Raw genomic sequence first — 115343 nt, forward strand, 5'->3', positions numbered from 1 at the left:
TTTCCTCTATTAAATAGTGTGCATAGATTATATTACAACAATGGCAAAACTGCAATTAGGGGAACGAAGACATGCAGGGCAAACGCATTATAAATAATTTAAGTAAAGTTTGCGCGAAGGAACGGTTTCTGGGGCAAAAACACTCTGATTGCTGCGACCGCGTGAGCGGGCAATTCTATAGTTACTTTGCAACAATCAGAGGATGTCCAATAAGTTCTGAATGTCATTGCTGAACAATTTCTAAATGATTGTAATATATGCATTTAGAATTTCGGGTCAAGTCTATAAAAGCCTATAAATGACAAAAAAGATACTTATTGGACATCCCCATTATTGCGCGATTTTGAACCAGAAAACCGTGTCTGGGAGCCAGTTTTATGCTGAATACATTTATAATGCGTTTGCCCTGCGAAGACATGTAATTTTCAAATTACAGCTTCAAAAAAACATACCGGTAGAATGTCTGTACTATCTGCTTATCATAGTAACCATCTCGAATTTCATAGACACTCAAAGACTTATCGTGATATCCGAGCAAATCATTATAAAATATCGGAATTATCCCCTAACACACTCTTAGTTATTAAAAAAAACAAGAAATATTACAAACGACAAAACTATATTTCTTGTTTTTTTATTATATGCTAAAATTCAAAATCTTTCCATATTAAATCAAAAAAATGTTCATCATAAAAATCAATGTAATTTTTTTTACACCTCATTAAATTTATCCTTTTAAGAGGCTTTCTGTATCATATTGACAAATAACTTATAAATGCTTAATATTATACAAAAAGCGAGAACATTTGTTCCCTTTGTTAATAAATATCAGATTGCCGTTTCCCAAAAGTATCTGATAATCCGTTTCAAAAGCCTTTCTTTCGCCAAAAAGAAAGGCTTTATCTTTATACTATACATTTCAAGGATTTAAATCAATATTGAATTATGCCGCAAATATCCCCTGCTTTAACAGTACATCAAATGAGCTTGTTCCGTTGTTCTGCCGGAAACAGAATTCGTTTACATATTCCTGCAAGTAGTCTACAGAAACGTGATGATAAATTCCGAGAATTCCACGCTTCAACAGTGCCCAGAACGATTCAATTCCGTTTGTATGAAGTCCGTTGCCGAGGCTGTAAATGCTTTCTAAATGATTTACGCTGATTCTGTAGTAGTTGTTTTTATTTGTGTTTTTATGGTTCATAAAATTGTAGCCTCTAAAATCATCGGTCAGAACCGTTGCGTCTTTCTTGCATACGCTGTCAAGAATATTGAAAAGCTGCTTTCCTGTAAGTTTCTTGCCTTCTTCGTTTGGAAGTGCTACCTTTGCGAATACGTGGCTTGAACTTCTTTCTTTTACACCTACAACAGGAGTTTTTTTAGTTCCACGTCCACGCTTTGAAGGCTCTGTTTCGCCGTTCATTTTTCTAGGTTTACCGCCGATATATGTTTCGTCAATTTCGACCATTGCTTCAAATGCTTTTGACATATCAGTGTTTCCCATTGCAGAGCGTATCTGCTTGAGCATTCTCCACGCTGTTTTATATGTTACGCCGATTTCACGCTGTAACTGCAAGCCGGAAATTCCTTTTTTAGAATTCAAAAATAAATGGATTGCATAGAACCATTTACGCAGGTCTGTTGATGACTTTTCAAAGATTGTGTTTTTGAATGGTGAGAATGTATTATTGCAGTTATGGCAGTTACAAAGTTTTAGATTGTCATTTCTGTGCTGAACACGAACTTTTGAACCGCAGTGAGGGCATATAAGAACATCGTTATATCTGATTTTGAGAAAGTATTTTATAACGGCTTTTTCAGTCGGAAACTTTATCATAAAATCAAAGAATGTCATATATGCCTCCTGCTTTTTAGTTTTTCAAAACAGAATCAATAATCAACCTGCTTACTGTTTTATTCTGTTCTTTTGCTTTTTGTTTTATTGCCATTTCCTCAGATTCAAGGCAGGAAATGACAATCCGTCCGTTTTTATATCCTGTATTATTTGTTGTGCTTCCTTTTTTTCTGCCTGCTCCGGCTCTTGTTCCGCCGTGCTGTGTTGTTTTTTCCATAAAATCACCTACATTATAAACCTTAACGCAATATCCAAAACTTGAAGAATTAAAATTGCTATCAGTATTTTTTCCATTCTGTTCATTATTGACACTCCTATATAATTTGATTATTTTTAAACCGTTCATAGATATTGGCGGTATCTATGAACGGTGGAAAACTAAGCAGACAGCTTAGAAACCAGGTCAAGTATGAACTTTAGAAGTTCTAGCAGAAAAACCAGCAAGGCGATTTTGTCTGCTCTTGACCACAGTTTTTTCTTTTTTCGTTTCACATTTCTATTACCTCCTGATGTTTATAATATAATACATCTTGATTATTATGTCAATAAAAATCAAATAAAAATGTAAAAAAAAATATGAAAATTTGTCGAATTTTATGTTATATTAAGAGTGTATGAGGGGATAATTCCGTAAAATATTGTTAGATGGAATTTCACTACTGTCCAAAATAAATTAAGTACTTTTTAAAGTCTGTAATCCGTGATAAGATTTTATCACCAAACAAAAATTTATCACATAAGGAATTACAGACATGAACAAGTATAACACATTGCCCGCTCAAAGCTGACAACCCTTGACCAGACAATCCGTTTTACCGGAGCGCAGACAGCCGTAAAATGTCCGTTTCCTCTGCGGATTATAAAATCAAAAGACGAAGCCACCGGGAACGAAATCACAATTCTCACGAATATCTTCGACCGCACGGCCTACCATATCGCGAGACTTTACAGGGCAAGATGGAACATCGAAATCTTCTTCAAGACCATCAAGCAGAATCTCAGGATCAAGAAGTTCTACGGAAAAACAGAGAACGCCGTGAAGACCCAGATCTGGATTGCACTTATAATTTATCTTCTGTATCTGAAACTGCGCCAGATGAGCAGGAATGCCGCCAAGAATTTCACGCATTTTGTCTGCGAGCTTTCCGTATGCCTTTTCCAGCGCAAGGATTTGTTCGGATGGTTCGCCGGAATCCCTCCTGGGAAACCCCCGGCCGTAAACTGTTTACAGCCGGAGCTGGACTTATCACGTATGTTTTTTAAAAATTCTTTTTTTAAGAAGATTTAATTTATATATTTCTTTTTACTTTAATTATTTTTATTGTATCTTTGCCAATTAAAAACAAAATAAAATATACTGAAACGAGTTGGATTGTTTTTGATTTTATAATGCTCCTGAAAAGTGTATGTATGATATATATGATGAAAATGGCAGAATAATTGGTGTAAGCAAACTGTACAGACGTAGATAAAGCAGAGAATTGGACTATATATTGTATAGAGAAAATCAAAGAATATAATAATTCCAAATTCCCACATCCCATTCTGCCTGTGCATATTGCCCCAGCCTGATTGTGCTTACGCCCCAGACAGACTGTATAGCCACTACAGACAAGCTGTATAACAAGCCCGGACAAACTGTAGCGTAAGGCATAGTAGCCTGTACCTTTAGAAATCATATACAATTACTACAGTGTTAAGCACCATAATCTAGTCACATTGCTTTGTGAATCTAATTTGATTTTTTTTGAAGTCTAGTTAGGTTTGGAATTGAGCGCGCAGGATATAAACTCAAACTGATATTTAAAACACGAATGCTCCAAGCACCATGCATAAATTCTAAGCATATAAAGCTAAAAGGTCAAGATTATTTTTTAGCTATTAACTAAATCACCAGGCCATTGTATAATTCATTGCATACAAAAAGATAAAACAAGAGGTATTGCAAAATGCCAGGAGAGAACAAAACGCTGACCCCGACATGGATAGCGTATGTGGACGGGGCGAGGCTGGGCTGGAAACACGAGGGCGCGCTAAAATCCATCAGAATCCACGACGGGCTGAACTCAATCGGGACGGCGAGCCTCGTCTTCGACCTGCCCGCCACCGACTTTGACAATGATGATGTATTCTCCGAGGGGAGCGAGGTCTCAGTCCATCTCGGCTACAAAGACGATGTCGAGGAAGTTTTCTCAGGCGAGGTAACGGGCTTCGTGCCGCGGTTCGGTGAGTACGGCGCACCCCAGATGGAAGTCCAAATAGAAACAAAACTGCACAGGCTGGACAAAGGCATACGCGCAAAGGCATTTGAAAGCAAGACAACAGCCCAGATTATAAAAGAAATCATCACAAATCATAATCTGAAAGCCGAGGTCGAGGAATTCGGCCCGAAGCACGATTACACGGAGCAGCGGAACATTACGGACTACGACTACATCACCCTGCTCGCATACAGGTACGGGAAGGCGGTCTGGTGCCAGGGCAGCACGGTTCATGTAAAGACGGAGATAACGCCGAGCGACGACGATGTAATCCTCGAACGGGGGAAGAGCATAATCAGCGCGAGGACAAGGACGAGCATAGCAAAGCAGCTTTCGGCAGCGGCCTGCACTGGCTGGAGCATCATGGACTGCCGTGGCTTCGCGGCGACGGCTACGATGAAGGACATCCCGCTCAGAATCGGCGGCGAATACTCATGGGAGGACAACTCGAAGGGCTACGACCCGAAGCGGACGGAGCAGATTACAACCGAGGAGATTCTGGACGAGGAAGACGCGGCGGCAGTCGCAAAGGCGTACATCCAGAACCGCTCGTTCAAGTTCCAGAGCTGCGACATAAAGACACAGGGGAACTACCGCATAAAGCCGGGCAACCGCCTCACGGTGAAATATGTCGGGAAGCAGAGCGACGGCGAGTACCTGATTGAGAGCGTGGAGCACACGCTAGACATGCAGGGCGGATTCATAACGAGATGCCACCTGATAAGGAATTTCTGCGAGGTGTGCAACAGGAGCGGAACGGCGAGCAAGATAGACAGGGAGCGGGCGGACAACCAGATTAACGGCACACAGGGAGAGAACGCTACGGCAGCTTCTGCGGGTGGTAGCCAGGTGGAAAATCAAGATGATTCAGAAAACGCTCCTGCTGAAAAGAACCCTACAATAACAAATCCGCATTGGGAAGACGCTGACGGTCAGACAATTACAAAAGCACTTGTCGGCGATGAAGTTTACCTTTGCGCTGATGTAACGGACATTGACGACGGGGCGACAGCAACAATCAGAATCGTTGAGAAAGATGACGACGGAAATGACGATGATTTAACAGTTCTCACCGACAAAGTACAGGACGGAAAAATTCGTTGTGATTGGAAAGTCGTTTACATGGAGGACAACGACGACACCGAAAGCCAGAAAGAGATTGAAGAAAAAGGCTACACTCTGCCCGAATATGCGTTTACTGTTGAGTGCGATGGAGTGGAAAGTGATGAAAGCCCACAGCTGGATGTAAGGGGATGGATAAAATTTCAATTAAAGGAAACTGAATCTGATAGAATATTTTCAAATGTTCCTGTGAGAATTCTAAAAGAAGACGGCACAATCATAAAATGTAAAAGCGATGAAAATGGGTATGTATATTTAAAGGATTTATTATTTGGCAAATATTCTATTGAACTGGATGCTAATTAAAAATTTGAGAGGAACTCAAAATGACTGTAGTTTTACGTATGAATATAGAATTTGTTGTTTATGTTGCTTTTAAGGGAGTAATTAATGATACTGATGATTATGTTATTTTGCGGTTGGAAGACAGAGAAGCTGACTATAACCTGCACAATGTAGTTATTGCTCCTCATAGCAAACTAAGAGGAAAATTTGACGGAGCTATATTTAAAGACGGAACGATAGTAAAAGTATCAGCGCACGCTCCTGCCTGGGTAAGTTTCAAATTATGGCGAAATAAAAAGGGCGAAGTTGAATACAGAATTACAGATATTGTTAGCCGTGTTGTTGATGTGACATGTAATATGATAAAGTATATCGAGAATAATATTTGGGATAAAAACAAAGATTATTCAAAGGTATACCTAAACCAGAATCTGCCTGGCGCTGAATTAGAAAGCTGGTGGGAATCTGCTATGAAAGACTTAAAAAACTCTTTGGATTGGAAAAAATCTTTTAAATTAGAAAATCAGAAGCAATTAAGAGAAAAACTTGCAAAAACCTTATGACAATACTTACATATCTAAATCTTTTTTTTATAGTTCTAATATTTCATTTTTGTTCAGATAATTATTCAGCTGAAACAAGGGACTCCATTGTTAATGAATTTTCTAGTAATAAAAATGTCGTATCTGTAAATCATTATTATGATACAGAGGATTGGAAAAATGTAATGGATTTTGATGTTACGCTAAAAAATGGTGTTCGTATGTATATTGCAGGTTGTCAATATGATAAAAACAATGATTTAATTTATGAGTCTGTGTATCATATAAATGGATGGTATCTTTTAGAAATAATTCATTATGGAACAGAGGATAAATACGATTCAAGTTCAGCCAACAAGAGAGAAATCGAGCTGATGGGAAAATCTGTAAAATACTTGCTTGACAATTATCAAGAACTTTTTGATTTTTATATGAATGTCCCAGAATTTGATCCTGCTCCATATAAAACCCTCAAAGAAACTTTTTATAATGCACCAAAAAAGTGTATGTATGATATATATGATGAAAATGGCAGAATAATTGGTGTAAGCAAACTGTACAGACGTAGATAAATCAGAGAATTGGACTATATATTGTATGGAGAAAATCAAAGAATATAATAATTCCAAATTCCCACATCCCATTCTGCCTGTGCATATTGCCCCAGCCTGATTGTGCTTACGCCCCAGACAGACTGTATAGCCACTACAGACAAGCTGTATAACAAGCCCGGACAAACTGTAGCGTAAGGCATAGTAGCCTGTACCTTTAGAAATCATATACAATTACTACAGTGTTAAGCACCATAATCTAGTCACATTGCTTTGTGAATCTAATTTGATTTTTTTTGAAGTCTAGTTAGGTTTGGAATTGAGCGCGCAGGATATAAACTCAAACTGATATTTAAAACACGAATGCTCCAAGCACCATGCATAAATTCTAAGCATATAAAGCTAAAAGGTCAAGATTATTTTTTAGCTATTAACTAAATCACCAGGCCATTGTATAATTCATTGCATACAAAAAGATAAAACAAGAGGTATTGCAAAATGCCAGGAGAGAACAAAACGCTGACCCCGACATGGATAGCGTATGTGGACGGGGCGAGGCTGGGCTGGAAACACGAGGGCGCGCTAAAATCCATCAGAATCCACGACGGGCTGAACTCAATCGGGACGGCGAGCCTCGTCTTCGACCTGCCCGCCACCGACTTTGACAATGATGATGTATTCTCCGAGGGGAGCGAGGTCTCAGTCCATCTCGGCTACAAAGACGATGTCGAGGAAGTTTTCTCAGGCGAGGTAACGGGCTTCGTGCCGCGGTTCGGTGAGTACGGCGCACCCCAGATGGAAGTCCAAATAGAAACAAAACTGCACAGGCTGGACAAAGGCATACGCGCAAAGGCATTTGAAAGCAAGACAACAGCCCAGATTATAAAAGAAATCATCACAAATCATAATCTGAAAGCCGAGGTCGAGGAATTCGGCCCGAAGCACAACTACACGGAGCAAAGGAACATCACTGACTATGACTACATCACTCAGCTCGCCTGCAAGTACGGGAAGGCGGTCTGGTGTCAGGGCAGCACTGTTTATGTAAAAACTGAAATAACGCCGAGCGATGACGACGTAATCCTCGAATGGGGAAAGTCGATAATCAGCGCGAGGGCAAAGACGAGCATGACAAAGCAGCTTTCTGCGGCGACCTGCACTGGCTGGAGCATCATGGACTGCCGTGGCTTCGCGGCGACGGCTACGATGAAGGACATCCCGCTCAAAATCGGGGGCGAATACTCGTGGGAGGACAACTCGAAGGGCTACGACCCGAAGAAAATCGAGCAGATTACCACCGAAGAAATTATTGACGAGGAAGATGCGGCGGCGGTCGCCAAAGCCTACATACAGAACCGCTCGTTCAAGTTCCAGAGCTGCGACATAAAGACACAGGGAAACTATCACATAAAGCCGGGCAACCGCCTCACGGTGAAATATATCGGCAAGCAGAGCGACGGCGAATATTTGATTGAGAGCGTAGAGCATACGCTTGACATTCAGGAAGGCTTCATAACGAGATGCCATCTGATAAGGAATTTCTGCGAGGTGAACGACAGGAGCGGAACGGCGAGCGAGATAGACAGTGAGCGGGCGGACAACCAGATTAACGGCACACAGGAAGGAAATGTTTCGGCGGTCTCCAGCCCGTCAAGCAGAAGCCAAAGCGAAAATCAGGGCGAGTCAGAAAATATATCTAATGAAAAGAGCCCGAAAATCTCAAACCCGCGCTGGGAAGATGAAAACGGCAAGACAATAACAAAAGCCCTGGTCGGCGATGAGGTGTATCTTTGCGCCGATGTAACGGACATAGCCGACGGAGCGACAGCAACAATCAGAATTATAGAAAAAGACAATGATGGCAATGACGATGATTTGACGAGTCTCACCGACAAAGTACAGGACGGAAAAATCCGTTGTGATTGGAAAGTCATCTACACAGAGGACAATGACGACACAGACAGCCAGAAAGAAATGGAGGAGAAAGGCTACACCTTGCCCGAATACGCGTTCACGGTAGAGGTAATGGTACAGAGAGCGAGGAAAGCGGGCAACTGGATGTTATGGGATGGATAAAAAAACAAATTGTTTATAGATATACAAATAAACCAATGATAAATCTTCCTTATAAATTATTTACAACCAATGGAAAACTTGTTTCTGAAGGTAAATCTGATAATTTTGGATATATTTCTGTTGAAAATATTAAAATAGGTAGATATAAATTGTGTCTTGGAGAAAATGATGGACTATGAATATTTTATTGATACTATGGATGCAACTCCTTTAGTAGTCGAGCCTGATAATCACAAAAAAGTTATTGTTGGTGTTTCTGTGAAACAAGAGGGAATTGATTTTATAGGACAGCATTCTTTTATAATGTTTATAGATGAAAATAGCCCTAAAAAATCAATTATGTTAGATGCTTCCGGTCATTATGGCGAAGGACGGTCATCTGATGTCATCGATGGTTACCAGATTCCGATAACAATTAGCTCGTATTTGAAATACTGGGATAGCCTAGAATATTTATATACATTTGAGTTAAATATAAAAAATTCTGATGAAGAAAAAATAAAGCAACTTATCACAGAAATTGAAGGAAGGCATTGGTTTGCATGTACGGACATAGCCTCTTCCCTATTATTGGAAACTGGTTTATTTAATGGGCTAAAACATAGGCAATTGCCAAAAAAGTTTTTAAAAGACTTAATAAAATACTCTAAAGCTCACCCTGGTAGCATGATAATAAAAAAATTTGATATGAAAACTGACACAGAGATTCCCTATGAAGAATAAAAAACTTAATGAATCAATAATTTTTTTTTCGTTTTATTTATTAAACATTTTTCTAATACGGTTTTTGTTTTTTACAAGTCCTAATTTTAATGAAATTCATATTTGCAGCATATTTATAGGATTGCTGCTAAGTTTTTATTTTATGTTTAATTTTAAAAGAAAAGTAATATTCTTGACTTTTCCTCTCTATTATTTAATATGCTGTATGCTTTGCGTTGTGTTTGTGCAGGTATGGAGTTTAAATTTTCAAAAGCCTTATGAAAATTTTTATGGTATTCTAAAATCACTAATCCATAATATAATAGCAATATTAATTTTTACCCTTCCATTTGTCATTGTTTCGACTTTTGAGAAATTTGTTTTATTGAAAATAATAAGGAAGTTTTTTATATAAATAATTTATCAGAAAACAATTAATTAAAAAAGATGATTTTCAATAATTCTGAATCTATTATTAATACAGCAAAAAATATAGGTGTGTGTAACAGTAAAATCTTTGAGCCGAAACCCATTTAAAAGAGGTGAGCCTGAAGAAAATACAAAATTAGCTATTTTGATTGTTGAAAATGGGATTAAGAATGAAAATGGGGAAGATTAGAAATTATATTCAATTACGATTAATATCTATTGCACTATTAATCTCAACATTAATAGCTGACTATTTTTTTTGTAGTATTCTTGATAAATGGTTTGAGTTATGTCTTATTTTTAGTTTATTTACTTTATCAATATTTTTAACAAATTGTTGCATACTTTTTTGCTATTTAAATATTTTATTTTCAATTTCTTTTACACTATTGCTATTTTTCATTTCACGTGTGTTTTTTAAGAATTCTTCTTTTAAGGAAGATTTAATTTATTTATTTATTTTTACTTTGATTGCTTTTATTGTATCCTTACCAATCAAAAACAAAATAAAATATACAGAAGCGAGTTGGATTGTTTTTGATTTTATAATCTTATTTCTAGGAATAAGTTTTTATATTGGTCTAAGTTTATATACAAACTTTAGATTATTAAAATTCTACCATTTTTATTCTAAAAAAAGTTTCATTAAAATGTTTAAAAATTTAGAAAACATCTCAAAGAATAAGTTGATAGTCAATGTGGAGGAGTTCGGCCCTGAATACAATTATATCGAGCAGAAAAATTTCACGGACTATGGCTACATCATGTACTTGGCGGGAAAATATGGAAAGACAGTCTACTGCCAAGGAAACACTGTCCATGTAAAGACAGAGATAACGCCGAGCGACGACGATGTAATCCTCGAACGGGGGAAGAGCATAATCAGCGCGAGGACAAGGACGAGCATAGCAAAGCAGCTTTCGGCAGCGGCCTGCACTGGCTGGAGCATCATGGACTGCCGTGGCTTCGCGGCGACGGCTACGATGAAGGACATCCCGCTCAGAATCGGCGGCGAATACTCATGGGAGGACAACTCGAAGGGCTACGACCCGAAGCGGACGGAGCAGATTACAACCGAGGAGATTCTGGACGAGGAAGACGCGGCGGCAGTCGCAAAGGCGTACATCCAGAACCGCTCGTTCAAGTTCCAGAGCTGCGACATAAAGACACAGGGGAACTACCGCATAAAGCCGGGCAACCGCCTCACGGTGAAATATGTCGGGAAGCAGAGCGACGGCGAGTACCTGATTGAGAGCGTGGAGCACACGCTAGACATGCAGGGCGGATTCATAACGAGATGCCACCTGATAAGGAACTTCTGCGAGGTGTGCAACAGGAGCGGAACGGCGAGCAAGATAGACAGGGAGCGGGCGGACAACCAGATTAACGGCACACAGGAAGGAAATGTTTCGGCGGTCTCCAGCCCGTCAAGCAGAAGCCAAAGCGAAAATCAGGGCGAGTCAGAAAATATATCTAATGAAAAGAGCCCGAAAATCTCAAACCCGCGCTGGGAAGATGAAAACGGCAGGACAATTGCAAAAGCTCTGGTCGGCGATGAGGTGTATCTTTGCGCTGATGTAACGAACATCGCAGACGGAGCGACAGCAAAAATCAAAGTCATTGAAAAAGACGACGACGGCAACGATGATTTTGTCGCGGAGCTGAGCACGTCTGTACAGGAAGGAAAAATCCGTTGTGATTGGAAAGTCATATACACAGAGGACACTGACGACACAGACAGCCAGAAAGAAATTGAAGAAAAAGGCTACACCTTGCCTGAATATGCATTTACTGTTGAATGCGATGGTGTTGAGAGCGAAGAGTCCGGGCAGCTGGATGTTATGGGATGGATTAAGACACAATTTAATGATAAGAAAACAGGAAAACCTTTGGCAAATCGAAAATACAATATTTATCTTTTTGATGGATCCATAATAAATGGTACAACTGATAATGAAGGTTATATCGATCTGAAAGACTTAAAATTCGGAAAGTATATTATTTGTCTATAATTGGTGGAGTAAAAAATGAGTGAAATTGAAGAAACATCAAAAGTGATTAATGATGATATTGGAAGTTGGTATTTTGGCTATACGCTTTTAAAATCAACAAAGCTAGATATAACAAATTATCGAATATTTAAATTAACATCTTGGATTAAAAAAAGAAATCAAATAAATGAAATAATAAAAAAAGGAAAATCTATTATTATAGCAAAAAATGAAATTGATATAGCCTTGATTTTAGGATTAGAAACTGATGTTACAAATGAAGAAAAGTCAGAAGATATAGATAACAGTTTTTCATATATACAAATTAATAATACTCCTGAATATTTATATGGAACTACTCATAGACCTGGTCTAAAAAATGATAAAGAATTAGCTGATGATATGATTATTGGTGATAAATCTGAAAGTTATTTTAATAATATAAAAGATAAGAAAGGTAAAGATATTGATTTTTCATCAATTTTAAAACATAAAACAGAACCAGATAAACTTTTTAAAATTATGAAAAGTAATTTAAATAATTTTTCTATGTTTGAATTAGATGATGTATTATCTGAATGGATAGATTTTTTCAAACGAAAGGTTCTTGTTTCATATGGTCAAGATTTTACATTTAGAAAAAAAGAGAATTCAAATTTAACGCAGAAAATAAAAGAACATGAAAAAACAAAGGATATGATTAAAAGAATAAAAGATATCTTAGAAAAAGAATTAACCAAAAAAGATGTAAAAGGTGATATTTATCAATTACTATTGGAAATAAAGAAAAATAAAAATAATGCTTTCTATAAAGAATTGCATTGGGGAACTAACCTTGAAAACGATAGAACTCCAAATTATAGTACAAACACAGATTCTTTAATGGGGTTAAGAATTCTGATAAATGATGTCTGGGGATATGATATTGAAATTGAAAAATACAAAATTGAAGATTCAGAGATATCAGGAACATTAATAATAAAATTTTTTGATAATTTCGGATTAGATGACGACGATATTAGTAAATTTGGAAATAAATTAAATGGAGATGGTTTTAAGGCCTGGTATTTTATTCAACATTATAATGGCTTTACGAAAGTTGAGGGATTTGGCAAAACATGCTATCAACCATTTATTACGCAAGCAACTGTAAAAGAGGAATTTTGTTTTAAATATGAATAATAAACATACAATGATTATAACAATAATTGCATTTATTGTGTCTGCTACTTTTATATCTGCTTTCATAATATTAATTAAAACTGTAAATGTTTTTAAATCTCCCTCTGAAATTAAGTACAAAATTGAATATATAGACGTTGAAAAATCAAAAATTTGGATGATGGAAAATCAACAAAAGGATTATGATAAAAAAACACATGATAAGAAAATATATTTCTTTATGTCAGATAATATTATAAATAATGAAACGGAAATTTTTAATAAGCTGTCTAATAAGTTTAATTTTCCTAAGAATCAAACTTATTATATCTATGTGTACAAAAAATCAAGAAAACTACCAAAATTTTGGACTCCAGATGAAAATAAATTTGTCTTTGATATAATTGATATGCATGAAAATGATTTATATATGATACTTGAATGTGAAAATGATTTATTTACAAATATTTATAATTTGAAAATTGATAATGTATACGATGATAAATGGAAAAATTCATTATAATATACCAGCTGAGGTATTTAAGAACAATTTAGGCGCACTGTCAAAATGATATTGAGTATCAGGCCGACAACCATTTCGGTAAAAAAATCAATACAAATGCGGGAACTTATGTTTTAGATGATAATTATCTTGCAAAAGTAAAAGAAGTAACTGAATATAATACTGATATGGAAAAAAGAAAAAAAAAGTTCTTAAGCGAAGAAAAAAATCTTACAGGTATTATAAAAAAAATTCAAAGCAATGGTGTTCTGCAAAACGAATATAAATTATATTGGTATTCAACTATTGGATTAAGTAGAACTCTAAAAAATAGCTTGTTGGAAAATGCATGGAATTTTGATCCAAACAAAGACAAGCTTACAGCGGAAGAACAAAATCAGCTTGATGTTTATGCAGGATTGAACACTTTCATTATAAGAAGCGATGTAATAGTTGAAGTTAATAACATAAAAATCAAGACAAATTGTAATGGATTAAAATTTGAAAGCGTCAACAGATTTAACATAGAAAGTATAAATGTATCAATAAAGTCATGGAAGAACACTATTTTCGATTATTATGATTTTAACAGAAATATCGGATTTTTCTTGCTAAATCCAGATTATGGAAATAAAGAAGGGGTATATCCAAATAAAGTAAAACTAACGCCTTTAGATATTAGACATAATCTTTTGGTAAATATGACTAAAGAAATCCCACCTTTGGCACGTGAATTTTATATTTATAAGGAATTCTATGAAAATAATCAAAATCTGCTTGTTAAAAACTATGGCATAAAATGGAGGGAGGCATGAAAAGGAAGCTAATTATGTTTATTCTAGCTACCATCTTTATTGCTGTCTCAATTTCGAGAGCATCGAAAATAGATAGAATGCAAAAAATAGTTGATGTTGCTATTGGTAAATACCATACGCTATGCTTGTTTGAGGATGGCAGAATTCTTGCATTTGGAGACAATGAAAATGGAGAACTTGGTCTAGGTGAGTTTTTTTTAGGAGAAAGATACGTTTCTCCTTTTTATATACAAGCCCCAATAAAGTTTGTGTCAATAGCATCTGGTTATTTCCACAGCCTTGCAGTTTCAGAAGATGGAACTTTATGGGGTTGGGGAGACAACAGCAGCTGTCAATTAATAAATTCAGAAAGAAATTTTTCTAAATCATGTACTGAATCTGAATACAACATTCCAGTCATAATAGACAGTGAAAAAGATTGGAGAAAGGTATTTGCAGACGGGTTCGATTCGTTTGGATTAAAGAAGGACGGCACTTTGTGGAGAATTTCAGACATGTGTCAAATAGAAAATCCAAAAGGTCGTAAATGGAAAAATGTAATCGTTCAGGCAGATGGCGGTGGAGATGACTATAAATTGTATGTAATGCTAGAAGACAAGAATGGTGAAATATTTACATACGGGACATGTAATGAAGAAAGAAATATGCTTTCCTGTTTCTCGGTATGGAGTAGTAAAAAAGACGGCTTGAAGATTCTTTTGCCTCTTGAAACACCTCCGGAAATTTCAGATCTATGGATGAATGATTTTTCTGGTGTATTTAGAAAGAGAAATGAAATTCATATTTGGGGTATGATTGCAACAGAAGAAAATGAAATAAAAGAAAAATTTAAATCTATGTTTTCAGATATTAGAAAATCCGAAGAAATCTTTGCAGATTGGATGTTTAAGAGTAAAAAGAAGGTAAAAATAAAAAAAATAAAAAAAATAATATCAGGAAATTTTATGTGGAGTTTTGCTTGTATAGGCGGTGCAGAATTTAATTATTCCTATACTGCATGCCTTCGAAATGACGGAAAATTGATTGTCTGGTCAAATGGCAAGACTTATACTAGCGATTCTTCTCTTAAAATACGGGATATTTGGGGAAACAATGGAATTTTTGCTCAAGCGAAAGATGGCAAAATTTATGTAACGGGCTACAATTTATTTAACAGATTGGGAGTTGATAAATCTCAAGAAGAGTTTCTTTTTCTTGAGCTATTTGATTTTTAATGATATATAAGGTCTGGCAGCTCAGCTCCAGCAGTTTCACAGACGAGAAGGACGCCATGGAAGTGGCAAGGAGCGTTCTTCTGGTCAGGTCATTGCAGTTCCAGAGCTGCGAGGCAAAGACGGAAGGAAACTGCCGCATAAGGCCGGGCAACCGCCTCACGGTGAAATACCTTGGAAAGCACAGCGACGGCGAGTATCTTGTCTACTCTGTCGAGCATAGCCTCAGCGCACAGGACGGATACTTCACAACGTGCCATCTTAAAAGGAACTTCTGCGGAGTAAGCAACAACAGAAGCATCAGCGCAATCGACAGGGAGCGGATAGACAGACAGAGCTCAAATGCACAGGAAGAGACCGCAGCGGCAACCTCTGCAAGTGGAAACCAGACAGAAAGTCAGAACGACACAGAAGAAAGCAACGCAGAAGAAAAGAGCCCGAAAATTTCAAACCCGCACTGGGAAGATGAAAACGGCAAAACACTTACAAAAGCCCTGATCGGCGATGAAGTCTTCCTTTGCGCCGATGTAACGGACATTGCCGACGGAGCGACAGCAACAATCAGAATCGTTGAGAAGGACAACGACGGAAATGACGATGATTTAACAGTTCTCACCGACAAAGTACAGGACGGAAAAATTCGTTGTGATTGGAAAGTCGTTTACATGGAGGACAACGACGACACCGAAAGCCAGAAAGAGATGGAAGAAAAAGGCTACACTCTGCCCGAATATGCGTTTACTGTTGAGTGCGATGGAGTGGAAAGTGATGAAAGCCCACAGCTGGATGTAATGGGGTGGATTAAGACACAATTTAGGGATAGAAGAACTGGGAAGCTGATAGCCAATAGAAAATATACGATTTATCTATCAGATGACACAATAAAAAAAGGTACTACCGATTCAGATGGCTTTGTCTATGAAAAAGATTTGAAGCATGGTGAATACTATATAGAATTTGGAGAATAGATTATGTCTGATATAAAAGTAAAAGATGAAATTGTAGTTAATAAAACTGGTGTTTGGTATTTCGCTGCAGAAATATTAAAGAAATACGGAATAAAAAATACAGGAGGCAACCAATATGTGGTAATGTGCTGGCTAAAGAATAACAACGGTCTTGTAATAAAAAATGATTTCATACAAAGAAACTCTAAAGTAAAAGTTCCATTCTCTAAAATTGATGTTTTACAGATATTTTGCAAAAAATTAAGACTGAATAAAAATGCTTCAGAATATTTTGATTTAATGGAATGCGACCACGAAGTTGACGGGGCAATTGAAGTTGCAAAATACATTGTTGAAGAAATAAAAACTAACGGAATTATCCCCTAACACACTCTTAGTTATTAAAAAAAACAAGAAATATTACAAACGACAAAACTATATTTCTTGTTTTTTTATTATATGCTAAAATTCAAAATCTTTCCATATTAAATCAAAAAAATGTTCATCATAAAAATCAATGTAATTTTTTTTACACCTCATTAAATTTATCCTTTTAAGAGGCTTTCTGTATCATATTGACAAATAACTTATAAATGCTTAATATTATACAAAAAGCGAGAACATTTGTTCCCTTTGTTAATAAATATCAGATTGCCGTTTCCCAAAAGTATCTGATAATCCGTTTCAAAAGCCTTTCTTTCGCCAAAAAGAAAGGCTTTATCTTTATACTATACATTTCAAGGATTTAAATCAATATTGAATTATGCCGCAAATATCCCCTGCTTTAACAGTACATCAAATGAGCTTGTTCCGTTGTTCTGCCGGAAACAGAATTCGTTTACATATTCCTGCAAGTAGTCTACAGAAACGTGATGATAAATTCCGAGAATTCCACGCTTCAACAGTGCCCAGAACGATTCAATTCCGTTTGTATGAAGTCCGTTGCCGAGGCTGTAAATGCTTTCTAAATGATTTACGCTGATTCTGTAGTAGTTGTTTTTATTTGTGTTTTTATGGTTCATAAAATTGTAGCCTCTAAAATCATCGGTCAGAACCGTTGCGTCTTTCTTGCATACGCTGTCAAGAATATTGAAAAGCTGCTTTCCTGTAAGTTTCTTGCCTTCTTCGTTTGGAAGTGCTACCTTTGCGAATACGTGGCTTGAACTTCTTTCTTTTACACCTACAACAGGAGTTTTTTTAGTTCCACGTCCACGCTTTGAAGGCTCTGTTTCGCCGTTCATTTTTCTAGGTTTACCGCCGATATATGTTTCGTCAATTTCGACCATTGCTTCAAATGCTTTTGACATATCAGTGTTTCCCATTGCAGAGCGTATCTGCTTGAGCATTCTCCACGCTGTTTTATATGTTACGCCGATTTCACGCTGTAACTGCAAGCCGGAAATTCCTTTTTTAGAATTCAAAAATAAATGGATTGCATAGAACCATTTACGCAGGTCTGTTGATGACTTTTCAAAGATTGTGTTTTTGAATGGTGAGAATGTATTATTGCAGTTATGGCAGTTACAAAGTTTTAGATTGTCATTTCTGTGCTGAACACGAACTTTTGAACCGCAGTGAGGGCATATAAGAACATCGTTATATCTGATTTTGAGAAAGTATTTTATAACGGCTTTTTCAGTCGGAAACTTTATCATAAAATCAAAGAATGTCATATATGCCTCCTGCTTTTTAGTTTTTCAAAACAGAATCAATAATCAACCTGCTTACTGTTTTATTCTGTTCTTTTGCTTTTTGTTTTATTGCCATTTCCTCAGATTCAAGGCAGGAAATGACAATCCGTCCGTTTTTATATCCTGTATTATTTGTTGTGCTTCCTTTTTTTCTGCCTGCTCCGGCTCTTGTTCCGCCGTGCTGTGTTGTTTTTTCCATAAAATCACCTACATTATAAACCTTAACGCAATATCCAAAACTTGAAGAATTAAAATTGCTATCAGTATTTTTTCCATTCTGTTCATTATTGACACTCCTATATAATTTGATTATTTTTAAACCGTTCATAGATATTGGCGGTATCTATGAACGGTGGAAAACTAAGCAGACAGCTTAGAAACCAGGTCAAGTATGAACTTTAGAAGTTCTAGCAGAAAAACCAGCAAGGCGATTTTGTCTGCTCTTGACCACAGTTTTTTCTTTTTTCGTTTCACATTTCTATTACCTCCTGATGTTTATAATATAATACATCTTGATTATTATGTCAATAAAAATCAAATAAAAATGTAAAAAAAAATATGAAAATTTGTCGAATTTTATGTTATATTAAGAGTGTATGAGGGGATAATTCCGAAAACTAATGTAAAAAGCAAAGAAGCAGGTTATATAGCAGATTGTTTAGATTATGAAAAATATATAAGAAAGTACTATAATAAAAATGGTTTAGCACCACTTCCTGATCCAATATCCATAAAGGGAATTGGAATCAAAAAGTGGATTAGCATGGTGAATACAAATAAACCTTGGGATCATAAGAAAAAGATACAAGAAAAATTTGGCATGATAGCAGTGAAAGATCGCCCTTTTTTAGGAAAAAATAAACAATTGAAGTTTTCTCAATTGTCTTATCATAAATATCAATACCATGACTATTTTTTAGATGTATGGTCAAATATCCATTATGGTTTTGTTGGTAGATATTGTGGCTTTTCAGAAAAGACTTTATTAACAGGCTCTGATTTTCAGCAGGCAGTTGCAAACATTAAGAATGCCAATTTTAAAGGAGGAGATGATCAGGCGGATAAAATTACAATGCAGTTAGGAATGGATTTATATACAAGATATAAAGATAAAATTGAGAAATTAACCTATCAAATAATTCTTGATGAATTAGAAAAGCTGGATACAATTGGACAATCAAGATTATTACACAAATGTTTCGATACTTCCAAAATGGGAGTAACAGTTTTATGAAAATAAAAAAAAAGTATTTATTTGTATTTGGGATTATTGTTATTTATTTTTTATTGCCACATGTTGAAATCTCAGCAAATACAGATTCTATAATTGAATATGGGTATGTGTTAGAATTTATTGATGGATATAATCAAGAAGGAGAGCCAACTGTAAAGCAAATGCTTGAATACCTTAAAGGTGGAAAATCGTTTTATAATATGGGTAAAAGAAATGTTAAATTCTTATTTCCATTATTTTGTTTAAAGGATATATCTTGTATTTCGATTGGTGGAAAAATAACCAACATAAGATATTCAGAAAAGATTTCAAAAAAATTTCTTGAGCAGCAAGCAAAAGAAGAAGATATTAATTTATGTACTCTTACAAAAGAACCTTTAATTATATATTCAAAAGATTTGTATTTTTTTCGCATATATGCAGATTTTTCTAATGATGCAAATTTTGAAAATGTATATATAAAAAAATACCCTTGGAGCAAGAAGAAACTTCTGCGGAGCAAGCAATAAAGACAGAAGCATAAGTGAAATCGACATGGAACGGATAGACAGCCAGGGCGCAAATGCACAGGAAGAGACTGCGGCTGCAACCTCTGCAAGTGGAAACCAGACAGAAAGTCAGAGTGAAAAGGAGAATACTGCCGAAAAACAAAGGAATCCGTCAGTTTCAAATCCGCACTGGGAAGATGAAAACGGCAAGGCAATAACCAAAGCCCTGGTCGGAGATGAGGTGTATCTTTGCGCCGATGTAACGGACATTGCCGACGGAGCGACAGCAAAAATAAATATTGTTGAGAAGGACGGCGACGATGATTTTGTCGCGGAGCTGAGCACGTCTGTACAGGAAGGAAAAATCCGCTGTGATTGGAAAGTCATCTACACAGAGGATAATGACGACACAGACAGCCAGAAGGAACTAGAAGAAAAAGGCTATACCCTGCCGGAATATGCGTTCACTGCAGAGTGCGATGGCATTGAGAGCGAGGAAAGCGGACAGCTGGATGTAAGAGATTGTTCACTATTACTAAATTTCCCATAAATGAATTTCATTTTCCCCAAACACTTGTAACATACTGAGCATCATTCCAAGTTTTGCCAACTGGAGTTGCTATACCATAGCTAACTTCTGCCAAATCATTATCGACTTCAATTCCTTCGTGCGCTATCTCTATTCTTTCAACCGCAAAGTCGCTTCCAAGATTTGTCATCAGCTTTGGTCCTATCCAGCGGCAGGGAAAGGCACGGTAGAAATTCCATCTTTTCACCTCGTTCCCCTCTGTGTCTTTTAGCACCACCGACCCGTTCTTTCTTTCCAGCTTCTTGTTCTCAAGGCACGTCTCCTTGAACCAGTTAAAAAGCGACTCGTTCTCTGTTATTCCCTTCTCAATGATTAGGTTTGGGAACCGCGTTCTTCCCTTGAATTTTCTTGTGGTGTGGTTCAGGCCGCCCTTTTTGAAGTCTGTTAATAACTTCTAGGACAGCCCCATCTGCTATGATTTGCACACGAATTGTCAGATTATCGGGTCAAGCCCGATAATGACAGCAAAGTGTAAAACTCAGCATTCGGCTTAAATGCTAAAATTCCAAATCTTCTTCTGGAGGCTCACAAAATTCATTAGGCGCGGCTTCAGGAGATTCTTCTTTTGCTTTTTTTCCAGATGATTTTTTTGGAGCGGAAAGGGCTTTTCCTTCTTCAGCTTTTTTTTGAATCGGCTTAAAGTCAACGTGCTCGGCGATTATTTCTATGATGCTTCTCTTTTTGCCGTCTTCAGTTTGCATTGTTGTCTGTTTGAGCCTTCCGACTACGCGGATTCCTCTTCCTTTTGGACACCATTTTTCGCAAAGTTCAGCGGTTTGTCCGAATGTTGCAACGTCAAAGTACGAAACCTCATCAACGTAGTTTCCGTCACTGGCTTTGTACTTTCTGTTCACGGCGATTGGAATCCGGCAGAACGAAGCTCCGTTTTTGCAGCTTTTTCTTTCTGGCTGACGGACAACATTTCCTTCCAGAATAATTTGATTCAAGGCATTCATAAAATCCTCCATAAAAATAGAATAATTTTTCCGAAGCTTTTTGCTTTCGTGATTTCAGTTAAATTTATTTCCGATTTTTTACAAAAAATGCTTGTATGCAAAAATAAAATTCAGAATTTCAGAAATTTCCTTTGAATAAAAACACCTGATATATTTGTGTTATTTGTTTACTCTTGTTGTTTTTCTATATATAATATGTGGCATGGCTACGACCTCGAATATTTTGACACTTTTAAAATTCAATTGTTCCAAGCAAAAAACATATATGCTTGAATACGGACAGTTCGCAGACTACGTTCACAGATATGCCCAGCATCATATTGAAGAAAATTCAGCGCTTGAAAGCTACTGCACCAGCGATTATAAAGCTGTGCTTGAGGCTGAAATAAATGGTCTTGTGGCTGACCGTCAGGTTGTAATCAGTTCTATAAGAAATAAAGACTACATTTTTGTTGTTCCGTATTTTATTGAAAAATACAACGATTTATTTAATCAGATTGATGCGAATATTTCGATTCCATTTCCAAGCATAAATGATATGCCGAAAATTGTTCCGATTGATGTTGTTACAAAAAAGCAGGCTGATGAAATTATTTACGGACGCTTGGACAAGGAAGAGCTTAACGACAGAACCCTTTACTGCATTGTTTTTTCAAAGACAGTTCCTTCGCTGATTTTTCCGTCTTCTTTCCCGATTGCAAATCTTATAAACCTTGCGCTGAAAAAACTTCAGGAGCTCATGCACAAGGAAGAGTCGCATGATTATTTTTTGAAAAAGCTTTCAATTTCAAATCCTGGAAAAGAACTTTCTATAAAAACATTTTTCAATAAGTTTTGCGCAAATCCGTCAACTGTTCTTGATATTTTAAAAAACACAGGCGACAACTTTTATTACTGGAGCCAGCTCTGTTATTTTATAAAGCAGGATTATACCAAACTCAAGGATTTTGCACCGGAAGACATTACGATTTTGCAGTCTGTTGCCATAATTGAAATTGCGACTTCTTATTACAAATCCAAAGCTGCGGAAAAATTGCAGGCACAGGCGGCGTTTGAACAGCTGGATATTCTTATGAAAAATCCTCCATATTATTACAATCTGAATGACATCAGAAAAATGAAGGATAAAACTGGAATTCCTCTTTTGGGCCAGTACAAAGAAGAGCAGTTGATGAACCATTTAAAGGCGAAAACTCAGGAATCAATTGGAAACCAGATGCCGGAGCTTTTGATTTTTAAAGTGAATGACGGAAACGGATATTATATTTTCAAGGAGCGCGTCATTCCGCTTATAATCAGGCTTGCAAACGATGTGCGCATTTTGGTGCGTGAAGCTCTTATAAAAAGCTGGTACAACAATCTTAGGGAATACGAGCTTTTGCCGGAAATGAAAGAAAACGCGGCCTTTGAAAGATGTCTTGAACGCGAAGTTTCTTCTATTGAACCTGTGCTTTCAGCTCTTTTGAACGCTTCGTTTTTGCCGGTTGTCGCTTTTGAAGACCAGACTCCGGGGCATATAACTTTGTTCAGAAACGATTCCCTTATTTCTTACAGCGAGCTTCTTATGCTTAGCAGACAGGAACTTCTTGCAGATGCAAAGCTGAAACTGCCTTTCTGGTACGCAATGCCGATTGTTTCATTTATAATGAAGCTTTTGTTTAAAAAGCCTAAGCCAAAAACAAGAAAAGACGCTTCTGCAGCTTTAAAAATTCAAAATGAACTTAAAGATAAAGAAAGTGAAATATTAAAACGCCGGGACGAAGATGACAGCATAGATCCAAAAAACAAAAGGCGCAGGGAATTAAGAAAACTTGCCATTGAAATCGAAAAGGAATTTGTTCCTGAAACCAGTACTTTGGACCGCGAGCTGAAAGGCTATATGCACGAATGGAACGACAGAATCGGAAAACAGAATTACGAAAATCTTGGCGAGGATGTCAATTCTTTAATCCGCGATTATTTTAGAAAAGTTCTGCGTACTTTAAAGGCAGACACTTTCAATGCGGAGCGAATCCGGCGTCTTGCAGAATCTTTGGTTGACACTCCAAGCATGATGAAAATTAAAAATCATCCGGCTTTAAAAAGATACGTTGAGCTTTACATCATAAAGATTGTAAAAAATTTGCCTTCAAACTAAAATAGAGTCGGTTATGGATAGTGGCAGTTGTTATCAACGTAGATTAGAAAAAATTACGGCAGTTTCAATTTTGCTTGCATAGAATTTTGAAAGCTGCCTTTTAGCGGGGATTTGCTATGATTACATATTGGCAGCAAGAAAACGGAAAACTTGTAAGCAAGGAAAAAGAAGAGCTTGTCCCGGAAATGAACACTTGGGTTGACGCAAGGTCTGTTACAAGGGACGACATACGCGAGCTTGAAGAAACTTACAAAATCGATTCTGAAAATATGCTTGATATTCTTGACCCGGATGAGCTTTCCCGAATCGAGCGGAATGACGACACTGGATATACTTTTACAATCATAAAGCTTCCTGTTTTTTCTCCGGGGGACGATGTAAGTTATTTTACGGCTCCGTTGGGAATTATTACATTCGATAAATTTTTTATAACAATCTGCTGGACTGACTGCGAGGTTTTAAAGGATTTTGCCGCAAACAGAATCAAAGAACTTTCGCTTAACGATTTTCCAGCTTTTACAATTCGGTTTATGTCCCGCGCTGACCTTACATTTTTGCGCTACTTGAAGGAACTTAACCGACGCGCCACAACAATTCAAAACGAAATGCTCCGCTCTGTTCAGAACCATGAATTGATTCAGCTTTTGAACATTCAAAAATCGCTCGTGTTTTTCACAACATCTTTAAAAAGCAACCAGATGCTTTTGGAAAAACTCCGCAAGACAAAAATTATCAAGCTGGACGAAGAAGATCAGGACTGGATTGACGACGTTGAAATTGATAACAAGCAGGCTTTGGACATGGCTGGAACTTACACGAATATTATGGCAGGAATGAACGATGCCTTTGCTTCTGTTTTGTCCAACAACTTGAATATCGTTATGAAAACAATGACAGCATGGAATCTTGTGCTTATGCTTCCGACTTTGGTGACGAGCTATTTTGGAATAAATGTTCCGCTTCCTTGGGCAAATTCAAAATGGGTTGGAGCAGTTGCGATTGCGGGGCTTTGCGTTTTTACTTCTGTGTTTGGATATTTTATGTTTATGAAACGCCGGATTACTCCGTCTGTTGAAGCAAGAAAAAGAGTTTCATTTAAAGCTCGGCGCGCGGAACGAAAGCAAAGACGCTACATAAAAAAGCAGGAAAAAATAGCGGAGAAAAGAAAATGAAATTTACAAAAATTTTTGCATTGATTTTTTTTGCGGCGGCACAGATTTTTGCGCAGGAATCTTCCGATGATTTTTTTAATGATATTGATTTTGTTGAATTCGGCTCTTCAAGAAAAAAAACTGAATATGTGATTGGAGAAAATTCCCAGTCAGTAACTGCAAAAAGAAGAGTTTTTCCGTTCAAGCTTAACCGTTACGAAACAACTTACAATCTTTGGTATAAAGTCCGTTTGTGGGCGGAAGAAAATGGATACGTTTTTGCGAATCCGGGACAGGAAGGTTCTTCTGGCTCAAGAGGAAAAGCTCCAACACAAATGAATTGCTATGAACCAGTTACAAATATAAACTGGTATGATGTCATTGTCTGGTGCAATGCGTTCAGTGAAATGGACGGAAAAGTTCCCTGCTATTTTTATAACGGACAGATTTTAAAAGACGCCACGGACACAGCTTCATGCGACTTGGCGGAATGCAACTGGAAAAATAATGGCTACAGGCTTCCGACAGAAACTGAATGGGAATATGCGGCAAGAAAAACTCCGGGTGGACTTCAGTCTGGAGCTTTGGCTAGCGGTCAGATTGATTCAAATGGAAAAGATGATTCTTCAGTTCCAGTTGAAGAAGTTGCCTGGTATTTTGAAAATTCAAATGGAACAAAACGAGTTGGAACAGCCGGAACTCCATTTTCCACAAGCGCGCCTCCAAGTCCTTCCAGCGGAAATCCAAACGGAGCCGGAATTTTTGACATGAGCGGAAACGTAATCGAATTCTGCTGGGACTGGGAAGCTCCTTATGAAGCCGGTGATTTATCCAAAAGATATTCAGGTCCAAAATATGGCGCTGAACGTGTTATGCGCGGCGGAAGCTGGAATGAATACACGCTTTTTGTTTCTGCAGGAGACCGTTATTCTTATGACCCGAATGAAGCCTACAACTTTTTTGGATTCAGAATTGCAGCCAGCGTAAAATGAATTTTCAGAATTACAAAGAGCTTTTGATTTCTTCACTTTCGCAAACTTACAAAATTGATTCTTTTTATCTTGGCGAAGAATACGACATTGCAGGAACGTTTTCTAAAAATGATGACGGCTTTGAGCAAAAAGAAGCGTGCCTGGTTTCCTTTTGCAATGATGAAAATTTTGTTTTGTCCGAACTTCAAAGATTGCCTGAAATAACTCTTTCTGGCGCGGATGGTTTTTCAAGAAACAGGCGTTCTGTTGTTTTGCGCGTGTTTGTAATGCAGGACGTTTCGTTTGAACTTGTAAAAAAAATTAGGTCGTTCAATTTCAGCAGGGCAAAAAAAGGCCAGTTTTGGAGCTATGCGGAAAGTCAGGTTGTCCTTGTGGATTTTAAAAACCGATGCACATATTCAAATTTGGCCGGAGAAGAAAAAAGAAAATTGTTTAAATTTACGGAAAATTAATCCGAAAAAAATCCGCGCAGAATCCGCAATTGAAAATTATTGCAAGATGAACTACAATATTTTTTCATGGAAACACGTAACATTTTTGAAAACATTTCTTGTATCGACCACAGATATTCGTTGTCAGAGGCCGAAGTCTTTAACGGTCTTTCTAAGTATATTTCAGAAGAAGCTTCAATCCGTTCATGCGCAAAATGCGAGGCTGCCCTTGTAAAAAGCCATTTGAAATTGCGCGGAAAACTCACGGATGAAATTGCGCAGAGTCTTGATAAAGTCGCTTCGAAAATTGATCCTGCCGAAGTTTATGCGGAAGAGGAAAAAACAAAGCATAATATCCGCGCGCTTGTAAACGTCATGAAGACAAAAGTTTCGGCGGAAATCGGACCTTTGGTTCACCTTGGAGCAACCAGCGTTGACATTCTTGATACAGCTCTTTCGTGCAGAATGAGAGATGTTACAAAAAATGTTGTTCTTCCTGAACTTAAAAAACTTGAAAAGCATCTTTGCGCTATTGCAGACCGCGATTCAGAAGTTCCGCAGGTTGGACGCACTCATGGACAGCACGCAGTTCCTATTACTTTTGGCTGGAGCATTGCAGAATTCGTAAGCCGTTTGGGAAAATCGATTTTGCGCATAGAAGAGCTTTCGAATCAGCTCGTAGGAAAACTTGCAGGACCTGTCGGCTCTTACAACGGACCTTCAATGATTGTAAAAGACCCGGAAGAACTTGAGCGCGTCTATGTTGAATTTCTTGGACTTTCTGCCAGCGAATATTCAAATCAGCTTGTTGAACCGGAATATCTTTTGCGCCTTCTCTTGGAAATGAATGTTGCGTTTGGAATTATTGCGAATCTTGCAGACGACCTTCGCAATCTTCAGCGTTCAGAAATCGGAGAAGTTTTTGAATACTTTGCTTCTACTCAAGTTGGCTCAAGCACAATGCCGCAGAAAAGAAATCCGTGGAACAGCGAGCACGTAAAGTCCCTTTGGAAGGCAATGTGTCCGCGTGTTATTACATTTTATATGGATCAGATTTCAGAGCATCAGCGCGACCTTACAAATTCTGCAAGTCAGAGATTTATGGCGGATTACGTTGCAGGATTTACAATGGCGGTTGCAAGAATGAACAGCGTTGTTTCGGGGCTTCAGGCTGACAAAGAAACAATGGCACGCAATCTTGAAAATGCCGGCGGAAAAGTAAAAGGCGGAGTCCTTGCCGAGCCTGCTTACATTTTGCTTGGCGAAGCTGGAATCAATGACGGCCACGAAGTTATCCGCAAAATTACTTTGGAAGCTGAAAAATCTGGAAAAACATTCTTTGAAGTTCTAAAAACCCACAAAGAAGCGTTTGAAAAAATAACTGCCCAGCTTGAAAAACTCGGCGTGGAAAATCCAGAAAACTTCTTTGAGCATCCGGCGAACTATTGCGGACTTGCTGCAAAAAAATCCCGCAGGCTTGCAAAGAAATACGAAAAGCTGATGGACTGATTTTAGCTTATGCAAAAATACACGGCGGCTTTGGTTGGCTTGGGCAGAATCGGTTACAGTCTTGGACTTGACAAAAACCGCGAGCAGCCCGCCAGCCACACAATGGCACTTTTGAATAATCCTCGGATAAATCTGATTGCCGGTTGCGACACTGATTCCATTGCGCTTTCAAAATGGCAGGACGCAAATAAAAAAGCCGTTGGATATTCGGACAGCGCAAACCTTTATGCGCGATGCCGCCCGGACATTGTTACAGTCGCCGTGAATGAAAATGCCCATTTAAAAGAAGCTGTTGAAGCGATTCACGCAAAGCCGAAACTTGTGATTTTGGAAAAGCCTGTTGCGCTCAATCTTTTGGAAGCGGAAAAAATTCAGCAAGAGGCGGAAAAATTTCAAGTGCCAGTTCTTGTAAACCATGAGCGGCGTTTTGCGGAAGATTTTAAATTGGCAAAGAGCTATATGAAAAAAATCGGGGAGATTCAAAGCATTCGTGCGGAGCTTTGCTCAAGTCTTTGCGTTTATAATCCGGCGGAAGAAAAAACTGGTGCCTACAGTCTTATTCACGACGGAACGCATTTGGTTGACGCGGTTTTGTTTTTTCTTGAGGATGATTTGCCTTCAACGCTGAAAAAAATATCCTTGGAAAATCCTTCTGAAAAAAAAGGGGGACTTCTTAGCCGTGCTTCCGATCTAAATAATTCTGAAAAAAAAATCAAAACTGTAAATTCGCTTCTTAGATTTCCTATTGTAACTGGCGTTTTCCGTGATGAAGAAAAAAATGTCCGGCAGTTCAGCGCGCACTATTCAACTTCAAAATGCCCCGATGTTACAATTGGAATAAGCGGACGCTCTCGTTTCTTTGGATTTGAAATTTCCATTACGGGAACTGAAGGCAGGATTTGCATTGGAAATGGATATTTAAAATTGTATCACCGCGAAAAATCTTCTCTCTACAGCGGATTCTATTCACTTTTAAATGACCGTTCCGAAAGCCTGCCAAAAAAAACTTTTTACTTTTCAAATATGATTCAAAACGCAGTTGACTTTTTAGATGGAAAAGCAAACTTGCGCTCGACACTTCAGACTGGAATAAACGCGCTTTCAGTGCTTGAAGAAATAAAAGAAATAATCAAATAAATTTCCCCAAACTTTTTTCTGAATAAAAATCACTTTTGATATTTTTCGCAGTTTAAATATGCCTGTCAGGGCAAACGCATTATAAATAATTTAAGTAAAGTTTGCGCGAAGGAACGGTTTCTGGGGCAAAAACACTCTGATTGTTGCGACCGCGTGAGCGGGCAATTCTATAGTCACTTTGCAACAGTCAGCGTGTAGCGCATTATTGCGCGATTTTGAACCACGAAACCGTGCCTGGGAGCCAGTTTTATGCTGAATACATTTATAATACGTTTGCCCTGATATGCCTGTTGACGATAAAAGATTATTTTTCTACAATATATCAGTTTGGAGTACTTTAAATGAAAAAGTTTTTGTGTGCCGCAGTTTTTGTGTGCGTTTTTTGCACGGCGGTTTTTTCACAGGAAATTACAACGGCGAGCGATTTCTTTAAATCTGTCAGCGACCGTTATGCGGAAATAAAAGACTATGAAGCCGACATCGACATAACAATCGGCAAAAGTGAAATGAAAGGAAAAGTCAGCTTTAAGCGTCCGGAAATGCTTAGAATAGATTTTTCAGATCCGGCGGAACAGGTTGTTGTCTTTAACGGTGATGATCTTACAATTTATTTGCCAAGCCCGACTTCCGCAATCCTTGAGCAGAACGTTACCGCTTCTGGTCCAAATGCGGCTACATCCCAGGGACTTTCTCTTTTGCGCCGTTATTACACAGTTGCCTACGAATCTGGGCAAAGCGCGGTTCCTTTGGATGAAAACAGCGATGAAATGGTTGTGAATCTTTTGCTTTCAAGAAGATCCGCGGCAGAAGCGTTCCGTACAATAAAACTTTCAGTAGATCCTTCGACAAAATTAATCCGCCGTGTTGCTGCGGTTTCTTCTCAGGATGTGGATTACATTTTTGATTTTCATAATTACAACTTGAATGTGAATATAAGCGATCAGCGTTTTATTTATGATCCGCCGTCATCTGCAAACAACTACAACAACTTCCTTCTTTCGGAGTAATAAATGGAAAGCTACGGAGAAATTTTGCGCAATGCCCGTGAAGAAAAAAAAGTTTCCATGGAAGCGATTGAGCGTGCAACTGCGATTACAAAAAATTATATAGATTCACTGGAAAACGAGTGCGTTGAAGATTTTCCTGGAGAATCTTATTTTATAGGATTTCTTTCAAATTATTGTGAATTTCTTGGGCTGGACAAAGATGAGATTTTGCGGCTTTATCATGCAAAAAAAATTCAGGAATCTCCAGTTCCAGTTGAACTTTTAAAAAATCAGAAGCCGGTTTTTCTTGTTCCTGTAATTGTCGCATCTGTTGTTTTAGTTTTGGCGATGCTTGGAATTTACATTTATTTCAGCGTGCTGAAAATTCCGCAGAAAAAAGAGCTTAAGGCAAGAGAGCAAGTTGAAAAAGAAAAAATCCATCAGTATCAGTTTACTGGCAAGCCCGAAACAAAGAGACTTTATAAAGGAGATCAAATTCTTGTTCCTGCAAAACAAGGCAAGGGAAATATTGTCTTGACAGTTGGCGGAACTTTGGGAAATCTTTCAATTCTTACGCCTTCTGGAAATCAGATTGTGGAGCTTAGCGAGGAACGTGATATAGACATTGACGGCGACGGATTTGCGGATTTGATTATTTATTTGAGCGATGTTTCAAATGACAATGAGGCTAACGGCGCGGAAGTCAGAATTCTTGAAAAATCCATTGAAAATTCTTTTGTCGCGATTTCAGATGGAAAATCCGGTACAGAACTTTCAGAAATTCCTGCGGCTTCGGCTGTAAAAAACAATGCGAACAGAACGGTAATCCACGAAGACACTCGCGCTTATCCGTTTACAATAAATGTTACATTCCGTGGTTCTTGTCTTTTCAGGTACAAAAGCGACCGTCAGGATTATGTTGAAGGCTATTACAAAAGCGGCGAGCTTGTTACAATTACTTCAAACAACGGAACTCGGCTTTGGATGAGCAACATTAACGCTTTGAAAATTCATGTTATCGCAGGACTTTCTTCTTATGATCTTGAAGTTGGGCGTGCAGGTGAAGTTCAGGCGGAAGACATAAAATGGGTTCGTGACAGTGACGGAAAATATCGTTTAGTGGTGCTTGAACTTGACTAGTAAAAAATTTTTTCTTGACCAGCATGGCTGTGCAAAAAATCAGGTTGACGGCGAGCTTATAATGAGCAGGCTTTTAAGACTTGGATTTGAGCAAGTTTTTGAGCCTGAAAAAGCCGACTTGATTATTGTAAATTCCTGTGGATTTATTGAGAGCGCAAAAAAAGAAAGTCTGGATTCCCTTATTGGAGCGCGCTCTGCATTTCCTAATGCGAAAATTCTTTTGGCGGGCTGTCTTGCCGAGCGTTATGCGGATGTCTTTAAAAAAGATTTGCCTGAAGCTGACGGAATTGTTGGAAACGGAAATTTAGAGTTGATTGATTCCGCTGTAAAAGATTTGTTTGAAGAAAAGCGTCCGGTTTTAAAAGCTGAACAAAAAGGAGTTTGCTGTGGCGAGCGGAATTCACTTTTGTCTTTTAAAGGAAGCGCGTTTGTAAAAATTACAGAAGGCTGTGATAACAAATGCTCATTCTGCGCAATTCCCATTATACGTGGAAAACTTCGTTCAAGAAATTCAGATGAAATTGTTTCAGAAATAAAATCTCTTTTGGCTCGCGGAATTTTTGAAGTCAATTTGATTGGGCAGGATTTGGCGGCTTATGGTTGCGGCGAGGAAGACAAAGAGTTTTCTTCTGAAAAAAACTGGCATGAAATAATTTATAAGAATTTAAAAAATCCTGTTTATGCGGAAGAAAATTTTTATGAGAAAAATGGAGACTCTCCTTTGTGCCGTTTGATAAAAAAAATTTCTGCACTTGAAGGAAAATTTTGGATCCGGCTTTTGTACATTCACCCTGACCATTTTAACAAAGACATTCTTGAAGTTATGAAAAACGATTCAAGATTTCTTCCTTATTTTGATATTCCGTTTCAGTCTGGCGACGAGAAGATAATCCGTGCCATGAACCGCAAGGGTAGTTTTGAAAATTATACTTCGCTTATAAAAACAATCCGTTCTTATTTTCCTGAAAGCTGTATACGCACAACTTTTCTTACAGGCTTCCCTGGGGAAACAGACGAAAATGCTTCGCGCACAGAAGAATTTTTAAAATCAATAAAAAGCGACTGGTCTGGATGTTTTCCGTACAGCAGAGAAGAAGACACTGCCGCTTATAAAATGAAGTCTCAAGTTTCTTTAAAAAAAGCAAAGACTAGAGCTTTTAGGCTGGAAGAAATGCAGCATGAAATAACTTCTGAAAGTTTAAAAATGCGCTGCGGAAAAATTTACGATGTCCTTATTGAAGAAATAATTGAAAATAAAGACGGCACAGATGAAGGTCTTGCAATCGGTCGTGCCTGGTTTGATGCGCCGGAAGTTGACGGAGCCTTTGTTGTGCGCTATGACCTTGATAATGAAAAAGCTGTGAAAAAAATAATTCCGGGAGCTGTTGTAAAGGCAAAGGCTCTTGCCGCATCCGATGTCGATGTTGACGGAGAATTTCTTGAATGAACGCGGAAGATTATCTTTCAGTTTTAAATAAAGAGCAGCGGGAAGCAGTTGAGCATGAGGGAAGTCCGCTTTTAATTTTGGCTGGTGCAGGCTCTGGAAAAACCCGCGTAATCACAACGAAAATTGCGTATATGATTTCGGAGCTTGGAATAAATCCGGCCTCGATTCTTGCTGTTACATTTACTAAAAAAGCCGCGGAAGAAATGAAAGAGCGTGCAATAAATCTTGAACCACGCGCGCAAAAATCCCATATAAGAACATTTCACTCATTTGGTGCTTGGTTTCTTCGGCTCTGTGCGGAAGATTCTGGAATTGGAATTCAAAATAATTTTACAGTTTACGATGATGACGATGCATGTTCATTGATTTCAAAAGCAGTTCCCTCGCTTACAAAAAAAGATGCGTCGCATTATGCAAAAAAAATTGCGCTGGCAAAAGACTATTGCCTTCTTCCTGGAGATTTGGAATTAAGCCGAATTTGCGATGAGCCGATTTTTCCAGAAGTCTATGAAAAATATCAGCAACGCCTTAGAAAAACTGGCAATGTGGATTTTGGCGACTTGATTTTGCTTCCGTATTTGATTTTAAAAGAAAACGATTTGATTAGAAAAAGTTTTCATGCGCGCTACAAAGTTATTTTGGTTGATGAATACCAGGATTCGAACGTTGCGCAGTTTAAGCTTTTGCAGGAACTTTCCGGCGTCAATGAAAATTCTGGAACTTATGTCTGCGTTGTTGGCGATGATGATCAGAGCATTTATAAATTCCGTGGGGCTGAAATTCAAAACATATTGAATTTTAAAGATGAATTTCCGGGAACAAAAATTATCCGTCTTGAAACAAATTACCGTTCTACTTCTGAAATTTTAAATTGCGCAGGAAATGTTGTAAAAAATAATTCCGGCCGTCTTGGAAAGGAACTTGTGTCTGCGCGCGGAAAAGGAAAAAAGCCGGCATTGGTTTTTCTTCCGTCGCAAGATGACGAAACTGAATTTTGCTACAGTCTTATTGAGCAGGCTTACGAGCATGGAATTCCTTACAGCGATTGGGCAATTCTTTACAGAACAAATGCGCAGTCGCTGGGCTTTGAAACAGAATTCCTGCATAAAAAAATTCCTTATGAAGTTGTTGGCTCTTTGAAATTCTATGAACGTGAAGAAGTAAAAGATATTATTTCGTGGCTTTCATTTATTGTGAATCAGCGCGACGAAATTTCTTTTAGGCGGATTGTAAACAAACCCGTGCGAGGAATTGGAAATACGACGCAAGATAAAATAATCGAAGCTTCCGATGGTAATTCAATTTTGAATGGTGCGGAATCCTTGAAGCTTTCAAAAAAAGCAAAAGAAGGATTTGATTTTTTTAAATCGCTTGTTGAAAAATTTTCCGATGAATTGCCGAATGTTCCTGTAACTTCAGAAGCGGCGTTGCTTGCAGGTCAGGCGATAAACGAAAATAATATTGTTTTCGCAGACGAAAAAAAACTTTCAGAGTTTGTTGAAAAAGTTGTAAAAGAAAGCGGGCTTGAAGAATTTCACAAGGACCAGGATGAAGAAATCGGCACGCAAAAAATTGAAAATCTTCAGGAACTTGTAAACAGCGCAGTTTTGTATTCGTGCACAAAGCAAGGACTTTTAGATTTTTTGGACCACATAAATCTTGACCGCACTTTAAAAACTGAATCCGAAGAAGAAAAACAGGAAGACAAAGTTACTTTGATTACACTTCATAACACAAAGGGACTTGAGTTCAAGCGCGTGATAATAACTGGGATGGAATCTGGAATTTTTCCGCGCGAAGGAAAAACAGAATCAGAACTTGAAGAAGAACGCCGGCTTTTTTATGTTGGAATTACGCGGGCAAAAGATGAGCTTTATTTTACTTCATGCGGAGTCCGCCGGCTTTTTGGAAGAACAAATTTTATGATCCCAAGTCCGTTTCTTGCTGAGCTTGGAAACGAAATCCGAATACTTGGACAAAAGCCAGATTCATTTTCAGCCAGCCGCATAGAAAAAAGTCCGCTTGAAAAAAAATACTGCATGGGGGCTTGTGTTTTCCATGATGATTATGGACACGGACAGATTATAAGAAGCAGCTACAGCGATGAAGGCGAGTACGTTGTTACTGTAAGTTTTGAAACTGGCGGAATTAAAAAGTTTCTTCCAAAGTATCAAAAAAACTCCTTGCTTGTTGAAGATGATTTATGAAATTTGTTTCGCTGCTTTGTCTTGTTTTTATTTTTTTATTTGCTTCATGTTCTGGAAAAATTGAGCCAAGAACGCAAACTGCAATGGACACGCTTTGCACGGTCAACGCTTTTGAAGACGGAACAAAAAAACTTTACGATGAAATTTTTGAACGCCTTGCACAGATTGAAAAAGAATTCAGTGCGACTTTGCCAGACTCTGAAATTTCACGGATAAATTCAATGGCAGGAATTTCCGCAGTAAAGACGAATGAAGAAGTTTTGAATGTTCTGGACTTTGCTTTGAAAACTGCCTGGATTTCTGACGGCGCGTTTACTCCTGCTGCAGGTCCGCTTGTTGACTTGTGGGGCATAAACACAGATCACCAAAAAATTCCTTCGCAAGCTCAAATAAACAACGCTCTTGAACTTGTTGATTTTGGTTGTGTTGGACTTTCCAGAGATTCAGTTTTTTTGCGGAAAGCCGGAATGAAAATTAATCTTGGCGGAATTGTAAAAGGTTTTGCCGCGGATGAAGTCTGCAAGATTTTAAAAATGCACGGTGTTAAAAAAGCTGTTGTGGACTTAGGCGGAAACATTTATGTTTATGGAAAAAAATCTGATGGAAGCAAATGGACTGTTGGAATAAAAAATCCAGAATCTCCATCGTCCGCTCCTCTTCTGCGCCTTTGCATAAATGAAAATTCAGTTGTTACAAGCGGAAGCTACGAGCGTTATTTTGAATCCAACGGAAAAAGATACCATCATATTTTTGATCCTGCGACCGGATTTCCTGCGGATTCTGGAATTGTTTCCGCGACTGTAATTTCCCCATCGAGCATTGCGGCGGATGCGCTTTCAACTGCGACCTTTGTTCTTGGCGTGGAAAAATCTTTTAAGCTTCTTGATAAATTCAAAAAAGAATTCGGATCGGACATTTCATTTGTTTTTGTCTGCAAATATGGTTCGGTTTTTGCTTCTGCGGATTTAAAAGGCTCTTTGGAATTTGTTCAGGACGATTCAAGAAAAATAGTTTTTGTTCCTTAAATTGTTTGCATTTTATTGCGATTTTTTACACACCGCCCTGAAATTCTGCTAAAATATTTTTATGGCTAGAGAAAGATTGAGCAGCAGACTTGGATTTATTCTGCTGAGCGCAGGTTGCGCTATTGGGTGCGGAAACGTCTGGAAATTTCCGTGGATGGTCGGTCAGAACGGAGGCGGCGCGTTTGTTCTTGTTTATCTTGCTTTTCTTGTTGTGCTGGGGCTTCCGGCTTTGACAATGGAATTCGCGCTTGGAAGAGCTTCTCAGGCAAGCCCGGTAAGAATGTACCAGGAGCTTGAAAAGCCAGGCTCAAAATGGCACATTCACGGCTACGTCTGCCTGCTTGGTAATATTTTCTTGATGGCGTTCTACACGGTTGTTACAGGCTGGCTGGTTTACTATTTTGTCTCGTTTGTAGTTGGAAAGTCAGGAGAGCTTAGCTTTGGCAAGATGATTTCAAGCCCGCGTATAAATGTAATGTACCTTTTTATCGCTGTTGCGGTGTGCTTTTTGATTCTCACCCGCAATCTTCAGAGCGGACTTGAGCGAATCACAAAATACATGATGGTTCTTCTTTTGGTCTTGATGACAGTGCTTGCAGTGCGGAGCATTTCTCTTCCGGGCGGCGCAAAAGGACTTTCGTTCTATCTTGTTCCCGACTTTAAGAAGCTCACAGTTCCGGTTGTCGTTGGTGCTATGAACCAGGCGTTTTTTACGCTTTCTCTTGGAATAGGCGCAATGTCAATTTTTGGAAGCTACATCGGAAAAGACAGAAGCCTTATGGGAGAATCCGTAAAAGTCATTATTCTTGACACTTTCGTTGCGGTTACAGCAGGCTTGATAATCTTTCCGGCATGCGCGTCGTTTGGAATCGCAGTTGACGCAGGTCCGTCTCTTCTTTTCAACACAATGACAACCGTCTTCAACAACATGGGAGGCGGCAGAGTATGGGGAAGTCTTTTCTTTCTTTTTATGGTATTCGCGGCGTTCTCAACGGAACTTGCGGTATGCGAAAATATTCTTGCCTGCGTGCGCGAGATGACAGGCTGGTCACGCAAAAAAGGCTGCGTAATCTGCGGAGCCGGCATTTTCTTAATCGCGCTCACAACCGCTCTAGGCTACAGCGAGCTTCATTTTCACCCGTTCGGCGAAGGCTCGGCATGGCTTGATTTCTGGGATTTTATCGTAAGCAACAACCTTCTTCCGCTCGGCGCGCTGATTTTCGCGGTTTTCAGCTGCAGCGGCAAATTCGGCTTAGGCTGGGAAAAACTCGTGCAGGAAGCAAACGAGGGCGAAGGTCTCAAAGTCAAAAACTGGATGAAGCCAGTCTTCGCATACTTTGTTCCGCTTTGCATAATCGCAATCTACATAATCGGGCTTGCGACGTTCAAGTGGAAATAGAAAAACATAGAAATGTAATATTAACGATTAACTCCACTATGTGGTTTTCCAAGCATAGTAGAGTTAATTACAGAATCACAGCTTTTATTTTACAGTGACAATGTCAGACACTGCGGAAACAAAGGTCTTTTTGTCTTCGTTTCCTTTTCGGCTGTTTGTGCGCAGGATAATCCTGTAGCTTTTGCCGCTTTCAAGGCTTTCTGGCAGGAAGAATTCGAGCGTCTTTGAAAGGTTTCGCATTATGGACTCCGGGTTCACCTTGTGCCACAAGCTTTCATCTTCGGAATAAATCCCGTCTGTGTCACATTCGGCAAAGAAAATTCCGCCATCACTGCCAGAAATTTTCAGTCTGCCGCCGTCAAGTCTTGCGGCTTTTTTAGATGTAAGAGTTCCGTCATTAAGCCCCGTAAAAAGGTCAGTGACAGAATCAATTGAGGGGCTTGAATCCGCAATCACGATTCTGTTTATCCCCAGCTTTGAGACCGCCTCGTTCGTTTCCTTTGACGAAGTGAACTTTACAAGCAATTTTTTTATTTCTGCGGTTTCGGCGGTATTTCCGCTTGTGCCGCTTGCCGCAATATAGAAAGTTCCTAAGTCCATGAGGTTCACGCTTTCGCCGCGCTGCAATGCTTCTATTATTTCCGCTTTTATCAGGGAAAGAATGTGCTTTGCGGTTATGGCGTTCACGCCGATGTCTTTTTTCTGCGTGCGCGCTATAAGATTGTCAATCGTAACATTGCGCCGGTCAAAACGTGCGTAATATTTTCCGCCATTGTCAAAGTAATTTTTGTACAGAGTGAGATTTCCGCTTCCATCTGTGTCCGAATAGTTAATGTTTGTAGTTGTACTCATAAGTAAGTTCCTTGTCCGTTTTTGGACTGTCTGTTATAAAAAGGTGAGTTTCCTTTTCCGCACTGAACAGAATTTCCGCTTTTCGCAAGATTTTCTGTTGACCAGACACGAAAGACAGGAGTATACTTCTAAAATCAGATTTGAAGATTCTCCGTCTGGAGTGTCTTTTTAAAGCCCTTAAGAAATGCCTTACGCACCGCAAATGTTTTCGGCAAATCCTAAGGGCTTAATTTTTTGCTTCATTTTTCATACAGCCTCCTCCAGCACTTGTTCTGGACTGAATAAATCAAGAATCCTGTTTGAAAGAATTCTTCTCACAATATTCGGGTACTGTCTTATGCGCATATAACTGTCAAAGACATAGTTTGCGCAAGTCCAGCCAAGCCCGAATTCCTGCATAAGCTCATCCGGACAGCACGGTGAAAGTTTTATCACGAACGGCATTGCAGCCTGAGCATAAGTTGCAAAACGGTTGCATTCCGCTTTCATCCTGGCCGCCGACTTTCCCTGATTCTCGTACAAGTGCCCGAGCTGTATATGGGCAATCTCATACCAGATTGTAAAACGGACGGTGCAAGGCGGAAGCGAGTCATTGTAGTAAATCGCGTACCTTGACTTTGCCGTCATCGTGGAAAACCCCTCCTCATACTTTGAGGTCATAAATTTTCTGTCCTCCTCTGAGGAATCTGAATATTTTACAAGCTCAATTCCAAGCAGGCGAGCAACCTCAAAGCAGTCCGCCGGATATTTTTTTATTCCCAAATCCTCAAAAAGACAATTCGCCTCTTCTTCTATCTCATCATATTCACTTCCCAAAAGCTGAACCGCTCTTTCCATTCATACCTCATCTTACGAAAAAAGAATTTTCGCGAACTTTTTGCGCTCCTCATCAGTAAGGGTCTTGGCATTGCGCGCGATAAGCTCGAATGCCTGTTCAATTTCCTGTTCTGATGAGAACTTATGGGCATCGTCGCTTTTTCCAGTAAGATAATCGACCGTCGTACCCAGCGCATTTGCTATGTTCAGAAGGATTGCACCCTTCGGAACCCTATCCCCTTTAAGGTAGTGGGAAACCGCCCCCTCACTCAAGTTAGTTGCATCGGCAAGAGCCTTCTGGCTCATTCCTGTTTCCGAAAGCAGTTTACCGATTCTGTCTTTAACAGCCATGCTTTCCATAATTATTTCAATTCCTAATTCAATTCTTGCCTTACGGCACATCCGCCGCAATCGCCATTTTATTTTGCGGCACTTTCTATTCGTTTTTAGCATTAACCTCCTAAAAACAATATAGATTACAAACTTGTCATTGTCAAGTATAAAATTGTCAAAATTTACATATATTTTAAGAATTGATAAAATTCAAAGAACAGCTTATTGCTTAAAAGATTCCGGCTTTTACAGGAAAGACGTTCCGCTTAGAACAGGAAGATGCTTTTTGCTCTAGCAGGAAAGGAGTTCCGGCTGGAAGCGGAATGGAGGCAGGATTGGAAGCGGAAGAAATAGCCTTTTAAGCGAAGCAGAATTTTACGATGCAAAAATTCCAATAGTATAGTAAAATTAAGGCTGGATAAAGCACGGAAAATGATAGGTAACACTTTAATAGACAATTCAGAAAATCTAAAGCTTGCAGATACAATAAAAGAAATTTTAAAAAATCCAAAAATCAATCATATTGACATTGCCACGGGCTATTGGGATATTCCGGGAACTGCCGTTCTTGCATATGAGCTCAATGCCTTTTTGGCAAGAGATAATACTAAGCTCCGGCTTTTAATAGGCAAAGACCCATATCTTTTTGCGCAGTACAACAAGAATCCGAAATACAAAGATATAAAGAACTGGCCGGAAGAATTTATCCGCACAGACATAAACGAAATTGAAGTAAAACCTGAATATGAAAACGCAGTTTCGTTCCTTTTAAAATATCTCGGCAAAACAGACAAAATAGAGATTCATATCTTCAAAAAAAATGAAAATGAAGAAAAGCAGTTTTTACATTCAAAGTGCTATATTTTTTACGGAAAAGGAATTTCATACGGAATCATAGGAAGCAGCAATTTTACAGAGAAAGGCTTAAAAGAAAACTCAGAATTGAATTATCTTGAAACACTTTCTCAAATCATTACCGCAGAACCAAACGGTATAAATGTCTCAAAAGGACATATTTTCTGGTTCAATGAAAAGTGGGCTTTATCGGAGGACTGGTCGAAGGAATTTCTTGAGCAGATTCTCCGTCCTTCATCAATCGCAAAGAAAGTGCTGGATGACAAAAAACAAAAAAACACAGCAATTTTAAATTATACGGTGCTTTCTCCTTACGAAACCTACATAAAATTTCTTATCGACCAGTTTGATGAAATAATCAGCTTTAATGGAAAAATCACACCCGATGACTATATGCCGAAGGATCCGAATTTCAAGCGTCTTACCTATCAGGCGGAGGCTGTAAACCAGGGATTTTCAATAATGAAGCAGCACCACGGCTTTATTCTTGCAGATGTTGTAGGTCTTGGAAAAACATTTACAGCTCTTATGGTGGCAAAACGACACCTGCTTGAGACAGGCCTTAAGAATCCAGTTCTTATTATTACTCCGCCAGCAATCAAGCAAAGCTGGATAGATTCAATCGAATATTTTGACAAAGGTGAAGTTTCAGAAAAAAAGATTCATCCTTTTATAACTCTTACAACTCTTACAACAATCGGCTGCATTGATGATGTCAATGAAACAGGCGAATATATCGCCGAAAATGATTTTGATTCCGCATTTAAGAAAGAAGAATACGGAATGATAATTGTAGACGAAAGCCACCGCTTTAGAAATGACAGCACAATAATGTACCAGAAGCTAGATGACCTTATCGGCTCAATAAATCCGCAGCCATACATTGTGCTTCTTTCCGCAACACCGCAGAACAACGAGCCTTACGATTTGAGAAATCAGATTTATTTATTTCAGCGTGAGCACAACCGCTCCACTTTGCAGAATCTCGGAAAATTCGGAAACAAATTGGAAAACTATTTTGCAGAAAAACACAATAACTACAAGGAATATATAAAGAAAGAAAAGACTGTTGACGGCAAAAAAATTCCTAAAACAAAAGAAGAGCTGGCACATGACAAGGCTGCTCTTATTGCAGACAGCGAGGACATCAGAAAAAGAATAGTAGAGCCTCTTGTAATACGCCGCACAAGAACAGACATCGAACGTTTTTATCAGGAAGACATGAAAAATCAGAGATTAAGTTTTCCTAAAATTCAAAAACCGGTAGCAATTCCTTACGAAATGAACGGAGAACTTGGAAATCTTTTCAATAACACAATAAATATAATCGCGCCTCAGGTAAGCCATGTTGATTCAGACGAGAATGGTGAGCCAGTTCTTGACTTTGGAGCAACGGCTGGAGAAGACGGGCTTGGCTATTACCGCTACAGAGCGATTGAATTTCTAAAATCAGAAGAAAACCGCAGACGGCACGAAATAAACAACCTGAGCGTTACAGGAACTTCCCAGCGTCTTGCGCAGATTATGGAACTGCTTTTGGTAAAGCGTCTTGAAAGCTCGCAGGCGGCTTTTAAGGAATCCCTGCACAACCTGCACCGCTACACAGAAAATATGATAAAAATGTGGAATGCAGACAGGATTTTTATTTGCCCTGACCTAAATGTAAACAAAGAGCTAAACGATGAGAATATCTCGAAAAATGGAACTTTTGAGCAGACACTCTGTGTTTTGGCTGAAAAAGCAAAGAAGGCGAACAAGAAAAATTCAGGCGACGGAAACGAAGGTCCAAATCAGGAATACAAACGGGCAGATTTTTTTGACAGTTATATAGAGAATCTGAACAATGATTTGCGCCTTATTGACGAGCTTTGCACAAAATGGGACGTTCAGACTTCAGATCCAAAAATGAGCACCTTTATATTTGAAACCGCAAGGCAATTTCTTGATCCGAAAAGGAACAAGAATAACAAGCTTATCATTTTTACAGAATGTATCGCAACCCAAAAAGCTCTTGTGCAAAAGCTGAACGAAATGCCTATTCCAAACTGCAATGTACTTTCTATCACTGCAAAAAACCGTGATGATATGAAAGAAATAATCGCCGCAAACTTTGACGCAAACTATAAAGGGACAAAAAAAGACGATTATCAGATTCTTATCACCACCGATGTCCTTGCGGAAGGCGTAAACCTGCACCGCTCAAATTCAATTTTGAACTACGACTCTCCTTGGAACGCAACCCGGCTTATGCAGCGTTTAGGAAGAATCAACCGAATCGGCACGGATGCAAAGAAAATATGGAACTACAATTTTTATCCGTCAACTTTGGGTGATAGCCAGATAAACCTAAAAAACAGAACTTATGTAAAACTTCAGGCATTTCACGAGCTTTTTGGAGAGGACAGCCAGATTTATTCAAGCGAAGAGGAAGTTAAGCATTTTGACAAAATAGTCCGCGATGAAGCTCAGGATTCAGAGACACCTATAATGCCGTTTATCGCAGAACTGAGAGAATTCAAGAAAAACAATGAAAGCAATTATGTAAAACTTTCTTCCATTGGCAACACTATAGTCTCAACAACACAATCGGAAAACAAGAAAGCATTTTCTGAGCTTAAAGAGACAGATAAAAACAGCAAAGCATTACGTTCCACACTTTATATCTCAAATGAAGACGGAAGTGCGACAAAAGTCAGCCAGCTGGAATTTTTTGAAACATTGAAACCGCTTTCAACTCTTAAAGAAACAGAAACAGACATCACACTTATAGAAAAATACAGAAAGTCAGTCATTAACTGCTATGCCGCAGACAAGCAGAATGCAGAGCTTTCCATGAAAAGCAAACTCCGAAAAGGTGACAAGGAAATTTCAGCTGCAATCAAGAAAATAAAATCACTTTATAATTTTGGTTTGCCTGAAATCTATGAAGAAAAACTTGATGAAATTTCAAATTCAATAAGAGACAAAAATTTCAGCCTGATAAACAAACTTCTGGAAATGACTTTTAAGAATGAAGGACTTGGAACGATTCAGATAGAAGCCGATATTGATTATCTGCACAAATATACATATGCTCATTCTTCAGAATCCGAAGCAAACATTGCAATTGAATTTATAGTTAAATAATTTGGGGAAAATATTATGGAAAACTTGAGGGCATTATTTGAAAATGAATATCCAGGAAAAAAAGTTTTATTTGAAAGCCTTATAAAACAGATTTTTGTAAAAGCAAATGACACAACTCTAACAGATGAACAGGAACTTTCTGATTCAGACAAAAAGCAGATAAAGTCATTCAGTATTATCGCACAAGTCAGAGGCAGTTTTCCAATAACATTTGCAGATGTTGAGCTGCAGGACAACGTTGCATTAAAAAGAAGCAGAGTTAATATCCAGAACTGTGTCCGCAAGGTTATGGAAAACGATTCAAATGCGCTCATCTTTTTTCATTTTACGGACAATGCAAAAGAATGGCGTGTAAGCTATGTAAACAAAGCCGACTCCTTAAAAAACAGCACAAGCGCAAAACGCTACACATATCTTTGCGGACCGGAACATTCCTGCAGAACTATCGCAGAAAGATTTTCTACACTTGAAGGTCTTTCAACAATCAAAGATGAGAATATGCTTGAAGCGTTCGCTGTTGCCCCATTGAGCGATGATTTCTTTAACGAATACCGTAAGCACTATGCTGACCTTGTTGAATACATAAGCGGAAAGCGTTTTATAAAAAAGGGCGGAAAATTTGTAGAAGAAAAGACAAAGAAGGCTGCCTCAGAATTTTCAAATGCTTTTAACGGAGACGACAAAACTGTCCGCGATTTTGTAAAAAAGATGATGGGACGGCTTGCGTTCCTTCAGTTTTTGCAGAAAAAAGGATGGCTCGGAGTTCCAAAAAACGCAAAATGGGGAACCGGCGACAAGAACTTTATCTACAATCTTTTTACGAATGCGGATGACTCTGTAAAAAATGATTTTCTTGAGCAGGCACTTGAGCCTCTGTTCTTTAAAAGCCTGAACTGCGACCGCGGAGAAGAAGCAATTGCGCCAAAAGCTGTATGCAATATCTACAGAAGCGAAATCAGGATTCCGTATCTGAACGGCGGACTTTTTGAGGAAGATGAGCTTGACAAGAAAAGGGTTAAATTTAAGAAAGAACATTTTGAATCTATTTTTGAATTCTTCAATCAGTACAACTTCACAATCGACGAGACTGACCCGGACGATGTTGAAATCGGCGTAGATCCGGAAATGCTTGGCAAGATTTTTGAAAATCTTCTGGAAGACAACAAGGACAAAGGAGCGTTCTATACCCCTAAAGAAATCGTCCAGTATATGTGCCGCGAAAGTTTAATCGCATATCTGGAAACAGAAACTGTCAAACATGATGAAACAGCCTCAAAAGACAAGATAAGGAATTTTGTTCTGAATCATGAAGCCTCATCATTCTCGGAAAAAGAAAAGGCGGATATTCTTAAAGCCTTGATTGACGTTAAAATCTGCGATCCGGCTGTAGGAAGCGGAGCATTTCCTATGGGAATGTTGAACGAGCTTTTGCCATGCGTTCAGATTCTTACCGGAGAAGCAAAAACAAGAGTTGAGCTTAAAAAGCACATCGTAAAAAACAACATTTACGGCGTAGACATTGAAAAAGGCGCAGTTGACATTGCACGCCTGCGTTTCTGGCTTGCGATTATTGTTGACGAAGAAGAGCCGCTACCATTGCCGAACCTTGACTACAAGATTATGCAGGGAAACAGCCTGCTTGAAAGCTTTGAAGGCGAAGACCTAAGCAATATGACAAAGCAGGAATCAGGAAACCTTTTTGACAACGGAGAAACAATTGCAAAACTAACACAAGCAATAAACGGATTCTATATTCCTCACGACCATGTGGCAAAAGCAAAAATCCGCGCACAGATAAAGGAAAATATAATTCAGCTTTTAAAGGAACGCCAGCTCCCACCAAAAGTAATAGAAGACTTGTCAAAACTTGACCTGCACGAAAACAGCCAGTTTTTCCTGTGGCACACTTGGTTCCACGATGTTTTCAACCGACCCTCTAACTGCAACAACAGGAACGGCTTTGACATTGTGATTGGTAACCCGCCGTATAAAATTATTTCAAAAGATGATTCTAAAAAATCTATTTATGATAAAAACTTTATTGTTGCTCATGGAGGGAAAAGAAATTTATACCATCTGTTTTTTGAACAAGGTATTAATCTGCTGCATGACAATTCTATATTGTCTTATATCACACCAGATACGTACTTTTCAGGAAATGACACGGAGTCTCTGAGGGAATTTTTTGTAAAGAATTGCGAAATAAAGAGTATTGTTCATTACACAGAAAAAGATAAGGTTTTTGAGAATGTAACACAGGCGGTTGCTGTATGTATAATGAAAAAAAATATTTCAAAAAATTGCATTTTCCATATTTTTGAAAAAGATTCATATAATCAAATTTCTTATTCTGCTCTGAATAAAGAAAACAAGTTTATTTTTAAAAGTGCAAATATCATAATTACTAAAATGAAAAAATGCAAAAACACTTTTGATGATATTTGTGAAGCTTATAAAGGGGATGTTAATCTTGGATTGAAAAAAAATTTTTTTACTAATAAAAAATCAAAAAATACATTACCACTTATTCGTGGAGTTCAAATTTCAAAATACATTTGGTCTCCAGGAAGTGAATATTGTTCTTTGACAGCTTTATCCAAAAACCACACTGATAAGGAAAGAATTGTCTTTCAAGAAGTTGCAAACATGGGGCTTAAGCAAAGAACAAAAGGAACTATTTTGAAAAATATTATTGCAGGTGATTCCTGTAATGTTCTTTTTTCTACAAATGAAAATTTTCCAAACAAATACATACTTGCTATCTTAAATAGCAAAGCAATAAATTATTACTTTAAATATTTTAATCAGACAAATCATGTCCCAATTGGAGAAGTTAGAAAGTTTCCAATCCCCTCCGCAACTCCAATCCAGCAGCAACAAATCATCGCATTGGTAGACAAAATCCTTGCGGCAAAGAAAGATTGCCGTGTCGAGCACGGCAGTGACAGTGAACTTGCTGACACAAGCACATTGGAAATGCAAATTGACGCACTAGTTTACAAACTATACGGCTTAACGGATGAGGAAATAAAAATCATAGAACAAACCTAAAATCGCAAAAATGGGAAATGCTTTGAATTATTTCAGTTTGTCTTTGTATTCGAACAGAAACAAGGGAAAAGAATTTAAAATTGCAACTTCTCTTTTCGGTGCAATGTACTTTTCAAGCTGGTTCTTGAAAATTTTATCTTGTGATATGTCTTCTTCATTTTCAGGAAAATCATTTTTGTCTGTGCAGATAAAATTTGCTTTTTGAACGTTCATCTTCAGGAGGAGTTCCCAGTTCTGTCTGATCTTCTCAATCCGTTCTTTTTCCTCAGGAATCTTTAGAGACAAGGTTTTAAGGTTTATTCTAAAAGTAATAAAATCAAGATTCTTATAAAAAGATTCTGAATTCGCTTTTTCTTTAAATTTTTTGCCCAAATTTATTTGAGTTGTATAGCTAAAATAGTCGTTGTCCGGAAGAGGATTTTTGACATAACGAATAGACTCTACCATAGGATAATTGATAAATAGTTTTCCATAGTCAGAAGACTCATCATTAAAGAAATCAAGCATTTTCTGAATCTGAGAATCTGAAATATTCTGATCTTTATTGTTGTGGCTGTCATAATCAAAAAAAAGATAAATTTGCGAGAAGTCAGAACGCCGGCGGATTTCTTTCAATGGATTATCTTTGTCTGCAACAAGCTTGTTTTTAAGGATTGAAACAATGTCTTCAGGCTCATCTGTCTCGTTCATCCTCTTGTATAAGTCATAGATATTGTTTTTGTAAGAGCAAATTCTTATTTGTTTGTTTTTGGAAAAATACAGATATTCCAAGGTTTTAAAAAGAGTTGGTTCCCTGTTTTCGCCTTCAAACACAAACAATATCATAAGTCAAACGCACCGCCACGATAAAGTTTTTCAATGTTATGACCTTCCCTAAGCTCCTTGTCAGTTGCATTGCAAAGTGAAGTGATTTTATTATCCTTTAAGACGAAATTACAATCTGGACGAAGCAGATCATTTGTCATTAAAAATGTATTGTGGGAAGACACAAAAAGCTGGCAATTTTTTTTGAACAGTTCATCACAGACATCGAAGGAAAGTTTAAAGTGATAGAAAGCATCAAATTCATCAATAAATACAAAACTTGCATTCTCCAAATGCTTAAACCAAAAGAATAAAAGCGTTAGCGCATTGGTGCCTGTTGAAGCTATTGTATTGAAAATTTGAGGAAAGCCTTTTATATAGACACGAAGCAGTTTTTCGCCTTGTACAGGCTTTACAAATTCAAAATGCTGGCCGCTTACTTTCTCCAAAAATGCTGAAAATTCTTTTATGTAATTATGTCTGATAATATACTCATCAAGAATATATATTCCGGTTTCAAGTCCAATAAATTCTTTTTCCTCAAGACTTCTGAACCAAAGCATGGAGTTTACAAAATCCTGAAGCTTTATCAGACAGTTTGATTCATCAAGCGGGTACGTGGTTATCAAGAAATTTATTATAGAAACATTGTTCGCATTATGGGCAAGATTATTCCGAATATTTTTTTCCATAGGGAAGATAGAATCGTCAATTTCAATTGTTCCGATTCTTTTTTCAAAAACCAATTTTGAATCAACTGTCAGTTTCTCTTCTCTTAAAACAGCTCGTGAATCCTTTGAGTAAACGTACTCAACAATCTGACCGTTAAAATTAAATGTATATTCAAATGTTACAAGTTTTGACTGGGCACCTGCAAAAGCATAGTTAAGAAGATAATTAGGATTTTTGAATTTTTGGGTAAGATGATAGACAATATCAAAAATTGCAAGTCCGAAATTGCTTTTTCCGCAGCCGTTCGGACCGTAAATAATACCATTTTTGATTATTCCGTTTTTGACTGCGAAAGAATTAAAAGCGTAGTCTCTTGGTTGTGTCAAATCCAGTTCTATCCGTTTTTCAAAACCGCGAAAATTGGTTACTGCAAATTTTGCTAACATATCATGCTCCAAAATAGGATAATATATTATCGGTTAAAATCTCCTAAAGTTCAATATATGCCGTAATTTTTTTACGGAATAAAAACTATTTTGTTCCCAATAAGGTAAACAGCATAGAGAATTTTCGATTTTTATGTTATATTCACTAAAGGAATATTTTCTGCTGTATGTCAAAATAATGATTGGAATGACTTGGAAGACGGATTCCAGATGAAATGCACCGATTTTGAAAAATGAGAAAGAAGTTTTCTAACTAACTGCTATTACTGAAAAATTTAAATTAACAAAAAAATAAATTACAGTAACCATGGAAGAGCAACTGGTGGCAATGACAATCTTGATAATCCATCAAGAACTTGTTGTCTTACAATAGGCCAAAGTGTATTTCTTATTTGCTTGTCTTTAAAAGTTTTCCGAATTTCTTCCATAGACCAGTATCTCTCAAATTCATCTTTATTTTTTATTGAAAGCATAACAATAAAAATTGATTTATTTGAAAAGATGACTTTGTTATCATAAACAAAAGCTATTTCAAACATAGGTAGCATTGAAAACTTGTCATCTATAAATGTATAAGGTTTTTCTGGGTAAGACATTTTCCAGTTTATTTGAATATCGGTGTTTTCTTGAGGAAAACTATCAAATCTTTCAAAAGAAATGCTTGTAGGCTGAATATAATCAATGGAAATGGATTTTATAAAGTTCTGAAAGTCTTCATTATTCATCATGCAACTCCTATAGAAAACTCTCTGTTTATATCTGTAGAAGAAGGAATTGTACCTTCTTCTACTTCATGCGCATCCGCATATATTTCAAAACTAGTTTTACTCATTTCTGCTTTTACCATATCTGATACAATTTGGACAACAGAAGAGCCAACAATATAAGTTTTATTTTCTATAACTTCTCTTTCTGTAGATGAAAGATGTTGGTAAAGATTCTCTAATCCTCCCCAACGTTTGCAATCTTTATACACTTGTGAAGATTCTATATGTTCTCGCTGAATAGCACCTATTTTGGTTTTATTTTTTTCATACATTTCAAAAAAAATAAGAGGGTTTTCTGCAAGTTGCAAAAGAAGTCGATTAGATGAATTTGGAACAGATTTATTCTGTTCATAAGAATTAATAGTTAATTCTCCCATGCCAAGAATAAGACTAAAAGCTTTTTGACTGGCGTTATATTTTTCGCGAATTTTAATTATTTTGTCAGAAGTTATAGAATTATATTGCAAATCATAGGCTTCTCTAGCCGCAAGAAGGTTCTTTCCCATTTGCTCTTTAGTGTCAAAAAGATTATGGCATTCAGTACATTCATAATGAACGGCTTCATACGAGACTTTTTTACCTTTTATTTCAATAGTTTCATTCCGCTTTACTTCTTTTACATCACGGATTGTTTCGCAGTATGGACAAGAATGTTTAATCATAGTCACCTTCCTCATGAAAAGATATTACAGCTCCAAAATCGCCATTTTTATCAGTCCAAATCTTTAGTTTTATATAAATTCTGGTTTTCTCGTACGGATACAAGAACATCATTATATCGCCTGCTTCTCCATTTCTGTCAGCTTTTGGTCCATCATAATAATTTGACGAATCAAGTTTACGGAGATATTCAAATACATCACTCTCATCCATATCCTCTTCAAGCAAAAATCTCATTGTTTTTTGATTTCTTGGATCAAAAACAACTTTATTTTGTTCGAGAAGAGGCTTCAATCTTTGTATAAATAATTGAGCGGCAATGATATTGTTCAAAACACATCCCTAAAATTTATCGGTATTACATAATACCAATATAACAGTTTTTTGCATGTAAGACAAGAATATAATTATTTATTTTTACTAACAATTGCCTTATATGTTATTAATTTCATAGAGTTTATAAACAAGTTCATCGATTTTTTCTTCTGGCACGGTTGTGTCTACGGAAGAATCCCGTTTTTTCATTGCAAGGATTTTGTCTACCAATGCGATAATTTGTTGTTGCCGGGCAGGAGTTGCGACGGGGATGGGAATGTTTCTTATATGTTCAGGGTAAATGTGGTAGTCGCCGCCACGAAGATTTGTGAGCAAAACTGAAGCGTATTTTGAATTCATTATTCCAAGCAGATATTTTAAGTCTACGGTTTCAGAAAGTTTTTCCATTTTCGAGCGTGAATATTTTGAGAATTTTTTTATGCTTGAAGCAATGCTTTTGTTTTCTATGCCTTTTAAAGATTTCCAAAGAACACAAGCAATCAACGAATGATTGTGAATCAATTTTTTATCATCAAAAGTACCTGTCAAATCTCCCAAAACATTAAACATAATTTTATTGTGATTATATAATTCATCAAAAGTTGCTCGAGTAAATTTTTCAGGGCTTCTTTCAGTTCCGTATTCAAGATAACGAATTCTATTGATTTTGTATTTTTCAATATCCTTTGCTTCAATATATTTTCTGCGAGGAATATTATCCTTCACATTGCTTATCAAATCCTCTTTTTTGAATTCACCTTTCGCAGTTTTCTCATCAGAATTAGGACGCAAACCATAGCTTACATAGCAAAAATCGCCTAGAACATTAAAATCGGAATATTTGTTTGCCTCGCGTTTTTGCTGAGTTACATTCCAGACCTGAGTTTTTTCGTCTTGGACAAATGCCGAAAAAGGCTGTTCAAAACTTTTTCTTATTTCAAGATTTTCGTTTATATGAGAAATCCAAGTTTTATCTTTTGGCGCAGACTTTTTTATAAAAGGAATGCAATTTGAAACTGTTGCGTTGTCAAATATTTTTGTTCCGTTCAAGTCCACGAGTTCAAACATATTGTTTTCTTTGACAATCATTTTTCTTAAAATTTTTGCATAAAGCTGGTTTGTCAGCGGAAACGGCACAATCATTGTTGTTATTCCATTTTGGCAATTTAAATTAAGCCCAAGTTCTATGAAAGGAATATACAAATCCCATTTTTGGTAAAGCGATTTATAGTTATTGCTTTTAATTATTTTCTCACGCTGCTCTGCAAGAAATTTATTTGCAAGCTGAGTGGGCGCACTTATATACGGCGGGTTACCAATCACAATGTCAAAGCCGTTCCTGCCGTTGCAGTTAGAGGGTCGGTTCTTTTCTGCGCTTTAAATATCGATAAAGTGTTGTGCGGTCAACTTTCAACTCTTTTGCAAGCTGTGTTTTTGTGCATCCTTCAGAAATCCGCTGTTTTATATATTCATCTTTTCCTGTAAGTTTTGTGTATGAATTTCGCGAACCTTTTATTCTGCCAATATGGACACCCTCCGCTTTCTTCAGTCTCAACGCTTCCTTAGTTCTCTGGCTAATCAAGTTGCGCTCAATTTCCGCACTCAGAGCGAAGGCAAATGCCAGCACTTTGCTTTGAATGTCATCGCCAAGACGGTAGTTGTCTTTTATTGTCCAAACATTGCAGTCTTTTTTCATGCAGATTGAAAGAATTTCCATAATCATGAACAAGCTTCGTCCAAGCCTGCTAAGCTCCGCACAGATTATCAGATCGCCGCTCTGAACATGATTCAGCAGGTCTCCGAGTTTTCGCTTGTCATAGTTTTTTGTTCCGCTGATTGTCTCTTCTATCCAGCCGTCAATCTCAAGATTTTCTTTTTTGCAGAAATTGCAGATTTCAAAACGCTGATTTTCAACCGTCTGCTTGTCCGTGCTTACGCGGATATATCCATAAGTCATTTTGTACCTCTGCGGATATTTTAAATGAAAGCTATAATCTGTACCCGATTACATTTATGAAATTGTGAAAAAAGGCGCAACGTTTCGTAAAATCTCAGGCAATCAGCACCCTTGTAAAGTTTTTCAAAAGCACGTCAGTTCCACTGCATTTCCGTTTTCTTTTATCAGTTTAATCAAGTCGGAGGTTTTGAGCCATACGGTCGCGGTGTTTTCGTTCGGGTGGATTCCAATGAGTTCAGGTTACTGTAATCAGAAAATATTCGCGCTTCTTGTCGTCGCGCACAAAAAGATTTTTCGCGTCACATTCCGGGTGAGGCAACACGACATCGCAGATTTCGTCCATGCTGAAAACCGCCTTGTGCCCGGTGATTTCGTATTCAATGTTTTTCGCGTTCAAAAAGTCGTAGGTTTCTTGTTTCGTCATGGTTTGAAAAGTATATCAGGATTTTTGGGAATTTGCATTTTCAAAACAGACAGCCGTGAAAAAATTTTGCTATTGTCTATTTGATATTTTTGTTCAGGCAGCCCCAAACGAGCCGCCATTTTTTCTTACTCTTTTATTAAATCAAAACCGCTTGCTGTTCCGTTTTCGCACTGGACATTCAAGGACATGAGTTTGTATTTTGAATCCTTAAAATCAGTTTTGACCTGCTTCCATTTCTCGACTGTGCCTTTATATGTGATTGTCTCAAGTGCCGTGCAGCCGTCGAAAGCATCACCATGTATACAAACAATGCTTGTGGGAATCTCTACGTATTCAAGAGATGTACAGTCTTTAAATGTAATTATCTTATATTCACCTGAACTGTTTAAAATGATTACGGTTTTAAGGTTCTTGCATCCTTCAAACATCAAGTCAGGAATCAAGATAATTGGATTGTTTTTATCCGGCGACTCAATTGCCGGGATTACGATGCCAATAAGATTTTCACAGTCCGCAAACTTACACCTTTGCCAGTCATAAAAATCTATTGCTGTTCCGCCAAGGTCAAGATAGACTTTTGCACCGTTTGAATTGCCTTTGATTGCCGCTATTACGCCGTTCAGCTTTTCTTTTGTCATTTGACCTGTAACCGCAATCTTGTGCTCGCCGGTTGGAAGACTGTTTATTGCGTTGACTGCATTTTCCGCCGCAACCGTCCACTTTGCGTAGAGCATAATGTTGCCGGTTGAGCCTTTTGTAATTTCATTTTTTTTGCTTGAATCCGAAAATTCGCTGTCTGTATACCAGCCGCCGAAGTCAAAATATTGTCTTGACGGAGCAAGGAGAGTTATCGTTTCCGTTCCGGAAGTGTAGCCTGCCGGATTTCCATCCGCATTTGTTCCGCCGTTCGGTTCGTAGGTGATTGTGTAAGTGATTGCAGTCCATTTTGCGTAAAGTGTAGTGTTGCCAGTTACGGTGATTTTTGCCTTATCGGAGTATGAAACATTTCCATCGGCATATGTCGCCCAGCCTGCAAAACTATATCCAGTTTTTGTGAATGTGTTTTCCGGAAGTGTAAATTCGCTTCCTTCTTCCACGGAAATGCTTGCGATTGTGCCGTTTCCGCCGTTCGCGTCAAAAATTACGGTGTAAGTTGTTTTTGGCGTTGAAGGAGTTTCCGGGATTTGAGGTTGCTGTGGCTTAGTTGGATTTTATGGATTTTGTGGTTGCGTGGGATTTTCCGGATTTGAAGGTGCTGCCTTTTTCTCCTTCCACTGCGCATGGAGCGTTGTGTCTGCATTGAATATGAATTCCGCACTGTCTGCGTATGATGTGCCGCTTCCGTCTGCCACAGTATTCCAGTTCAAGAACTCAAAGCCTGTTCTGGAAAACTTTACGGCAGGAAGATTTATTTTCTCATTTTCCTCTTTTGTTATGCTCTCCATTTCGCCTGTTCCGCCGTTTGCGCTGAACGAGAGCTTGTATTCTATAGTTTTGCTGTCATCTCCGGTCATACAGCCGGTGAGCAGCAAAAGCGCTGCCACTAATGTTGTGAATAGTCTGGGTGTGAGGGGGGGGTAGTAAAGAAGTTGATTTTCATTGCTTTCTCCATCTGCCGTTCGATTTTTGAACGGTTTCTTATCAGATTTGTATTGTCTTATTATTATACAGCATGAAGAGGAAAATATCACGGCAAATTAAGAAAAAACTAGGAAATTTTGCAGGAGCATGAAAAAATCACTTTTTACACATTTGTTTAATCCTGTCTGCCAGGTAAAGCGGAACATTTATCATATCTTCCTGTTCTTTGTATTCCAATGCCGAGAATCTTATCGCACAGTCAGGATTTTCTTCCCTTCGGTAGCGCTTGAAACTGGCAGAAGGCACATTTCCGCCAGCCTTGCATTCAACAGGAATTATCTGCGTTTCATTTTGTAAAAGAAAATCCACTTCGTAATTTCTGGAAGGAGAATAATAGTGAGGAGCAACATCGAACTGTCCTCTTAACTGCTGAAGACAATAGTTTTCTGTCAACGCTCCCTTAAACTGAAAATCTGAATTCAGTATTATTGCCTCATTGCTTACACCTGCGGCGCATTTTGCAAGTCCAACATCAAAATAGAACAGCTTAAAACTGGAAAAATCTTCAAAAACGTTTAAAGGATGTTCAGGTTTTGTAACATCATAGATGCGTATGACAATTCCCGCGCTGACAAGCCATTCGATTGCCTCTTCAAATTCACGTGCCCTTGCTCCAGATTTGACGCAGCCATAAACAAATTTTTCATTTTCTTTAGAAAGCTGTGAAATAATGCTTCGCATTACCAGAAGTATGCGGCCGGCATTTACCTTTCCGTTGTATTTGGAAATATCATTTTCATAGAGAGCCAATAACTCATTTTGTATTTGCAAAACGACTCCGGAATTTTTTTCTGTCATCCAGGAGCATACACAATCTGGCATTCCGCCGACAATCAAATAATTTCTGTATTGTTCTATCAATCTGTCATGCTGAATTTTCAATATTTCCGCCGGAGGAGTTTCTTCAATATAGTTAAACAGCACAGGTTCCACAGCATTCAGAAATTCTTCAAAATCCATAGGATATATATCAAGAAGATTCACTTTTCCAACAGGATAAGACATTGGTTTTGCAAGAAGAGTTCCTAAAAGACTTCCTGCGGCAACAATATGATATTCGTTTGCTTCCTCATTGAAATACTTAAGAGAATTCAGAGCTTCTGGACACTCCTGCACTTCATCAAAGATAATCAAATCTTCTTCAGGAAGAATTTTATCGCCTCTAATTGTGCCGAGAATCTCTATAATTCTATGCGGCTCTTTATTTACCTTAAAAATTTCATGGAGGCTTTCTTCCTTGTCAAAAGAAAAATAGAAAGTCTTCTTATACTTGCGCCTGCCGAATTCTTTCATAAGCCAGGTTTTACCAACCTGACGGGCGCCTTTTAAAACAAGCGGTTTTCTATGAGAAGAGTTTTTCCACTCCTCCATTTTCTGCAATGCTTTGCGTTCCATACTTTGTAATTAGCATAGCAGATTATACACATTTTTACACTGTTTTTTTTCATATTTTTACACATTTTTGCATATTATAACGTACGGTTTTTACACATTATTGCAAGTTTTTTTGAACAAAATTACATGTTTTGCACATTTTTCACCTGAAAATTTTAAATCTTGCGGCAAAAGCATAGCAAACCGAAATTTTTTCTTGACAATTCTTTTTCATCCCGTTAATATGCAACCGTGTTGCAAAAGTCTTACCACACTAAAACTTCGGATTTGATTTCTCAGTTTGTTCAGGAAAGAACGGAAAGCGGATTTTCTGCGATGGAGCTGCTTGCCTTTCTTTCTGAGCGCGGGGAAAGTGTGAACAAGACGACTGTTTACCGCAACCTTGACAAGCTTGTTGAAAGCGGGCGGCTCATAAAACGCAAGTCGGCTGTTTCTGACGGTTTTGTTTACCAGACGGCGGAAAAAGACGGACAGTGCTATGGGCACATTCACTTTCAGTGCGAAAAATGCGGCGCGATGATTCATCTTTCGGACAGGCTTACGGCGGACTACCTGAAGTCGGTTTCTGAAAATTTCGGCTTCAAGGTTGATTTTTCTTTGTCATCATTGAACGGGCTTTGCGAAAAATGCAGGACTTTTGAATGAACTCAAGAATGGATTCAAAATTGAACAGGCTGCGCGCGGTTTTAGCGGCGGTCTTCATTGCATTTACAGTTTTCTCAGTGTTTTTTGCGGCTGCTGAAGCCGGACATGACTGCTCAGGCGACGACTGTCCAATCTGCTTTGTGATTCAACTTGCCGAGCAGAACGTAAAGCTTTTGAGCCTTGCCCTTTGCGCCGCCGGCGTTTCTCTTGCCCGGCACTGTTTTGCCTCGAAAATTTCCTTTAAAAATTCATATCAGACTTCTTTCAATAATTCTTTAATCTCCCTAAAGACACGTCTTAACAACTGAAAATTCTCTTTTCATCTTTATGTGGCAGGGATTTTGTATTCGCAATGCTGCGAATGTCCTTGCACTGCGCGCTAGGGATTGTAGGGGCGGCGGAGCCGTTGCGGAACTAAGCAACGCGAAGTGTAGCAATGGAGGTAGCACGAAGTGCGTACGGAACCCCGAAAAGCCCGGTCTGCCTTTAGGCAGAAGCGCCCGTATTCAAAAAGAGAAAAAATCGCGTCTGTCAAATCTCTGGAAGACTTGGGATGCGAACTTTTTACAATTTTTTACAAACTGGAGTAAATATGAAAAGAAATAAATTCATCATCGCCGCATTGTGCGCTTTTACATTGTGTTTTTATGTTTCCGCAAAGACGGACAAAAATATCTCATCAAAAAAATCAATCGTCTGCACGACTTTTCCGCAGTACGACTGGTGTCGCGAGATTCTTGGAGACAAGGCGAAAGACTTTGACCTTACGCTTCTGCTTGACAAGGGGACTGACCTTCATTCGTTCCAGCCGAGTTTTTCCGACATCGCGAAAATTTCCGCAAGCGATATGTTCATCTACGTTGGCGGCGAGAGCGACGGCTGGGTTAACGGAGTTCTAAAGGAAGCGAAGAACAAGAACCTTGTTCCAGTCAATATGATGGAAGTTCTTGGAGAGCGCGTAAAGGAAGAGGAAGTTGTGGAAGGAATGCAGGAAACCGAGCATGCTCATGACCACGGCGAAGAAGGACATCACCACGACCACAGCAAGGAAGTTTCAACTTTTGACGACAGCGAGGTTAAAAGCAGGAATCTTTCTGACTGGGCAGGCGAATGGCAGTCGGCTTATCCGCTTGTTCTTGACGGAACTTTGGACGAGGCTTTTGAGGAAAAGGCAGAATCCGGAAAAATGACCGCCGCAGAATACAAGGCTTACTATCAGAAAGGCTATAAAACTGACATCGCGAAAATCAGCATAAAGAAAGACAAAATTGAATTCACTTATGCTGACGGAAGAAAAGCAAGCTCAAAATACAAAAATATCGGATTTTACATCCAGAACTGGTCAACAGGAACAAAGGCCGCGATGTACCGCTTTGTCGCAAAAAACAAGAAGTCAGGCGCGCCGCTTTTCATTGAATTCAACGACCACATGATTGAGCCTGCGACTGCGGAGCATTTCCACATCAGAATGAGCAACGAGAGCTTTGACGCGATTGTTGATCCTGAAAATTCTTTCCCTACATTCTTTCCTGCAAGCATGAGCGGCGAGGAAATCTCTGAGCATTTGGCAGGACACGGACACAGCCACGATGAGGACGAAGATGGACACGGACATGACCACGAGCATGACGAAGTTGAATACGACGAGCACGTCTGGCTTTCTGTCAAGAATGCTGCCGTTTTGACAAATGCGATTGCTTCCCAGATTGAAAAGCTTGACCCAAAAAACGCTTCTGTTTACGCGGCAAATGCAAAAAACTATGTTGAAAAACTCAACACTCTGGACAAAAAGTATTCTGAAACCGTAACGTCCTCAAAGTTCAAGACAATTCTTTTTGGCGACAGATTCCCGTTCTGCTATCTTGCTGACGACTACGGCCTGAAATATTATGCGGCTTTTGTCGGCTGCAGCGCGGAAAGCGAGGCGAGCTTTGAGACTGTGATTTTTCTTGCGAAGAAAATTGACGAGCTTGGGCTTGGAAGCGTTCTTACAATCGAGAATTCAAACGGAAAAATCGCGCGCAATGTAATTGAAAACACATCAAAAAAGAACCAGAAGATTCTGAAGATGGACTCATTGCAGTCAGTGAACCAGAATGACATCAAAGGTGGAAAAAACTATATTGGCACAATGACAGAAAACCTTTCCGTTCTGAAAGAGGCTTTGAACTAGTTTCAGCTTATTTTAGCTTAGGGATAAGGGGCTATAAAAAATCGCTTGCAGTGGTAATTGAGTTCGTCCGGTCATTGAGTCTGTCGAAATGACCGCTGCAACTTTATGTGTTGGTTTTGGAAAATTAGACCGTCGCTACTTTGTCTTTGAATTTTTTGTCTAAAAAATGAGGTTTATTATGAATAAAAAAACACTTTTGGAGATTTTTGCGGTCGCCGGGATTTTTTGTCTTGCAGGCTGCGAAAAAAAAGCTTATGCACAGTCTTCAAACCAGGTTGCAAAAATTCCATCTGCGGAAGAAGAAAAGTTCAGTAGAGTTTTTCAGAAAATGTCTGCCAGAGCAAAAGAAGCTATTTGTGTTACAGAAGAAAATAAGACGGAATTTATAAAAGATCTTTATGCGATTCTTGAGGAGGAAAAAACATTCCGCCCAGATGACAAAAGCCTTTTCTTTTTAATTGACAAAAAGCACACCGTGTCTTCTTCTTATGCGCCAAAAGACTTAGTTTCTTTGAAAAAAAACAGCCTTTTTGACTTGAACAAAGCTGGAATGAAAATCCGCCCGGAAGCTTATTCTGCTTTAAATGAAATGGCGCAGGCCGCATTAAATGATGGAATAAGACTGTTGGTAAGCTCTGCCTACCGTTCTTATTCTTATCAGGAAAATCTTTTTAACTACTGGGTAAGTGTTGACGGACTTGAAGAGGCTGAACGTGAAAGCGCGCGCCCCGGAACAAGCCAGCATCAGCTTGGAACAGCAGTTGACTTTGGCTCGATTTCTGATGACTTTGACAAAACCCAGATGGGACAATGGATCTATAAAAATGCCGCTGATTACGGCTGGTCTCTTTCGTTTCCAAAAGGCTATGAAGATGTTACCGGCTACCGCTGGGAATGCTGGCACTTCCGCTACATAGGAAAAAACGCCTGCCTTTTTCAGCAGAAGTGGTTCGGCGGAATCCAGCAGTTCATGCTTGAATTTATAGACTGCTGGAAAAACTGCTGAGGAGGAAAAAATGGCGTACATTTCTTGCGGGAATCTTGTTGTCGGGTATGACGGAAAGGCAGTTTTGCCACCGGTGAGTTTTGATGTGGAAAAAGGAAGCTACGTTTGCATTCTTGGCGAAAACGGCAGCGGAAAAACGACTCTCATGCGAACTCTTGTTGGAGTTCAGAAAAAAATCAGCGGAGAGATTTTGTTCGGAGACGGGCTTTGCAAAAACGAGACCGGCTACCTTCCTCAGAAACTTTCGGTGGACGCGGATTTTCCGGCTTCAGTGCGCGAGATTGTGCTTTCTGGAACGCTCGGGCAGTTTAAGAACAGGCCTTTTTACGGAAAGGCGCAGAAAATGATTGCGGAAGAGCAGATGGAAAAGGTGGGAATCTCTTCTCTTTCACGCAGGCGTTTTACGGAGCTTTCGGGCGGACAGCAGCAGCGGACTCTTCTTGCGCGAGCCTTGTGCGCCGCAAAAAAGCTTATTTTTCTTGACGAGCCAGTTTCCGCGCTTGACCCGGCGGCAGCAAAGGAATTCTACGCCATCTTGGAAAAACTCAACAATGAAGGGCTTTCCGTTGTAATGGTGAGCCACGATTTGGACTGCCTTGATTATGCATCGCATATCCTTTCGTTCAGAGGCGGAAAAGTTCAGTTTGAAAGCCGCGCGGATTTTTGCAAAGACACATCGTCTGGCAAATCTGATGAAAAACGCAACTAAAAAACCGGAAATACTGGAGACTTCGATGGAAATTCTTGAAAAACTTTCTTATTATCTTTCATTTTCGTTTGTGAGATACGCGCTGATTGTCGGCATTCTGGTTTCTCTGTGCGCGTCGCTTCTGGGAACGGTTCTTGTTCTGCGCCGCTACTCGCTGATTGGAGACGGACTTTCGCACGCAGCGTTCGGAGCGTATGCGGTTGCCGTTACGATAAAGCTTGTGAGCGACAGTTTTTTTACAATTCCGGTTACGGTTCTTTGCGCGGTCTTTCTTTTGTGCATGGACAAAAAAAGAAAAGTACAGTCAGACTCCCTGATTGCGATGATTTCCGTGGGCGCGCTTGCGTTCGGTTATCTTGTGATGAACGTCTTTTCAACTTCGGCGAATGTCTCGGGCGATGTCTGCACAACGCTTTTCGGCTCAACCTCGATTCTCACTCTCACAAAAGGCAAGGTCGCAGTCTCGGTCCTCATTTCCTGCGTTACGATTGCCGCATTCATTTTTTTTCTACAACAGGATTTTTTCCGCGACTTTTGACCCGGACTTTTTACGCACGGAAGACAGATTCGCAGGCATTTACGACATTCTAGTCGCCGTAATCACAGCCGTTGTGATTGTGCTTGCGATGAATCTTGTAGGCTCTCTTCTGATAACAGCGATTTTTGTTTTTCCGCCTTTAAGCGCAATGCGCGTTATGAAAAGCTTCAAGTCCACGGTGATTTATTCCGCCGCGCTTGGAGCGTTCTCGTCGTTCTTGGGAATTATGATTTCGATTGTTCTTTCAACACCGGTTGGAGCCACAATCGTGATAATCGATATAATGATTTTCGCGCTGCATTGCGTTGCCGGGAGATTTTTATGAAAAAGGAAATTGTTCAGATTTCAGCCTCGATTTTGATTTTGCTTGCAGTTTCATCATGCTCTGAAAAAAGCTCCTACAGCGCAGGCGGAGTTCCGAAACAGAACAAAGTTGCAAATATAATAGAAGAAAAAATCAAGGAAGAAGAATCATCAGAAATAAAACCGTCGGATTCAGCCCGGCAAGAAGAAACTGGAAATTCTGAAAACTATGAATCCGGCGAAAATTTTGGCAGTGGCACGGAAAATGATTCCCCGCAAAAAACTGAGAGCGCGACGCAAGATTCATCTTCAAATTCCGATAATTACGACTTTTACGGAAACAGCTTTGAAGAAATCTCCGCGCCTAAAACTGACGTTGACCTTGACCTTTCAAAAATGAACGCTGACTTTGCTTATGCCTTTATTTTCCAGATTGTTGTAGAGCCTGAAAAATACGAGGGAAAGACAGTGCGCATGAGCGGAACTTACGATGCATATTACGACAACGCTCCTTACGGACGGCACGACTACTGCATAATCACCGATGTTCTTGCGTGCTGCGCCCAGGGACTTGAATTTGAAAGCGCAAAAGTTTCAGGCATTGAGCCGGGGCAGAAAATCACAGTCAGCGGCAAACTCAAGCTGTGCGACGCGGTCTCGCCCGACGGAATGGAATACAAGACAATGCGGATTGCGGAAGCGGCGGTTTTCTCGTAGAAATCAAAGAATGTCTGTTTCTTGAATAAAAGCACAAATACTGTATATATAATCTTGAAGAAATGTACAAAATGGCATATATACAATTAAGGAAACGCACATTTTTTGACACAACATAATTATATTCGGGGATGTAATTAGCTTGAAATTCGAGTTTTAAATAAGTCGAGGGCTGAAAAAGTTTTGATAGAAGGTCAGGCCGGAGTTTAGCATGTAAGCAACTATGCTATAGAAAAAATGGCGGAACATTCCTGGAATACTTCTAGCCTTGTGGTATTCAAGTTGAAAATTGTTTTTCAAGGTTCCCCAGTCGGATTCAATGATGTTCCTGTGTTTTATATGGTGGCATTCAATACGGCTCATCAGCCTTTTCATGTTTTTTCTTGGAGCGGCCACAAACTTAACACCTTTTTCTTCCATGCGGCTCAAAGCATCTTTCTTCTGCAGATAGCCGGCGTCAGCAAACACAGTGCCTTTCACGCATTCCGCCAGTTTTTCTGCGATTTTGCAGTCTGTGATGGTTGCATAGCTGAAAATTATGTTTTCCAGCCCTCCCTGCTCATTGCAGATTCCGCTCATCTTCAGTCCGTACCACCAGCCCTTTGTTGACTTACTTCTTTTCGCTATTGTTTTTGCCACCTTGTGCGAGTAAATCTTATGGTTAAGGCAGACTGTTATCGGTGTCGAATCCATATAATGTATTTGCGAGCCTTTTTTCCTGTTCAGATCCTTGTGGCCCACAAGCTCCTTTATCATTTTATGATAGCTCTTGAGAGCCCCGATCTTGAAGTGGAATCTGTAAATATTCAGGGCGACAATCTGCTCGAGGCTCAATCTCCTTTTAGGGCCGCGCTTTCCGTTGAATTTTGAAAGCAGAAGTTCATACATAAGATTTCCTGTCCGGCTCTTGAAGAACATATGTGTTAAATTGTAAATTTCTTCATACATAGGCGTAGACTCCTTTTGATTTTTTTTGTGGTGATTAAAATTTTAAGGGTTCACGCTTTTTTTGTAAATTCTCAACTAAACTCGAAATTTAGGCTAATTAGCTTGAAATTCGAGTTTTGAAAAGAACAGGTATGAACCAATTTGAATTAATTGGAATGATATAAGAATCATCCAACTTGAAAATTTCTTTAATAATGTTATGAAGAGTGTTTGTATCTAACATGGTTTCTAACTCCATTTATTATGAGCATATAAAGGTTCATACCAGAGATTTAATTTCTGTAATGAGTTGCTTAGAACCTTCATAAAATAAAAGCTTCTTTCATTTTTGAAAGGAAGAACAATATTCTCAGTATTTATTGCTGTTAGGAAAACAATAAAAGCCTGTATGTCATAATCTGCAATTTCATTACCTGAAACATCTTTCAGATAAGCTTCAACTTTTTTATATTGTGAAAGAACATCTGTCTTATAAACTTTCAACATGCTTGTAACCGCAGGTTCAAGATCTGTAATGTATTGCTTATCTTTTAATGCTGAATATTCATATTCGATGATTTCATATTTTTTGAAGATATTAATTATTGCCTCTATATGCTCAATTAATATTTCTTCATATTTATTTGGAATAGTTTCACCCTGGAAAACGTTCGCATAAACAGCTACTGCGATTGCATAGTCTGTTTTTAAGTTTTTTCCATGTGTTACAATTCTGATTTTTAACGGAATATTCTTATCCAGCAATAAGAAAAACAATCTTGTATTTTCATCTTCTTCTGTAAATCCGCTTTTACGAAAATCAACCTTGCACCAGTCTGGAGAATCCAGAATTGTAATGTAATGTCGTGAAATCAATTCATCAAATTTTTCATACAATGTCACTGGATTCTCCTTTTGGTAAAGATTCCGGCTAATGAAATATCATCGCCGCTTCCTTGTTCTGAAAGTTTTGGCATAAACTCTTTTAATTCATTCGACGTTTTTTCTGAATCAATTACAATGTTGTCATTGATATTCAGCAAAAACGAAGGAAGCTTTTCTGAATCAAAAGAATCTGCAAGACCATCGCTCATAACTGCAATTCCGTTTATCTTTTCAAAACCATAAGCAAAACGGAATTCATTTGGCGCATCTTTATTGCAAAGTGAAGTCGTAACACCAAAGCCTAATTTTTCGTTTTCAAGTTGTGCAGGAAATTCAACAGAATTATCTTTTTTAATAACAGCACATTTACCGTCACCGATTTGGATTGAAAACCAGAAATTAAGATATTCAATGTAGACTGCAGCAAGTAAGGTTGAGCCATATAAAGTTGATATATCATCTTCCTGTAAAGGTAGAGTGATATTCAGAGATTCCAATAGTTCTGTTTCTTCTTTGGATAATGAATTTTCAGAGTAATGTTTGATTACAGCTTCTTTCCATTTTAAGGAAGTCTTTATACAGATTAACTTTAGATTCTTTTCTATAAGGCTCCGCTTTTTCTTGCCAACATCCCAAAGGATTTCTTTTAAGACTCCATTGATTGAATCAACTGCACAATGAACAGCAATCTCGGCACCTTTGCCACTACGGATATATTTGTCTCCACCGTGACCGTCTGCAACAAGTGCATAAGCATAAGATCTTAATCTGTCACTTGTTACTGCTGCAAAATCTTGAAGCGGCTTATTCTGCTTAATGTGAGCTGTACCTATACAGCGCCCGGCTAATGTTATAAGCATAAGCAACTCCCTTACCAGTCATCTCCACTGGTTGATGTAGAACTTAAATCAGGTTCTTCCTGCTGGATGTCTTTGATTTCATCAATCATTGTGTCCTGCTTAGAAGGAATCTGACCGTCATTTACCGGCTGACTGCGGCTGCCAATCTGCGAAGAGGTAATAGAAACCTTTCTGATCCATTTCTTGAGAGCTTCAGGAGTATGAACTGTAATAACAGCTTCAATATTTCCTGTGAACTTTGCAAGAACATCTTTGTTAGCATCGTCACCGATTGCAACTGCAACTTTAATTGCATGCTTAAACCAATTATTCTGCTGCAGAAGATTAAGACCTGATTCAAAATCATCTGTTGGCTCACCGTCACTCATGAGGAAAATAGCCGGAGCAACTGAACCAGATGGAGCTTTTAAGAAACCATTCTTTGAAAGCTTTTCGCTGAGTTCACGGCAGGCACTTCCTAAATCAGTAACACCATCTGCATCAACATTGTTCCACTGAAAACTGTCAGAAGCGATAGGACTAGAATACATCCATTTGCAGCCGCTTGAGAAAGTCAAACAGGCAACTTTCAAATCAACGTCCGAACCACCAGCATCTTTTAATTCCGGGAGTACCTCGCGGATAGCTGTATTAACTGCGCCAATTTTTGTTCCTTGCATACTGCCTGATGTATCAACAACAAAAAACAAAACCATCTGTCTCTTAACAATACCTTCTACATCGTCGAACATTCCCATAGTTCGATACCTCCATAAAAATCTTATTTGCTAACCTTTGTGGTAATACCGTCAAAAGTAACCTCGATACCATTTGCTACTGGTATTACTGAACCTGTAGCAATTTCCTTTATTTCTCCATCTGGGGTTTTAAACTTCCAGGCTTTATCTGTATTGTTTTTTATTCCCCACAATGCAGGATTCTTTTTATTCATAATGACTTCACCGCAAACGGTTGAATAATCATCATTGTCTTTTGTGACCTGGCACTTATAAAGCTTTGCTCCTGGAAAAACAGGTAATTTATATTTATCTGTTTCCAATGTGAATGGATAACTGTAGCTACTGCCACAATCAAACTTTATAGATGTGCCACGTGGTACCATTGCAAGACACACTTCTGAAGAACAATGAGGACAACGGAGTAAAGTACCTCTGAATCTTATAAGAAGCTTCTGCCATTCATTTTCCGGTAATCTCTGATTAGGATTTTTTAATCCTTCACAGAACGACTTTATAAATGCATCTTGTAAAAACTTTGGATAACGAGGCCAGAGTTTTATAGGATTTGGATGTACCCCTTGAATGGGTCTATTAGATTTATCATTCGGGTCGAAGATAAATACAGGTGCTTTCCCATAAAGTTCCCATTCTCGTTTTTCTGTAATGCATACGCTATCTACATAGAGTTTGCCCATTAAAGGATCATGTCTACAAAACAGTTTGAAAAGAATAACTGCAAGTGAATGACTATCGGTAAGGGAATTAGGATAGGATTTTGCACATACAATTTCCGGTGCCATATACCCAGGCTTTCCGCCGATATTACCGGGATTCTTAATTCCGTCAGGTGTTACATTATCATTATCACAAATGAGAACATCGCCTGTATTTACGTCAATGAAGAAGTTACCGTCATTCAAATCCTGATAACTTAAACCTTTTCTGTGCAGAGTTCTGAAAGCATTTACAATATTCAAAGCAGCTGTAATCAGTTTCTCTGTAGAATTAAAACGAACTTTGTTGTTTAAGATGTCTGAGAAATCAGAGAACTTAGCTGGTCTAAGCTCCATAACATAACCAAAACTGTTATTAATTTCTTCTGTCAGATACAAAGGCCAGAGAAACTTTGAATCAGGAGCACCATTTTTGATGTTTTCCTGCAGATTCTTTCTGAAGCCTTTCTTGTTCTGAAAGCGGAAAGTGTACCATTTGAGGGCATAGTCTTTGCCGTCAATCTTTACTGAATAAACTATTCCCTGACCACCTTCGCCGAGCTTCTTAATGATTGTTGCTTTTTTACCGCCTTCAAGCGGAATAATCTGTCCATTCTTAAATTCCATAATTAAAAACCTCCTCCTTGAACTTGTAAGGTTTCTGCTGCGTTATACATTCCGACCTGACCACACCAGGGACAAGTAAGCCTGATTGTTTTTGTTTCAAACTCCGGCTTCTTAAAGCAGAATGTTTTCCCGCAAGTACACAGAGCAAAATTATCTGAACCGCAATAAGGACAACCAGGATATTCACTAGCTGGAACAAAAGATCCTTGTGTAGTTTCTCTGTCATAACCTTCGTTATGGGCTCGCTCAGAATCAATTTTGAAAGCCCATGTTCTGACCCAATCTGAACCCATTTTCTGGATTCTCATACCAAACAAATTTTCTGACTTGCTTGGTGCATACGGGCAACGACCTAAGATAATTTTTGCTTGCATTTTATTTGATGATGGATAAATCTCTTCTTTCATCTCATATCCTTCCTTGTATGAATTGATATATGACGTCCACATTTCTGGCAGATATATCTTTCTTCAACCCAGTACCTGATAAAAGGCTGATCTGAAGTATGGGAAGAATGAAAACCTCCCAGACCGCCATATCTGTAATGACCGCCACCGCCGCCATAACGATTTCTGTCATGTCCGACAACTTTGTCTTTTACAATTTCTTTTACAAACTTAAGAGTTCCCCAGGCTCTACACTTTGGACATTTTTTTCTTTTGTACCAAAGAATGATTGATGGTAAAAAAGTTAAAAAAAGAAAAATTACAATAAACAAAAATATTAATCCGCCCATATCTTACTCTATTAAAATAAGGGATAACTTTCTTCTAAATGTTTCCATTTTGAAGAAGATTTTTAACAACTTCGAACGATTTTATATTTACAGCAGTTAGTACACATGCCGTAATCAATGCGATGAATTACATTAAGATGTTTATTACATAACTGGTTAATCTGTTGACGAGGTCTTATTCCTGTTAATTTACTCAAGCAGTCATCGCAATAAGCTTTGTTATTTATTGTGAGAAAGGATTTGAGTAGCTCAAAATTTGAATTATTGCTTGGAACTGGGATTTTAATTTCTTCATCTGGAAGTTCATAGTTTTCAATTCTGAACTGGCCAATCAGATTTTTATAGTAATTTTCTGCAGCGAGAATAAAGAATTTGTCTTTCTTTAAATCAAATTTTTTACTAAGGGAATCAATACAGATTTCTGCCCATTTTTTTTGTTCACCGATTGTTTGATTTGAAAGGCAAACATCATATGGAGCTAATACCTGTTCAAGTTCTACTATGTGATGTTTTGCAGAAAGAATGAGAATTGCATCTGGATTATGTGTCTGTGCGATTGAAAGTCTTCTTTTGAAACCTTCACTTTGATAAAGGTCTACAGCTTTTGCAGGATGTGAGAGTTTTTCTTTACAGCATGAAATTAAATAAATTGTCTTCATAAATCTGACTCCTTTTAATGCTTTCTACACATATAAAGGGATAAGCCAGATTTATTTGTTTCCAAAATTTGAATTAATATTTCATTTCTTCAAAAATTTCTTTTAGTGTTTTAATTCTTATATCATTCAAGAAGAAGTCGATTTTTTTACTGACAGAACTTTTTGTTATACCATGAATTTCTGCAATGGCATCATAGGTGACTGGTGGTTCGTAATTCTTATAATTAAAAAACTGATTTATAATTTTGTGGCTGACAAATGAAAATCTTTTGAAATATTTAATGATTTCTTCTTTATCATTAAATATAGGGAGGCTTTTACTGGTCTCAACATAAGATAGAAATGTTGCAGTGAGCCAATCTGAAATAACAACCTGATGAATTGATTTTATATCTTTCCAAATATCATCAATGGTATTAAATATTTTGTCATATTGTTTTTCAATTTCTATTTTTTGATCTTCGTTAATGATTTCCGATTTGATATAGTCCCAGACATTTGATTCTGTTCCATCTTCATTTTTCCTTACATTTGAAGTGGTCTTTTCGGAATCCAAAAGGGCATTTAATTTTTCTACAGATATATCAAGAGCTTGTGCTACATCTTCTTTATTTTCTTTATAGACTTTAAGTAATTTCTTGATTTTCTTTTTTAATTTAATATTTGCATAGTTTAAGACAATAGGGGCAATAGCTCCTTCAATATCTTTTATTACGGCATTATGTATACAAGTAAAAAGATATGAATGAAAACCACCTTCTTTTTCTTGCTTAAAATATTTAAGAGCTTCGTTCGTTGCATTTAATACAGGAAGATAGTCGAAATCGCCGTTTTCGATATGTGCTTTATATTTGTAATCAGAATTAACTACATCACAAATTACTTTAAGAAGCTTAGACTTAATTGTATTTTTTCTGAAAGCTTCTTCGCAATTTATATACTGAGAAAAAAGTTCATCTATTTTGGAATAGGCCTGCTGCTTGTCCATTGGGATTATTCCTCAAACAATGCATCAAGAGCAGCAATTGCTCGTTCTCCAGAAGAACATTCAATATTGTTTGTAAAGCTTGAGAGCATATATAAAGGTGTTATATCAAAAATGCATTGAGAGCCTTCAACGATTTTACCTTCTTTGAATTCTGTTTTGAGATAGATTACATTACCAATAGAACAGTCAAAAAACTTTTCTCCAAACTGGAGAGCATTAAGAATTAAGATAGGTAATGTTTTTATACCAAAGGTTATATCTGCATATAACTCAGCACCTTCTGTAAGATTTTTTACAAGGGACTTATATAATTCTTTGTACTTAGATTTATCGCCGGTAAACTCAGATGTAATTACCTGATAAGAGATTGAGGCACCAGCTTGGTTTAATTCGTTTAATTCATTTTTGAAAAGTTCGGCATTTTTCTTTCCGGCTTTTTCTCCGGCATTTGTTTCAAGAAGAATTACTTTTACATTATCTTCTTTTTTTAAGGTCTGAGCCAAAACAGAATTGATTGCATAATAAGTCTCACCAGAATATTCGATCAAAGAATCACCATCAACTGGAAAATGGCGTCTATGCATGTCATCTGCCATCATCAAAGTAACAAATACTATTTTAGTCATAAACGAATGCCTCTTAAGCTACAAAGAAATCAAAGTTTTTATTATGTTTGTAATAATCAAATTCAGGATCATCATTGTAGTTTTTTCTGAGAGAACGTTTTTTTGAATGCCTTGCATGTTTGCATTCAACGTCATTTTCTTTGAAGATGGAATCTTCAATTTCACAAAAACATTCTCTTTGTTCTTGAACATTATAACATGAAAAATACCTAATTGCACGGTTCTCTTCTAAGCCTTCAAAGTATAAGTCTTTATCAATTTCTTCTACATTTAAGATTGCATCCTTATGGTCATGTTTTACACGAGGACAATATCTTGCTTTTTCAGCAGCATCTTTTTTGGATTCTGCTTTAAGATATAAATAGCCTTTATAAAAATTGCTTTTTCCTACATGTCCGAATTTTACAGTTATCTTAAAATATTTCATATTTGCCTCCATTTGTTACGTCTATTAGAAGGGGAATAACCAGGCAGAAAGTTTCCAAAAATATAGAAAAACAATGTATAATAATGCGTAGTGAGGTCTTTATGTCTACTTGGCGTGATATTTGGAAAAAGTCATTAAAAGCAAATCGTTTGTATTCCCTTGATCCTAAAAAAGGAAATAATGCATTTGCTGAATTGCAAGACGAATATGAAAAAAAGAAAAAAGATGGAATGATTCATTATGCAATTGCCGAGGCTTATGAATATAGACATGAACTAGATAAAGCTTTAGAAAAATATAAATTAGCAAAAGATTTATTCCCTGTGGACCACTGGAAAGAAGTTGCTCAAAAAACTATTGATAGAGTTTCACAAAATCAAACTGCAGAAGATTTTTTTGATAAGAATAATTTTAAAGATTTACTTTGGTACACATATCAAAAAGTTTATGAATATGTATACCTTGATGATTTTGTAAGATATGTTTGTTTATCCGCAATTTCTAGAGCTGATTCAGAATGGCCACTTTCTTTAGTAGATTTTAGGTCTGTATTGGAGTTACAGATAAAAAGCACATTCCATGAAATTGTACAAAAATATATATATGAACAAAATTATTCATTAGCAAATATAATAAATGAATTAAAAGCAAGAAAACTAGTATCTGGTGGAATTGCTAATGCAATGCATAAAATTCGAAAATCAGGAAACGCTGCTACTCATCAGATGAAACTTTTTGACGATGGAGATGAAAACAATTATTGGAATTCTTTTGATAAAGATGATTCAAATAATTTGAATTATTTACTGACAATATTAGAATTCTTCAATAACTATAATCGGGAAAATAATATTAAATTACCTGATTAGTTTTCTAACATCAGGCTGCCGATAAATTTCCTGTTAGTTTAAATTCAAAATGCTCATTCCAAAAGAACAATGTACAAGTCCATTCTTCTGATTTTGTAAATAACAGGAAGCAATATTTAATGGAATGGAAACAATTGGCTATTTACAGGACTGTCCATCGTTATGCAAATCCTATTATTGAACAATATGATTCGCTTATGAATTCTTGTGGAACGTGACAAAGCATATTTCTTTATTATAGAATATTCTTACTGATTAATTTTTCTGGTCAATCTGCTAACAAGGAATCTTTAAGATTCCGCAAAATGCTTATACATTCTTTGGAATGTGTACAGAAAAACTGAAAAAAGGGAGCTGCGGCTTCCTTTTCGTTTTTTTTAGAACCTACAGATATTTTTTAGCAAAATAAATTAAGTCCTTTTTTCATAGCACAAATTTGGTAAACAAAATCTCTAATAAAAGCACAAATAAAATCCGTGTTTTTCATATCAAAAAATCTTTGCGTTTCTGATAAAAGTCGATATTTTTGATATAATAAAAAAGTTGAATATATGCGGTTGAGTTTTGCGTATACAACTGCGAGATTTTGCTTCGCAAAACTCGTTTATTTACATGTGCTCTCGCGCGCACGGCAGCACTTTGTGGCAGGGATAGGAGTGGCGGCGCAGCCGTTCCGGAGCGTAGCGGAGGAATGTAAGCGAAAGCTGGAACCACGGATAGCCCGATTTTTGGTAGTTTGCGTAAGCAAACGGACAAAAAGCCACCCGGAAATTTAAAATCTGAACAAACTCAAAATGGAGCAAAAAATGACAATACGAAGAGCGAACGAAAAGGACATTCCTAGAATTATTGATTTGTTGGGACAGGTTCTGCAGATTCATGCGGAGATTCGGCCGGACATTTTTATTCCGGGAACGACAAAGTACACGGATGCGGAGCTTTCGGAAATGCTCAAGGACGACCTGAAGCCGATTTATGTTGCCGCGGACGAGAATGACATTTGCGTCGGGTACGCTTTTTGCCAGATCCGGGAGCAGCCTTTTTCAAACAACATGGTTCAGTTCAAGTCGCTTTTTATTGACGATTTGTGCGTTGACAAAAACACCCGCGGCCGGCACATCGGCGAAAAACTTTTTGAGCACGTCAAAAGCGAGGCGAAACGGCTTGGCTGCTACGAGGTAACGCTGAACGTCTGGGCAGGAAACACTTCAGCGGAAAAATTCTACGAGAAAATGGGACTGAAGACAAAAGAGCGGCAGCTGGAATATATTTTGTGAGGGGAGGCGGACATGACACAACCCGAACGACGAGAATGGCTTATAAAAGCCCTGCTGAACGAGCCGGATTCGCCACTTGAATACAGGAAAACTGAACTTCCGCCGCAAAATGACGAAGAGACGCAGAAAGACTTGCTTCGCTCGCTGATGAATGTGCGTCCGCCGCGGCCGGTTTCTGATGAATTCTTGAAAATTCAGGACGAATATTTAACCGAACGCAACAAAGAGCGCGGAATAACTGACGTTGCAACGCTGAAAAATGTTCCGGCGGACAAACGGATTTTTTTGTGGCAGGGCGACATTACAACTCTGAACGCGGACGCAATCGTGAATGCCGCAAATTCCGCCCTGCTCGGCTGCTTTGCTCCGCTCCACGCGTGCATCGACAACTGCATCCACACTTTCGCAGGAGTTCAGCTTAGACTTGAATGCAACGAGATTATGCAAAAACAGGGCGCGCCTGAAAAAACCGGAAGCGCGAAAATCACTCCGGCGTTCAATCTGCCTTCAAAATACGTTCTGCACACGGTCGGTCCGATAATCCGCGCCAGTGTAACCGAACGCGATAAAATCCAGCTCGCCTCGTGCTACACAAGCTGCCTGAACCTTGCCGCGCAAAAAGGACTTGAAAGCGTTGCGTTCTGCTGCATTTCCACAGGCGTTTTCAGATTTCCGCAAAAACTCGCCGCCCAAATTGCAGTAAAAACAGTAAAAGGCTGGCTCGATGAAAACAAAAATGCAAGCGTAAAAAAGGTAATTTTCAACGTGTTCGCAAGCAAGGACCTGGAGATTTACAGGGAGATTTTGGGAAAAAAGCCAGAACTGGCATAAGGCAAAAGCTTAGGCTAGTCTGGCTGTATTTTTTATGAGTTAGAGGTTTGAATATCCCATCAGGTATTCATCTATCTCCCTTGCGCATTCTCTTCCTTCTGCGATTGCCCAGACAACGAGCGACTGGCCTCTGTGCATGTCGCCTGCGGTAAAGACTTTGTCTGTTCCCGTGAAGTATGAGTCTGCGCCGGAAGTTGCGACCGTGTTCCTTGGGGAAAGGGGAACACCGAATGCGTTTGCGGTGTAGTCTTCGCAACCGAGGAATCCCGCGGCAATCAGAATCAGGTCGGCCGGAAGCTCTTTTTCGCTTCCTTCGATTTCGCAGAGAGTACGTTTTCCGTCCACATTCTTGAATTCAACCTGAACTGTTTTTATTCCGCAGACTTTTCCGTCTTTCTGATAGACTTCCTTGATTGTCGTTTTGTAGACGCGCGGATCATGCCCGAACTTTTCAATTGATTCCTGTGCGCCGTAGTCTGTCTTGAGGACTTTGGGCCACTGCGGCCACGGATTGTTTGGCTGACGTTCCGTAGGAGGGCAGGGCATCATTTCAAGCTGGGTTACGCTTGCCGCCCCGAGCCTTATGCTTGAGCCTGTGCAGTCGTTTCCCGTGTCGCCTCCGCCAAGAATCACCACGTGCTTTCCCTTTGGATCAAAGAAATTCTTGTCCGAAAAGTCTGAGTCCAAAAGGCTTTTTGTAACGCTCTTGAGCCAGTCCACAGCGAACATTATTCCCTGCGCCTCGCTTCCCTGGGCAGACAGAGGACGCGGTTTTTTCGCTCCGCAGCACAGGGCGACCGCATCGTATTCGGAAAGAAGCTGCTTGGCATCCACGTTGCGTCCGGCATCGGCGTTTGTTATGAACGTGACTCCTTCGGCTTTCATAAGATTGACCCTGCGTTCTACGATTTTTTTGTCCAGTTTCATGTTCGGAATGCCGTACATCAGAAGTCCGCCGATTCTGTCATCCCTCTCGTAGACGGTCACATTGTGTCCGCGGCGGTTCAGCAAGTCGGCGACAGCAAGTCCTGCAGGACCTGAGCCGATTACCGCGATTTTTTTGTCGCTTCTGACTTTCGGAATCTGCGGTTTCATGTAGCCTGACTCGAACGCCTTCTCGATTATGTAAAGCTCGTTGTCGTGGATTGTCACAGCTTCCTTTATGTCTCCTCCGTTTCCGCAGTTGCAGGCTTTCTCGCACAGCGCGGGGCAGACTCTTCCTGTGAATTCCGGGAAGCTTGAAGTTTTCAGAAGCCGCCAGGCCGCCATGTCGTACTGGCCTTTGTAAAGCGCGTCATTCCATTCAGGAATAAAATTGTGGAGCGGACATCCCGTCACCATTCCCGCAAGCCTGATTGCGCTCTGGCACATCGGAACTCCGCAGTTCATGCATCTTGCCGCCTGTTCACGCCGTTCCCTGTCGTCAAGATGATTGTGGAATTCCTTGAAATTCTTTATGCGTGAAGATGGCTCAATCCAGGAATCCTCAACGCGCTTGTATATCATAAATCCGTCGTTCTTACCCATAATGTACCCCTGACTTTTTCCTATGCAGTGAGCTTTTTAAAAGCTTCAAGGACTGCTTCATCGTGATTCAAACCGCGCTCTTCGCCCTTTGCGATTTCCGTCATCATCTTCTGATAATCATTAGGAACTATTTTCTTGAAGTGCCTGATGTAGTTATCGAAGTCCTTGAGAATTTTCTTTGCAAGTTCTGAGCCTGTCTCCTTTGCATGACGCTGAATCAAATCCTTTACGAGCTCAATGTCGTGGCTGTCTGAAACTTCTGTCATGGAAACAAGCTGCTTGTTCAGACGCAGATACAAATCGTGGTTCATGTCCAGAACGTAAGCTGTTCCGCCTGACATTCCCGCGCAGAGGTTCTTTCCTGTTCCGCCAAGGATTACGGCTGTTCCGCCTGTCATGTATTCAAGTCCGTGGTCGCCGCAGCCTTCAACAACCGCAACCGCCCCGGAATTTCTTACGCAGAAACGTTCGCCGGCGATTCCGTTTATGAACGCGCTTCCGCTTGTCGCTCCGTACAAGGCCACGTTTCCGATGATGATGTTCTCTTCGGCTTTGTATCCTGCCTTTGCTGAAGGGTGGACTACGATTTTTCCGCCGCTCAGACCTTTTCCGAGGTAGTCGTTCGCGTCTCCTGTAAGGTTCAGTGTAAGTCCTTTTGGAATGAACGCGCCGAATGACTGTCCGCCGCCGCCCGTGCAGTTCACAACGTAGCTGTCCTCTTCAAGCGATGAGCCGAAAGTTTTCTGGATTTCCGAGCCGAGGATTGTTCCCACGGTTCTGTCCGTCGAGGAAACTGAAAGCTCAAAAACACCTTTCTTCGCTTTCTTTGACTTTTCAAATGCCTTCAGGAGCTTTGACTCGTCTACGGTTTTTTCAAGCTGGAAGTCGAAAATGTCCGCAGGCTCAAAATGTGTCTTCGCGTCTTCCGGAGTTTTCCAGCCGATGATTCTGCTCATGTCCACAAGGTTTGCCCTTGGGAACGCGCTTTTTTCTTTGAGGGCAAGAAGCTCCGTGTGTCCGCACATTTCGTCAATGCTGTGGAAGCCGAATTTCGCCATGATTTCGCGCAGTTCCTCGGCAATGAATTTCATGAAATTCTCAACGTATTCAGGTTTTCCTGTGAATCGTTTTCTAAGTTCGCTGTTCTGGGTCGCAACGCCGAACGGACAGGTGTCAAGGTTGCACACGCGCATCATCGCGCAGCCCATTGTAATCAGAGGCGCTGTGGCAAAACCGAATTCCTCCGCGCCCAAAAGACAGGCAATCGCGACATCGCGGCCGCTCATAAGCTTTCCGTCCGTCTCAATCACAACGCGCGAGCGGAGTCCGTTCTGAATCAGCGTCTGATGGGTTTCCGCAAGCCCTAATTCCCACGGAAGCCCCGCATGGTGAATTGAAGAGATTGGAGCGGCTCCAGTTCCGCCGTCGTGTCCGGAAATCAGAATCACCTGCGCGCCGGCCTTCGCAACGCCAGCCGCAATCGTTCCGACACCAGCCTCGGAGACAAGCTTGACTGAAATGCGGGCGGCACGGTTCGCGTTCTTCAAGTCGTAAATCAGCTGCGCCAAATCTTCTATTGAATAAATGTCGTGGTGCGGCGGCGGCGAAATCAAAGATACACCCGGAGTCGCGTAACGTGTCTGCGCAATCCAAGGATATACTTTTTTTCCAGGAAGATGTCCGCCTTCTCCCGGTTTTGCTCCCTGCGCCATTTTAATCTGAATTTCCTTTGCGCTCAAAAGATATTCTTCCGTAACGCCGAAACGTCCGGACGCAACCTGCTTGATTGCGGAATTCGCCTCTGTTCCAAGGCGCTCCGGTTTTTCGCCGCCCTCGCCGGAATTTGATTTTCCGTGCAGGTGGTTCATCGCCAGAGCCATGCAGCGGTGCGCTTCCTCGGAAATTGAGCCGTAGCTCATAGCGCCTGTCTTGAACCGCTTTACAATTTCAGAAACCGGCTCAACTTCGTCTATGCTGATTTCTTTTCCTTCCGGGAAACTGAACTTGAGCATTGCGCGCAAGGTGTGGGGATGCGCGTTGTCGTCAACCAGAGCCGTGTATTCCTTGAATCTTTCGTAGCTTCCTGTCCTGGTTGATTCCTGCAGGGCGATAATTGTTTCAGGCGAATAAAGGTGATCCTCGCAGGTCGGACCGCGGCGCAGCTTGTGGTTTCCCACAGAATCAAGATGCGTATTAACTGTCAATCCGAGCGGATCAAATGCCTTGTTGTGATGGAAGTTCACATCCTCATCAATTTCCTTAAGGCCGATTCCACCGACGCGGCTCACTGTGTTTGTAAAATATTCGTCGATTACATCCTTGCTGATTCCGATTGCCTCGAAAATCTGCGCGGACTGATAGGACTGAATCGTTGAGATTCCCATCTTTGCGGCGATTTTTACAATTCCGTTTATGATTCCCTTGTTGTAGTCGTCGATTGCGGTGTGGTAATCCTTGTCCAAAAGCTTCTGGTCAATGAGCTCGGCGATGCATTCGTGCGCAAGATAAGGGTTCACCGCACGCGCTCCATAACCAAGACACATCGCAGCCTGATGGACGTTTCTGACTTCCGCCGACTCAAGAATAATTGAAATTGCGGTTCTCTTTTTTGTGCGGATCAAATACTGCTCAACTCCGCTGACTGCAAGAAGGCTTGGAACGGCGACGTGGTTTTCGTCAACTCCGCGGTCGCTCAAAATGATTATGTTGCTTCCGTTGTGATATTCACGCTCGATTGCGACAAAAATATTGTCCAGCGCCTCTTTAAGTGAAGTGTTCTTATAATACAAAAGGGAAACAACCGCAGTTTTTAGTCCGGGGCGGTTCAGGTTCTTGAGCTTTAGCATATCGACGCCGGTCAGAATCGGATTGTTTATCTCAAGAACCGTGCAGTTCGCGCTTTTCGGCTCAAGGAGATTTCCGTCTGTTCCGACGTAGACTGTCGTGTCGGTGACAACCTTTTCACGCAGAGAGTCAATCGGCGGATTTGTAACCTGGGCGAACAGCTGCTTGAAGTAGTTGTAAAGCGGCGGATGCTTGTCGCTCATGACTGCAAGAGGCGTGTCTATTCCCATCGCTCCGGTCGGTTCAACTCCGTTCTGCGCCATAGGAAGAATCATCTCGTTCACATCTTCGTAGTTCCAGCCGAACGCACGGTACATTATGTCGCGCTCTTCCTGCGTGTAGACCGGAATTTTCTTGTTCGGAATCACAAGATCCTTCAGCTTCAGAAGGTTCATGTTCAGCCATTCGCCGTAAGGATAAAGGTTTATGTACTGTTTTTTCGCCTCTTCGTCGGAAATAAGACGCTTCTGGACTGTGTCAACAAGAAGAATTTTTCCGGGCTGAAGACGTGATTTTTTAACGATGTTTTCTTCCGGAATGTCAAGAACTCCGACTTCCGAAGAAAGAATGAGCATATTGTCTTTTGTAATGTAATAGCGGCTCGGGCGGAGTCCGTTTCTGTCAAGAGTTGCCCCGACAAAATCTCCGTCACTGAAAAGAATCGCGGCGGGTCCGTCCCAAGGCTCCATCATTGTTGCCCAGTAATGGTAGAAGTCGCGCTTCTGCTGGCTCATCGTCCCGTCGTTTTTCCAAGGCTCAGGAATGCAGACCATCACCGCAAGCGGAAGCGGCATTCCGTTCATCACAAGGAATTCCAGAGTGTTGTCCAGCATTGCCGAGTCAGAGCCTGTCGCGTCCACAGCCGGAAGAATTTCACGCAGCTCCTCGTCCTTGAAAACCGGGGAATCAAGAGTCTCTTCTCTTGCCAGCATTCGGTCAACGTTTCCGCGGATTGTGTTGATTTCTCCGTTGTGCGCGATGAATCTGTTCGGATGCGCCCTCTGCCAGCTCGGCTGCGTGTTCGTGCTGAATCTTGAGTGGACAAGCGCAAGGGATGAAGTATAGTCCTCGGACTGAAGGTCTTTGTAGAAAGTCCTGAGCTGCTGAACAAGGAACATTCCCTTGTATACGATTGTGCGGCTTGAAAGCGAAGCAATATAAGTGTTCAGGTGCGAATGCTCAAACTGACGGCGAAGAATGTAAAGCTTGCGGTCAAAGTCAAGTCCACGGCTGATATTTTCCGGACGCTCGATAAAGCACTGCATTATGCAAGGCATGCAGTCTTTTGCGCGCTGCCCGAGAACATCAGGATTCACAGGAACCTTTCTCCAGCCGAGAAATTTGAGGTTCTCCTTTTTTGCAAGGACTTCAAGCATTTTCATCGCCTGCGAGCGGATATATTTGTCCTGCGGAAAGAAGAACATTCCGACTCCGTAGTCGCGCGCTTCCTTCAGCCCGATTCCTTCCTGCTTTGCCGCCTGCTTGAAAAACCGATGCGAAATCTGAACAAGAATTCCGACTCCGTCGCCGGTCTCTCCGGTCGCATCCTTTCCCGCGCGGTGCTCCAGCTTTTCAACTATGCAAAGCGCGTTGTCCACGATTTTGTGAGTCGCCGTACCGTCAATGTTTACGACCGCTCCGATTCCGCAAGCGTCATGCTCAAATGACGGATCATACAAAGTTCTGTTTTTTTCAGTCATAGTAACCCCTTGCATAAAAAAAAGGCGCTTTGCAAAAAACAGACAATTAGCCTGTATTTTACAAAACGCCTTCGTTTCGTTCTTTAGACTATATAAAAAATCGAATAAATTATCAAGAGATTAGAAAGAAAAAATTGCTGAAAATATCAGGGTTGTCCTATAAGTTTAAAAACCGCACAAGAAACACTCCAGATGTTATTGCTGCGGATTTTAGTTTGAAACTGCATCGAAAGTGTTTTCTTTGTTTTTTCCTTCTATATTAATGAATATTCCGTTTGGCAGGCAGGCGGCCCATTGTCCGTTTACGCTTATTTCTCCGCTTTGAATGCAGTTTTTATTTTCGCAAGGTGAATCTAAAAATTTCGCTTTTCCGCTTTCAACCTGAATTGAACTTTCTCCAAGAAGTCCTTTGAATTTATAAATTCCATCTTTTGCAAGGCTGTAAACAAATTTTTCTTTTGGAGTCTGCACAAAAAGTTCCGCCGTCTTTTCATTTTTTTTTCTGAACAGATTGAAAAATGAAAGAAAAATCACAATTAAAAAAATCAGAATAAACACAATGTCGAATGGTTTTAAGCGCAAATTCATATAGATTTTTTTATAAATCTTTGGCAGTTCTGTATATTTCATTAGGCATATATCTTTATTCCCTTATTTCTTTTGTTATAACTTTTTCTTTCATTAAAGCAAATATAACATATATCGAATGAAAAATATAGTTTAGTTTTTTCATCTGGCAAACCGCAATTTTTTTTTAATCTGAAATTTCTGCGGAAATTTGCCGAAATATTTAAAATATGGCTAAGAAAAATTCTTTGAAATTTATTTTTGATTCTCCGGTTGTTCTTGTTTTTTCTGTTGTTTCGACGGTGATTTTTATTTCTGACTTGATTTTAAAGCTCAATCTTTCTGAGAAAATTTTTGAATGTCCTGGAGCAAAATCTGTTCCTGCATTTGATTTTAAATCAGCGTTGAGTTATGTAAAGCTTGTCATTTATCCGTTCGGCGGCGAAAATTCAACTTCTTTCTTTTTGAACATTGGATTCATTCTTTTGCTCGGTCCTGTTTTGGAAGAACGTTACGGTTCTATTATGCTTGCCCTTATGATTTTTATAACTTCCCTTGTTGGCGGAGTCTTGACAGCTTGCGTTTCAACGTTTGGAATTTCTGGATGCGGTGGAATTGTTTTTATGATGATAATTCTTTCGGTGCTTTCTGTTTTTATAAAAAAGCAGCTTCCAGTTTCGTGGATTTTTATTTTTGCCCTTTATCTTGCGTTCTCTCTTTTCAGCGGAAAAAAGATTTCAGGATTTATGCCTTTTATGCAAAATAATGTTCCTGTTTTTATTCAGCTTGCGTCTGGAATCTGCGGAAGTCTTTTTGGATTTTTTGTCTGCCCAAAGAAGCGTTCTTCCCAAATCCAGAAAAAGCAGCAGGAAAAAACAATTGAAAATGAGCCGGAAAATTCTTCTGGCAGCGATGAAACTATAGTCGGAAATATCAGTTTATAGCAAATTTTCTTTTAACCTCTTTTTAACTTTTTGCGCTATGGGTTTGTCTTTTCTAAACGCAATAATTGATATATAATTCAGTTTATGGAATGCAAGGTAAAAAGATTTGGAATTCTTACAAGTGGCGGAGATGCGCCTGGACTTAATGCTGCGATAAGGGCTTTGTGCCGTGCCGCAAAAAATCAGTATAATATGGAAGCTGTGGGAATTTTCAACGGCTACCGCGGACTTATAAATGGCGACATGAAGGTTCTTTCAGAAAATGAGCTTTCTGGTCTTATAGCTCAAGGCGGAACAATTCTTGGAACTTCAAGAGAAAAGCCTTTTAAAAATCCAGTTGTAAATGAAGCGACCGGTCTTTTGCCTGTTGAAGCCATAAAAGAAAACTACAAAAAATGGAATCTTGACGCTCTTGTTTGTATCGGTGGAAACGGAACAAATACAACTGCAAGCCTTTTGTTTCAGTCTGGCTTGAATGTAATTGGACTTCCAAAAACAATTGACAACGATATTGAAGGCTCTGACGTAACATTCGGATTTTATACAGCATTGGATGTTGCAACTGATGCTATTGATAGAATTCACACTACAGCCTGTAGCCACGGCAGAGTTATGATTGTTGAAATCATGGGGCACAAAGCCGGCTGGCTTGGACTTTATTCAGGAATCGCAGGCGGCGGAGATGCTATTTTGATTCCGGAAATTCCTTACGACATAAATAGCGTTGCAAAAAAAATAAAGGAACGCAAATCTTCTGGAAAGAATTTTTCAATTGTTGTTGTTGCGGAAGGCGCAAAATCAAAAGAAGAATCCTTGCTTGACAAAAAATCTTTTAAAAAGGCACGGGCGGTAATGCAATGTACCATAGGCGCAAGAGTTGCAAAGGAGCTTGAAGAAGCAACTGGATTTGAATGCCGTGCAACTGTTGTTGGCTACTTGCAGCGCGGAGGCACACCTTCTCCTTATGACCGTCTTCTTTCCACACAGATTGGAGCTGCAGCCGCTGATTTTATTGCTCAGGAAAAATTCGGAAATCTTGTTGCGGTTCAGAATGGAAAAATAAAGCCGGTTCCACTTGACTACGTTGCTGGAAAAGTAAAAAATATTCCGCTTGATCATCCTATGATAAAAACTGCCAGAGACTTGGGTATTTGCCTTGGAGACTGATTTTAAATGCCGGTTCTGCGCTGAATGCCTTGGGTTTGGCTGCGTTGGAGAACTTCCTGGAATGGGCGGCGTAAATGCGAATAAAAATTTCATCTTGAACTGCGCCGCTTGGAAAAAATTAGATTTCGGTCCGTTTGACTTTGGCAAAAAAGAAATCCGGCTTGCACCCATGACTGGCGCTGTTGAAAATGTGGGCTACTTTGACGAAAAGCAATTTTACTTTGATTTGATAAACGAATGCTCAAAGTTTGGAATAAAACTTAGCATTGGAGATGGCGTTCCTGACACAAAGTTAAAATGGGGAATTGAAGCTGTTCAGACAGCTGGAAAAAAAGCGGCGGTTTTTATAAAGCCTTACAGCAACAAAAAAATTCTTGAGCGTTTTGAGTGGGCGCAAAGTATTTCTGAATATTGCGGAATCGATATTGACGCATACAACATTGTAACAATGCGGAACAAAGCTCAACTTGAGAAAAAAGACACGTCTTTGCTTATTGAACTGAAAAATTATTTTTCTAAAAAAGGAATTCCGTTTGTAATAAAAGGAATTTTTACAGACGAAGATTTGGAGCTTGTTAAAGAAGTGAAGCCGGATGTTGCTTTTGTTTCAAATCACGGTGGACGCATTAAAACACGTGAAGGCAGTTCCGCAGAATTCCTTTCTGAAAACTTTAAAATGCTAAAGTCAAATTGCGATGAGCTTTGGGTTGACGGTGGAATCCGTTTATGGAATGATGTGTACAAGGGGCAAAGCTATGGAGCTTCTGAAGTTCTTGTTGGTCGACCTTTTGCTTCTGCGCTTTGCAAAAAAAATTCTTTTGATAATATTTTAAAAAATTGAGGTAATAAAAATGAAAAACGAAAATAATTCCATGAACTACAAGATTGCCATGGCAGGAGCATTTTCTGCGCTTAGCATTATTTTAAGTTTTACGCCGCTTGGCTACATTCAACTTGGAAGCGCGATCCAAATAACTTTAATGCACATTCCTGTAATTCTTGCGACTCTTTTGGCTGGGCTTATTCCGGGGCTTGCAACTGGATTCGTCTTTGGCGTTTCTAGCCTTGTAAAAAATCTTATGCTTGGAGCCGCGGCAAGTCCGTTTTTTATGAATCCGCTTGTTTCTGTTTTGCCTCGCCTTCTTTTTCCAGTTGCTGTCTGGGGAATTTTTACTTTGCTCAATTTTATTCCGCATATGCCCAAAATTATAAGTGTTGCTTTTTCCGCCGCTCTTGGAACTTTTATTCATACTGTTCTTGTAATGGGCGCGATTTTTATTTTCTATGGAAACATTTTTCTCCCTATGGTTCTTGGAGCAATTGAAAAAATCGGAATCAGCACAGAAAATATTTCCGGATTCAAGGCGTTTGCGGCGATTATTGCAACAACGATGATTACAAACGGATTTTTTGAAGTTATTTGCGCGGTTGTCCTTTCATGCGCTGTTCTTGGAAGTGTTTATGCTGTCGGCTCCAGAAAGTCAAAGATTTCAAAATTTGAAGAATAGTTTTTCAACCTTAAAACAGAATTGAATTTTTATTTTCTTATGGATATATTTTTGCTATGAAAAACACTCAAAGAAATGAACTTGCAGTTTGCGGTTTTGCAGCTGTAAAAACATTGGAAAAAATCAACAGCCAGAAAATCCGCCGCTTATATTTTATGGAAGAAAAAGCTCCTTTGTTTGGCGGACTTTGCAAGAAAATGGCTGCTTCAAAACGTCCTTACAATAAAGTCGCAGATTCTGTTGAGCTTGAAAAGCTTTGCGGAAGTGTTCACCATCAGGGCGTTGTTGCGATGATTGACACTCCTGTAATTCTTCCGCTTAATACAGAGATTACAGCGCGCTGGGTTGAACAAAAAGAAGATGCTGTGATTCTTGACCGTGTTGGAAATGCAAATAATCTTGGCGCAATTGTAAGAAGTGCGGCGTTTTTCGGCATAAAAAATATTGTAATTCCATTGGACGAATCCCAGTCTTCAATCACAACCAGCAGCTACCGGGTTGCAGAAGGCGGAATGGAATTTGTAAACATTTATTCTGTAAGGTCAATTCCGTTTTTGCTCAAAGACATGAAAGGAAAAATGGCTCGTTTTGGAACTTCACTAAAGGCGCAGAAAAAAGTTTCAGAAATGAAATTGCTTTGTCAGGAAAAACCTGCTTTGGTTGTGCTTGGAAACGAAGAAAAAGGAATCAGTGAAGAAGTTGCCCAGAACTGCGATTCACTTGTAATAATTCCTTTTGCCGGAATGGGAGAAGCCGGTCCTAAAGTTGACAGTTTGAATGTTGCTCAGGCGGCTTCTGTAATAATGTACGAGCTTAAAAAATAAAATGAAAAGGTATTTGTTTTTAATTTCTCTTCTTTTTCAGCTGCTTTCCGCGGAACTTTTTGCACAAACAGAAAAATCTCCGTTTAAACTAAATCCTGTTGCGGACGGAATTATTCTTGGAGCCGGAATTGCTTTTACAACTTCTGCGGTTATTGCTGAAAAAACTCTGGACTTTCCTGAGTATACAGAACGAAGCTATGATTTGGATTCAGTAAATTTCATAGACAGAAAACTTTCCCAAAAATACAACCGTACTCTCGACAACCTTGGAACTGCAACTTGCACCGTGAGCCTTGCTCTTCCGTTTGCAGTTTATGGTGCTGGATTTTTTAATGATTTTCTTTCCACGGAAGATATTCTTACGCTGACTACGATGTATGTTGAAGCTTATCTTTTTGATTATGGCGCGAAAAATTTTTTGAAGATGGGAATAAGAAGAGTCCGCCCTTATATGTATTATGATGGCTACCCGAAAGACAAACTTGACGACTATGACTTTGAGTTTTCAAGTCCAAGCGGACACACAACGGATTCTTTTTTGGGCGCAGGATTTCTTTCGTATACATTTTGCCGTTATTTCCCTGAATCAAAATGGAAAATTCCTGTAATTGCGGCATCTTACTCAGTTGCTATTGGAACGGCGGGGCTAAGAATTGCAAGCGGAAACCACTTTCTTACTGACACAATTTTTGGCGCGGCTTTGGGCACTGTCTGCGGAATTGGAGTTCCGCTTGTGCATGAGTTTATAGCTTTGCATTCAGAAAAAAAAGAAACAGCATTCAAAAAAGGAAGCGTGCATTTTTCTGTAACGCCGGTTTCCGTAAATTGGAAAATCGCCCTTTAGTTTCAATAATTTTCTTTTATCACAACAGACCATTCTTTGCCTTTGTAGGAATTGTAGCCGGGCGTTTTTGAATATCCAAAAACTTCAAGCGCTCTGCTGGTTTTGTTTGTATAGAATCCCATTTTTTGTCCTTGCGAAATATGCTCAAATGCTTCCCAGTCTGTAAGCCGCCGTTTTAAAATTTCATCCTTGTTTTTTGAAGCTATTACAAGTCCGTCACTATTTATTATGAATATTTCGCCTGAATGGGAAACTTTCGCGCTTGAAATTATGTTCAGTATGAATTTCCAGTTGAACCTTGTTGAAATTATTCCGACAATTGTTCCGTCTTGGGCGCGCACAGGACAACTGTACGAAACTGTCCAGTCTTTTACCGATTCAGAGTAATACATATCTGAATAAGTTGTACTTTGTGATTCAGATGTTTCCTTGAACCATTTTGTGTTCTGCATTGAACGTCCGCGTAAATTTTTATTTACACCTACGCATACAACAATTCCGCTTGTGTCCGTAAGAAGAATATCATGGTAAACTTCATAAATTCTTACAAGACTTTCTATTGTGTGTTCTGCTGAAATTCTTTTTTCTTCAGTGGGATTTGCAAGGCAGTCGATTATTTTTCCGAATGTTGCCCAGGCTTGAACATCGCAGTAACGCTCAAAAAGGTTTCGGTCGACTTTGTCGATTGTGTCGAACGCCATTTCCGCAGTTCTTATTCCAATCAACTTGTGCATTTTTATTTCAATCTGGTCAACGACTTTTTGGCATGTCTGATTTTGCGTGTCGTTTTTTTCGGATATGTTTTTAATTTCGTTTGCAATTACGCGGAATCCTTTTCCGACTGTTCCGGCTCTTGCCGCTTCAATTGAAGAGTTAAACGAAAGAATTCTTATGTTTTGCGACTCGTTGTATATTTCATTGAGCGAGCTGTGCAATGATTCGTAGTCTTGAATAAGCCCGTCAAAAACTGTGCTTAGCTTTTCTGATTTTGTGTCTTCCATTTTGTTCCGCCTATATCTGCTGAAAAAAAAAGGACTGCGCACCAAGTAAAGTACACAGCCCCATTGCTATTGCTTTCTATTATAATGAAAATAGAATAACTTTCAATAGTCAAGTTGATGTAATGACAGAGAGTCAAGCGTGGAAATTGCAATTTTTAATATACAAATCCGTGTGGCAAAAGAAACTGCATTATTGAAAATTTAGCTGGTCTGGTTTATACTCATCTCTATGTCGGAAAAAAATGCAAAGAAAAAGAGAACGGGAATCGGGCTTGCACTTTGGCTTTTGGCTGCTCTGCTCATTCTTATAATTTTCCTTATAAATCAAGACAAAATTGCAAGCAACTTAAAGGCGACTGGTTTTTTCAGCAAGACAGGCTTAAAGACTCCTGAATTTGTAGAAAAGGCGGAAGTGAAAAGCTCTTCTGTTGCTGACAAAAATGAAGTTGCTCCTATTGAAACTATTGAAATTGACTTGAACGGCGTTGGCTCTCATGTTGAAGAGAAAAATATTCAGTCAGAAGTTCAGGAAAATATATACGAAAACATAAAGGCGCAGAATGACGCTGCAAAAAAACAGCAGGAAGCCGCAGTTGAAGAAAAAATAAATTCCAAAACAGAAAAGAAAGAATCCGCGCAAAAACCAGAAGAAAAAGAAACTACAGTAAGAAAAGAGGTTTCTGTAAAAACCGCGCCCAAAACTTCCAGCATGAAGCTCAAACTTTATTTTATGACAATAAACAGCGACGGTTCAGTTTCAAGAAAAGAAATTATCCGCGAAATGAAAAAATCCGACAGTCCGCTTATGGACGCGGTAAACGCTTTGATAAAAGGACCTGTTGCTTCCGAAGAAAATTCCGGTTGCCGTTCGCTCGTTTCTGAAAACACAAGACTTATCGGTGCTTCTGTAAAAAACGGAACTGCCACCTTGAATTTTAGCGGAGACTTTGAATTCAACAAGTACGGAATTGAAGGGTTGCGCGGACAGCTTCAGCAGATTGTATTTACTGCGACCGCATTCCCTACTGTTGAAAATGTTCAGTTTTTGGTGGACGGCGAAAAGAAAGAATATCTTGGCAGCGAAGGCGTTTGGATTGGCACTCCGCTGAACCGCAACAGTTTTTAGTTCTAGTGGGAAACTTTGTAGCTTTCAAGAATTTTTGTAAAGTAGCTTCTGTTTTTCTGATAAACGCTGTCGAATATTGTAAGCGTAAGAAGTGAAATTGTTCCGTTGCCTTTATTCTGCGTTATAATTTTAAAGTCGCGGGTTACGTTTTCTGATTCAGGCTGATAGAAAATATTCATCACAGAAATTTTATTTTCATTTATTGTAATTTTTCTTTGCGGTGCAATTGAATATGACAAGTCTGTGCTTTGGCAAAGGCGGCGCAAAAGAGTATCCATTGCATGATTTTTTTGCTCTTCTGGGACTGACATTGTTGTCATTGAAAGAATTGCAAAATCCTCAAGAAGCCACAAGTTTTCCATTGACTGCTTCCACATTGTGTCCAATATGATTTTCTGACCGCCGAACTCTGCTTCGGTTTCTTGCGATTTTGTTTTTTTGAAAATTCGTTTTTTGTCTTTTGGAAGTCCTTCAATTCCCTTAAAAACAGAAAAACTTTCGTCAGTTGAAGACACAAGATGCCCGGCAGTTTCCATTGAAAAAATGCTTTGTCCGTCAGATGCCTTTATTTCTTCGATGTTGAAAATCGGAACATAAGGATTGAACAGAATATTTACGTTTCCGCCGAACTGATGAAAATCCTGCTGGCTGTTGATTTTTTTACATGAGTCAAGATTTTCTTTTTGCCTGCGCGAAGTGAATTCGTAAAACAAGTCGTGCAGGTAGTTTATGATTTCTGTGTCTTGCTCGGAAACCGCTCCTTGAATTTTTTCACCTGTAAATTCCATTCCGGCTTTTGATTCAGGATTTACAGAAACATAGATTGTTATGTCCCTTTCAGGCGTGCTGTTTTTTTCATCGGCAGGAGAATAAAAACGTGCGGCATAAGTGCTTTCATTGTAAAAAAGAAATCCGACAATAGATTCATTTTTAAAGCTTCTGTCTCTATAGTAAACGTATTCCCCGGAAATGTCAGGAATGTACTGCTTTGTTCCCGGAAGAGAAAATGCAGAGAAAGACGCAATAAAAGTAAATGCCAAAGTCAGAATTGTTTTTTTCAATGTTTTTTCCTTATCTATGTCAGTTTTTATGAGTTCAGCTTGTTGAATTCAGTCTTTACAATTTCGCTGGCTTTTGCGGCGGCGTTTTCAAGCGGAACAAGTTCTGCCTGCTCGCTTGAGCGCATTTTTATTTCTACATTTGGAAGATTTTTGTCTCCAACTGTAATTCTTACCGGGAATCCGATTAAATCCATGTCGTTGAATTTTACGCCAGGACGTTCGTCACGGTCGTCAAGCAAAACTTCGACACTAGCTTTTAAAAGCTCGTCATAAATTTTGTCTGCCGCTTCTTTCATTGCTCCGCTGTATTTTATTGGAACAATAGCAACTTGATAAGGCGCAGTTGACATCGGCCAGATAATTCCGCGGTCGTCATGGAAAGCCTCGATAATTGAAGCAAGAACACGGTCAACTCCAATTCCGTAGCAGCCCATGGTTGGAACAGCGGACTTTCCGTTTTTGTCAAGGTAAGTTACGTTCATCGACTCTGTGTATTTTTTTCCAAGCTTGAAAATGTGTCCAAGCTCATTTCCTTTTGTTGTGTAGAATGGTTTTCCGCAGACAGGGCAGATGTCTCCTGCTTTTGCAGTTCTAAGATCGGCTGTTTTCCATGCAGAAAAATCTCTTCCGTATTCAACGTGAACAAAATGCGTGTCGGCTTTGTTTGCTCCTACAAGGAAGTCGTGCATATCAAGCACGGAATTGTCTGCGATTACAGGCACGTTTGAAAGATTTATTGGTCCTGCGAATCCGACAGGCGCACCTGTGATTTTTGTGTCTTCTTCCGCAGTTGCAAGCTCAACTTCTGACGCTTTTAGGAATCCTGCAAGCTTTGCTTCGTTTATGTCAAGGTCGCCTCTTATGCAGACAGCAACAAAGACTTCTGGATAGAATTTTATGTTTCCTTCTGTAACTGTCTTTAAGTTCTTGCAGCAGTCAACTTCGCTAAGGTCAAGGCATACATTTGTGGCTTTGTAAATCAAAGTCTTTAAAAGCTGATGCTTTGAGCATTTTAAATATTTTTCCAAGTCATCGATTGTTCCAACGTTTGGAGTACTGATTGGCTCATAGCTTTTTTCTGTTGCCTTTACAGGATTTCCGTCTATATCAACTGGAATGTCTTTTGCGCATGAGGCTTTTTCAACATTCGCCGCATATCCGCATTTGCACAAAATAAGCGTGTCGTCTCCGATTTCACTTTCAACCATGAATTCTTCAGAGCCGCTTCCGCCCATTGCGCCGGTGTCAGCTTTTACAGTTATTACATCCAGTCCAAGCCTTTTGAAAATTCTAAGGTATGCTTTTGCGTAAGCCTGATATGACTGGTCAAGGGATTCATCGTCAGCATTGAGAGTATAGCCGTCCATCATATTGAATTCACGGCCGCGCATAACTCCGTATCTAGGACGGATTTCATCTCTGTATTTTGTGTTTATCTGATAGCAGTTGATTGGAAGCTGCTTGTAGCTTGTAAGACCCTGGCGCATAATTGCTGTGTATGCCTCTTCAGCCGTCGGGCTTACAACCATGTCCTGCTGCTGGCGGTTCTGCGCTTTGAGCATTTGTGGTCCCATAGTTTCCCATCTTCCGCTTTCTTTCCAAATGTCTCCGGGAACAATTACAGTCGGCTTAAATTCCATTGCGCCCGAAGCTTCAATTTCTTCCTTGATGATTTTTTCAAGTTTTCTGTATGCTCTTAAACCGAACGGCATATATGTGTAAAGTCCGTTTCCGAGTTTTCTGATTAAGTCGGCGCGCATCATAAGCTGATGGCTAGAAATAATTGCTTCTGACGGAGAATCGCGAAGTGTCCTGAATGGAATTTGTGAAGTTTTCATAATCGGATATTTTAATGAAATTCAAGCCTATGTTCAATATTTTGTCTTCTATAAAATGCGCGCCGTTTTGCTAAAGTCGTTTTCTAAAATTCCGATAATCGAAAGTAGCAGTCTTGTTTTTGCAAAGCAGAAGCAAAGCTGTGGGAGGAAAAAATGGCGTATGGAAGCAATCCTTATGGCGGGTTCAGTGCTTACCGTGAAATCGGAGTAAAAACTGCCAGCCAAGGAAAACTTGTTGTAATGCTTTACGACGGTGCTGTTTCAAATTTGGAAAAAGCGATAGCCCTGATTTCTGAAGACGGAAAAATTGCACCAGGCAGCATTGAAAATTTTGGAAACTATCTGCAAAAAGTTATGGACATAATCACGGAACTTGAAGTGAGCCTTAATATGGAGCAGGGCGGTGAAATTGCAAAAAATCTTATGTCGCTTTACGTTTTTTTTAACAAGCAAATCTTGGATTGCACAATAAGCCATGACAAGAAAAAACTTTCGTTTGTGCGTGATATGCTTTCCCAGCTTCAGGATTCCTGGATTTCGGCTTCAAACAGCACTGCAAATGCCCAGACAAAAATTCCGGGAACTGCGCCATCGCTAAACATAACAGGATAGCTTTAACAGTAAGTTTGCCTTTAATTTGCTGACTTATTTTTTGATGCGGAGAAATTTTATGGAACAAAAAATTAGTAAAGAAGAACTTGACGAGCGTGTTGCGATTCTAAAAAAATTCAGAATGCTTCTTGAGCAGCAGAGGAAAAAGTTTCAGGAATATTTAAAGGTTCTGGAATCTCAGGAAAATAAAATTGCAGAAGAAGATTCGGATTCCTTGATTGCGCACAGTGAGCTTGAGGCGCAGATTGTTCAGGGAATCGGCTCGCTGCAGAAAGTGATTGTTCCGATGCAGGAGCTTTACAATAAGTCTGGAGCGGCTTTTTACAATCCAAAGGAAGCATTGCCGGTTTCTCAGATTCAAGATGATTTGTCTAAGCTTCAAAGCCAGGTTCTTGCTCAGAATGAAAAAAACCGTTCGCTTTTAAAAGTCAGAATGGTTCAGCTCAAAAAGCAAATTTCAGATTTTAGAAATCCGTACCGCTCTTTGAATTCAATCTATGCACAGAAATCTTCCTCGTCTGGAACAAGAATTCAAATTGAAGTTTAATATTTTGAAAAGAGAAAAATTATGTCGGCAACAAAAAAAATTACCAAAGACATGATAGTTGATGCTGCCCTGGAAATTTTTAGGGCAGAAGGATTCGATGCTGTTACATCTCGCCGTGTTGCTTTTAAACTTGGATGTTCAACACAGCCGATTTATTTTGAATACAAGAATATGGACGAGCTTAAAAACGACATTGTAAAAAAAGTTGTCGGTCAGCTTAATGAGATTTTCAGTTCTGTATCTAATGAAGGTAAAGAAGAGCCCGATGAATTTGTTTACCGTTCGTTTGGACTTTCGTTTCTTAAATTTGTTCAGGCAGATCCTTTTGTTTTTAGGCAGATTTATATTGTGGACGGAAAAATCGGAAGGCAAGTTGACAATCTTAGAATGCCTATAATTCTTGACATACTTGAAAATAAATATGGCTATAAAAAAGAAACTGCGCTTGCAATTCACAAAATGGCATCTTGCTCTTTAATGGGCATGGCGGTTTTTGTCAGTTCTGGATATAAAAAAATTAGTGAAGATGAAATGCAGAAAAATCTTGGAATTCTTTTTGCTTCCATTTGTTCTGTTTACGGGCCGCCTCCAAAACTTATGAAAATCGAAAAATTTAGAAATCACTTTGAAAAGCTTATGACAAGCTTAAAAAAATAAAAATCCAACTGAATTTTTTCTTACATTGAAGAATTTTATTTTATACATTAAAATAGAGCGTTATGGGTGGAAAAACTGAAAAAAAAACTTCGGCAGTAAAAAAATCATCTGCAAAAAATTCAAAGGCATCTAAGCCAGAGCCAAAACAAAAAATTTCAAAGACAGCGACAAAGACTGCAAAAAAAACAACAGCAGTAAAAAAATCCGCTGCAAAAGAAAAAGTTCCCGTAAAGAAAATTCCTGCATTAAAAAAATCAGAAATAAAAAAAGAGTCAAATGTTGTTTCAAAAACTCCTGACGTTTCCGTTGTAAAAGCCTCCGCAAAGCCAGTTGCCTTAAAAAGCAAAGACTACGGAGATGATAAGATTATTCACCTTGATGCGCTTGAACATATCCGCTTGCGTTCTGGAATGTACATTGGACGTTTGGGTGATGGTTCAAACCAGAACGATGGAATTTATATTTTGCTGAAGGAAGTTGTTGACAATGCCGTTGATGAATTTATCATGGGCTTTGGCAAAAAAATTGAAATCGAAGTAAAAGACAGCCGTGTAAAAGTCCGCGACTATGGACGTGGAATTCCGCTTGGAAAAGTTGTTGAATGCGTTTCAGAAATCAATACCGGCGCGAAATACAATGACGATGTTTTCCAGTTTTCAGTTGGAATGAACGGAGTCGGAACAAAAGCCGTAAACGCACTTTCTTCTTATTTCCGCGTAGTTTCTGTTCGTGCAGGACAATGCGCAGAAGCTGTTTTTGAGCAGGGAAAACTTGTAAGCCAGCGTTCTGGAAATTTAAAGCAAAAGCAGCCGGACGGAACTTATTTTGAATTTGTTCCCGACGAAGCGATTTTTGGAAAATACAATTTCAACATGGAATTTGTTGAAAAAAGAATTTGGAATTATGCTTATTTAAATGCAGGTCTTACTTTAAAGCTTAACGGCAAGGAATATAAAAGCGACAATGGACTTTTCGATTTGCTTAATAAGGAGATTGAAGGAACTTCGCTTTATGCAATAGGAAGCTATCAGGGCGATCGGTTGAAGTTTGCTTTTACACATACAAATAGCTACGGTGAAAATTATTTTTCATTTGTAAACGGTCAGTACACTGCGGACGGCGGAACTCATCTTGCGGCTTTTAAAGAAGGATTTGTAAAAGGAATAAATGATTTTTACGGAACTTCATATAAAAGCGAAGACATACGCGAAGGAATGGCGGCTGCGGTTCTTGTAAAGGTCAAGGATCCTGTTTTTGAAAGCCAGACAAAGAACAAGCTTGGCAACACAGATATTCGCCAGTGGATTGTTTCAGAGACACAGAGCGGACTTGATGACTGGCTGCACCACAATCCTGAGGCTGCAAAAAAAATTCAGGAAAAAATTCAGGCGAACGAAAAACTCCGTACAGAACTTAGCGCGGTAAAAAAAGAGGCCAAAGAAGCCGCAAGAAAAATCAGTATAAGAATTCCTAAATTGAAAGATTGCCGTTTTCATATTCAGGATGGCGCAAAAGGCGAAAACAGCATGATTTTTATAACCGAGGGAGATTCTGCTTCCGGCACGATGACGCATTCACGCAATGCTGATTATCAGGCGATTTTTAGTTTGCGTGGAAAGCCTGAAAATATGTACGGAAAAAAACAAAGTGAGATTTATAAAAACGACGAGCTTTACCAGCTGATGATGGCGCTTGGAATTGAGCAGGATGTTGAGAATTTAAAATATTCAAAAATCGTAATTGCGACCGATGCCGATAACGATGGATTCCATATTAGAAATCTTGTAATGACATTTTTCCTTGGATATTTTGAGGAGCTTGTAACTTCCGGCAGAATTTTTATTTTGGAAACTCCGCTTTTCCGTGTAAGAAATAAAAAAGAAAATATTTACTGCTACAGCGAGGAGGAGCGCGACAAGGCCCAGAAAAAACTTGGCTCTTCTGCGGAAACAACACGGTTCAAAGGACTTGGAGAAATCAGCCCTTCAGAATTTAAAGACTTTATTTCGCCGGAAACAATTCATCTTACACCTGTTGAAATAAGCCAGCTTAAAATGGTGCCAAAACTTCTTTCATTCTATATGGGAAAAAACACGCCTGAGCGAAGGGCTTTTATTGAAAAACATTTGCTTAGCAATGCTGACATTGATGCATAAGGATTTTTAAATGGCATTTATAAAAAATTTATTTGACAAGAATTTTATAGAATATGCAAGTTACGTTATCCGCGACCGTGCGATTCCAGATTTGGAAGACGGACTGAAACCTGTTCAGCGCAGAATAATGCATACGCTTTTCAATATTGACGACGGAAGAATGCACAAGGTTGCAAGTGTTGTAGGCGACTGCATGAAATTTCATCCGCATGGAGACGCTTCAATTGGAGCCGCGCTAGTTGTTCTTGCAAACAAAGAAATTTTTATTCAGCGCCAGGGAAACTTCGGGAACCTTTACACTGGCGACACAGCTTCCGCCTCCCGTTATATAGAATGCTGCGTTCATCCTCTGGCGAAAAAATTCTTGTACAATCCGAATATTACAGAATATGTTCCAAGCTACGATGGACGAAGCAAAGAGCCTGTTGCTTTTCGTGCGAAAATTCCAGTTGTTCTTCTTGGCGGCGCGGAAGGAATTGCAGTCGGAATGTCCACAAAAATTCTTCCGTACAATATTAAAGAAGTTCTTGATGCCGAAATAAAAGCCTTGCGTGGCGAGCCGTTTGAAATCTATCCTGATTCTCCGACTGGCGGTTTGATGGATGTAAGTAATTACAATGATGGAAACGGAAAAATAATTACACGCGCAAAATTCGATTTGAGCGATGAAAAGAAGATTGTTATAACGGAACTTCCGCTTGAGACAACTTCCAAAGATTTGCTTGATTCAATTGATGCGGCTTATAAAGCTGGAAAAATAAAAATAAGTTCGGTTGAAGATTTTACAACTGACCACTGCAATATTGAAATAAAACTTCCTCGTGGCGTTTATTCCAAAGATGTGGAAAAAGCTTTGTATGCGTACACTTCTTGCGAAAAATCAATTGCCTGCCAGATGCTTGTTATAAAAGACAATATGCCTGTGGCAATGACAGCTACGGAAATTATAAAATATTACGCAAAAAAACTTACCGGCATTATAAAAGACGAGCTTGAATTTGAACGCGGCTCTCTGACAGAAGAACTTCATCAGCGCACGCTTGAGCGGATTTTCATTGAAGAGCGAATTTATAAATCTATTGAGCAAATGAAAACCGCCGAATCTGTAAACAAAGCTGTTAAAGATGGATTTGTTCCTTTTAAAGATGAGCTTATAAGAGATGTTACGGACGAAGATGTTGAAAAGCTTTTAAAAATTCCAATCAGGCGGATTTCACTTTTTGACATAAATAAAAACCGCGATCAGGTAAAGGCTATCAATGAGCGGTTAAAAGAAATTGCGCGTCGGCTAAAACATTTGACTGATTGCGCTGTTGAATATCTTGACGGAATTCTTGATGAGCTTAAAAAATTTTCCGCGCTGGATCCAAAGCAGGATCACACAGCGATAAGTCCTGCGCTTCTTGAACGCCAGACAAAAATAACTTCATTTTCTGCAGTCGATGTAAAGCAAATTGTCCAGCGTGATACTCCGTTACGCTATGATGAAAAAGGCTACCTTGGAACTTCTGTTAATGGAGGAAGGGAAATTTTAAAAGTTACGCCTTTTGACAGAATTCTTATTGTGCGCAAGAGCGGACTTTGGAGCGTTTGCGATGTGCCAGACAAGCTTTTTGTTGATTCAGGAATTTGGTTTTGCAATTATGCGGACAAGGACATTATCAGCAAAATTCTCTTTACAATAATTTACCGCGATCCGAAAACAAAATACTGCTTTATAAAACGCTGCCGAATTTCCGGTTGGATTATGAACCGCGACTATAATTTTGTGCCAGACGGAATGGAAGTGCTTCACGTTGATACAAGAGCTAAATTTAAATTCTCTTTGAATTACACTAAAAAGCCTCGTGTGAAAATCACAGTCCAAGAATTTAAAGCGCAGGATTTTGAAGAAAAAGGCTTGAAGACTAACGGAATCCGGCTTGAGTCCAAAGAAGTTGATTCTATAAAAGTTGAAGATTCAGGTTTGCAGACAAAACTTGATTTATAAATTATAAAACAGGAATAAAAAATTGGATAAAGAAAAATTAAAAAATCCTGAGTATAAAAGAATGTATCAGGTTTTAAGGGAGCGGCTGGCAAAAAACATTACGCGTTCAGTTTTGCTGCTTTTGCTTTTTAATGTAATGCTGTCTTTTTTGCTTACAAGCGGATTTTCTCCTGCAATGCTTTTTAACGGCTCTGTTGCCGGGTATGCAATTTCGTTTGTTTTTACTTCTTTGATACTTATTGTTGTTTTTACTCTTGCTTATGGAATTGTCGCTGATTTTACCAATGTTGTCCTTGGCAAAAGGAATTCTCCGGGAGGAATCTTCTCTGGATTCTTTGAAAAATCAAAGCGCATATTTTACGCTTCTGTTTTTTTTACACTTGTTGTATTTTTGGTAGCGTGTATTTCTGCCGCATTGATTTTTGTTTTTAAAGAAAAAATTATTTCTTGCTCAAGTTTTTTTTCTCAGGCATTTTCAAATGAAAACTTAAACCAGCTTGATTCTGAAAAAATTGCAAAAGCTTTTACAGTTGCTCTTTTTTATACAGTGATTTTCTTTTTTGTTTTTGTTTTTTGCTTTCTTCCGTTTATTTTTGTTTGGAATGCGTTTCTTGAAAATAAAAAAATCAATTTGAAGGATGCAATTAAAAAAAGCCTTTTTATTATCCGTGGAAGATATTTTCATTATATGGGCTTTGTGATTTTTGTCTGCTTGAAAAATTTTGCGGTTTTGTTTGTTGCGGTTTTTCTTAATGCAGTTCTTTCTGGAAAAAATAATTTTATTTCTCTTTTGCTTGGATTTTATGCGTTCCTTCAATATTACACAATTCTTGCAAAAGTTTATTATTGTATTCCAATTTATTATTTTTCATTTTTGAGCGTTAATGGAATGATTGGCGGAGATAAAAATGAAGGTTCTTCTTGAAGAATCAAAAGCTGAGATTGTCATAAAAAATTCCCGCTTCATTTCAGAAGTTTTTCCAGTTGAAACTCAAGCGCAGGCAAGAGAAAAACTTCACGAAGTTAAGCAAAAATATTTTGACGCGACTCATGTAGTTCACGCTTTTTCTGTCGGCTTAAAATCTGAAACTTTTGGAATGAGCGATGATGGCGAGCCAAGCGGAACAGCAGGGCGTCCTGTCCTTGATGTTTTAAAAGGAAGCGGAATTACAAATATCTTGCTTACGGTAACAAGGTATTTCGGCGGAACACTTTTAGGAACAGGCGGACTTGTCCATGCTTACAGTGAAAGCGCAAAAGAAGTTCTTTCCATTTGCAAGGCGGAACCCTATGTTGAAAAATCTTCATTTTCGTTTTCGTGCGGCTATGATTTGTATCAAACTGTAAAACACTTATTTGAAGGCTTTAATATTTCAAATCTGACTGAAAACTTTGGAACTGACATTTCTGTCAAAGGTGAAATTTTTCTATCTGAAAAAAATACATTTCTTGAGCAAATAAAAAATATTTCAAAAGGAACAGTAAAATGCATTTGATTTTTATTCGTCATGGAGATCCTGATTATTCAATTGATTCTGTTACAGAAAAAGGAAAATGTGAAATAGAACTTTTGGGCAAGCGCATTTCAAAATTGAATGCTACAGAATTTTTTGTTTCTCCGATGGGACGCGCTCAGGCTACGGCAAAAGCCTGCTTGGAAAATATCCATGCAGATTTTTCAAAGCAGCCTATGAAAGTTTCAACATTGCCTTGGCTTAGAGAATTTAGTTACGACATAAAAGATTTAAAAACCGGCGAAAACAGAATTGCATGGGACTGGCTTCCGCGCGATTATTTTGGCGAAAAAAAAATACAAAGACGTTCAAAGTTTTTTTAAGACAAAATCAATGAAAAGTGGAAACATAGAATTTCATTACAAGGAAGTTTGCCACGGGCTTGATGAGATTTTGGCATCTTATGACTACAACCGCATTGATTCAAAAATTCCTTTGTACAATTGCTTGCCGCATATTTCAAAAGAAGAATCTTTGATTGATACGCACCTTGAACCTGAGCAAAAAGATTTGGATGAAAAAAATCTTGTTTTTGTTTGTCATCTGGGCGTGATGTTTGTTATGCTAAGCCATCTTACAGGTATTAGTCCTGTTCAGCTTTGGCAAGGATTTTTTGTTGCTCCAAGCTCTGTTACAATTGTTGGCGCTGAAGAAAGAGTTCCAGGAGAAGTTGTTTTTAGAATTCAGCAGATGGGAGACGTGAGCCATTTAATCGGTGCAAATGAAAAAGTTTCTGCGTCCGGATTTTTTGGAAACTGCCTTTCTATTTAAGGCAACTTTTATTTTATGGAAAATTGAATTTTTTATTGATTCTATTTATACTTGCTTTATGAATTATAATTCAATGACTTATGAAGAGCTTGAGCTTCCGAAGAAAGGCGACAGAGTTGTTGTGGGACTTTCTGGTGGCGTTGACTCTACAATGACTGCAATGCTCTTAAAAGAAAAAGGATGCGATGTAACTTGTGTAACAATGTCTTTGTGGCAAGAGGCTGATTTAAATCTGCCTGACGATTATAAAATTCCAGACAGCTGCTACAGTCCTAAGGAAGTTGAAGATATAGAAGAAAACAGAAAGTTTTGCGCAGAGCAAGGCATTCCGTATGTCGTTGTTGACGTTAAAGAAAAATATCAGCAGGAAGTAATAGAATATTTCAAGCGCGAATATAGAAACGGCCGCACACCGAATCCGTGCATAAGATGCAACCGCTTTATAAAATTTGGCGCGATGCTTTCCGGCTTAAAAGACTTGGGAATTGAATACGATTATTTTTGCACAGGTCATTATGCAAAAGCCGTGCGCGGAACAGAGCCGCTTTTTTTAGTTTATGGAGAAAACGCTTCAAAAGATGAAAGGGGAAAATGCCGTCCAGTTCAAATTCACACTGCGCTTGATATTACAAAAGACCAGGCTTATTTTTTGTACAGAATTCCGAGTGCGATTTTAGAGAAAGTCCGTTTTCCGCTTGCAAGTTTCAGCAAAAAAGAAATTTTTAAAATGGCTCGTGAACGTGGACTAAAGGCTGCTGAAAAAGAAGAAAGTCAGGATTTTATTCCGGCTCCAATGCTAGAATATATGTTCAAGGACAAGCCTTCTGTGCCGGGAGACTTTATTGATTTGGATGGAAAAGTTCTTGGCCGCCACAAAGGAATTGAGCATTATACAATCGGGCAGAGAAGAGGACTTGGAGTGAGCGCGCCTTATCCTCTTTACGTTGCAGAAATTGACAAGGAGAAAAATCTGGTTGTCCTTGGAAAAGACAGCGACTTGTTTTGTTCAGGTCTTATTGCGGATGATTTGGTTTGGCCTGCCGACTACGATCCTTGCTGCGAATTTGATGCGATGGTAAAAATCCGCCTTGCTTCAAAGCCTGTAAAAGCCCATGTTGTGCCGTATCAGCCGTTGGAAAATGAAGAGTTTTGCGGCAAATCTTACAAGGTTGTGTTTGACGAGCCGCAGCGGGCAGTTGCTCCAGGCCAGTCCATTGTTTTTTATAAAGACGGAATAACACTTGGCGGCGGAATTATTTCAAAGGCAATCAAAGCCTAGTAAATGTCCAGTTTGTAGGAAATTGTTGAGGCTGAATTCAGAATGTTGACAATTGTAATTGTCAGCGTGCAAGAGCCTTTGTTCAGCTGAACAATTCCTGCCAATTGCTTTGTGTCGTCTGGATAAATTTCTTTAACGCTGTAAGACTCATTTCCTTTTACGCAAAGTTTTCCGGCACTTTCTTTTAAAACATCATAAGAAATATTTTCTACAGTCGCTCCGTTTACAGCTGTGATTATTTTGTACGGAACTGCAACATTTTGTCGTGTTCTGTAGACGTAATATTTTCCTGCCGGCAATCTTCGTTCGTTCAAAAGATTGTGCGAGACTCCGTTTTTGTCTTTTAAAGTTATTGTTCCCATTGCAAGCGGAAGTTCTCTTCCTGCGCGAGGCATAAGAATCCTTGGATTTACAGCGGAACTGTTTTTTGAATCAAAGACTTTAAATTCAAGGCAGCTTTGTTCTTCCTGCCAGCCTGTGTTTCCGCTTGTTCCAAGATATTCTCCAGATTCAACAAATTGCTTTTCTTCTATTTCTTTTGAAATTGAACTGTCGTCAAGATTTGCGTAAACTGTTGAAAGTCCGTCTTCATGCGAAATAATTACGGAGTTTCCCAAAGCGGATTCAAACCAGCCAAAATCATCGCTATGGTCTGAAATTATGGCGGTTATTCTTCCTTTGTCTGCTGCCTTGACTTCTGAAGGATCTTTAAAAATCAGCGAGGAATTTATTGTGCCTCCGCGGAGCTGTCCGAAATATGAATAGAATGAATCTGAATTAGTTTCTTTTTGAGGCCAGTCGAAGGAAAATCCGCAGAAACTGAAAAATGCGCAGGTTAAAGTTAAAATTATTTTTTTCATTTTTTTCTCCGCAAGAAGTATTTAAGTCCAATTTCAAGCACTATGGTTTTATGTCATTATCGGACTTGACCCGATAATCCTGTTAGACAGTTATTTTTTTGAAATTGAAATTTTAGAAATTTTTGTGTTTCGTCCAATGAAAATCGAATTTTCATAAGTCTTAATAAATGAGCATTCGCCTTCAAAACTGAACGATGCCATTGGATAAATAAAAGATTCAAGAATTGTTACCGTGTATTTTTCCTCGTCTTTGCTAAGAACAAAAACAAGCTCATTGTCATCGGAAAATTCTATTTGGGAAATTTTTCCTTTGATTGGAATTTTCTTGCTTGTAGATTTTTTTGTATTGACGATTCCAAGAAAATCTTTTCCGTTGTAATAAACGTAATCAGAATTGTTGTTGAATTTTACAAGCGTCTGGCGTGAAATGGAATTTTCAAGATACTCATGGAAAATTACTTTTGAATGTCCGCCGTTTTTTTCCGCGACAATAAATCTTTGCTGGTCTTGTCCTGAAACGCAGGCGATTCTGTTTCCGTTCTCAGAAATTGCAACTCCAAGAATCACATCGCAATTGCTTCCGCCCGGCGCAAACTTCTGGTCAATTTTTCCGTCAGGCAAAAAAGAAATGACAGTTCCGTCTGCATATCCTGCGGCAGTTCCATTTTTGCTTGATGAAAATGCGGTGATTGGCGAATAATGCTCGTAGTTCCATTCACACTTTCCTTCTGAATCGCATTTTACAAAAGCAGTTCCGCCCGGCTGCATTACAAAGATTCTGTCTTGGTCAAAAAATGGAAATCCAGCTTCGTTGATTGTTCCTGCCAAAGTTCCGTCCGCGAAAAAAAAGTCAGTCTTTGTGCCGCTTGCCCCGAATGCAGCATACCATTTTTCTGAAATTGTTGATTTAAAAGGAAATGTTATTGCTGAAACAATTTTTCCGTCAGGGGTAAAATATCCTATGTTCTGTGAAAGTTTAAATGGAATTTTTTTTGTGTTATTTGAATTTTCTTGAATATGTGAAATGTCCTCTGTCCATTCCGGCGTAAAATGAATTTCATGGCCCATTGGTTGCACTGAAAAAATAATGTACAAAACGCAAAATATAACGGCTATAGGAACAAGCAGATTCTTTTTTTTCTTATTAAAATTCATAATAGGCTATTTTATAGAAAGGAATGATAATTTTCAATGCCATTGGAATTTTGTAAATGAGCCATTTTGTTTGTAAACAGATTGCGCAATAAAAAAGTTAAAAAAAAATGCCCTCAAATGCTGACAAATAGAATATTTTGAATCATAATTATAAGGACTGTTGTTTTTCGGTGCAGATTATCTGGTCAAGCCGGATAATGACAAGGTGATAGCATTTACTGACAAAAAAATGTCATTCCCGCTCAGCGACACGGGAATCCCTGACCAAGGAGGAACATTATGAAAAAACTTATTTTTTCTATTTTACCAGCATTTTTATTTGCATTTATTTCATGCATGAACATGAGCTCCGGCTCCGGCGAAAACGGCTCTGTCCGTGTTGCCCTGCCGGGAAGTTCTCGTGCCGCCTATAACAAGGACGATGCCGACAAATTTATTGTGCGCCTCTATAATGACAACTTTGACCAAACAGAAGAAGGTTCTCTGGGGGGGTAATAGAGTTTGGCGAGCTTGAGCCGGGAACTTATATAGCAGAGGCTGAAGCCTGGAACACTGCCGAAAATCTTCTTGAAGGAAGCGGAAGCGCAGAAATCAAAGTAAAAGCCGGCGAAACCACAGATTGCACAATAAAAATGATTCTTGAGGGCGTTTTCTATTCAAAGTATATGCTTCTTCCTGATTACCGTGGGTGGATTACGTATGCCTACGACTATTCAACTTGCACTGAGAAGAAAACATGGTCTACTGATTCTAATTCTCCTCAATATTCCTATTTTGCAGAAGGCAATGATGGAAGCATTTATTATACGAAACTTGACCAATCCACTAGTAACTACAAAATATATAACTACAACTTTACAACTAATAACGAAGGAATAAAATTTACTATTACTAAAACAAATACAGGATTTTTTGACGGTTGCTATGACAGCACAACAGATATTTATTGGCTTATTCGTAATACAGACGGTGGTAATCTATATTTATACAAAAAAAATGCAGAAGGCGCTTCTGAAGAAGAATATAACACAGGAATTACCCAGAATAGTTTTGGAAATTGCGCAATTAGAGGTGAAAATCTTTATTATTCATTTGATAATTCAATTGAATATGCGACATTCGACTACGCGAGTGGAACAACCGAAGTAAAAGCGAAAAAAACTTTAGCTGATTTTGGTGTTTCAGGCACAATAACAGACATGGCGGTTCTTGAAGACGGAACAGTGGCAGTCCTTGTGCGCTCTGTTGGCGTGGGTACTGAAACAGAAGGCTTTGGCAATATGTCGCTTAGCACTGATGGAAGCAGTATTGTATACAGCCGCGGCGCGCTCGTTCTTTTGTCTTCGGACTTGTCTAAAGTTGAAAAAGTTATTGGCTGGACAGATTCTCAAAGAACAATAAGCGCAACAAATGTTGAAAATGCCGAAAATTATGTAAAAAAATGGACATCAATCACTGCTTACATTCCAGATTATGCCGAGCGCAATTCGCACTTTTACGGGCCAATGCGCATTGTAGCAATCCGCCCTAAGGAGCTTGTGATTGCAGACTGCGGCGCAAACTTTGTCCTGCCGGATTATGACGGCAAAAAGAACGGCAAAATGTACGCTCACAACAGGCTTATGACCGTAAACCTGCGCAACTTTGCCATAGGCTGCAAAAAAGAATTCAGTGAAAGCGAGCTAAAGTTCAAAGACCTGATGATCAGCGGTGGCAGCACAGACTCGTATACAATCCAAGCTAGTAGCAGTTACAATGCATGTGAAACTGAAAAATAAAGTAACTATATTGCCCCTTATTTTTCCGGCAGATTTCGTAGAAATCTGCAAATCCGTGTGATTCTTTTTTGTTTCTTCAAGCACCTTTTTGTTGCGTTCCTCGATAATTCTGTCCAAAAGCTGCCTGCCGGTTTCAATGGTGGTTTCGGCAGGCTCAACCACCGTAGAAATCAGCCGCCCCGTAACCGCCGCCTGCAGAATCGCTTTTCTTAAGCTTGTGTCTTTTTTATCTGTGCCATGTTATTTGCTCCTGTTCAAAATACTGATGATTATCTGGCGGAACATTTCCATGTCTTCTGTTTTACTTTCGGCAATAAAAAGGGTAATTGAAAAAAGAGTGTCGTCATCTATGCGTTTCTTGCCGTTTATGTAAAGCATATTATTTTTCTGCATAAAATACAAAAAACAACTGGCGGCTATGCGTTTGTTTCCGTCATGAAAACAGTGGTCTTTTGTAATTGAATATAAAAGCATGGCAGCTTTTTCTTCCAAAGTGGGATACAATTCCTTGCCGCCAAAAGTCTGGTAAATGTTGTTTACGGCTCCTGTGAAACCGTCATCTTTGGGAACTGCAAAAACATCGCTTTCAAAAGCTGGTTTCATTGTATTTATTACTTCCAAAAATTCATTTTCAGAAATTCTTTGTGCAGGAGATTCTGTTTTTCCTTTCTTATCAAGGTTTCCATGGTCAAAATCATCCAAAAGAACAAGTCCGTTTGAAAAATCCTGTAAAAAGTTCACTGCTTTCTTTATATCATCAAGATTTTCTAGCTTTTTAGACTTTATGCTTTGTGCAAGGGAATTTGTTAAAGTCTGGAGAGTTATCAGTTTTTCGTGTTCTTTTTTTAACAAATGCTCATTTACAACATACCCATTTACGACATATTGATGAAGAATATCTGTCGCCCATTTTCTGAAGCCCGTCGCAATCTTAGATGATACTCTGTAACCAACTGCAAGAATAACATCAAGATTATAATATGGAATATTTCTTGTAACAGTCCTTGTTCCTTCCATTTGGACTTGTGCAAAAAATGCACAAGTTGAATCTTTTGAGAGTTCATCTTCCTCATAGATATGCTTTATATGGCGTTGAATTGTAGACCGGTCTTTGTTGTCAAAAAGTTCTCCAATCTTTTCTGCACTAAGCCAAATAGAATTGTCCTGCATAATGACTTCCACTTGATTAGAGCCGTTATGCTCGTATATTTTTATTTCACCCTTTGACAAATCGGTCATTTTGTCTGCTCCTGTTTTCCTACTCATTAGCCACTCAGTTTTTGCTGACTGCTATTTTTCTATATCCCAATTCCTCGTGAGGGTAGCCGCAGAGGTCAAAGTTGCAGTCATTGGCGAGCAGTTCCGTTGCGGTGTGCTTTTCTGCCTTCGGGTTTCCGTCGGAATCAAGAAGTTCTGTCCGGTTGCTCCACCAGGCAATGCAGCCGTCAAAGTGCTTTAGCTCCATCGGCTTTGTCTTGCTGAAGTGCTTGCGGTCGCTTGGAATGTCCACCCGGTAAAACCAGGTTTCGCCGGTCGGCTGGAAAGTTCTGCTTGATGTCTTCCTTTTCGCTTCCGCCGTAAGGTGGATTCATCAGGATTACGTCGAATGCGTCTTTTTCCGTGTAGTCCAGAAGCTTTTCATCGTACAAAAGCGGAACTTCATAAGTTTTTGTGTTTCCGTCAATCGAATATTGCGCGCGGTTTTCCACTTCCACAATTTTTTGCGTATCCACATTCTTCCATCTATTATATAATTCCTCTGCAGTGGGAAAGCCGGAAAGCGGAAATTCTTTTTCAATTCCGGTCGTAAAATCGTGCTCAAAAAAACTGCTTCCGTTTGACGTGTAGACGAACGGAACATTCATCATAATTCCGTAGGAAATTGCCTGCTGCATTCCGTAAGAGGATGAATGATTGTTGTCTTTTGCCTCGACAATTGCCAGAGGTGTTCCCTTGTTGTGCCAAAGAACATAATCGCACTGCTTGCCTTTATCGCGGCTGGGAATGTTTCCTTTTATGCGCACTTTTCCGTCTGTAAATTTATTCAGAGGCGAAGTTTCCATAGTGATTTTTTTGATGTCCCATTTTGAAAGCAGCGCCGGCGTGATATACTGAAGCTTTATGTCCTCTTCCGTCATTTCGTTTATGTCAAAAATATCACTCATTTTTACCCTCTAAAAACGGAGTAATTATAACACAGAAAATGCAGATTATAAAAGAAATGAAAATGACGTGTCATTATCGGCTTTAGCCCGGCAACCTGTCATCCTCCGGCTTGACCGGAGAAGCTCGCATATTGAAAAAGATGGGGCTGTCCAAAAAGAAATGGGCAGCCCTAATAACATAAAAAAGGCCGCCCTTTTTGAAGTCTGTTAATAACTTCTAGGACAGCCCCTTATTTTTAAACATAGTAACTATATTTGCTTAACGGACTGGGTACGTTTTTTATCGTTGTTTTGACATTTCAGTACTTTCTGTCATAAAAACAAAAGGAATACTTCCTAAGACCCGTAGCGATACTTTCTAAGAGGCTGAGTAATACTTCCTAAGACCCTAAGGAATACTCTCTAAGGGCCTTAGGAATACTTACTTCAGGTCTTAGGGATATTCACTTCAGGTCTTAGGAATACTCACTTCAGGAGTTAGGAAGTATTCCTTCAGTTTTTAGATGCTAAAATACAAGAAAATTGTTAGATTTTCCAAATTAGCACGGCAACTATAACAGCGAATTTCCTTGTTCCGCTGAAAATCCCAGGGCAAACGCATTATAAATAATTTAAGTAAAGTTTGCGCGAAGGAACGGTTTCTGGGGCAAAAACACTCTGATTGCTGCGACCGCGTGAGCGGGCAATTCTATAGTTACTTTGCAACAATCAGAGGATGTCCAATAAGTTCTGAATGTCATTGCTGAACAATTTCTAAATGATTGTAATATATGCATTTAGAATTTCGGGTCAAGTCTATAAAAGCCTATGAATGACAAAAAAGATACTTATTGGACATCCCCATTATTGCGCGATTTTGAACCAGAAAACCGTGTCTGGGAGCCAGTTTTATGCTGAATACATTTATAATGCGTTTGCCCTGCTGAAAACCCTTGCGAATATAGGCAAAAATCAATTTATGTGTTAAAATCTGCAAATTGAATTTTATGCGGCACACACCAGTGTCGAAGATGAGGTTTTTATGGCAAAAGAAAAAGATGTGCATGCTTGCACTTTGGACAAAATCATCAGTCTTTGCAAGAGAAGAGGATTTGTTTATCAGGCTTCTGAAATTTATGGCGGAATGGCTGGCGCATGGGATTACGGTCCTCTTGGCGTTGAATTCAAGCGCAACATTCAGAACGAATGGTGGCATTATATGACTCAGCTTCATGATGATGTTGTTGGCCTTGATTCTGCGATTTTTCAGCATCACACAACTTGGGAAGCTTCCGGCCATGTAGGACATTTTTCTGATCCGATGATTGACTGCACAGAATGCAAGGCAAGATTCCGCGCTGATCAGCTTATTGAAGATTATTTTGACAAGACTGGCGAAACTCCTTCAAAGCCGGTTGATACAATGAGCCACGAAGAAATGAAGGCTTTTATTGATGAAAAAATCAACTGCCCGACTTGCGGAAAACATTCTTGGACTGATGTGCGTGAATTTAACTTGATGTTCAAAACTCATCAGGGACCAGTTGCCACAGAAGCTTCTTTGGTTTATCTTCGCCCGGAAACTTGCCAGGGAATTTTTACAGACTTCAAGAATATCGTTCAGTCAAACAGAATGAAAATTCCGTTCGGAGTTGCCCAGGTTGGAAAGTCGTTCCGCAATGAAATTATCTTCAAGAATTTTATTTTCCGCACTTGCGAATTTGAGCAGATGGAAATGGAATATTTCTGCAAGCCGGGAACAGAAGATGAAACTTTTGCGCGCTGGAGAAAAGACCGCTGGAATTTCTATTTGAAATACGGAATTGCAGAAGACCATCTTAACTGGCATCATCACGATAAGCTGGCTCACTACGCAAAGGACGCTTACGACATTCAGTACAAGTTCCCGATTGGCTTTGAGGAAATTGAAGGAATTCACAGCCGCACAGACTTTGACCTTTCGCAGCATGAGCAGTATTCAAAGAAAGATATGCACTATATCGATCAGGACGACGGAAACAAACGCTACATTCCTTACGTTGTTGAAACTTCCGCCGGACTTAACAGAAACTTCCTTATGTTCCTTTGCGAGGCTTACGAAGAGCAGAATGTTGCAAAAGAAGGCGAACCTGAAGACTTTAGAACAGTTCTTCATCTTGATCCTCGTCTTGCGCCTGTTACAGTTGCGGTTCTTCCTTTGATGAAAAAAGACGGACTTGCAGAAAAGGCAAAAGAAATTCAGCATATTCTAAAAGAAGATTTTGTTACTGATTACGATCAGAGCGGAACAATCGGAAAACGCTATAGACGCCAGGATGAAATTGGAACTCCATTCTGTGTTACAGTAGACCATGACACGCTTGATTCTTCCAGCGCGGATTTCAATACTGTTACAGTTCGCTTCCGTGATTCAATGGAGCAGAAAAGAGTTTCTCTTGATGATTTGATTCCTTTTATTCAGAAGGAAATAAAATCTTACGTTCCTGTAAAACGCTAACTGTTTAACTGTCATTTGTCATTGCCGGACTTGATTCTGCAATCTTATTTCAAATGACAGTTAGTAGTTGTATTGGCAAAATTCGTCATTAGACTTATTTAAGGCTGGTTGCAAGTTATGGAATACGTTGCTCTCGGAAAAACAAATCTTCTGGTTAGCCGCACTGCTTTTGGCGCGGAAAGCCTTGACTGCAAGGAAATCGAAAATTTCGGTAAAGATGCAGACGAAAAGGCTTGCGCTATTGTTCATCAGGCTTATGCTGGCGGAATGAATTTTTTTGACACATCGCATTCCAAGCCAGTCTGTGAAAAACGCCTGGGAGCTGCCTTGCATGGAATAAGGCACAATGTAATTCTTGCAACAAAAACTTCCGGCCAGGACTTGCATGAAATCCGCCGTGATTTGGATGAAAGCCTTATGTCGTTGGAAAGCGACACTCTTGATTTGTTTCAGCTTGAAAATCCGCTTATTGTTCCAAAGAAAAACGGCATGGACGGAATTTACAATGAGCTTTTGTCTTTAAAAGAAAAAGGAATTGTAAAGCACATTGGAATTGCAACGGAAAATTACGACATTGCAAAAGAAGCTATTGAAAGCGGTCTTTACGAAGTTGTTCAGTTTCCGTTCAGCATGATTTCTCCGGATTCAGTTAAAGCTCTTGTAAAATTGTGCCAGGAAAAAGAAGTTGGCTGCATTGCTTCACAGCCATTAAACGGCGGAGTTGTAAACGACATTCCTTTGGCTTTTGGCTTTTTGCATCAGTTTGAAAATGTTGTTCCTGTCTGGGGAACTCATACTCAGGAAGAGCTTCAGCAAATTCTTTTTTTTAACGACCATCCGCCAGTCATTGACAAGTCATTTAAAGAAGAAGTGCAAAAGGTTCAGAACTTTTTCAATTAACAAGTTAGAGCAATGTCATTATCGGGCTTGACCCTGCGATGTTTCTGAAATAAACTTGGTTAATAATTTGTTTTTTTTTGTCATTGCCGGACTCGATCCGGCAATCTAAAAATCTGCTAGATTTCCTAACCGAGTTTGCTAAGCAACCATCGCAGATCAAGTTGGAGAATGACAATTGACGTAGCATGAAAATGACAATTGTCGTGGCACAGGAATGACAGTATTAAATCAACTGATTTTACAAAGTGTCGCCAAGGGCTTTCCGCAAATCTGCGGACTCTTCTTTGTTCATTGTGCGCACAATTTTTATCGCATTGTCATCTGTCTGAATTCTTTTTGGCGTTCCGTCTGGATTTACGCTTCCCACAATTTGAACAATAGGATTTTTAGGGCTTGTTGGAGAAACATCAACAACTTGTCCGACTCTTCCATTTGAAAGAAAAACAAATGCTCCGATTGGGAAAAGCGAAATGCTGTACAACAGCGCTTTGATTACAGTTTCGTCATAAAGATGATTGCTGTTCTTTAGCATTTCAATCATGCCTTCGTAAGTTGTTCTTGCCTCTCTGAAATTTCTTGGAGCGGTGATTGCTTCAAATGAGCAAGCCACGCCGATTATTTTTCCGTAGAGCGAAATGTTGTTCTTTAAAAGATGCCGCGGATAGCCAGTTCCGTTTTCGCGTTCGTGGTGGTCTAAAACTCCCAGCTGAATTGTAAGCGGAAGCCCTGCGGTTCTCACAATATTATACCCGATTACAGTATGAGTTTGCATCTGCGCTTTTTCTGAATGGCTAAGCGGATTGTTGTTCATGTAAAGCTGAGGCGGAAGTCTTATCTGTCCTATTTCATGCAGAATGCTTGCGACTCCAAGTTCTATAAGTTTTTCATAAGGCATTTTTATTTGCAGTCCGATTATGATTGCAAAAATCGCAGTTCTAAGGCTGTGGCTTATTAAAAAGTTTTCGGAATTATCCCCTCATACACTCTTAATATAACATAAAATTCGACAAATTTTCATATTTTTTTTTACATTTTTATTTGATTTTTATTGACATAATAATCAAGATGTATTATATTATAAACATCAGGAGGTAATAGAAATGTGAAACGAAAAAAGAAAAAACTGTGGTCAAGAGCAGACAAAATCGCCTTGCTGGTTTTTCTGCTAGAACTTCTAAAGTTCATACTTGACCTGGTTTCTAAGCTGTCTGCTTAGTTTTCCACCGTTCATAGATACCGCCAATATCTATGAACGGTTTAAAAATAATCAAATTATATAGGAGTGTCAATAATGAACAGAATGGAAAAAATACTGATAGCAATTTTAATTCTTCAAGTTTTGGATATTGCGTTAAGGTTTATAATGTAGGTGATTTTATGGAAAAAACAACACAGCACGGCGGAACAAGAGCCGGAGCAGGCAGAAAAAAAGGAAGCACAACAAATAATACAGGATATAAAAACGGACGGATTGTCATTTCCTGCCTTGAATCTGAGGAAATGGCAATAAAACAAAAAGCAAAAGAACAGAATAAAACAGTAAGCAGGTTGATTATTGATTCTGTTTTGAAAAACTAAAAAGCAGGAGGCATATATGACATTCTTTGATTTTATGATAAAGTTTCCGACTGAAAAAGCCGTTATAAAATACTTTCTCAAAATCAGATATAACGATGTTCTTATATGCCCTCACTGCGGTTCAAAAGTTCGTGTTCAGCACAGAAATGACAATCTAAAACTTTGTAACTGCCATAACTGCAATAATACATTCTCACCATTCAAAAACACAATCTTTGAAAAGTCATCAACAGACCTGCGTAAATGGTTCTATGCAATCCATTTATTTTTGAATTCTAAAAAAGGAATTTCCGGCTTGCAGTTACAGCGTGAAATCGGCGTAACATATAAAACAGCGTGGAGAATGCTCAAGCAGATACGCTCTGCAATGGGAAACACTGATATGTCAAAAGCATTTGAAGCAATGGTCGAAATTGACGAAACATATATCGGCGGTAAACCTAGAAAAATGAACGGCGAAACAGAGCCTTCAAAGCGTGGACGTGGAACTAAAAAAACTCCTGTTGTAGGTGTAAAAGAAAGAAGTTCAAGCCACGTATTCGCAAAGGTAGCACTTCCAAACGAAGAAGGCAAGAAACTTACAGGAAAGCAGCTTTTCAATATTCTTGACAGCGTATGCAAGAAAGACGCAACGGTTCTGACCGATGATTTTAGAGGCTACAATTTTATGAACCATAAAAACACAAATAAAAACAACTACTACAGAATCAGCGTAAATCATTTAGAAAGCATTTACAGCCTCGGCAACGGACTTCATACAAACGGAATTGAATCGTTCTGGGCACTGTTGAAGCGTGGAATTCTCGGAATTTATCATCACGTTTCTGTAGACTACTTGCAGGAATATGTAAACGAATTCTGTTTCCGGCAGAACAACGGAACAAGCTCATTTGATGTACTGTTAAAGCAGGGGATATTTGCGGCATAATTCAATATTGATTTAAATCCTTGAAATGTATAGTATAAAGATAAAGCCTTTCTTTTTGGCGAAAGAAAGGCTTTTGAAACGGATTATCAGATACTTTTGGGAAACGGCAATCTGATATTTATTAACAAAGGGAACAAATGTTCTCGCTTTTTGTATAATATTAAGCATTTATAAGTTATTTGTCAATATGATACAGAAAGCCTCTTAAAAGGATAAATTTAATGAGGTGTAAAAAAAATTACATTGATTTTTATGATGAACATTTTTTTGATTTAATATGGAAAGATTTTGAATTTTAGCATATAATAAAAAAACAAGAAATATAGTTTTGTCGTTTGTAATATTTCTTGTTTTTTTTAATAACTAAGAGTGTGTTAGGGGATAATTCCGAAAGTTTTTATTTCTTGCTTCAAAGCTCGGTGAAATTCTAAGCAGGAATTTTTTATTTTCCCTTACAAAGTTGCAAAGCTCAAGCACTTTTCCGTTTAGCTCTGGCAATGAAATTATTTTTTGAGTCGCATATTTTGTGTAGACATAATTTATAAATTCCATAAATTTGTCGTAGGCGTTTTGTGATTCTAAAAGTTTTCTATTGTCTTCTTCTTTTGAAATAGAAGCCGGCTCGGAAGGGAAATTAAAAGGCTGCTGTGCTGTCTGCTGATTTGCGTTTGCAGAAAAATTTTGGTAAGCAGGTTGCACTTGCGCAGCTGGATTCTGAAAAACTGGCGTTGGGTTTTGCTGCTGAAAAATCTGCTGTGGCTGAACTTGCGGCTGGACTTTTTTTTCTGGCTCTGGAGTGTCTGAAGTAAATTCTGAAAGATCTACTTCTTCGCTTGTTTTAAATTTTTCAGGAATCTGTTCTTCTGGAACGGAATCTTCCTCATCTGTAAATTCAGAAAGATCTACTGATTCCGTTTCCCCAAGTGAAATTTTTTTGTGTTCTGTTTTTTCTGGATTTTTATCTTCTTCAATTTTGGAAAGAATTTTTTCATCTTCGCTGTAGACTTCAAGAAAGCCCCACTTTTTTAAACATGAAAGTACTTCTGGTGTTACTGCGCACGGTGGAGTTGCCAGCAAAAAAAGAGAGTCAAGCATTACATCTGAGTTGAAATGTGTGTCAGGTTTTATTTCTGCAACTTTGTATTTGACCATAATTCTTTCCTATTCATTTTATTATCGGCAGAATTTTAGAAAAGTTAATATATAGGGTATCTATAAAAACTCACTTTACAGTTCGCTTTTATAGATACCTGCAAGTTTTAATTCGTTATAATATCACGAATTAAAACATTGCATTCTCAGAGTTGCCTTTAAAAACTGAAGTTTTTAGAGGCTATTTATAAAAACTGGTCATGCAGTTTTATTTAAAAAAATGAAAAGACCAAAGGCAACTTCCTCTGATCTTTTCTCACGGAGATATTTAACATCTTTGTTTAGATGTATGGAAATTCTTTACAGGCGTCTGGATGTCCTCTAAGATTTCTCAAAGAACCGCCCGTAGTAAATTTCTATCACTGCACGTTTATATTATCGGTGAGGCTTGGAAAAACTTTAATTGGAATTAGGAAAAAATTTTTTATATAGGTTTATGGATTTTAAGAGTTCAGTGTAAATCAGATTTGAATAACGTATGCTGTAAAGTTTTTTTTCTGCTTCTGAATTATTTGGAATTTTTTCTGAAAGTGAATCGAGCTGTCTTTGCGTTGGAAATACAAGGGCTGCCGCATCTTTTGCGGAAGACGATGAGATTTTTTGATCTATTTCATTTAGCTTGCCAAAAACTTCTGGAATTGCAAGAGGAGAGCGGAGCGCTTTGTTGCAAAGATTGATTCCTCTTTTTGCAAAGGACTCAAGGATTTTTAAGTTTTCACCAAATTGACTTTTTTGCTGCTCAAAAGAAATTCCTTTTGAGTTTGACAGTTTTTTCTTATTCTCTTGGGCCTTTTCAAAAAATATTTTTTTTCTATCTTTTGCAATTGGCTTTAAAAGAAATTCTTCCAAGCTGAATTTTTCTATTCCATTTATTGCAAGGCTTTCTGGTGTAAGTGAAAAAGTTTTTATTCCTTGAGCAGATGCGCTTGTGCAATTTTTTTCAAACCACCATGAAAAAAGCTGCATTTTTTTATCTGTTAGAATTTCGTTTCCGTTGTAGTCTTTTGCGTAAAATGGCGCGGCGGAAAACAAAGTTTGAATATTTTTTGTTTCAGCTGTTTTTGTGCGAATACTTTCGTAATGAATTTTTTCTTCAAACTTTGAGCCTCTAATGTGAGTTTCTTTGTTTGGAAATCCTAAGTCCATTCCTGCTAAATAAATTTCAGAAGCTCCACACATTCTTGCAAAGTCCCATGCAGTTGTTGTTACGCTTCCTCCAGCCGCAAGCAAGCCTTTTTCTCCAATGTTCTTTTCAAAAAATTTTCCGATTGGAAACATCGAAGAAAACAAGACAATTTCTTTGCACTGAAACCTGAACACGGAAGGGTAAACTGCGATTTCTGTAACAAGAATAGATTCAGGTGATTTTAAAAATTCAAGATGAAGAGAGCAGTAATACTGCGGGTCGGCAAGAATTATAAAATCCGGCTCAACATTAAATTCCAAGCACGAATGAAGAGCCGTGTCTACGCAAACAATTATTGCTCTTTCTTTTATTTCGTTTAAATGCGGAAGAATTTTTTCTAGGCTAGGACCTGCCGCTATAATTACAAAAGGAATTCCGTTTGCTGTGTTTAAAAATTTATTTACTCCGTCCAGTTTTTCAATGTAGCCTAAATTTTTGCAGCTGTTGCTTAGCCAAAGCCTTGAAAATTTTTCGAGAGTGTTTGTGTTGACTTCTTCCTTTTGCTTGTTCTGAAATATTATGTTTTCAACTGAATCAAAATATTCTTGATTGTGTGCTGTATGAGATTTGGTTTTAAAAATATGAGTTTTAGAATATGAGCAGTTTGAAATTAATGCGGCAGTTTGTTCAAGTGAAGCTCTAATTATGAATATTAGTTTTTTATGCTTAAAAACTGGCGACCAGTCTATTGCGCTTAATGCGGAAAAAAAAGATGCAGTATCTTCCTCAATGATAATCAAAGTCGGTTCTGGAATTTTTTTTGCAAACTCTACAGGTCCGTAGCCTAAGCCAAACCCAAGAAAAATCGCAGTGTCTTTTTTTTCTGAGTCAAAACTATTTACAAGACTGCCAGCTTCTTTTTCTGGATTATATTTTGAATGAAGCAAAAGATTTTTTCTTTTTGCAGTAAGGCTTCCGTTTTTTGCAGTTTCAAATTCAATTTCATTTGAAAACTTAACTTCTAGTGAATTTGAAAGTTCCGGAAAACGCTCTTTAAACAAAGAATAATTTTTATTCCAAATCGAGTTCAATAGTCATATTCTCCGTTATTGGTGTTCCAGGCTCTGGGTTTTGATCGGCAACCCAGCCTTCGCCTTTTATTACAAAGTTTAAGTCATCTCTTGCCAAAAGCGGAATCAAATCTCTTTTTGGGCGTCCTGTAAAATCTGGCACGACTTTTCCAATTGAAAGCGGCAAATTTTCTTTTATTGTGATGCGGCCTGAATGTTCAAGGCTTGCGGCTCCTTCACGGTTTATTCCCAGATGATCGATTATTTCATCAGCGGCTTTTGCAATTACTGGAGCTACAATTCTTCCTGCGTAAGTTTCGCCTTTTGCTTTTTCAATAACGATGTACAAAACAATCTGCGGATTTTCGATTGGGAAAATTGCCATGCAGTTTGAAAGAAAGTCCGTATTGCTATATCCGCCGTTTACGGTATCTGCCATTTGCGCAGTTCCTGTTTTTACACCGATTGAAATGTCTCTTAACGAAGCTCTTGTTCCCGTTCCGCTTTTTGCAGTTGTTTCCATGCAGCTTAAAAGATAGTCCGCTGTTGAACTTTTTAAAACGCGGTTTCCGTAAGTCGGCTCATGCTCGTATTCAGTTTTTCCGTCTATGTCCGCTATTTTTTTTATAAATGTAAGTTTTATTTGAACGCCTTTGTTTGCAAGAACTGTTGCCGCCTGAACCATTTGCAGCGCGCTCACGCTTATTTCCTGGCCGATTGACATTGTGGGCTTGCTTCGTGCAGACCAGTATCTGTCGTTCTGATTTTTTACAGAGCCTCTTGTTTCTGACGGAAGCTCAACGCCAGTTCTTTCTCCAAATCCAAACCGCCTGATGTAAGACAAAAATTCTTCTGTTGTTATTTTTTCGCTCATCTGTGCCAGCGCATCATTGCATGAATATTTCAGCGCGCTTCTTGCGTTAAGCCAGCCGTGATGGTCAAGACAAGTTATTCTGATTGTTTCGCCTGCGGTAGTTTTTCTTTGATAAATTCCATCGCATAAAAAACTGTCATCAGCGGTAATTGATTTTGAATCAAGGAACGATGCCACTGAAAAAATTTTGAACACGCTTCCCGGCTCGTAAGCTGTAACAGATGCTCTGTCTGTCATTTCCTGTGTTGAAGCAGAAGTGTATTCATTTAAATTTGCGGATGGCAAGCTTATGTATGAGAGTATTTCTCCGTTTTTTGCATCTGCAGCAATCAGCATCAGACTTTCAGCTTGAGTTTCTTCCATTGATTGCTTTGCGATTTTTTCAAGTTTATACTGAAGCCCTGAGTCGATTGTTAAATAAACGTTGCTTCCGTGGATTGTTCCAGTTGCATCGGGATTTGGTTCTGGAGAAAGAATGTTTTGCTT

At 38.9% G+C, this 115343-nt stretch carries 109 protein-coding genes and 2 pseudogenes (1 of these 111 running past the window's edge); 65 read left to right on the plus strand and 46 right to left on the minus strand.

Annotated elements, in window-relative coordinates; all coding sequences use genetic code 11:
- Positions 1-943 precede the first annotated feature (943 nt).
- Both TRESU_RS01350 and TRESU_RS01355 read right to left on the minus strand, forming a co-directional pair.
- Positions 944-1855, minus strand: coding sequence for an IS1595 family transposase (locus TRESU_RS01350; RefSeq protein WP_013700533.1), 912 nt, complete (start codon positions 1853-1855; stop codon positions 944-946).
- Positions 1856-1871: 16 nt separating this feature from the next.
- A complete protein-coding gene (locus TRESU_RS01355) occupies positions 1872-2201 on the minus strand; it encodes a hypothetical protein (protein WP_013700534.1) in 330 nt (109 codons plus the stop codon).
- A 513-nt stretch (positions 2202-2714) separates the two neighbouring features.
- Here TRESU_RS01355 and TRESU_RS15885 point away from each other — a divergent pair.
- From TRESU_RS15885 to TRESU_RS01430, 14 genes are all read left to right on the plus strand, one after another.
- Positions 2715-3143 carry a transposase gene (locus TRESU_RS15885; RefSeq protein WP_425358553.1) on the plus strand — a complete coding sequence of 143 codons (429 nt, stop codon included), beginning with the start codon at positions 2715-2717 and terminating at the stop codon, positions 3141-3143.
- A 706-nt stretch (positions 3144-3849) separates the two neighbouring features.
- The gene (locus TRESU_RS01365) at positions 3850-5544 is read left to right on the plus strand and encodes a phage late control D family protein (protein ID WP_245535684.1); all 1695 of its coding nucleotides are present in this window, start codon (positions 3850-3852) and stop codon (positions 5542-5544) included.
- Between the two features lie 20 nt (positions 5545-5564).
- Positions 5565-6086, plus strand: coding sequence for a hypothetical protein (locus TRESU_RS01370; protein ID WP_013700537.1), 522 nt, complete (start codon positions 5565-5567; stop codon positions 6084-6086).
- 164 nt (positions 6087-6250) lie between these two features.
- Positions 6251-6637, plus strand: a complete 387-nt coding sequence (locus tag TRESU_RS01375; RefSeq protein WP_148228228.1) for a hypothetical protein — start codon at positions 6251-6253, stop codon at positions 6635-6637.
- A 522-nt stretch (positions 6638-7159) separates the two neighbouring features.
- Positions 7160-8692: a phage late control D family protein gene (locus tag TRESU_RS01380; protein ID WP_245535685.1), complete on the plus strand. Its 1533-nt coding sequence runs from the start codon at positions 7160-7162 to the stop codon at positions 8690-8692.
- Entirely contained in the window at positions 8680-8871 is a 192-nt protein-coding gene (locus TRESU_RS15425; protein ID WP_013700541.1) for a hypothetical protein, read from the plus strand. The genes TRESU_RS01380 and TRESU_RS15425 overlap by 13 nt, the downstream gene beginning before the upstream one ends.
- Entirely contained in the window at positions 8861-9415 is a 555-nt protein-coding gene (locus TRESU_RS01390; RefSeq protein ID WP_013700542.1) for a hypothetical protein, read from the plus strand. Before TRESU_RS15425 ends, TRESU_RS01390 begins: the two co-directional genes overlap by 11 nt.
- A 1058-nt stretch (positions 9416-10473) precedes the next feature.
- Positions 10474-11835 (plus strand): SpaA isopeptide-forming pilin-related protein, encoded by a 1362-nt coding sequence (locus TRESU_RS15430; protein ID WP_245535686.1) that lies wholly within the window; start codon positions 10474-10476, stop codon positions 11833-11835.
- 15 nt (positions 11836-11850) lie between these two features.
- Positions 11851-12996, plus strand: a complete 1146-nt coding sequence (locus TRESU_RS01405) for a DUF3289 family protein (protein WP_013700545.1) — start codon at positions 11851-11853, stop codon at positions 12994-12996.
- 10 nt (positions 12997-13006) lie between these two features.
- Positions 13007-13498, plus strand: a complete 492-nt coding sequence (locus TRESU_RS01410; protein WP_148228230.1) for a hypothetical protein — start codon at positions 13007-13009, stop codon at positions 13496-13498.
- Between the two features lie 167 nt (positions 13499-13665).
- Positions 13666-14292 carry a hypothetical protein gene (locus tag TRESU_RS01415; RefSeq protein ID WP_013700547.1) on the plus strand — a complete coding sequence of 209 codons (627 nt, stop codon included), beginning with the start codon at positions 13666-13668 and terminating at the stop codon, positions 14290-14292.
- A complete protein-coding gene (locus TRESU_RS01420) occupies positions 14289-15506 on the plus strand; it encodes an RCC1 domain-containing protein (protein WP_013700548.1) in 1218 nt (405 codons plus the stop codon). The genes TRESU_RS01415 and TRESU_RS01420 overlap by 4 nt, the downstream gene beginning before the upstream one ends.
- 56 nt (positions 15507-15562) lie before the next feature.
- The gene (locus TRESU_RS01425) at positions 15563-16471 is read left to right on the plus strand and encodes a prealbumin-like fold domain-containing protein (RefSeq protein ID WP_245535687.1); all 909 of its coding nucleotides are present in this window, start codon (positions 15563-15565) and stop codon (positions 16469-16471) included.
- 3 nt (positions 16472-16474) lie between these two features.
- Positions 16475-16837 (plus strand): hypothetical protein, encoded by a 363-nt coding sequence (locus TRESU_RS01430; protein ID WP_013700550.1) that lies wholly within the window; start codon positions 16475-16477, stop codon positions 16835-16837.
- Between the two features lie 374 nt (positions 16838-17211).
- Here TRESU_RS01430 and TRESU_RS01435 read toward each other — a convergent pair whose 3' ends face one another.
- Positions 17212-18123 carry an IS1595 family transposase gene (locus TRESU_RS01435; RefSeq protein ID WP_013700533.1) on the minus strand — a complete coding sequence of 304 codons (912 nt, stop codon included), beginning with the start codon at positions 18121-18123 and terminating at the stop codon, positions 17212-17214.
- Positions 18124-18139: 16 nt separating this feature from the next.
- Entirely contained in the window at positions 18140-18469 is a 330-nt protein-coding gene (locus TRESU_RS01440) for a hypothetical protein (protein WP_013700534.1), read from the minus strand.
- Between the two features lie 264 nt (positions 18470-18733).
- Between TRESU_RS01440 and TRESU_RS01445 the strand changes: the two genes are divergently transcribed.
- Genes TRESU_RS01445 through TRESU_RS01455 form a run of 3 tightly spaced genes read left to right on the plus strand, consistent with a single transcriptional unit; the run spans position 18734 to position 20413 of the window.
- The gene (locus TRESU_RS01445; RefSeq protein WP_013700551.1) at positions 18734-19375 is read left to right on the plus strand and encodes a polymorphic toxin type 44 domain-containing protein; all 642 of its coding nucleotides are present in this window, start codon (positions 18734-18736) and stop codon (positions 19373-19375) included.
- Positions 19372-19884 (plus strand): hypothetical protein, encoded by a 513-nt coding sequence (locus TRESU_RS01450; RefSeq protein WP_013700552.1) that lies wholly within the window; start codon positions 19372-19374, stop codon positions 19882-19884. The genes TRESU_RS01445 and TRESU_RS01450 overlap by 4 nt, the downstream gene beginning before the upstream one ends.
- Positions 19885-19909: 25 nt before the next feature.
- Complete coding sequence (locus tag TRESU_RS01455) at positions 19910-20413, plus strand: hypothetical protein (protein WP_013700553.1); 504 nt, start codon at positions 19910-19912, stop codon at positions 20411-20413.
- Positions 20414-20420: 7 nt separating this feature from the next.
- Here the strand turns inward: TRESU_RS01455 and TRESU_RS14580 are convergent.
- Together TRESU_RS14580 and TRESU_RS01465 are read right to left on the minus strand one after the other, a co-directional pair.
- Positions 20421-20822: pseudogene (locus TRESU_RS14580) on the minus strand (phage tail protein); the annotation flags it as partial.
- Between the two features lie 127 nt (positions 20823-20949).
- Positions 20950-21408 (minus strand): single-stranded DNA-binding protein, encoded by a 459-nt coding sequence (locus tag TRESU_RS01465; protein WP_013700555.1) that lies wholly within the window; start codon positions 21406-21408, stop codon positions 20950-20952.
- A gap of 202 nt (positions 21409-21610) precedes the next feature.
- Here TRESU_RS01465 and TRESU_RS01470 point away from each other — a divergent pair, with 202 nt between their 5' ends.
- From TRESU_RS01470 to TRESU_RS01525, 12 genes are all read left to right on the plus strand, one after another.
- Positions 21611-23545 carry a hypothetical protein gene (locus TRESU_RS01470; protein ID WP_041611879.1) on the plus strand — a complete coding sequence of 645 codons (1935 nt, stop codon included), beginning with the start codon at positions 21611-21613 and terminating at the stop codon, positions 23543-23545.
- A gap of 116 nt (positions 23546-23661) precedes the next feature.
- Positions 23662-24717 carry a magnesium transporter CorA family protein gene (locus TRESU_RS01475; protein ID WP_013700557.1) on the plus strand — a complete coding sequence of 352 codons (1056 nt, stop codon included), beginning with the start codon at positions 23662-23664 and terminating at the stop codon, positions 24715-24717.
- Positions 24714-25688: a formylglycine-generating enzyme family protein gene (locus TRESU_RS01480; protein WP_013700558.1), complete on the plus strand. Its 975-nt coding sequence runs from the start codon at positions 24714-24716 to the stop codon at positions 25686-25688. Before TRESU_RS01475 ends, TRESU_RS01480 begins: the two co-directional genes overlap by 4 nt.
- Positions 25685-26140, plus strand: coding sequence for a hypothetical protein (locus TRESU_RS01485; protein WP_013700559.1), 456 nt, complete (start codon positions 25685-25687; stop codon positions 26138-26140). The genes TRESU_RS01480 and TRESU_RS01485 overlap by 4 nt, the downstream gene beginning before the upstream one ends.
- Positions 26141-26206: 66 nt before the next feature.
- Positions 26207-27628 (plus strand): lyase family protein, encoded by a 1422-nt coding sequence (locus TRESU_RS01490; RefSeq protein WP_013700560.1) that lies wholly within the window; start codon positions 26207-26209, stop codon positions 27626-27628.
- Between the two features lie 9 nt (positions 27629-27637).
- Complete coding sequence (locus TRESU_RS01495; protein ID WP_013700561.1) at positions 27638-28765, plus strand: Gfo/Idh/MocA family protein; 1128 nt, start codon at positions 27638-27640, stop codon at positions 28763-28765.
- 341 nt (positions 28766-29106) lie between these two features.
- The gene (locus TRESU_RS01500) at positions 29107-29772 is read left to right on the plus strand and encodes a LolA family protein (RefSeq protein WP_013700562.1); all 666 of its coding nucleotides are present in this window, start codon (positions 29107-29109) and stop codon (positions 29770-29772) included.
- 3 nt (positions 29773-29775) lie between these two features.
- On the plus strand, positions 29776-30891 hold the full coding sequence (locus TRESU_RS01505) for a helix-turn-helix domain-containing protein (RefSeq protein WP_013700563.1): 1116 nt from the start codon (positions 29776-29778) through the stop codon (positions 30889-30891).
- Complete coding sequence (gene rimO / locus TRESU_RS01510; protein ID WP_013700564.1) at positions 30884-32338, plus strand: 30S ribosomal protein S12 methylthiotransferase RimO; 1455 nt, start codon at positions 30884-30886, stop codon at positions 32336-32338. The genes TRESU_RS01505 and rimO overlap by 8 nt, the downstream gene beginning before the upstream one ends.
- Positions 32335-34545, plus strand: coding sequence for an ATP-dependent helicase (locus TRESU_RS01515; protein ID WP_013700565.1), 2211 nt, complete (start codon positions 32335-32337; stop codon positions 34543-34545). The genes rimO and TRESU_RS01515 overlap by 4 nt, the downstream gene beginning before the upstream one ends.
- Entirely contained in the window at positions 34542-35570 is a 1029-nt protein-coding gene (locus TRESU_RS01520) for an FAD:protein FMN transferase (RefSeq protein ID WP_013700566.1), read from the plus strand. Before TRESU_RS01515 ends, TRESU_RS01520 begins: the two co-directional genes overlap by 4 nt.
- Before the next feature lie 61 nt (positions 35571-35631).
- Positions 35632-36969, plus strand: coding sequence for a sodium-dependent transporter (locus tag TRESU_RS01525; RefSeq protein WP_013700567.1), 1338 nt, complete (start codon positions 35632-35634; stop codon positions 36967-36969).
- Positions 36970-37053: 84 nt separating this feature from the next.
- Here the strand turns inward: TRESU_RS01525 and TRESU_RS01530 are convergent, their stop codons facing one another.
- The 3 genes from TRESU_RS01530 to TRESU_RS01540 all read right to left on the minus strand — a co-directional run bounded on the left by TRESU_RS01530 (position 37054) and on the right by TRESU_RS01540 (position 39090).
- Complete coding sequence (locus TRESU_RS01530) at positions 37054-37821, minus strand: HU family DNA-binding protein (RefSeq protein ID WP_013700568.1); 768 nt, start codon at positions 37819-37821, stop codon at positions 37054-37056.
- A 246-nt stretch (positions 37822-38067) separates the two neighbouring features.
- On the minus strand, positions 38068-38658 hold the full coding sequence (locus tag TRESU_RS01535) for an ImmA/IrrE family metallo-endopeptidase (protein WP_013700569.1): 591 nt from the start codon (positions 38656-38658) through the stop codon (positions 38068-38070).
- 12 nt (positions 38659-38670) lie between these two features.
- Complete coding sequence (locus TRESU_RS01540) at positions 38671-39090, minus strand: helix-turn-helix domain-containing protein (protein WP_013700570.1); 420 nt, start codon at positions 39088-39090, stop codon at positions 38671-38673.
- A 312-nt stretch (positions 39091-39402) separates the two neighbouring features.
- On the opposite strand from TRESU_RS01540, the gene TRESU_RS01545 reads away from it, so the two are divergent.
- Both TRESU_RS01545 and TRESU_RS01550 read left to right on the plus strand, forming a co-directional pair.
- A complete protein-coding gene (locus TRESU_RS01545) occupies positions 39403-42951 on the plus strand; it encodes a helicase-related protein (RefSeq protein ID WP_013700571.1) in 3549 nt (1182 codons plus the stop codon).
- A gap of 15 nt (positions 42952-42966) precedes the next feature.
- Entirely contained in the window at positions 42967-46002 is a 3036-nt protein-coding gene (locus TRESU_RS01550) for an Eco57I restriction-modification methylase domain-containing protein (protein WP_013700572.1), read from the plus strand.
- Between the two features lie 27 nt (positions 46003-46029).
- Here TRESU_RS01550 and TRESU_RS01555 read toward each other — a convergent pair whose 3' ends face one another.
- The 11 genes and pseudogenes from TRESU_RS01555 to TRESU_RS01605 all read right to left on the minus strand — a co-directional run bounded on the left by TRESU_RS01555 (position 46030) and on the right by TRESU_RS01605 (position 55083).
- Positions 46030-46692, minus strand: coding sequence for a hypothetical protein (locus tag TRESU_RS01555; protein ID WP_245535688.1), 663 nt, complete (start codon positions 46690-46692; stop codon positions 46030-46032).
- A gap of 131 nt (positions 46693-46823) precedes the next feature.
- Positions 46824-47924: an AAA family ATPase gene (locus TRESU_RS01560; RefSeq protein WP_013700574.1), complete on the minus strand. Its 1101-nt coding sequence runs from the start codon at positions 47922-47924 to the stop codon at positions 46824-46826.
- Positions 47925-48220: 296 nt separating this feature from the next.
- Positions 48221-48649: a hypothetical protein gene (locus tag TRESU_RS01565; RefSeq protein ID WP_013700575.1), complete on the minus strand. Its 429-nt coding sequence runs from the start codon at positions 48647-48649 to the stop codon at positions 48221-48223.
- The gene (locus TRESU_RS01570; protein ID WP_013700576.1) at positions 48649-49353 is read right to left on the minus strand and encodes a type II TA system antitoxin MqsA family protein; all 705 of its coding nucleotides are present in this window, start codon (positions 49351-49353) and stop codon (positions 48649-48651) included. The genes TRESU_RS01565 and TRESU_RS01570 overlap by 1 nt, the downstream gene beginning before the upstream one ends.
- Positions 49346-49684: a hypothetical protein gene (locus TRESU_RS01575; RefSeq protein ID WP_013700577.1), complete on the minus strand. Its 339-nt coding sequence runs from the start codon at positions 49682-49684 to the stop codon at positions 49346-49348. Before TRESU_RS01575 ends, TRESU_RS01570 begins: the two co-directional genes overlap by 8 nt.
- 99 nt (positions 49685-49783) lie before the next feature.
- Positions 49784-51001: pseudogene (locus TRESU_RS15890) on the minus strand (Eco57I restriction-modification methylase domain-containing protein); the annotation flags it as partial.
- Positions 51002-51017: 16 nt separating this feature from the next.
- Positions 51018-51623: a master DNA invertase Mpi family serine-type recombinase gene (locus TRESU_RS01585; protein ID WP_013700579.1), complete on the minus strand. Its 606-nt coding sequence runs from the start codon at positions 51621-51623 to the stop codon at positions 51018-51020.
- Positions 51624-51858: 235 nt separating this feature from the next.
- Positions 51859-52047, minus strand: coding sequence for a YbaK/EbsC family protein (locus TRESU_RS15345; RefSeq protein WP_041611880.1), 189 nt, complete (start codon positions 52045-52047; stop codon positions 51859-51861).
- A 125-nt stretch (positions 52048-52172) separates the two neighbouring features.
- The gene (locus tag TRESU_RS13980; protein ID WP_342612609.1) at positions 52173-53231 is read right to left on the minus strand and encodes an InlB B-repeat-containing protein; all 1059 of its coding nucleotides are present in this window, start codon (positions 53229-53231) and stop codon (positions 52173-52175) included.
- Between the two features lie 27 nt (positions 53232-53258).
- Positions 53259-53591, minus strand: a complete 333-nt coding sequence (locus tag TRESU_RS01600; RefSeq protein WP_148228233.1) for an InlB B-repeat-containing protein — start codon at positions 53589-53591, stop codon at positions 53259-53261.
- A 193-nt stretch (positions 53592-53784) separates the two neighbouring features.
- Entirely contained in the window at positions 53785-55083 is a 1299-nt protein-coding gene (locus TRESU_RS01605) for an ATP-binding protein (RefSeq protein WP_013700582.1), read from the minus strand.
- A 231-nt stretch (positions 55084-55314) separates the two neighbouring features.
- Between TRESU_RS01605 and TRESU_RS01610 the strand changes: the two genes are divergently transcribed.
- The 8 genes from TRESU_RS01610 (at position 55315) to TRESU_RS13985 (ending at position 61174) form a co-directional block, all read left to right on the plus strand.
- Positions 55315-55728 carry a Fur family transcriptional regulator gene (locus TRESU_RS01610; protein WP_013700583.1) on the plus strand — a complete coding sequence of 138 codons (414 nt, stop codon included), beginning with the start codon at positions 55315-55317 and terminating at the stop codon, positions 55726-55728.
- Complete coding sequence (locus TRESU_RS01615; RefSeq protein WP_013700584.1) at positions 55725-56036, plus strand: hypothetical protein; 312 nt, start codon at positions 55725-55727, stop codon at positions 56034-56036. The genes TRESU_RS01610 and TRESU_RS01615 overlap by 4 nt, the downstream gene beginning before the upstream one ends.
- Before the next feature lie 284 nt (positions 56037-56320).
- Positions 56321-57901 (plus strand): metal ABC transporter solute-binding protein, Zn/Mn family, encoded by a 1581-nt coding sequence (locus TRESU_RS01625; protein ID WP_013700585.1) that lies wholly within the window; start codon positions 56321-56323, stop codon positions 57899-57901.
- A 178-nt stretch (positions 57902-58079) separates the two neighbouring features.
- A complete protein-coding gene (locus tag TRESU_RS01630) occupies positions 58080-58907 on the plus strand; it encodes a M15 family metallopeptidase (RefSeq protein WP_013700586.1) in 828 nt (275 codons plus the stop codon).
- A gap of 10 nt (positions 58908-58917) precedes the next feature.
- Positions 58918-59616, plus strand: coding sequence for a metal ABC transporter ATP-binding protein (locus TRESU_RS01635; protein ID WP_013700587.1), 699 nt, complete (start codon positions 58918-58920; stop codon positions 59614-59616).
- A gap of 25 nt (positions 59617-59641) precedes the next feature.
- Positions 59642-60154: a metal ABC transporter permease gene (locus TRESU_RS15775; protein WP_281054709.1), complete on the plus strand. Its 513-nt coding sequence runs from the start codon at positions 59642-59644 to the stop codon at positions 60152-60154.
- Positions 60105-60479, plus strand: coding sequence for a metal ABC transporter permease (locus TRESU_RS15780; RefSeq protein WP_281054710.1), 375 nt, complete (start codon positions 60105-60107; stop codon positions 60477-60479). Before TRESU_RS15775 ends, TRESU_RS15780 begins: the two co-directional genes overlap by 50 nt.
- On the plus strand, positions 60476-61174 hold the full coding sequence (locus TRESU_RS13985; protein ID WP_013700588.1) for a hypothetical protein: 699 nt from the start codon (positions 60476-60478) through the stop codon (positions 61172-61174). The genes TRESU_RS15780 and TRESU_RS13985 overlap by 4 nt, the downstream gene beginning before the upstream one ends.
- A 156-nt stretch (positions 61175-61330) precedes the next feature.
- Here the strand turns inward: TRESU_RS13985 and TRESU_RS01650 are convergent, their stop codons facing one another.
- From TRESU_RS01650 to TRESU_RS01700, 11 genes are all read right to left on the minus strand, one after another.
- Positions 61331-62122: an IS982 family transposase gene (locus TRESU_RS01650; RefSeq protein ID WP_013700589.1), complete on the minus strand. Its 792-nt coding sequence runs from the start codon at positions 62120-62122 to the stop codon at positions 61331-61333.
- 228 nt (positions 62123-62350) lie between these two features.
- Positions 62351-63004 carry a hypothetical protein gene (locus TRESU_RS01655; protein WP_013700591.1) on the minus strand — a complete coding sequence of 218 codons (654 nt, stop codon included), beginning with the start codon at positions 63002-63004 and terminating at the stop codon, positions 62351-62353.
- Complete coding sequence (locus TRESU_RS01660) at positions 63001-63846, minus strand: protein phosphatase 2C domain-containing protein (RefSeq protein ID WP_013700592.1); 846 nt, start codon at positions 63844-63846, stop codon at positions 63001-63003. Before TRESU_RS01660 ends, TRESU_RS01655 begins: the two co-directional genes overlap by 4 nt.
- An 11-nt stretch (positions 63847-63857) precedes the next feature.
- Positions 63858-64583: a vWA domain-containing protein gene (locus TRESU_RS01665; RefSeq protein WP_013700593.1), complete on the minus strand. Its 726-nt coding sequence runs from the start codon at positions 64581-64583 to the stop codon at positions 63858-63860.
- Positions 64584-64606: 23 nt separating this feature from the next.
- Positions 64607-65905 (minus strand): protein kinase domain-containing protein, encoded by a 1299-nt coding sequence (locus tag TRESU_RS01670; protein ID WP_013700594.1) that lies wholly within the window; start codon positions 65903-65905, stop codon positions 64607-64609.
- Between the two features lie 2 nt (positions 65906-65907).
- The gene (locus TRESU_RS01675) at positions 65908-66312 is read right to left on the minus strand and encodes a TerY-C metal binding domain-containing protein (RefSeq protein ID WP_013700595.1); all 405 of its coding nucleotides are present in this window, start codon (positions 66310-66312) and stop codon (positions 65908-65910) included.
- Positions 66309-66641: a hypothetical protein gene (locus TRESU_RS01680; protein ID WP_013700596.1), complete on the minus strand. Its 333-nt coding sequence runs from the start codon at positions 66639-66641 to the stop codon at positions 66309-66311. The genes TRESU_RS01675 and TRESU_RS01680 overlap by 4 nt, the downstream gene beginning before the upstream one ends.
- Positions 66642-66703: 62 nt before the next feature.
- Entirely contained in the window at positions 66704-67300 is a 597-nt protein-coding gene (locus tag TRESU_RS13990; RefSeq protein WP_013700597.1) for a DUF6884 domain-containing protein, read from the minus strand.
- 73 nt (positions 67301-67373) lie between these two features.
- Complete coding sequence (locus TRESU_RS01690; RefSeq protein WP_013700598.1) at positions 67374-68288, minus strand: hypothetical protein; 915 nt, start codon at positions 68286-68288, stop codon at positions 67374-67376.
- Between the two features lie 5 nt (positions 68289-68293).
- Entirely contained in the window at positions 68294-68914 is a 621-nt protein-coding gene (locus tag TRESU_RS01695; protein ID WP_013700599.1) for a TM1812 family CRISPR-associated protein, read from the minus strand.
- A 13-nt stretch (positions 68915-68927) separates the two neighbouring features.
- Positions 68928-69341 carry a hypothetical protein gene (locus TRESU_RS01700; protein WP_013700600.1) on the minus strand — a complete coding sequence of 138 codons (414 nt, stop codon included), beginning with the start codon at positions 69339-69341 and terminating at the stop codon, positions 68928-68930.
- 101 nt (positions 69342-69442) lie between these two features.
- Between TRESU_RS01700 and TRESU_RS01705 the strand changes: the two genes are divergently transcribed.
- From TRESU_RS01705 to TRESU_RS01715, 3 genes are all read left to right on the plus strand, one after another.
- A complete protein-coding gene (locus TRESU_RS01705) occupies positions 69443-70210 on the plus strand; it encodes a DUF4145 domain-containing protein (RefSeq protein ID WP_013700601.1) in 768 nt (255 codons plus the stop codon).
- 806 nt (positions 70211-71016) lie between these two features.
- A complete protein-coding gene (locus TRESU_RS01710; protein ID WP_013700602.1) occupies positions 71017-71487 on the plus strand; it encodes a GNAT family N-acetyltransferase in 471 nt (156 codons plus the stop codon).
- 12 nt (positions 71488-71499) lie between these two features.
- Entirely contained in the window at positions 71500-72318 is an 819-nt protein-coding gene (locus tag TRESU_RS01715) for a protein-ADP-ribose hydrolase (RefSeq protein ID WP_013700603.1), read from the plus strand.
- Positions 72319-72357: 39 nt separating this feature from the next.
- On the opposite strand, the gene TRESU_RS01720 is transcribed toward TRESU_RS01715, so the two are convergent.
- The 3 genes from TRESU_RS01720 to TRESU_RS01730 form a co-directional block, all read right to left on the minus strand.
- Entirely contained in the window at positions 72358-73845 is a 1488-nt protein-coding gene (locus TRESU_RS01720; protein WP_013700604.1) for a glutamate synthase subunit beta, read from the minus strand.
- A 20-nt stretch (positions 73846-73865) separates the two neighbouring features.
- Positions 73866-78389, minus strand: coding sequence for a glutamate synthase large subunit (gene gltB / locus TRESU_RS01725; RefSeq protein ID WP_013700605.1), 4524 nt, complete (start codon positions 78387-78389; stop codon positions 73866-73868).
- A gap of 210 nt (positions 78390-78599) precedes the next feature.
- Entirely contained in the window at positions 78600-78977 is a 378-nt protein-coding gene (locus TRESU_RS01730) for a NusG domain II-containing protein (RefSeq protein ID WP_041612137.1), read from the minus strand.
- Positions 78978-79186: 209 nt separating this feature from the next.
- Between TRESU_RS01730 and TRESU_RS01735 the strand changes: the two genes are divergently transcribed.
- From TRESU_RS01735 to TRESU_RS13995, 6 genes are all read left to right on the plus strand, one after another.
- The gene (locus TRESU_RS01735; protein ID WP_013700607.1) at positions 79187-79900 is read left to right on the plus strand and encodes a rhomboid family protein; all 714 of its coding nucleotides are present in this window, start codon (positions 79187-79189) and stop codon (positions 79898-79900) included.
- Between the two features lie 84 nt (positions 79901-79984).
- Positions 79985-81067, plus strand: a complete 1083-nt coding sequence (locus TRESU_RS01740) for a 6-phosphofructokinase (protein ID WP_013700608.1) — start codon at positions 79985-79987, stop codon at positions 81065-81067.
- Positions 81057-81908, plus strand: a complete 852-nt coding sequence (locus TRESU_RS01745; RefSeq protein WP_013700609.1) for an alpha-hydroxy-acid oxidizing protein — start codon at positions 81057-81059, stop codon at positions 81906-81908. Before TRESU_RS01740 ends, TRESU_RS01745 begins: the two co-directional genes overlap by 11 nt.
- Before the next feature lie 10 nt (positions 81909-81918).
- The gene (locus TRESU_RS01750; protein ID WP_013700610.1) at positions 81919-82575 is read left to right on the plus strand and encodes an ECF transporter S component; all 657 of its coding nucleotides are present in this window, start codon (positions 81919-81921) and stop codon (positions 82573-82575) included.
- Between the two features lie 56 nt (positions 82576-82631).
- The gene (locus TRESU_RS01755) at positions 82632-83399 is read left to right on the plus strand and encodes a TrmH family RNA methyltransferase (protein ID WP_013700611.1); all 768 of its coding nucleotides are present in this window, start codon (positions 82632-82634) and stop codon (positions 83397-83399) included.
- A gap of 1 nt (position 83400) precedes the next feature.
- Positions 83401-84243: a phosphatase PAP2 family protein gene (locus tag TRESU_RS13995; protein ID WP_013700612.1), complete on the plus strand. Its 843-nt coding sequence runs from the start codon at positions 83401-83403 to the stop codon at positions 84241-84243.
- Positions 84244-84245: 2 nt separating this feature from the next.
- Here the strand turns inward: TRESU_RS13995 and TRESU_RS01765 are convergent, their stop codons facing one another.
- Entirely contained in the window at positions 84246-85244 is a 999-nt protein-coding gene (locus tag TRESU_RS01765; protein ID WP_013700613.1) for a methyl-accepting chemotaxis protein, read from the minus strand.
- Positions 85245-85473: 229 nt separating this feature from the next.
- Here TRESU_RS01765 and TRESU_RS14000 point away from each other — a divergent pair, with 229 nt between their 5' ends.
- Positions 85474-86370 carry a GerMN domain-containing protein gene (locus TRESU_RS14000; RefSeq protein WP_013700614.1) on the plus strand — a complete coding sequence of 299 codons (897 nt, stop codon included), beginning with the start codon at positions 85474-85476 and terminating at the stop codon, positions 86368-86370.
- Between the two features lie 2 nt (positions 86371-86372).
- On the opposite strand, the gene TRESU_RS01775 is transcribed toward TRESU_RS14000, so the two are convergent.
- Positions 86373-87431, minus strand: a complete 1059-nt coding sequence (locus TRESU_RS01775; RefSeq protein ID WP_013700615.1) for a DUF7954 domain-containing protein — start codon at positions 87429-87431, stop codon at positions 86373-86375.
- Positions 87432-87457: 26 nt separating this feature from the next.
- Positions 87458-89269, minus strand: a complete 1812-nt coding sequence (locus TRESU_RS01780; protein WP_013700616.1) for a proline--tRNA ligase — start codon at positions 89267-89269, stop codon at positions 87458-87460.
- A 153-nt stretch (positions 89270-89422) separates the two neighbouring features.
- Between TRESU_RS01780 and fliS the strand changes: the two genes are divergently transcribed.
- The 10 genes from fliS (at position 89423) to mnmA (ending at position 98795) form a co-directional block, all read left to right on the plus strand.
- Positions 89423-89881, plus strand: coding sequence for a flagellar export chaperone FliS (gene fliS, locus TRESU_RS01785; RefSeq protein WP_013700617.1), 459 nt, complete (start codon positions 89423-89425; stop codon positions 89879-89881).
- Positions 89882-89939: 58 nt separating this feature from the next.
- Positions 89940-90428, plus strand: coding sequence for a hypothetical protein (locus tag TRESU_RS01790; RefSeq protein ID WP_013700618.1), 489 nt, complete (start codon positions 89940-89942; stop codon positions 90426-90428).
- Between the two features lie 21 nt (positions 90429-90449).
- A complete protein-coding gene (locus TRESU_RS01795; protein WP_013700619.1) occupies positions 90450-91085 on the plus strand; it encodes a TetR/AcrR family transcriptional regulator in 636 nt (211 codons plus the stop codon).
- Positions 91086-91147: 62 nt separating this feature from the next.
- A complete protein-coding gene (locus tag TRESU_RS01800; RefSeq protein WP_013700620.1) occupies positions 91148-93241 on the plus strand; it encodes a DNA topoisomerase IV subunit B in 2094 nt (697 codons plus the stop codon).
- Positions 93242-93251: 10 nt separating this feature from the next.
- On the plus strand, positions 93252-95231 hold the full coding sequence (locus TRESU_RS01805) for a DNA topoisomerase IV subunit A (protein ID WP_013700621.1): 1980 nt from the start codon (positions 93252-93254) through the stop codon (positions 95229-95231).
- Between the two features lie 22 nt (positions 95232-95253).
- Entirely contained in the window at positions 95254-96156 is a 903-nt protein-coding gene (locus tag TRESU_RS01810; protein WP_013700622.1) for a hypothetical protein, read from the plus strand.
- A complete protein-coding gene (locus tag TRESU_RS01815) occupies positions 96140-96727 on the plus strand; it encodes a YigZ family protein (protein WP_013700623.1) in 588 nt (195 codons plus the stop codon). The genes TRESU_RS01810 and TRESU_RS01815 overlap by 17 nt, the downstream gene beginning before the upstream one ends.
- Positions 96718-97068: a histidine phosphatase family protein gene (locus TRESU_RS01820; protein WP_052299476.1), complete on the plus strand. Its 351-nt coding sequence runs from the start codon at positions 96718-96720 to the stop codon at positions 97066-97068. Before TRESU_RS01815 ends, TRESU_RS01820 begins: the two co-directional genes overlap by 10 nt.
- Positions 97069-97078: 10 nt before the next feature.
- A complete protein-coding gene (locus tag TRESU_RS01825) occupies positions 97079-97516 on the plus strand; it encodes a histidine phosphatase family protein (RefSeq protein WP_148228235.1) in 438 nt (145 codons plus the stop codon).
- 58 nt (positions 97517-97574) lie between these two features.
- Positions 97575-98795 carry a tRNA 2-thiouridine(34) synthase MnmA gene (gene mnmA / locus TRESU_RS01830; RefSeq protein ID WP_013700624.1) on the plus strand — a complete coding sequence of 407 codons (1221 nt, stop codon included), beginning with the start codon at positions 97575-97577 and terminating at the stop codon, positions 98793-98795.
- Here mnmA and TRESU_RS01835 read toward each other — a convergent pair.
- A complete protein-coding gene (locus TRESU_RS01835) occupies positions 98792-99655 on the minus strand; it encodes a M23 family metallopeptidase (protein ID WP_013700625.1) in 864 nt (287 codons plus the stop codon). The genes mnmA and TRESU_RS01835 overlap by 4 nt on opposite strands.
- A gap of 90 nt (positions 99656-99745) precedes the next feature.
- Positions 99746-100810, minus strand: a complete 1065-nt coding sequence (locus tag TRESU_RS01840; protein WP_013700626.1) for a hypothetical protein — start codon at positions 100808-100810, stop codon at positions 99746-99748.
- Between the two features lie 279 nt (positions 100811-101089).
- On the opposite strand from TRESU_RS01840, the gene TRESU_RS01845 reads away from it, so the two are divergent.
- Positions 101090-101305: a hypothetical protein gene (locus TRESU_RS01845; RefSeq protein WP_013700627.1), complete on the plus strand. Its 216-nt coding sequence runs from the start codon at positions 101090-101092 to the stop codon at positions 101303-101305.
- A gap of 137 nt (positions 101306-101442) precedes the next feature.
- Positions 101443-102588, plus strand: a complete 1146-nt coding sequence (locus tag TRESU_RS01850; RefSeq protein WP_013700628.1) for a hypothetical protein — start codon at positions 101443-101445, stop codon at positions 102586-102588.
- 240 nt (positions 102589-102828) lie between these two features.
- On the opposite strand, the gene TRESU_RS01855 is transcribed toward TRESU_RS01850, so the two are convergent.
- Genes TRESU_RS01855 through TRESU_RS01865 form a run of 3 tightly spaced genes read right to left on the minus strand, consistent with a single transcriptional unit; the run spans position 102829 to position 104753 of the window.
- Entirely contained in the window at positions 102829-103827 is a 999-nt protein-coding gene (locus TRESU_RS01855; protein ID WP_013700629.1) for a virulence RhuM family protein/type II toxin-antitoxin system death-on-curing family toxin, read from the minus strand.
- A 34-nt stretch (positions 103828-103861) separates the two neighbouring features.
- Positions 103862-104053: a hypothetical protein gene (locus tag TRESU_RS01860; RefSeq protein ID WP_041611888.1), complete on the minus strand. Its 192-nt coding sequence runs from the start codon at positions 104051-104053 to the stop codon at positions 103862-103864.
- Positions 104034-104753, minus strand: a complete 720-nt coding sequence (locus TRESU_RS01865) for a type I restriction enzyme HsdR N-terminal domain-containing protein (protein ID WP_041611890.1) — start codon at positions 104751-104753, stop codon at positions 104034-104036. Before TRESU_RS01865 ends, TRESU_RS01860 begins: the two co-directional genes overlap by 20 nt.
- 1021 nt (positions 104754-105774) lie before the next feature.
- Here TRESU_RS01865 and TRESU_RS01870 point away from each other — a divergent pair.
- Positions 105775-107229 carry a glycine--tRNA ligase gene (locus TRESU_RS01870; protein WP_013700630.1) on the plus strand — a complete coding sequence of 485 codons (1455 nt, stop codon included), beginning with the start codon at positions 105775-105777 and terminating at the stop codon, positions 107227-107229.
- A gap of 117 nt (positions 107230-107346) precedes the next feature.
- The gene (locus TRESU_RS01875; protein WP_013700631.1) at positions 107347-108129 is read left to right on the plus strand and encodes an aldo/keto reductase; all 783 of its coding nucleotides are present in this window, start codon (positions 107347-107349) and stop codon (positions 108127-108129) included.
- Between the two features lie 238 nt (positions 108130-108367).
- Here TRESU_RS01875 and TRESU_RS01880 read toward each other — a convergent pair whose 3' ends face one another.
- Complete coding sequence (locus TRESU_RS01880; protein ID WP_081454738.1) at positions 108368-109081, minus strand: HD-GYP domain-containing protein; 714 nt, start codon at positions 109079-109081, stop codon at positions 108368-108370.
- A 296-nt stretch (positions 109082-109377) separates the two neighbouring features.
- Between TRESU_RS01880 and TRESU_RS01885 the strand changes: the two genes are divergently transcribed.
- Together TRESU_RS01885 and TRESU_RS01890 are read left to right on the plus strand one after the other, a co-directional pair.
- Positions 109378-109707 carry a hypothetical protein gene (locus tag TRESU_RS01885; RefSeq protein ID WP_013700534.1) on the plus strand — a complete coding sequence of 110 codons (330 nt, stop codon included), beginning with the start codon at positions 109378-109380 and terminating at the stop codon, positions 109705-109707.
- A gap of 16 nt (positions 109708-109723) precedes the next feature.
- Positions 109724-110635 carry an IS1595 family transposase gene (locus tag TRESU_RS01890; RefSeq protein WP_013700533.1) on the plus strand — a complete coding sequence of 304 codons (912 nt, stop codon included), beginning with the start codon at positions 109724-109726 and terminating at the stop codon, positions 110633-110635.
- 363 nt (positions 110636-110998) lie between these two features.
- Here the strand turns inward: TRESU_RS01890 and TRESU_RS01895 are convergent, their stop codons facing one another.
- From TRESU_RS01895 to TRESU_RS01905, 3 genes are all read right to left on the minus strand, one after another.
- Positions 110999-111787, minus strand: coding sequence for a hypothetical protein (locus tag TRESU_RS01895; protein WP_041611891.1), 789 nt, complete (start codon positions 111785-111787; stop codon positions 110999-111001).
- Positions 111788-112186: 399 nt separating this feature from the next.
- A complete protein-coding gene (locus TRESU_RS01900) occupies positions 112187-114004 on the minus strand; it encodes a motility associated factor glycosyltransferase family protein (protein ID WP_013700632.1) in 1818 nt (605 codons plus the stop codon).
- Positions 113985-115343, minus strand: the 3' portion of a protein-coding gene (locus TRESU_RS01905) for a penicillin-binding protein (RefSeq protein WP_013700633.1). 516 nt of this gene lie beyond the right edge of the window; only the last 1359 of its 1875 coding nucleotides appear in the window; the start codon falls outside the window, past its right edge; its stop codon occupies positions 113985-113987. The genes TRESU_RS01900 and TRESU_RS01905 overlap by 20 nt, the downstream gene beginning before the upstream one ends.

Origin of the sequence: Treponema succinifaciens DSM 2489, assembly GCF_000195275.1 — a bacterium.
Lineage (GTDB): Bacteria > Spirochaetota > Spirochaetia > Treponematales > Treponemataceae > Treponema_D > Treponema_D succinifaciens.

Bases quoted from the DNA above. Each gene is read 5' to 3' on its own strand.
- TRESU_RS01350 (WP_013700533.1), bottom strand. From the start codon at position 1,855: ATGACATTCTTTGATTTTATGATAAAGTTTCCGACTGAAAAAGCCGTT.
- TRESU_RS01355 (WP_013700534.1), bottom strand. From the start codon at position 2,201: ATGAACGGTTTAAAAATAATCAAATTATATAGGAGTGTCAATAATGAA.
- TRESU_RS01370 (WP_013700537.1), top strand. From the start codon at position 5,565: ATGACTGTAGTTTTACGTATGAATATAGAATTTGTTGTTTATGTTGCT.
- TRESU_RS01375 (WP_148228228.1), top strand. From the start codon at position 6,251: ATGGATTTTGATGTTACGCTAAAAAATGGTGTTCGTATGTATATTGCA.
- TRESU_RS15425 (WP_013700541.1), top strand. From the start codon at position 8,680: ATGGGATGGATAAAAAAACAAATTGTTTATAGATATACAAATAAACCA.
- TRESU_RS01390 (WP_013700542.1), top strand. From the start codon at position 8,861: ATGGACTATGAATATTTTATTGATACTATGGATGCAACTCCTTTAGTA.
- TRESU_RS15430 (WP_245535686.1), top strand. From the start codon at position 10,474: ATGTTTAAAAATTTAGAAAACATCTCAAAGAATAAGTTGATAGTCAAT.
- TRESU_RS01405 (WP_013700545.1), top strand. From the start codon at position 11,851: ATGAGTGAAATTGAAGAAACATCAAAAGTGATTAATGATGATATTGGA.
- TRESU_RS01410 (WP_148228230.1), top strand. From the start codon at position 13,007: ATGATTATAACAATAATTGCATTTATTGTGTCTGCTACTTTTATATCT.
- TRESU_RS01415 (WP_013700547.1), top strand. From the start codon at position 13,666: ATGGAAAAAAGAAAAAAAAAGTTCTTAAGCGAAGAAAAAAATCTTACA.
- TRESU_RS01420 (WP_013700548.1), top strand. From the start codon at position 14,289: ATGAAAAGGAAGCTAATTATGTTTATTCTAGCTACCATCTTTATTGCT.
- TRESU_RS01425 (WP_245535687.1), top strand. From the start codon at position 15,563: ATGGAAGTGGCAAGGAGCGTTCTTCTGGTCAGGTCATTGCAGTTCCAG.
- TRESU_RS01430 (WP_013700550.1), top strand. From the start codon at position 16,475: ATGTCTGATATAAAAGTAAAAGATGAAATTGTAGTTAATAAAACTGGT.
- TRESU_RS01435 (WP_013700533.1), bottom strand. From the start codon at position 18,123: ATGACATTCTTTGATTTTATGATAAAGTTTCCGACTGAAAAAGCCGTT.
- TRESU_RS01440 (WP_013700534.1), bottom strand. From the start codon at position 18,469: ATGAACGGTTTAAAAATAATCAAATTATATAGGAGTGTCAATAATGAA.
- TRESU_RS01450 (WP_013700552.1), top strand. From the start codon at position 19,372: ATGAAAATAAAAAAAAAGTATTTATTTGTATTTGGGATTATTGTTATT.
- TRESU_RS01455 (WP_013700553.1), top strand. From the start codon at position 19,910: ATGGAACGGATAGACAGCCAGGGCGCAAATGCACAGGAAGAGACTGCG.
- TRESU_RS01465 (WP_013700555.1), bottom strand. From the start codon at position 21,408: ATGAATGCCTTGAATCAAATTATTCTGGAAGGAAATGTTGTCCGTCAG.
- TRESU_RS01470 (WP_041611879.1), top strand. From the start codon at position 21,611: ATGGCTACGACCTCGAATATTTTGACACTTTTAAAATTCAATTGTTCC.
- TRESU_RS01475 (WP_013700557.1), top strand. From the start codon at position 23,662: ATGATTACATATTGGCAGCAAGAAAACGGAAAACTTGTAAGCAAGGAA.
- TRESU_RS01480 (WP_013700558.1), top strand. From the start codon at position 24,714: ATGAAATTTACAAAAATTTTTGCATTGATTTTTTTTGCGGCGGCACAG.
- TRESU_RS01485 (WP_013700559.1), top strand. From the start codon at position 25,685: ATGAATTTTCAGAATTACAAAGAGCTTTTGATTTCTTCACTTTCGCAA.
- TRESU_RS01490 (WP_013700560.1), top strand. From the start codon at position 26,207: ATGGAAACACGTAACATTTTTGAAAACATTTCTTGTATCGACCACAGA.
- TRESU_RS01495 (WP_013700561.1), top strand. From the start codon at position 27,638: ATGCAAAAATACACGGCGGCTTTGGTTGGCTTGGGCAGAATCGGTTAC.
- TRESU_RS01500 (WP_013700562.1), top strand. From the start codon at position 29,107: ATGAAAAAGTTTTTGTGTGCCGCAGTTTTTGTGTGCGTTTTTTGCACG.
- TRESU_RS01505 (WP_013700563.1), top strand. From the start codon at position 29,776: ATGGAAAGCTACGGAGAAATTTTGCGCAATGCCCGTGAAGAAAAAAAA.
- TRESU_RS01515 (WP_013700565.1), top strand. From the start codon at position 32,335: ATGAACGCGGAAGATTATCTTTCAGTTTTAAATAAAGAGCAGCGGGAA.
- TRESU_RS01520 (WP_013700566.1), top strand. From the start codon at position 34,542: ATGAAATTTGTTTCGCTGCTTTGTCTTGTTTTTATTTTTTTATTTGCT.
- TRESU_RS01525 (WP_013700567.1), top strand. From the start codon at position 35,632: ATGGCTAGAGAAAGATTGAGCAGCAGACTTGGATTTATTCTGCTGAGC.
- TRESU_RS01530 (WP_013700568.1), bottom strand. From the start codon at position 37,821: ATGAGTACAACTACAAACATTAACTATTCGGACACAGATGGAAGCGGA.
- TRESU_RS01535 (WP_013700569.1), bottom strand. From the start codon at position 38,658: ATGGAAAGAGCGGTTCAGCTTTTGGGAAGTGAATATGATGAGATAGAA.
- TRESU_RS01540 (WP_013700570.1), bottom strand. From the start codon at position 39,090: ATGCTAAAAACGAATAGAAAGTGCCGCAAAATAAAATGGCGATTGCGG.
- TRESU_RS01545 (WP_013700571.1), top strand. From the start codon at position 39,403: ATGATAGGTAACACTTTAATAGACAATTCAGAAAATCTAAAGCTTGCA.
- TRESU_RS01550 (WP_013700572.1), top strand. From the start codon at position 42,967: ATGGAAAACTTGAGGGCATTATTTGAAAATGAATATCCAGGAAAAAAA.
- TRESU_RS01555 (WP_245535688.1), bottom strand. From the start codon at position 46,692: ATGAACGAGACAGATGAGCCTGAAGACATTGTTTCAATCCTTAAAAAC.
- TRESU_RS01560 (WP_013700574.1), bottom strand. From the start codon at position 47,924: ATGTTAGCAAAATTTGCAGTAACCAATTTTCGCGGTTTTGAAAAACGG.
- TRESU_RS01565 (WP_013700575.1), bottom strand. From the start codon at position 48,649: ATGAATAATGAAGACTTTCAGAACTTTATAAAATCCATTTCCATTGAT.
- TRESU_RS01570 (WP_013700576.1), bottom strand. From the start codon at position 49,353: ATGATTAAACATTCTTGTCCATACTGCGAAACAATCCGTGATGTAAAA.
- TRESU_RS01585 (WP_013700579.1), bottom strand. From the start codon at position 51,623: ATGACTTATGGATATATCCGCGTAAGCACGGACAAGCAGACGGTTGAA.
- TRESU_RS15345 (WP_041611880.1), bottom strand. From the start codon at position 52,047: ATGACGAAACAAGAAACCTACGACTTTTTGAACGCGAAAAACATTGAA.
- TRESU_RS01605 (WP_013700582.1), bottom strand. From the start codon at position 55,083: ATGGAACGCAAAGCATTGCAGAAAATGGAGGAGTGGAAAAACTCTTCT.
- TRESU_RS01615 (WP_013700584.1), top strand. From the start codon at position 55,725: ATGAACTCAAGAATGGATTCAAAATTGAACAGGCTGCGCGCGGTTTTA.
- TRESU_RS01625 (WP_013700585.1), top strand. From the start codon at position 56,321: ATGAAAAGAAATAAATTCATCATCGCCGCATTGTGCGCTTTTACATTG.
- TRESU_RS01630 (WP_013700586.1), top strand. From the start codon at position 58,080: ATGAATAAAAAAACACTTTTGGAGATTTTTGCGGTCGCCGGGATTTTT.
- TRESU_RS01635 (WP_013700587.1), top strand. From the start codon at position 58,918: ATGGCGTACATTTCTTGCGGGAATCTTGTTGTCGGGTATGACGGAAAG.
- TRESU_RS15775 (WP_281054709.1), top strand. From the start codon at position 59,642: ATGGAAATTCTTGAAAAACTTTCTTATTATCTTTCATTTTCGTTTGTG.
- TRESU_RS13985 (WP_013700588.1), top strand. From the start codon at position 60,476: ATGAAAAAGGAAATTGTTCAGATTTCAGCCTCGATTTTGATTTTGCTT.
- TRESU_RS01650 (WP_013700589.1), bottom strand. From the start codon at position 62,122: ATGTATGAAGAAATTTACAATTTAACACATATGTTCTTCAAGAGCCGG.
- TRESU_RS01660 (WP_013700592.1), bottom strand. From the start codon at position 63,846: ATGCTTATAACATTAGCCGGGCGCTGTATAGGTACAGCTCACATTAAG.
- TRESU_RS01665 (WP_013700593.1), bottom strand. From the start codon at position 64,583: ATGGGAATGTTCGACGATGTAGAAGGTATTGTTAAGAGACAGATGGTT.
- TRESU_RS01670 (WP_013700594.1), bottom strand. From the start codon at position 65,905: ATGGAATTTAAGAATGGACAGATTATTCCGCTTGAAGGCGGTAAAAAA.
- TRESU_RS01675 (WP_013700595.1), bottom strand. From the start codon at position 66,312: ATGAAAGAAGAGATTTATCCATCATCAAATAAAATGCAAGCAAAAATT.
- TRESU_RS01680 (WP_013700596.1), bottom strand. From the start codon at position 66,641: ATGGGCGGATTAATATTTTTGTTTATTGTAATTTTTCTTTTTTTAACT.
- TRESU_RS13990 (WP_013700597.1), bottom strand. From the start codon at position 67,300: ATGAAGACAATTTATTTAATTTCATGCTGTAAAGAAAAACTCTCACAT.
- TRESU_RS01690 (WP_013700598.1), bottom strand. From the start codon at position 68,288: ATGGACAAGCAGCAGGCCTATTCCAAAATAGATGAACTTTTTTCTCAG.
- TRESU_RS01695 (WP_013700599.1), bottom strand. From the start codon at position 68,914: ATGACTAAAATAGTATTTGTTACTTTGATGATGGCAGATGACATGCAT.
- TRESU_RS01700 (WP_013700600.1), bottom strand. From the start codon at position 69,341: ATGAAATATTTTAAGATAACTGTAAAATTCGGACATGTAGGAAAAAGC.
- TRESU_RS01705 (WP_013700601.1), top strand. From the start codon at position 69,443: ATGTCTACTTGGCGTGATATTTGGAAAAAGTCATTAAAAGCAAATCGT.
- TRESU_RS01710 (WP_013700602.1), top strand. From the start codon at position 71,017: ATGACAATACGAAGAGCGAACGAAAAGGACATTCCTAGAATTATTGAT.
- TRESU_RS01715 (WP_013700603.1), top strand. From the start codon at position 71,500: ATGACACAACCCGAACGACGAGAATGGCTTATAAAAGCCCTGCTGAAC.
- TRESU_RS01720 (WP_013700604.1), bottom strand. From the start codon at position 73,845: ATGGGTAAGAACGACGGATTTATGATATACAAGCGCGTTGAGGATTCC.
- gltB (WP_013700605.1), bottom strand. From the start codon at position 78,389: ATGACTGAAAAAAACAGAACTTTGTATGATCCGTCATTTGAGCATGAC.
- TRESU_RS01730 (WP_041612137.1), bottom strand. From the start codon at position 78,977: ATGAATTTGCGCTTAAAACCATTCGACATTGTGTTTATTCTGATTTTT.
- TRESU_RS01735 (WP_013700607.1), top strand. From the start codon at position 79,187: ATGGCTAAGAAAAATTCTTTGAAATTTATTTTTGATTCTCCGGTTGTT.
- TRESU_RS01740 (WP_013700608.1), top strand. From the start codon at position 79,985: ATGGAATGCAAGGTAAAAAGATTTGGAATTCTTACAAGTGGCGGAGAT.
- TRESU_RS01750 (WP_013700610.1), top strand. From the start codon at position 81,919: ATGAAAAACGAAAATAATTCCATGAACTACAAGATTGCCATGGCAGGA.
- TRESU_RS01755 (WP_013700611.1), top strand. From the start codon at position 82,632: ATGAAAAACACTCAAAGAAATGAACTTGCAGTTTGCGGTTTTGCAGCT.
- TRESU_RS13995 (WP_013700612.1), top strand. From the start codon at position 83,401: ATGAAAAGGTATTTGTTTTTAATTTCTCTTCTTTTTCAGCTGCTTTCC.
- TRESU_RS01765 (WP_013700613.1), bottom strand. From the start codon at position 85,244: ATGGAAGACACAAAATCAGAAAAGCTAAGCACAGTTTTTGACGGGCTT.
- TRESU_RS14000 (WP_013700614.1), top strand. From the start codon at position 85,474: ATGTCGGAAAAAAATGCAAAGAAAAAGAGAACGGGAATCGGGCTTGCA.
- TRESU_RS01780 (WP_013700616.1), bottom strand. From the start codon at position 89,269: ATGAAAACTTCACAAATTCCATTCAGGACACTTCGCGATTCTCCGTCA.
- fliS (WP_013700617.1), top strand. From the start codon at position 89,423: ATGGCGTATGGAAGCAATCCTTATGGCGGGTTCAGTGCTTACCGTGAA.
- TRESU_RS01790 (WP_013700618.1), top strand. From the start codon at position 89,940: ATGGAACAAAAAATTAGTAAAGAAGAACTTGACGAGCGTGTTGCGATT.
- TRESU_RS01795 (WP_013700619.1), top strand. From the start codon at position 90,450: ATGTCGGCAACAAAAAAAATTACCAAAGACATGATAGTTGATGCTGCC.
- TRESU_RS01800 (WP_013700620.1), top strand. From the start codon at position 91,148: ATGGGTGGAAAAACTGAAAAAAAAACTTCGGCAGTAAAAAAATCATCT.
- TRESU_RS01805 (WP_013700621.1), top strand. From the start codon at position 93,252: ATGGCATTTATAAAAAATTTATTTGACAAGAATTTTATAGAATATGCA.
- TRESU_RS01815 (WP_013700623.1), top strand. From the start codon at position 96,140: ATGAAGGTTCTTCTTGAAGAATCAAAAGCTGAGATTGTCATAAAAAAT.
- TRESU_RS01820 (WP_052299476.1), top strand. From the start codon at position 96,718: ATGCATTTGATTTTTATTCGTCATGGAGATCCTGATTATTCAATTGAT.
- TRESU_RS01825 (WP_148228235.1), top strand. From the start codon at position 97,079: ATGAAAAGTGGAAACATAGAATTTCATTACAAGGAAGTTTGCCACGGG.
- mnmA (WP_013700624.1), top strand. From the start codon at position 97,575: ATGAATTATAATTCAATGACTTATGAAGAGCTTGAGCTTCCGAAGAAA.
- TRESU_RS01835 (WP_013700625.1), bottom strand. From the start codon at position 99,655: ATGAAAAAAATAATTTTAACTTTAACCTGCGCATTTTTCAGTTTCTGC.
- TRESU_RS01840 (WP_013700626.1), bottom strand. From the start codon at position 100,810: ATGAATTTTAATAAGAAAAAAAAGAATCTGCTTGTTCCTATAGCCGTT.
- TRESU_RS01845 (WP_013700627.1), top strand. From the start codon at position 101,090: ATGAAAAAACTTATTTTTTCTATTTTACCAGCATTTTTATTTGCATTT.
- TRESU_RS01850 (WP_013700628.1), top strand. From the start codon at position 101,443: ATGATTCTTGAGGGCGTTTTCTATTCAAAGTATATGCTTCTTCCTGAT.
- TRESU_RS01855 (WP_013700629.1), bottom strand. From the start codon at position 103,827: ATGACCGATTTGTCAAAGGGTGAAATAAAAATATACGAGCATAACGGC.
- TRESU_RS01860 (WP_041611888.1), bottom strand. From the start codon at position 104,053: ATGGAGCTAAAGCACTTTGACGGCTGCATTGCCTGGTGGAGCAACCGG.
- TRESU_RS01865 (WP_041611890.1), bottom strand. From the start codon at position 104,753: ATGAGTGATATTTTTGACATAAACGAAATGACGGAAGAGGACATAAAG.
- TRESU_RS01870 (WP_013700630.1), top strand. From the start codon at position 105,775: ATGGCAAAAGAAAAAGATGTGCATGCTTGCACTTTGGACAAAATCATC.
- TRESU_RS01875 (WP_013700631.1), top strand. From the start codon at position 107,347: ATGGAATACGTTGCTCTCGGAAAAACAAATCTTCTGGTTAGCCGCACT.
- TRESU_RS01885 (WP_013700534.1), top strand. From the start codon at position 109,378: ATGAACGGTTTAAAAATAATCAAATTATATAGGAGTGTCAATAATGAA.
- TRESU_RS01890 (WP_013700533.1), top strand. From the start codon at position 109,724: ATGACATTCTTTGATTTTATGATAAAGTTTCCGACTGAAAAAGCCGTT.
- TRESU_RS01895 (WP_041611891.1), bottom strand. From the start codon at position 111,787: ATGGTCAAATACAAAGTTGCAGAAATAAAACCTGACACACATTTCAAC.